This window comes from Streptomyces sp. NPDC050315 (assembly GCF_040655775.1).
Classification (GTDB): domain Bacteria; phylum Actinomycetota; class Actinomycetes; order Streptomycetales; family Streptomycetaceae; genus Streptomyces.
In genome coordinates, this window is sequence record NZ_JBFAKN010000007.1 from 55,272 (window position 1) to 167,106 (window position 111,835).

Genomic DNA, 111,835 nt, shown 5'->3' on the forward strand with positions numbered 1-111,835 from the left:
AGCGCCGTGCACTTCCCCGGCGACAAGGGCCGCGAGCTGCACGCCGTCTACCACCTGCGGTCGATCACCCACACCCGGCTGATCCGGCTGGAGGTCTCCGCGCCCGACGCCGACCCGCACATCCCGTCGGTCGTCAGCGTCTATCCGACCAACGACTGGCACGAGCGCGAGGTCTACGACTTCTTCGGTCTGATCTTCGACGGCCACCCGGCGCTCACCCGGATCATGATGCCGGACGACTGGCAGGGCTTCCCGCAGCGCAAGGACTACCCGCTCGGCGGCATCCCCGTCGAGTACAAGGGCGCCCAGATCCCGGCTCCCGACCAGCGGAGGTCGTACAGCTGATGTCCAACTCGTCCACTTCCCACGCGACTCCCCGCGAGACCACCGAGGGCACGGTCTACACCGTCACCGGTGGCGACTGGGACGAGGTCGTCGAGGCCGCCGCCAAGGCCGACGACGAGCGCATCGTCGTCAACATGGGCCCGCAGCACCCCTCCACGCACGGCGTGCTCCGGCTCATCCTGGAGATCGACGGCGAGACCGTCACCGAGGCCCGCTGCGGCATCGGCTACCTCCACACCGGCATCGAGAAGAACCTCGAATACCGCACCTGGACCCAGGGCACGACCTTCGTCACGCGGATGGACTACCTGACGCCGTTCTACAACGAGACGGCGTACTGCCTGGCCGTGGAGAAGCTGCTCGGCATCACGGACGACGTCCCGGACCGGGCCACGATCATCCGCGTACTGCTGATGGAGCTCAACCGGCTCTCGTCGCATCTGGTGGCCATCGCCACCGGCGGCATGGAGCTCGGCGCCACCACGATCATGATCTACGGCTTCCGCGACCGCGAACTGGTCCTGGACATCTACGAGCTGATCACCGGCCTGCGCATGAACCACGCGTTCGTCCGGCCCGGCGGCCTCGCCCAGGATCTGCCGCCCGGCGCCGTCGACCAGGTACGCGCCTTCGTGAAGAAGATGCGCAAGAACCTGACCGAGTACGACAAGCTCGCCACCGGCAACCCGGTCTTCAAGGGCCGCATGCAGGGCATCGGCCACCTGGACCTGGCCGGCTGCCTGGCCACCGGCGCCACCGGGCCGGTCCTGCGCTCCGCGGGCCTGCCGCACGACCTGCGCAAGTCCGACCCCTACTGCGGCTACGAGACCTACGACTTCGAGGTCCCGACCACCGACACCTGCGACGCCTACGGCCGCTTCCTGCTCCGCCTGGAGGAGATGCGGCAGAGCCTGCGGATCGTCGAGCAGTGCCTGGACCGGCTGGAGCCGGGCCCGGTCATGGTCGGGGACAAGAAGATCGCCTGGCCCGCGCAGCTCGCGCTCGGCCCGGACGGCCTCGGCAACTCCCTGGACCACATCAAGAAGATCATGGGCACCTCCATGGAGGCCCTGATCCACCACTTCAAGCTGGTGACGGAGGGCTTCCGGGTGCCGCCCGGACAGGCGTACGTGGCCGTGGAGTCCCCCAAGGGCGAGCTCGGGGTGCACGCGGTCAGCGACGGCGGGACCCGCCCGTACCGCGTCCACTTCCGCGACCCGTCCTTCACCAATCTGCAGGCCATGGCGGCCATGTGCGAAGGCGGCCAGGTCGCCGACGTCATCGTCGCCGTCGCGTCCATCGACCCCGTGATGGGAGGCGTCGACCGGTGACCACCAGTTCATCCGAGGGCGTCAGTCTGGGGATGCCGCAGCTCCCCGCCCCCGATTACCCGGCCGACGTACGGGCCCGGCTCGAAGCGGACGCGAAGGAGGTGATCGCCCGCTACCCCGGCGCGCGCTCGGCCCTGCTGCCGCTGCTGCACCTCGTCCAGTCCGAGGAAGGCCACGTCACCCGCACGGGCATCCGCTTCTGCGCCGAAATGCTGGACCTCACCACCGCCGAGGTCACGGCCGTCTCGACCTTCTACACGATGTACCGCCGCAAGCCGAGCGGCGACTACCAGGTCGGGGTGTGCACCAACACCCTCTGCGCCGTCATGGGCGGCGACGCGATCTTCGACGAGCTGAAGGAACACCTCGGCGTCGGCAACGACGAGACCACCGCCGACGGCAAGGTCACCCTCGAACACATCGAGTGCAACGCCGCCTGCGACTACGCGCCCGTCGTGATGGTCAACTGGGAGTTCTTCGACAACCAGACGCCGGAGAGCGCGAAGCAGCTGGTCGACGACCTGCGGGCCGGGCGGCCCGTCTCCCCGACCCGCGGCGCGCCCCTGTGCACGTACAAGGACACCGCCCGCATACTGGCCGGCTTCCCCGACCGGCGGGAGGGCGCCGTCGAGGCGACCGGCGGCGCGGGCGCCGCCTCGCTCGCCGGGCTCCGGCTGGCCAGGGGCGAGGAGCTGCCGGGCGGCACGGACCACGTCGTCGCCCCGCGCGCCGGCGACCGTCCGACCGACGAGGCACCTTCCGGGCGCGCGCCCGGCGAGGCCCCGGCGACCCATCCGAGCTCGCACGACGCGCCCCGAGACACCTCGGCGTCCGATCCTCACCACCCCGCCGGACCCGCCGCCGAGGAGGGAGAGTGATGACCTTGTCCACGGAATACGGTGGCCACTCGCAGCCGGAGGCCGGGGGAGAGACCAGCCCGGAGAAGCTGCTCACCCCCGTCCTGTCGGCCTTCTGGGACCAGCCGAACTCCTGGACCCTGGAGACCTACCGGCGGCACGAAGGCTACGAAGGCGCGCGCAAGGCACTGGCCATGGCCCCGGACGACGTCATCGCGTACGTCAAGGACGCGGGGCTGCGCGGCCGCGGCGGCGCCGGCTTCCCCACGGGCATGAAGTGGCAGTTCATCCCCCAGGGGGACGGCAAGCCGCACTATCTGGTGGTCAACGCCGACGAGTCGGAGCCCGGGACCTGCAAGGACATCCCGCTCCTCTTCGCGAACCCGCATTCCCTCATTGAGGGGATCATCATCGCTTGTCACGCGATCCGGTCGGAGCACGCTTTCATCTATCTGCGCGGGGAGACCGTGCCCGTACTGCGGCGCTTGCACGAGGCCGTACGCGAGGCGTACGCGGCGGGCTACCTCGGCAAAAACGTGATGGGGTCCGAACTCGACCTCGAACTCACCGTGCACGCGGGCGCGGGCGCGTACATCTGCGGCGAGGAGACCGCGCTGCTGGACTCCCTCGAAGGCCGGCGCGGACAGCCCCGGCTGCGTCCCCCTTTCCCCGCGGTGGCGGGCCTGTACGCCTGCCCCACTGTCGTGAACAACGTCGAGTCCATCGCGTCGGTTCCCGCCATCATGAACCGGGGCAAGGAGTGGTTCCGCTCGATGGGCAGCGAGAAGTCCCCGGGCTTCACGCTGTACTCGCTGAGCGGCCATGTCACCAACCCCGGCCAGTACGAAGCCCCGCTCGGCATCACGCTGCGCCAGCTGCTCGACATGAGCGGCGGCATCCGCCCAGGCCACCGGCTGAAGTTCTGGACCCCCGGCGGCTCGTCCACGCCGATGTTCACCGACGAGCACCTGGACGTCCCGCTGGACTACGAGGGCGTGGGAGCTGCCGGGTCGATGCTCGGCACCAAGGCTCTCCAGTGCTTCGACGAGACCACGTGTGTCGTACGGGCCGTGACGCGGTGGACCGAGTTTTATGCGCATGAATCGTGCGGTAAGTGCACGCCCTGCCGCGAAGGCACGTACTGGCTCGTGCAGTTGCTGCGGGACATCGAGGCCGGCAAGGGCCGCATGGAAGACCTCGACAAGCTGAACGACATCGCCGACAACATCAACGGCAAGTCCTTCTGCGCCCTCGGTGACGGCGCCGCCTCGCCGATCTTCTCCTCGCTCAAGTACTTCCGCGCGGAGTACGAGCAGCACGTCACCGGCAAGGGCTGCCCCTTCGACCCGGCCAAGTCCACCGCTTGGGCCGACAAGCACCTGGAGGTGAACGCATGACAGTGACCACTAATAACGCGCCCTCCGGGGGCGATGAGGCGGCGGTCCCGCCCGAAGACCTCGTGTCGCTGACCATCGACGGCATCGAGATCAGCGTGCCGAAGGGCACTCTGGTCATCCGGGCCGCCGAGATGCTCGGCATCGAGATCCCACGCTTCTGCGACCACCCGCTGCTGGACCCGGCCGGCGCCTGCCGCCAGTGCATCGTCGAGGTCGAGGGCCAGCGCAAGCCGATGGCCTCCTGCACGATCACCTGCACCGACGGCATGGTCGTGAAGTCCCAGCTCACCTCGCCGGTCGCCGAGAAGGCGCAGCGCGGCGTGATGGAGCTGCTGCTGATCAACCACCCGCTGGACTGCCCGGTCTGCGACAAGGGCGGCGAGTGCCCGCTGCAGAACCAGGCCATGTCCGCCGGACAGGCCGACTCCCGCTTCGAGGGCAAGAAGCGCACCTTCCAGAAGCCGGTGCCGATCTCCCAGCAGGTGCTGCTGGACCGCGAGCGCTGCGTACTGTGCGCCCGCTGCACCCGCTTCTCCAACCAGGTGGCCGGCGACCCGATGATCGAGCTCCTGGAGCGCGGCGCGCTGCAGCAGGTCGGTACCGGCGAGGGTGACCCGTTCGAGTCGTACTTCTCCGGGAACACCATCCAGATCTGCCCGGTCGGCGCGCTGACCTCGGCGGCGTACCGGTTCCGCTCCCGCCCCTTCGACCTGGTCTCCTCGCCGTCCGTGTGCGAGCACTGCGCGGGCGGCTGCGCGACGCGTACGGACCACCGGCGCGGCAAGGTCATGCGGCGGCTCGCGGCCGACGACCCCGAGGTCAACGAGGAGTGGATCTGCGACAAGGGCCGGTTCGCCTTCCGGTACGGGCAGCTGCCCGACCGGCTGGAGACGCCGCTCGTCCGGGACGCGGCCACGGGTGAGCTGACCCCGGCGAGCTGGCCCGAGGCGCTGGAGGCGGCGGCCCGCGGGCTCGCCGCGGCGCGGGGCCGGGCCGGGGTGCTGACCGGCGGCCGGCTCACGGTCGAGGACTCCTACGCGTACGCCAAGTTCGCGCGGACCGTCCTGGACACGAACGACATCGACTTCCGGGCCCGCGTGCACAGCGCGGAGGAGGCCGGTTTCCTCGCGGCGCAGGTCGCGGGGCGCGGCCGTGACCTGGACGGACAGGGAGTCACGTACCGCTCTCTGGAGGCCGCGCCCGCCGTCCTGTTGGCGGGCATCGAGGCCGAGGAGGAGGCGCCCGGCGTCTTCCTGCGGCTGCGCAAGGCGCACCGCAAGAACCGCCAGCGGACCTTCGGGCTCGCTTCGTACGCCACCCGGGGGCTCATCAAGGCGGGCGGCACGCTGCTGCCCGCGGCGCCCGGTACGGAGACGGAGTGGCTGGACGCGCTGGCGGGCGGGGTCGGGCTGGAGGGTGAGGGCCGGGCTGCGGCCGAGGCGCTGCGGGCCGAGGGCTCGGTGATCGTCGTCGGCGAGCGGCTGGCCGCCGTACCGGGGGCGCTCACCGCCGCGGTACGCGCTGCCTCGGCCACCGGTGCGCGGCTCGTATGGATCCCGCGCCGGGCGGGCGAACGGGGCGCCGTCGAAGCGGGCGCGCTCCCCGGGCTGCTGCCCGGCGGCCGGCCCGCGACGGACCCGCGCGCCCGCGACGAGGTCGCCCGCGCCTGGGGCGTGGCCGCGCTGCCGCACCGGCACGGCCGGGACACCGGTCAGATCCTGGAGGCCGCTGCCACCGGCGAGCTGAACGCCCTGGTGGTGGCCGGCGTCGGGGTCGAGGACCTGCCCGACCCGCGGCGCGCGGTCGAAGCGCTCGACGCCGTCGGTTTCCTGGTCAGCCTGGAGCAGCGGCCGAGCGAGGTGACCCGGCGCGCCGATGTGGTGCTGCCGGTGGCCGCCGTCGTGGAGAAGGCGGGCACGTTCCTCAACTGGGAAGGCCGGGCACGGCCCTTCGAGGCCGCGCTCAAGCCGGACCAGATGACGCGCCGCCATCTGCTCCCCGATGCGCGGGTGCTGCACATGCTGGCGGACGCGATGTCCGTGGCGGACGACTCGGTACCGGGTCTGGCGCTGCCGGACGTGCGTGCCGTACGGGCGGAGCTGGACCGGCTCGGCGGCTGGGACGGGCCGCCCGCCACCGGTGACGTCCTCGCCGGCACCGAGGCACGGGCGCTGCCCCGGCCCGGTACGGGCGAGGCGGTGCTCGCCGGGCACCGGCTGCTGCTGGACCTGGGGCGGATGCAGGAGGGCGACGCGGCGCTGGCCGGCACCCGGCACGCCGCGGTGGCCCGGATGTCCGCCGCCACCGCCGCCGAGGCGGGCCTCAAGGACGGCGCGGAGGTGCAGGTCACCGGCCCGCGCGGCGCGGTGACCTTCCCCCTCCAGGTCAGCGAGATGCCCGACCGGGTGGTGTGGCTGCCGCTCAACTCCCGGGGCGGCGGCGTCCCGTACGACACCGGAGCGAACCCCGGTGACCTGGTGACGGTCGCCGCGAAGACCGCGGGCCCGGCGGCCTTGGCGGACGGCACGGAGGTGGCGGAATGATGAGTCTCGCCGCGGAACAGCTGGCGCTCGGCGCGGACCGGATCGCGCTGGCCGCCGAGGACCTGAGCGTCTTCGGGCGCGACCCGTGGTGGCTGGTGGTCATCAAGGCGGTCTTCTGCTTCGCGTTCCTGATGCTGACCGTGCTCTTCTCGATCGTCTGGGAGCGCAAGGTCGTCGCCTGGATGCAGCTGCGCATCGGGCCCAACCGGCACGGCCCCTGGGGCATGCTCCAGTCCCTCGCCGACGGCATCAAGCTGATGCTCAAGGAAGACGTGGTCGTCAAGCGGGCGGACAAGGCGGTGTACGTCCTCGCGCCGGTCGTCGCGGCCATCCCCGCCTTCATGGCGTTCGCCGTCATCCCGTTCGGCCCGGCCGACAACGAGATCTCGATCTTCGGCCAGCGCACGACGATGCAGCTGACCGACCTGCCGATCGCCGTCCTGTACATCCTGGCCACGGCCTCGGTCGGCATCTACGGCATCGTGCTCGCGGGCTGGTCCTCGGGCTCGACGTACCCGCTGCTCGGCGGGCTCCGCTCCTGCGCCCAGATGATCAGTTACGAGATCGCGATGGGCATGGCCTTCGCGTCGGTGTTCCTCTACTCCGGCTCGATGTCCACCTCGGCGATCGTCGACGGACAGCAGAGCACCTGGTACGTCGCGCTGCTGCCGGTCTCCTTCCTGATCTACATCGTGGCGATGGTCGGCGAGACCAACCGTGCGCCGTTCGACATGCCGGAGTCCGAGGGCGACCTGGTCGGCGGCTTCAACACGGAGTACTCCTCCATCAAGTTCGCGATGTTCATGCTCGCCGAGTACGTCAACATGGTCACCGTCTCGGCGGTCGCGGTCACCCTCTTCCTCGGCGGCTGGCGGGCCCCGTGGCCGATCAGCACCGTCTGGGAGGGCGCGAACCACGGCTGGTGGCCGCTGCTCTGGTTCACCATCAAGATCCAGCTGCTGCTCTTCTTCTTCATCTGGCTGCGCGGCACGCTTCCCCGCGTCCGCTACGACCAGTTCATGAAGCTGGGCTGGAAGGTCCTCATCCCGGTCTCGATGGTCTGGCTGATGCTGGTCGCGACGGTGCGGGCGCTGCGGAACGAGGGGTACGACTTCCAGCGGATCGTGCTGTACGTCGGTGGCGCCGCGGTCGCCCTGTTGTTGATCTCCTTCGTCGCGGACTTCTTCCGCAAGAGCGAGAAGGAGCCCGAACCGGCTGCCGAGGAGCCCTTCGACGCGATGGCGGGCGGCTTCCCCGTACCGCCGCTGCCTGGGCAAACGCTGCCGCCGGTGCCGCGAAGGCGGTCGCGCCATCAAGATCGCGAGCTGATTGTCAGTGGCGGGGTCAATACTGACAGTGACGAAAATGGAAAGGGGGACAACGGTGTCTGATTTCCAGAATCCGGTGGCCGGCTTCGGCGTGACCTTCAAGGCCATGTTCAAGAAGCGGCTCACCGAGCAGTACCCGGAGGAGAAGAAGCCGACCGCGCCTCGTTTCCACGGCCGGCACCAGCTCAACCGCCATCCGGACGGCCTGGAGAAGTGCGTGGGCTGCGAGCTCTGCGCCTGGGCCTGCCCGGCCGACGCCATCTATGTGGAGGGCGCGGACAACACGGACGAGGAGCGGTACTCGCCCGGCGAGCGGTACGGCCGCGTCTACCAGATCAACTACCTCCGCTGCATCCTGTGCGGCCTGTGCGTCGAGGCGTGCCCCACCCGCGCGCTCACGATGACGAACGAGTACGAGCTCGCCGACCGCACCCGCGAGTCCCTCATCTACACCAAGGAGGAGCTGCTCGCGGGCCTGGAAGAGGGCATGGTCGACAGCCCGCACGCGATCTTCCCCGGCATGACGGAGAAGGACTACTACAGCGGCCTGGTGACCGAGGCCGCGCCGGGCACGGAGCGGCAGGTCGCGGTCAGCAAGGGCGAGCGGCCGGACGAGGGTCCGGCCGGGACGCCCGAGACCCCGGCGCCCACGGCCGAACGCCCGGCGGGGACGGGGGTGGAGGCATGAGCAGCGCGGTACTGGCCGCGGCCTCCGCGACCTCCACGGGCGAGGCGGTGCAGTTCTGGATCCTCGGCACGGTCGCCGTGGTCGGCGCGCTGGCCACGGTCCTGATGAAGCGGGCGGTGCACAGCGCGCTCTCGCTCGCCGCCACCATGATCATCCTGGCGGTCTTCTACCTCGCCAACGGCGCGTACTTCCTCGGCGTCGTCCAGATCGTCGTCTACACCGGCGCGATCATGATGCTCTTCCTCTTCGTGGTCATGCTGGTCGGTGTCACGGCGGCGGACTCCCTCAAGGAGACGCTCAAGGGCCAGCGCTGGCTGGCGGCCGGCGCCGGGCTCGGCTTCGGCATCCTGCTGATCGCCGGCCTCGGCAACGCCTCGGTGACGCACTTCAACGGCCTCGGCGAGGCCAACGCCGGGGGCAACGTGCAGGGCCTGGCGGCCCTCATCTTCACCAAGTACGTCTTTGCGTTCGAGCTCACCGGCGCGCTGCTGATCACCGCGGCGGTCGGCGCGATGGTCCTCACGCACAAGGAGCGCACCGAGCGCGCCAAGACCCAGCGCGAGCTGGCCGAGCGCCGCGTACGCGAAGGCACGCAGGTCACGCCGCTGCCCGCGCCGGGTGTGTACGCCCGGCACAACGCGGTCGACGTGCCCGGCCTGCTGCCCGACGGCACCCCCTCCGAGCTCACCGTCAATCCGACCCTGCGCAAGCGCGGCCAGATCCGGGACGTGTCGGGGGAGTCGCTGGCGGAGCTGGCGGCGCTGGAGCGGCGCTCCTCGGAGTGGCTGGAGCGCGGCGAGGACCCGACCCGCGGCGAGCAGGCCCGGGAGCGCGGCGAGGAGGCCACGCGATGAATCCGATCAACTACCTCTATCTGGCGGCGCTGCTCTTCACCATCGGCGCGGCCGGGGTGCTGATCAGGCGGAACGCCATCGTGCTCTTCATGTGCGTCGAGCTGATGCTGAACGCCTGCAATCTCGCCTTCGTGGCCTTCTCGCGGCTGCACGGAAATCTGGACGGCCAGATCATTGCGTTCTTCACGATGGTCGTCGCCGCGGCCGAGGTCGTGGTCGGCCTGGCGATCATCGTGACGATCTTCCGTACCCGCCATACGGCCTCGGTCGACGACGCCAGCCTGATGAAGCTGTAAGGGGTCGCACTCGTGGAATCTCTGATCGCGCTGCTCGTCGGGGCACCACTGGTCGGTGCGGCCGTGCTGCTCTGCGGCGGCAAACGCCTGGACCGTACGGGCCACCTGCTCGGCACGCTGCTCGCGGTGGTGTCGTTCGTCATCGGCCTGGTGCTGTTCGCGGACATGCTGGGCAGGGGCGCCGAGGACCGCGCCCTGCACCAGCACCTCTTCAGCTGGATCCCGGTGGGCGGCTTCCGGGCCGACGTCGCCTTCCAGCTCGACCAGTTGTCGATGACGTTCGTGCTGCTGATCACCGGTGTCGGATCGCTGATCCACATCTACTCGATCGGCTACATGGAGCACGACGAGCGGCGCCGCCGCTTCTTCGGCTATCTGAATCTGTTCCTCGCGGCGATGCTGCTGCTCGTCCTCGCCGACAACTACCTCCTGCTGTACGTCGGCTGGGAGGGCGTCGGCCTCGCCTCGTACCTCCTCATCGGGTTCTGGCAGCACAAGCCGAGCGCGGCGACGGCGGCCAAGAAGGCGTTCCTGGTCAACCGGGTCGGCGACATGGGCCTGTCCATCGCGATCATGCTGATGTTCACCACCTTCGGGACGTTCGCTTTCGGCCCGGTGCTGGGCGCGGCGACCGACACCAGCGAGGGCATGCTCACCGCCATCGGGCTGATGCTGCTGCTGGCCGCGTGCGGCAAGTCCGCACAGGTGCCGCTGCAGTCCTGGCTGGGTGACGCGATGGAGGGCCCGACCCCGGTCTCGGCCCTGATCCACGCCGCCACGATGGTCACCGCGGGGGTCTACCTGATCACCCGCTCCGGCGCGATCTTCAATGCGGCGCCGGACGCGCAGACCGCGGTGGTCGCGGTCGGCGCGGTCACGCTCCTCTTCGGTGCGATCGTCGGTTGCGCGAAGGACGACATCAAGAAGGCCCTCGCGGGCTCGACGATGTCGCAGATCGGGTACATGATCCTCGCGGCCGGGCTGGGCCCGATCGGGTACGCCTTCGCGATCATGCACCTGGTCACCCACGGCTTCTTCAAGGCGGGCCTCTTCCTCGGCGCCGGTTCCGTGATGCACGGGATGAACGACGAGGTGGACATGCGCCGTTACGGCGGCCTGCGGAAGTACATGCCGGTCACGTTCGTGACGTTCGGCCTGGGCTATCTCGCCATCATCGGCTTCCCCGGCCTCTCCGGTTTCTTCTCCAAGGACAAGATCATCGAGGCGGCGTTCGCCTCGGGCGGCACCCAGGGCTGGATTCTCGGGGGAGCGGCCCTGCTCGGCGCCGGGATCACCGCGTTCTACATGACGCGCGTGATGCTGATGACCTTCTTCGGCGAGGAGCGCTGGCGCAAGGCCCCGACGCCGTCACCGGCCGAGCCGAGCGTGGAGCCCGCGGCCGAGACCAGGGGCGAGTACGAACCTCCGCATCCGCACGAGTCGCCGAAGTCCATGACGCTCCCGATGATCCTGCTGGCCTTCGGATCGGTCTTCGCGGGCGGACTGTTCAGCATCAACGAGGCGTTCGTGCACTGGCTGGAGCCGGTCACCGCCTTCGAGCACGGCCACTCCCCGCTCAGCGCGGCCGCGGTGACCTCCGCGACCATCGTGGTGCTGCTGCTCGGCGTCGCCCTCGCCTGGCTCCAGTACGGCCGCAAGCCCGTACCGGCCGTGGCGCCGCGCGGCTCGTTCCTCACCCGCGCCGCCCGGCGCGACCTGCTCCAGGACGACTTCAACCACGTCGTACTGGTCCGCGGCGGCGAGCAGCTGACCCGCGCGCTGGAGCAGATCGACCACTCCGTCGTCGACGGCGCGGTCAACGGCACCGCGGTGTCGGTCGGCGGTCTCTCCGGCCGGCTGCGCCGCCTGCAGACCGGTTACGTCCGCTCCTACGCCCTGCAGATGCTGGGCGGCGCCGCGGTGCTGGTCTTCGCGACCCTGCTGATGAGGGGTGTCTGAGCCATGTCGTTTCCCCTGCTGACGGCCGCGGCCGCGGTCCCGGCGATCGGTGCGGTGGCCACGGCCGCGGTGCCCGCCGCGAAGCGCACCGCCGCCAAGTGGCTGGCGCTGCTCTTCTCGCTGGCCACGCTGGCGCTGGCGCTGGTGATCGCGGTCCGCTTCGACCCCGGCGCCAAGGGCCCGTTCCAGCTCACCGAGTCGCACGCCTGGATCGCCGACTTCGGCGTGCGGTACGAGCTCGGTGTGGACGGCATCGGGGTGGCGCTGATCGCGCTGACCGCGCTGCTGGTCCCGTTCGTGATCCTGGCGGGCTGGCACGACGCCGACCCGCTGGAAGAGGACAACTCGAACCGTCGTTGGCGCCCGACCCAGGGCCTCTTCGCGCTGATTCTCGCCGTCGAGGCGATGGTGATCCTCTCCTTCGAGGCCACCGACGTCTTCCTCTTCTACATCTTCTTCGAAGCCATGCTCATCCCGATGTACTTCCTCATCGGAGGCTTCGGGGACCGGGCCGGCGCGCACGACGCCACGGAGGGCGCGGCCCGGCGCTCGTCCGCCGCGGTGAAGTTCCTGCTGTACAACCTCGCCGGCGGCCTGATCATGCTGGCCGCGGTGATCGGCCTGTACGCCGTCACCGCCGACCAGCTCGGCACCGGCACCTTCTCGCTCCAGCAGATCGTCCAGGCCCGCGCGGCCGGCGAGCTGACCATGGGCGCGGGCACGGAGCGGCTGCTCTTCCTCGGCTTCTTCTTCGCCTTCGCGGTGAAGGCGCCGCTGTGGCCGCTGCACACCTGGCTGCCGGGCGCCATGGGCGAGTCCACGGCGCCGGTCGCGGTGCTGATCACCGCGGTGGTCGACAAGGTCGGCACGTTCGCGATGCTCCGCTTCTGCCTCCAGCTCTTCCCCGAGGCCAGCAAGTGGGCCACGCCGGTGATCCTCGTCCTGGCGCTGATCAGCATCCTGTACGGCGCGCTGCTCGCGGTCGCCCAGCGGGACATCAAGCGCCTGATCGCGTACGCGTCCATCTCCCACTTCGGCTTCATCGTCCTGGGCATCTTCGCGATGACCAGCCAGGGCCAGGGCGGCGCGACGCTGTACATGGTCAACCACGGGATCTCGACGGCGGCGCTGATGCTGGTCGCCGGCTTCCTGATCACCCGCCGCGGCTCGCGCCTCATCGCGGACTACGGCGGCGTGCAGAAGGTCGCGCCGGTGCTGGCCGGCACGTTCCTGATCGGCGGTCTCGCCACGCTGTCGCTGCCCGGCCTCGCGCCGTTCGTCAGCGAGTTCCTGGTCCTGGTCGGCACGTTCAGCCGGTATCCGGTCATCGGCATCATCGCCACGGTGGGCATCGTGCTGGCCGCGCTGTACGTCCTCGTGCTGTACCAGCGCACGATGACCGGGCCGGTCAAGGCCGAGGTGCAGGGGATGCCCGACCTCAAGGCCCGGGAGCTGGTGGTGGTGGCGCCGCTGATCGCGCTGCTGCTCTTCCTCGGCGTCTACCCGAAGCCGCTGACCTCCATCGTCAATCCGGCGGTGGACCACACGCTGTCCGTCGTGGACAGGCAGGACCCCAAGCCCGACGTACGGGTCAATGCCGAGCCGCATGAGGCCGGTTCCGATCGAGATGCGGAGGCCGCGAAGTGACATCCGTGGCAGCGGTCCACAGTCTGTGGACGATGGCGGACGGGGCGGCCGGTTCCCCGTTGGCCCCGGACGGCCCCGGCAGGATTCCGGCGCCGCACATCGAGTACGCACAGCTGGCGCCGACCCTGATCGTGCTCGGCGCGGCCGTGCTGGCCGTGATCGTCGAGGCGTTCTGGCCGCGCCGCGGCCGGTACTACGCGCAGGTGCTGCTCTCCGTGGTCGCGCTGGCCGCCGCCTTCGCCGCGGTCATCGGCCTCGCGGCGGGCGGCTTCGGCAGCACGAAGGCCCAGGTCGCGGCGATGGGCGCGCTCGCGGTGGACGGCCCGGCGCTCTTCCTTCAGGGCACGATCCTGCTGGTCTCGCTGATCGCCGTCTTCACCTTCGCCGAGCGCCGCCTGGACCCCGCGGCGCACGGCCGCCCGGTGGACTCCTTCGCGGCGCAGGGTGCCGCGGTCCCCGGCGGCGAGGCCGAGAAGGCGGCCGTCAAGGCCGGCTTCACCACCACCGAGGTCTTCCCGCTCGCCCTCTTCGCGATCGGCGGCATGCTGGTCTTCCCGGCGGCCAATGACCTGTTGACGCTCTTCGTCGCGCTGGAGGTCTTCTCCCTCCCGCTGTACATCCTGTGCGCGCTGGCCCGCCGCCAGCGGCTGCTCTCGCAGGAGTCGGCGGTGAAGTACTTCCTGCTCGGCGCGTTCTCCTCGGCGTTCCTGCTCTTCGGCGTGGCCCTGCTGTACGGCTACGCGGGCACGGTGACGTACGCGGGCATCGCCGAGGTCGTCAGCGACGGCGCCAAGCAGATCGACCCGGCGCTCGCCGACACCATGGGCAATGACGCGCTGCTGCTGATCGGCGGCGCGCTGGTGGTCATGGGCCTGCTGTTCAAGGTCGGCGCCGTCCCGTTCCACATGTGGACCCCGGACGTGTATCAGGGCGCGCCGACCCCGGTGACCGGCTTCATGGCCGCCGCCACGAAGGTCGCCGCGTTCGGTGCGCTGCTGCGCCTGCTGTACGTCGCGCTGCCGGGCCTGCGCTGGGACTGGCGCCCGGTGATGTGGGGCGTGGCGATCCTGACGATGCTGGCCGGCGCGGTCATCGCGCTCACCCAGACCGATGTGAAGCGGCTGCTGGCGTACTCCTCGATCGCGCACGCGGGCTTCATCCTGGCCGGTGTGATCGCCACGAGCAAGGACGGCATCTCCTCGGTGCTCTTCTACCTGCTGGCGTACTCCTTCGTGACGCTCGGCGCGTTCGCGGTGGTCACGCTGGTGCGGGACGCGGGCGGCGAGGCGACGCAGCTGTCCAAGTGGGCGGGGCTCGGGCGGCGTTCGCCACTGGTCGCGGCCGTGTTCGCGGTGTTCCTGCTGGCCTTCGCCGGTATCCCGCTGACCTCCGGGTTCGCGGGGAAGTTCGCGGTGTTCAAGGCGGCGGCGGAGAGCGGCGCGGGCTGGCTGGTCGTGATCGGTGTGCTCTCGTCGGCGGTCGCCGCGTTCTTCTACATCCGGGTGATCGTCCTGATGTTCTTCAACGAGCCGAAGGCGGACGGCCCGACGGTGGCGGTGCCCAGCCCGCTGACCATGACGGCCATCGCGGTCGGCGTGGTGGTGACGCTCGTCCTGGGCGTCGCGCCGCAGTACTTCCTCGACCTGGCGGGGCAGGCGGGGGTCTTCGTCCGCTGACCCTGGCGCGGTCTCCGTACGCACAAAGCTGCCCGGCACTCCCGCGAGGGGTGCCGGGCAGCGGCGTACGGACGCAGTACGGCCGGGTACGTCAGCCGCTCTGCTGGAAGCCGTCCAGCGACGAGGGGTCGATGGACGGCAGGTCCGTCGTGCCCTCGGTCCGGGTGAAGACGGACTCCTTGCCGGAGGCCCAGCGCACGGTGAGCTTCTTGCCCTCCAGGCTCTGCACCGTGCCCGCGGAGTGTGCGGTGTCGCCGTCGGTGCACTTGAAGGCGAGCTTGATCGGCTCGCCGTCCACGACCTTGCCGCCGCAGGACTTCTTGCCGATCAGTACCGCCTCGTGCTTCGAGACGGACAGGATCAGCAGGCCCTTGTCGGCGTGCAGCGCGTTCGTGGTCCAGCCGCCCTCCAGGGACGCCACGGAGACGTCGCCACCGGGCGTCTGTCCGCCCGACGACGCGGACGGCGACGGCGACTCCGACTTCTTCGCGCCACCGCCGGTGCCGCCGCCGGTGTCGCTGCCGCCACTGCAGCCGGCGAGCAGGACCACGGCCGCGACGGCCGTGGCGAACTGAATGCCCTGCGCTGCCTTGCGCACGTACGTCTCCTCCGTTGTGGGACAGATTTCGTGAGGCTAGCAGTCACGCGCATGACAACAGCCCCGGCAGCACCGTGAGATGCCTCCTGCCCGACGGGCAGCAGCAACCCATTCCGCACCAGTCATCCGAGACATACCTAAAGAGTTAGCAATGTCCGGAAATGGATTGGCGAGCCGCCTACCGGGGTTCTAGCGTCCTCACGGGGCGCGGCCGGGGTGGGGCTGTGGCCATAGGGGGGACACGTGGCTCATGCCAGCACGCGGTTCACGGTCGACCGGACCGTGCCAGGGCTGATGGTGAAGATCGGTGATTATCCGCTGCATCACGGCGGGGTGGGGGCAATCCGCAGCCTGGGACGGCTGGGTGTCCCCATGTACGCGATCACGGAGGACAGATACACGCCCGCCGCGGCGTCGCGGTACCTCAAGGGGCGGTTCGTCTGGCCGACGACCGGCCGCGAGGACCCGGAGCGGCTGGTCGACGGCCTGCTGCGGATCGGCCGCCGGATCGGCCGGCCGGCCGTCCTCGTACCGACCGACGAGGAGGCCGCGGTACTGATCGCCGAGCACGCGGACGTCCTGGGCGACCGCTTCCTCTTCCCGCGCACGCCGCCCGGGCTCTCCCGCAGACTCGCCAGCAAACAGGGCCTGCACGAACTGTGCACCGAACACGGCATCCCGTCCCCCCGGACGGCCTTCCCGCAGAGCCGGGCGGACATCGAGGACTTCGCCGCGCACGCCCGCTTCCCGGTCGTCGCCAAGAACCGGGAGGCGTTCCAGCGCCGCAGCCGGCCCGCCGTGAACGGCACCACGCGCATCGCGGACGCCGCCCACCTCCGGCATCTCGCCAAGGGCTGGGGCCCGCACCCCGGCGTGATCCTCCAGGAGTACCTCCCGCGCGAGGAGGCCGAGGACTGGATCGTGCACGCGTACTTCGACGGGGAGAGCGCGGCGCTGACCATGTTCACCGGGGTCAAGGTCCGCTCCTGGCCGCCGCACGCCGGGATGACGGCCTGCGCGTACGTCGTGGACAACCCCGAACTCGCCGAGATGACCGCCCAGTTCATCAAGCGCATCGGCTTCAGCGGCATCGTCGACCTGGACTGGCGCTACGACCGCCGGGACCGGCGCTACAAGCTGCTGGACTTCAACCCGCGGATGGGCGCGCAGTTCCGGCTCTTCGAGAACGAGGCGGGCATCGACGTCGTCCGCGCCCAGCACCTGGACCTGACCGGGCGCGAGGTGCCGGAGGGCGAGCAGCGGGCCGGGCACCGCTTCGTGGTGGAGAACATCGACCTGCCCGCCTGGCTGGCGTACCGCCGCAGCGGCTACACCACCCCGCATGTGCCGGGCCGTCCGGTGAGCACGGAGCTGGCCTGGCTCGCCGCCGACGACATGAAGCCGTTCTTCACCATGCTCGCGCGGTTCGTCCGGCCGGGCGCCAAGCACCTGTGGCAGATGTGGCGCGACCGGTCGGGCCGGTGTCACGAGCGCTGAGACACCCATTCCCGCGCGACGGTCCCGGGCAGCGCGGTCCGGGCCGTACCGCCACGCAGTACGACGCATCAGCAGCACCCTGGGGAGGGAAACCCGAGTGAACACTCCGGTAGCAGTCATCGGCGCAGGCCCCTTCGGCCTGTCCACCGCCGCTCATCTCCGCGCACGCGGCATACCTGTACGCACCTTCGGCCGCCCGATGGTGAGCTGGAGCGAGCACATGCCGGCGGGCATGATCCTGAAGTCCACGCCATCGGCGTCCAGCATCGACGCCCCGCAGCCCGGCCACACGCTCGTCGACTACTGCGCGGCCGCGGGGGAGCGGCGGTACGAGTCCGACTGGGACATCATCCCGGTGGAGACCTTCATCCGGTACGGACAGTGGTTCCAGGAGCGGCTGGTGCCGGACCTGGAGGAGGTCCGGGTGGTCTCCGTCGACCGGCAGCGGGCCGGTTTCGAGCTGAAGCTGGACAGCGGTGAGCAGTTCAGCGCCCGTGCGGTGGTCGTGGCCACGGGACTCACCGGCTTCGCGCACGTGCCCCCGGAGCTGGCCGACGCCGTACCGGATGGACCGTCCCCCACTGGGCCCATCTCGCACAGTTCCCAGCACGCCGACCTGTCCGGGTTCGCGGGCCGTGAGGTCCTGGTCGTGGGCGCCGGGCAGTCGGCGCTGGAGAGCGCGGTGCTGCTCGCGGACGCCGGTGCTTCGGTGCGGGTGGTGGCCCGGGGCCGGCAGGCCGTCGGCTTCGGCGCGCCGCCGGACCGGCAGCCGAAGCTGCGCCCCGAGACGCCGTTCGGCAACGCCTGGTCGCTGTACGCCTTCTCGTACCACGCGGGCGGCTTCCGCTATCTCCCGGCGCCGTCCCGGCAGTTCCTGGTCAAGCGGGTGCTGGGGCCGCTGGGCGCGTGGTGGCTGCGGGACCGGTTCGTGGGCCGGGTGCAGGTGAGCGCCGGGCGGCGGATCGTACGGGCCCGGGTGGAGGACGGCCGCGCCGTGCTGTCGCTGCGCGGTGACGACGGGTACGACGGCGAGCTGGCCGCCGATCATGTGCTGGCGGCGACCGGGTACCGGGTGGACCTGAGCGCGCTGGACTTCCTCGGGCAGGGGCTGCGGACGGAGCTGGCGATGGGCGCGGGTGGGCCGCGGCTGGGTGCGGGCTTCGAGTCGTCGGTGCCGGGGCTGTACTTCACGGGGCTGCCGGCGGCGGCCAGTTATGGGCCGGTGATGCGGTTCGTTTGTGGCACGGAGTACGCGTCGCCTCGGCTTGCGGCTTCCCTCGCCGGGCGGCGGTAACGCTCCGCGGGGGCGGTTTGTCGGCTGCGGCGCCGTCGTGGCTGGTCGCGCAGTTCCTCGCGCCCCTGAGCGGGCGGGCCTGCACGGCAATGCCGTACAGGCCCGCCCGTTCTTCGGTGCTCAGACCGCCGTGCGCGGGATTCGGCGCTCCCACGTCCGGCGGAAGATTTCCTCCTCGCCGTCGTGGCAGACGACCTCGTTGCGCGTGACGAAATTCCCGCCCTCGGTGGTGATCTCCGAGCGGGTCCGGATCCGGGCGTCCCAGCCCTGGTCCGGGCGGTGCAGGCGGATCGACCAGTCCGAGCGGGTCGTCGCGCTCTCCGGGTCGGCGCTGTCGATGCGGTACGTCTCCAGCGCGTCCTCGGTGAACTCCAGGCCGTCCGGGTAGATCCGGGTGCCGCCGTAGCGCGGGTCCACCTCCAGCGTCCAGGTGCCGGCCGCGACGTCCCGGATCACCTTGCGCTCGGGCCGCTGGTCACCGGCTTCGGGGAAGACCACGCCGAGCGGCTCGGACTGCTCGGGCACCTCGAAGGTGATCTCCGGCTCCTCGGTGCCCGGGGTGCGGACCGGGAGTTCGACGGTGCTGGCGGCCGGGTCGACCGTCCAGCCCGCCTCGCTGCCCGCGTGCGGCCAGATCCACGGCCAGTACGCGGAGGAGAGCGCGACACGGATGCGGTGCCCGGCCGGGAACGCGTGTCCGATGCCGTTCAGCTCGAAGGTCACGTCCTCCGTGGCGCCCGGCGTCCACTCCACGGCCCGGTCCCGGCCGTGCCGGGTGAGGAGGTTCAGTACGCCGCGGGTGACCAGCGTGGACGAGCCGTCCGGCGCCACGTCGCAGATCCGGGCGATGACCTGGCCGCGGGGCACCTCGGAGGTCAGCCGCAGGGTGACCCGGGGCCGGCCCAGGATCTCCACCCGCTCGGTCAGCTCCGGCAGGTCGAAGCAGACCGAGCGGCCGTCCTCCTCGCGCTGGTCGGGCGGCAGGTCGGCGTCGTTGCCGAAGGGGAAGTAGCGGCCCGCGTCGACGCCGGTGTGCTGCGGCGAGCGGACCAGCAGCGGCCGGTCGCCGGGCAGGGGGTACGCGGTCGGCGTGACGTTCGGCGAGGGCCAGGCGGGGTCGGCGACCCAGCGGCCCGGCAGCGTGTCGTACACCGTGGCCGGCGGGTGCGACTCGCTGATCCACGCGCGCAGCAGCGGGTCGTCGTCGACGCCCCGGTCCTCGCCCTTGAGCCAGTGGTCCCACCAGCGCAGCGTCTCCTGGAGGAAGCCGATCGCGGGGCCCGGCGGCAGGCCGCGGTCCGGATACTGGTGCGACCAGGGCCCGATGAGGCCGCGCACGGGCGCGTCGAGGTGCTGGACCAGGCGCAGCGCGGTGTCCCGGTACGGATCGTGCCAGCCGCCGACCGCGAGCACCGCCGCCTTGATCGCCGAGTAGTCCTCGCAGACGCTGCCGTGCTGCCAGTACGCGTCCCGCGACTGGTGGTCCAGCCAGGTGTGGAGGAACGGGTCGACGGCTTCGAGGCGGTCCGTCCACTGCTTGCGCCAGCCCTCGCCGACCTGCGCGGGGTCCGGCGGCCGGGAGACGAAGGCGAGCATCGTGGCGGCCCAGGCGTGCATGTCGACGGCGAGCAGCGAGCCGCCCATGTAGTGCACGTCGTTGTCGAACCGGTCGTCCGCCGAGCAGACCGTGACGATCGCCTTGAGCGCCTCGGGCGCACGCGCTGCCAGCTGGAGGCTGTTGAAGCCGCCCCAGGAGATGCCGAACATGCCGACCTTGCCGGAGCACCACGGCTGCGCGGCCAGCCACTCGATGACGGCCTCGCCGTCGGCCAGCTCGGTCTCGGAGTACTCGTCGGTCGGCAGGCCCTCGGAGTTGCCGTGGCCGCGGACGTCGACGCGTACGGAGGCGTAGCCGTGGCCCGCGTAGTACGGGTGGCGCTGGGCGTCGCGCGGCGCGGTCCAGTCGCTCAGCCGGTAGGGCAGGTATTCGAGCAGCGCGGGGACGGGCTCGGTGCTGTACGGGCGCCAGATCCGGGCGTAAAGCTGGGTGCCGTCAGGGAGCGGGATGCGGACGTCCTCGCAGAACGTCCGGTACGGGAAGTCGGTGCGGATGCGCATGGTGCCGGTCCAAGTGGTCAGTGAACGGGGTGCATGGTGCGGCGCAGCCAGGGTCCGGCGGCGATCACCGCGAGGCCCACGACGACCGCGAAGCCGCCGTTGAGGCCGAAGTACAGCTCGTTGGCGATCTCGCCGAAGTACTTCACGACCTGGGCCTGGATGCCGTTGGCCAGGGCGAGCGAGAGGAACCACAGGGCCATCGTCTGGCTGGCGAAGGCGGCGGGCGCGAGCTTGGTCGTCGCGGACATGCCGGTGGTCTCCAGCAGGATGTCACCGAGGCCGAGCAGGACGAAGGAGATCAGGAGCCACCAGGCGGCCATCTTCCAGTCGCCGGTCTGCCCGTGCGTCGCGGGGACCATGACGAGGAAGGACAGCCCGCCCAGGATCACGCCGTACGCGATCTTGTGCGAGGCGTGCGGCTGGCGGCGGCCCAGCTTGACCCAGACGGCCGCGACGACCGGCGCGAGCAGCACTTCGGCACCGCCGAGCACGGAGCCGTACCAGGTCGAGGGGAACTCCCAGCCGAGGATCTCGGTGTCCGCATGGCTCGCGGCCAGCAGCGTCATCGTCGAGTACGACTGGAAGAGCACGAAGTTGAAGACCACCGAGGCGGCGAAGAGCACGAGGTACGGGCGGAGCCGGCCGCGTTCCTCGGAACCGACCCGGGGGCTGCGGAACATCACCACGAAGTACACGACGGGCGCGATCACCGATATCACCGTCAGCACGTCCACGGTGCGGTCCATGGTCAGCCACCCGGCCAGGGCCAGGCCCGTGGCGACGGCGGCGATCAGCACGCAGCCGCCCGCGATCAGCCAGGTCGCCCGGCGCATCGCGGCCTGCGGCAGGGCGAATTCGGCGCTGTGCTTGCGGCCCGCCAGGCCCTTGCGGCCCACGATGTACTGGACCAGGCCCAGCGTCATGCCGATCGCGGCGGCCGAGAAGCCCCAGTGCCAGCCCTGCTTCTGGCCCAGCCAGCCGATGATCAGCGGGGCGAGGAAGGCGCCGATGTTGATGCCCATGTAGTACAGCGCGAAGCCCGCGTCCCGGCGCTCGTCCTCGGTCGCGTAGAGCTTGCCGACCATGGTCGAGACGTTCGGCTTCAGCAGGCCGGTGCCCGCGATGATCAGGCCCAGGCCCACCCACGTCATGGCCGCGGTGGGCACCGCCATGGAGTAGTGGCCGCAGGCGATCAGGACGCCGCCCCACAGGACCGCGCGGTAGGACCCGAGCATCCGGTCCGCGAGCCAGCCGCCGGCGACCGAGACGAGGTAGACCAGGGTGCCGTAGGCGGCGGTGACGGACGCCGCGGTGTTCTCCGCCATGCCCAGGCCGCCGTGCGCGACCTGATCGGCGAAGTACAGCACCAGGATCGCCTGCATGCCGAGGAAGGAGAACCGCTCCCAGACCTCCAGGCCCGAGAGGGTCAGCAGGCCGCGCGGGTGGCCGAGGAAGGAATGATCGTCGCGAGGGTGCGGGGGTCCGGACACGGGTGTGACTCCTGGGACTCGGGGGATTAACTTGCTTCTGCTCTCCGTTCCTCCCGGTGCAAAACCCGCGACGCTGAGTGATCAAGAACATATCGGGCCGTGCCGCGGCGCCGCCCTCCCGGCCGCCGGGTGCGGCAGACGGGCGGGCGCTCATGGTGATCGAACTGCGACCGGATACGCTGGCCAATGGTGGAGACAGCGACAGATCGACAATCCGTTTGATCGTCAGCAGACAGGAGTAACCCTCGTGACCGTCGTCGGGCCCTTCGGGCTGAGCGTGCGGGACCAGGCTCTTGAGGCCGATGTCCAGGCCGGGTTGGCGGCTGTCGAGGAGGGCCTGCTGGAGGCCACCAAGAGCGACGTGCCGTTCATCACCGACGCCGCGCAGCATCTCGTCCGCGCGGGCGGCAAGCGTTTCCGGCCGCTGCTGGTGATGCTGGCCGCCCAGTTCGGTGACCCCTACGCGCCGGGCATCGTGCCCTCGGCCGTGGTCGTGGAGCTGACGCACCTGGCGACGCTGTACCACGACGACGTCATGGACGAGGCCGAGGTACGCCGCGGCGTGGCCAGCGCCAACGCCCGCTGGGGCAACTCGCTGGCCGTCCTGACCGGCGACTTCCTCTTCGCGCGCGCCTCGCACACGCTGGCCGACCTGGGCCCGGAGGCGGTCCGCATCCAGGCCGAGGCGTTCGAACGGCTGGTGACCGGCCAGATCCTGGAGACCGCCGGCCCGCGCGACGGCCGCGACCCGGTCGAGCACTACCTCGACGTCATCGCGGGCAAGACCGGCTCGCTGATCGCCGTCGCCGGCCACTTCGGCGCGATGATGTCCGGCGCCGACGAGGCCACGGTCGACATTCTCACGCAGTACGGCGAGCGCCTGGGCACCGCCTTCCAGCTCGCCGACGACGTCCTGGACATCGCCAGCGACTCCGCCGAGTCCGGCAAGACCCCCGGCACCGACCTGCGCGAGGGCGTCCCGACCCTGCCGGTCCTGCACCTCCGCGCGCTCGCCGCCTCCGACGCGGCCACCGAGGAGGACCGCGCGCTGGCGGCGCTCCTGGACCAGGACCTCACCGACGACGCCCGGCACGCCGAGGCGCTGGCCGGGCTGCGCGCCCACGCGGCGCTGCGGCAGGCCCGCCGCGACACGATCCGGTACGCCGAGGAGGCCCGCGCGACGCTGGCGCCGCTGCCGGACTGCGCGGCGAAGGCCGCCCTCCAGGAGCTGTGCGACGCGGTGGTGCACCGGGCGGGCTGACCGGTCCGGCGTACGGCCCGGTCCGGCGTACGGCGGGCTTCGCCCGTGGCAGTACGCGGCGTGCCGCCTCTAGGGGCGGTCTCATCCTTCAGCAGTACACGGTTCCAGCCCCGGGGCTGACGCTTCGAGTTGGCGGATTTGGTGGCATTGACACCACCACGCCATGGCGGAGCGGGACACAATGAGCCCGAGGTGTGGACGAGTGCGTTGCGTTGAGACCGCCGCCTACGACGGAGGTAGAGGCACATGCCACGGAACGAAGCGTCACGGGTCACCGGCGAATGGGACGACGGGGGGAAGCGCACGGGACGCCGCAGGGCCATCCGGTACGGCGTCCCCGTCGCGGTGGCGGGGGTGGCGGCGGCAACGATCGGGCTGGTCCCCGCGTTCGCCGGAGCCGGCGAGCCCGACCTGCCGGAGATATCCGCGCAGGACCTGATAGCGAAGGTAGCCGCGTCGGACGTGCAGCAGCTGTCCGGCACGGTACGGACCAGCACCGACCTCGGCCTGCCGGAACTGCCCGGGGGCATGGACGCCGGCGCGCTGGGGTCGGGCCAGGGCAAGGGCGACGCGTCCGCCGACCCGAAGGACAAGCTCATGGAGCTGGCCTCGGGCACGCACACGCTGCGGGTCGCCGCCGACGGACCCGACCGGCAGCGGGTGTCCGTCATCGACAAGGCCGCCGAGTACAGCCTGGTCCGCGACGGCGACAAGATCTGGGCGTACGACAGCGGAAGCAACACCGCCTTCCGCGCCACCGGCCCGGAGTCGGACACCGGGAAGAAGGGCGACCAGCGCCGGGCCATGCCCAAGGGCCTGGGCGACGTCACCCCGCAGGAGCTCGCCGAGCACGTCCTCGACGCGGCCGGTGACACCACGTCGGTCACCGTCGACGGCACCGCCAAGGTCGCCGGGCGGGACGCCTACCAGCTGCTGGTCAAGCCCAAGCAGGCCGGCTCGACGGTCGGTTCCGTACGCATCGCGGTGGACGCGGACAACGGCGTGCCGCTGAAGTTCACGCTGACGCCGAAGAGCGGGGGCGCACCGGCCCTGGAGGCCGGGTTCACCTCGGTCGACTTCGCCAAGCCCGCGGCGGACACCTTCGCCTTCGCCCCGCCCAAGGGCGCGAAGATCATCGACGGCGACCGGGTCAGCACGCAGCGGCACGACGACGCCGGGGACGAGGGCCTCGCGAAGGGCCTGTCCGGCGGGCTGCCGCACGGCCTGAAGGACGCGCGGGCCGGGGACGAAGGCGGCATGGACGTCATCGGCCACGGCTGGACCGCGATCGCGAAGATCGAGGGCGCCGGTGCGGCCTCGGGCAAGGCCGACCAGGGCAAGGACCAGGCCATGGGCGACCGGGCAGGCGTCCCCGCGGGCGACGCCGCCAAGTTCCTGGACTCCCTGGGCGAGAAGGTGACCGGCAGCTTCGGCTCCGGCCATGTCTTCAGTACGCGGCTGGTCAACGCCCTGATGACGGACGACGGCACGGTCTATGTCGGCGCGGTCGACCGGCAGTCGCTGGTCAAGGCGGCGAACGCGGAGAAGTGAGCGCGGCGGCGGTACGGCGGTGACCGGCCGCCGTACCGCCGCACCGGCCCGGTACACAGTCCCGGCACACAGTGGGGGAGTGCATGGCGGCACCGTCGTCGGACGGGGAGGACGGAGCGCGCCCCGGCGCGCCCGTCATCGAGACGCACGGCCTGACCAAGAGGTACGGGAGCGGGCCGCCGGCCGTCGACGGGCTCGACCTGTCCGTGCCGCCCGGCAGCATCTTCGGCTTCCTCGGCCCCAACGGCTCGGGCAAGACCACCACGATCCGCATGCTGATGGGGCTGATCGAGCCGACGGCGGGCGGCGCCCGGCTGCTCGGTGAGCCGATGCCCGGCGCCGCGCGGCGGGTGCTGCCCCGGGTCGGCGCGCTCATCGAGGGCCCGGCCCTGTACGGCTTTCTCACCGGGCGCGCCAACCTGCTGCGGTACGACGCCGCCGACCCGACCGCCGATCCCCGCACCCGGGCCGCGCGGGTGGCCGCGGCGCTGGACCGGGTGGGCCTGGCGGCCGCGGCCGGCAAGAAGGCACGTGCGTACTCCCTCGGCATGAAGCAGCGGCTCGGGCTGGCCGCAGCGCTGCTCCGCCCGCGCGAGCTGCTGGTCCTGGACGAGCCGACCAACGGCCTGGACCCGCAGGGCATGCGGGAGATCCGTGGCCTGGTGCGCGAGCTGGCCGCCGACGGCACGACCGTCTTCCTCTCCTCGCACCTCCTGGACGAGATCGAACAGGTCTGCACGCACGCCGCCGTGATGTCCCGCGGCCGGCTGATCGCCCAGGGCACGGTGGCGGAGCTCGCGGCCGGCGCCCGCGGCCGGCTGGCCGTCACCACCCCGGACACCGCGGACGCGGCCCGGGTGCTCAAGGAACACGGCCTGTCCGACCTGGTGGTGGGCGAGGACCGGGTGACGGGAGAGCTGCCGCCGGATCCGGCGGGCGCGGGTGGGGGACTTGATCCGGCGGGCGGGGGGCTGGATCCGGCGGGTGCGGCCGGGGGGCTGGATCCGGCCGACCTGAACGCCGCGCTCGTCGCGGCCGGCGTACGCGTCCGCGCCTTCGGGGTCGAACGCGCCTCGCTGGAGGACGTCTTCGTGGCACTGACGGGGGAGGGCTTCGATGTCGCGGGCTGAGACGGTGGTTGAGACGGTGGGCTTTCGGGGGCCGAGTCCGCTGTGGACGCTCGGGCTGCTGCGCAATGAGCTCGGCATGACGTTCCGGCGCCGCCGCACCCTCGTCCTGCTCGCCGTACTCGCCCTGGTACCGGTACTGGTCGGAATCGCCATCCGCGTCCAGACCGGGGACGGCGGGGCCCGCGGCGGCCCGGCCTTCATCTCACTGGTCACCAACAACGGGCTGTTCCTGGTCTTCACCTCCCTCGCCGCCACCCTGCCGGTGTTCCTGCCGATGGCGCTCGGGGTGGTCGCCGGGGACGCGATCGCGGGCGAGGCGGGCGCCGGAACGCTGCGCTACCTGCTCGTCGCCCCGGCCGGGCGGACCCGCCTGCTGCTCGTCAAGTACGCGGGCACGCTGGTGTTCTGCCTGGTGGCGACGCTGGTCGTGGCGGCGTCCGCGCTGGTCACCGGCGCGCTGCTGTTCGGGCTGGGCGAGGTCACGCTGCTGTCGGGGACGTCCGTGCCGCTCGCCGAGGGGCTGGTGCGGGCGCTCGCCGTCGCGGGCGTGGTCGCCCTCTCGCTGATCGGCGTGGCCGCGCTGGGGCTGTTCGTCTCCACGCTCACCGGAAGCGGGATCGCGGCCATGGCGATGACCGTGGGCGTGGTGATCACCCTGCAGATCCTGCACACCATCCCGCAGCTGCACGCCGTCCAGCCGTACCTCTTCCCGCACTACTGGCTGAGCTTCGCCGACCTGCTGCGCGACCCGGTCTACTGGGACGACATCCGCCGCAACCTCGGCCTCCAGGCGGTCTACGCGCTGGTCTTCGGCTCGGCGGCCTGGGCCCGGTTCACGACGCGGGACGTTACGGCCTGAGCGGCGAGGTCCGTACGGGCCTCCGTGCGAGCCGCGGCGAGCGCCGCCCGGGACGTCCGCGCCGTACGCAGCGCGTCCCAGGTCAGCACGGCGAGCGCCAGCCATACGAGGACGAAGCCCGCCCAGCGCTCGGGCGGCATGGCCTCGTGGAAGACGGTGAGGCCGAGGACGAACTGGAAGGTCGGCGCGAGGTACTGGAGCATGCCGAGCACCGACAGCGGCAGCCGGACGGCGGACGCGCCGAAGGCGATCAGCGGCAGGGCGGTGGCGATGCCGCAGCCCGCGAGCAGCAGCGCCTGCTCCACGCCGTCGCTGAGGAAGCTGGACTCGCCGCGTACGCCGAGGACGACCAGGCAGGCCAGCGCGGGCAGGAACTGGATCACCGTCTCCATGCTGAAGCCCTCGACGCCGCCGAGCTTGATGCCCTTCTTCACCAGGCCGTACGTGGCGAAGGTGAGGGCGAGGGCGAGCGCGATCCAGGGCACCCGGCCGTACGCCACGGCCATCACGACCACCGCGAGCGTGCCGACGCCCACCGCGGTCCACTGCAGCGGCCGCAGCCGCTCGCGCAGGAAGATCACCCCGAACGCGATGCTGACCAGCGGATTGATGAAGTACCCGAGCGACGCCTCCAGTACGTGACCGGAGTTGACCGCCCAGATGTAGAGGTACCAGTTGACCGAGATGACGGCGGCCGCGACCACCACCAGGCCGAGCCGCTTCGGCTGCCGCAGCAGCGGGCGTATCCAGGACCAGCGGCGCGCCACGGCCAGGAAGATCAGGGCCACCGGCAGCGACCAGGCCATGCGGCTGGCCAGGATCTCGGTGGGGGAGGCGGCGGACAGCAGGTGCCAGTAGAGAGGGAGGACGCCCCACATGCCGTACGCCAAGAAGCCGTAGGCCAGGCCGGTGCGCTGGTCGGACGGTGACGGCAAGGGGGGCCTCCTGGAGCGTTCGGGCGTCGGCGCGATGCGGCGAGCTCTCCGAAGGTAACGCCGTAGGCCTCGCATGTCATGCCCGTTTTTTAAATACGGTGGTTACATATCCGGAACCGGGCAGGGGGCGGGCTGCGACGCGGGGCAGCGCACGGAAGCGTGGGGCGGCGGGCGGAAGCGCGGGGTGGTGCGCGACGGGCTGCGGGTGGCGGGGTACACGTACGGCTGCCCGGGACCGAGCCCGCAGGCCGGTCCCGGGCAGCCGGGAGGTGCGTGGCGGCCGCGCGGGCCGCCCGGGGTGTCAGCCGACGACCGTCCAGGTGTCGTTGCCGGCGAGCAGGGTGGCGAGGTCGCCCTTGCCCTTCTGCTCGATGGCGGCGTCCAGCTGGTCGGACATCAGGGTGTCGTACACCGGCCGGTCCACGCTGCGCAGCACACCGATGGGCGTGTGGTGCAGGGTGTCCGGGTCGGCGAGCCGCGAGAGCGCGAACGCCGTGGTGGGCGAGGGGTTGTGCGCGTCGTGCACCAGCACGCCCGCGGTCCCCTCCTGGGTGACGTCGATGATCCGCAGATCGCCCGTGGCCGGGTCGCGGACGACGCCCTTGGAGCCGAGACCGTCCTCGGCGGGCGCGCCGAACCGGATCGGCTGCCCGTGCTCCAGGCGGATGACGGCCTCCTGGGCCTTCTCCTTGTCCTTGAGCGCCTCGAACGCGCCGTCGTTGAAGATGTTGCAGTTCTGGTAGATCTCCACCAGCGCCGTGCCGGGGTGCGCGGCGGCCTGGCGCAGCACCGAGGTGAGGTGCTTGCGGTCGGAGTCGACGGTGCGCGCGACGAAGGACGCCTCGGCGCCGATCGCCAGCGAGACCGGGTTGAAGGGCGCGTCCAGCGAGCCCATCGGCGTCGACTTGGTGATCTTGCCGACCTCGGAGGTGGGCGAGTACTGGCCCTTGGTCAGCCCGTAGATCCGGTTGTTGAACAGCAGGATCTTGAGGTTGACATTGCGGCGCAGGGCGTGGATGAGGTGGTTGCCGCCGATGGAGAGCGCGTCGCCGTCACCGGTGACCACCCACACCGACAGGTCGCGCCGGGAGGAGGCCAGGCCCGTGGCGATGGACGGGGCGCGGCCGTGGATGGAGTGCATCCCGTAGGTGTTCATGTAGTACGGGAAGCGGGAGGAGCAGCCGATGCCGGAGACGAAGACGATGTTCTCCTTCGCCAGGCCGAGCTCGGGCATGAAGCCCTGCACGGCGGCGAGGACGGCGTAGTCGCCGCAGCCGGGGCACCAGCGCACTTCCTGATCGGACTTGAAGTCCTTCATGGACTGCTTGGCCTCGGCCTTGGGCACCAGGGAAAGCGCCTCGATCTGCGCCGCACCCTCCGCGATCGTCTCAGTCATTGATGGCCTCCTTCGGGCCCTGCTTCATTACCTCTTCGAGGTGGGCGGCGAGCTGCTCTGCCTTGAAGGGCATCCCGCTGACCTGGGTGTGCGACTGGGCGTCCACGAGGAACTTTGCCCGCAACAGCGTCGCGAGCTGGCCCAGATTCATCTCGGGAACGACCACCTTGTCGTAACGCCCCAGCACCGCACCGAGATTCCCCGGGAAGGGGTTGAGGTGGCGCAGATGCGCCTGGGCGATCTGCCCGCCCGCGCGGCGCACCCGGCGCACGGCCGCGGTGATCGGTCCGTACGTCGAACCCCAGCCGATCACCAGGGTGTCGGCCCCACCATTGGGGCCTCCCCTGCTCGAACGGAGTTGAGAGCTTGGGGAAGGGTCGTCGACCTCCAGGTCGGGCACCTCGATGCCGTCGATCTTGGCCTGCCGGGTGCGGACCATGAAGTCGTGGTTGGCCGGGTCGTAGGAGATGTTGCCCGTGCCGTCCTGCTTCTCGATGCCGCCGATGCGGTGCTCCAGACCCGGGGTGCCCGGCACCGCCCACGGGCGGGCCAGGGTCTGCGGGTCGCGCTTGTACGGCCAGAAGACCTCGGTGCCGTCCGCCAGCTCGTGGTTGGCCGAGGTGGCGAACTGCACGCGCAGGTCCGGCAGTTCGTCGACCTCCGGGATCCGCCAGGGCTCGGAGCCGTTGGCCAGGTAACCGTCGGAGAGCAGGAAGACCGGCGTGCGGTACGTCAGCGCGATACGGGCCGCGTCCAGCGCCGCGTCGAAGCAGTCCGCCGGGGTCTTCGGCGCGACGATCGGCACCGGCGCCTCGCCGTTGCGCCCGTACATCGCCTGCAGCAGGTCGGCCTGCTCGGTCTTGGTGGGCAGACCCGTCGACGGGCCGCCGCGCTGGATGTCCACGATCAGCAGCGGCAGTTCGAGCGAGACGGCCAGGCCGATCGTCTCCGACTTCAGCGCCACACCGGGGCCTGAGGTGGTGGTCACCGCGAGCGAGCCGCCGAACGCCGCGCCCAGCGCCGCGCCGATGCCCGCGATCTCGTCCTCGGCCTGGAAGGTCCGCACGCCGAAGTTCTTGTGCTTGGACAGCTCGTGCAGGATGTCGGAGGCCGGGGTGATCGGGTACGAGCCGAGGTACAGCGGCAGGTCCGCCTGGCGGCCCGCGGCCACCAGGCCGTAGGACAGCGCCAGATTGCCCGAGATGTTGCGGTACGTGCCCGTCGGGAACGCCTTCGTCGCCGGCGCCACCTCATAGGAGACCGCGAAGTCCTCGGTGGTCTCGCCGAAGTTCCAGCCTGCCCGGAAGGCGGCCACATTCGCCTCGGCGATGTCCGGCTTCTTGGCGAACTTCTGCCGCAGGAACGCCTCGGTGCTCTCGGTCGGGCGGTGGTACATCCACGACAGCAGGCCCAGCGCGAACATGTTCTTTGACCGCTCGGCCTCCTTCCGGGACAGGCCGAAGTCCTTCAGCGCCTCGATCGTCAGCGTCGTCAGTGGCACCGGATGGACGTTGTACGCCTCCAGCGAGCCGTCCTCCAACGGGCTGGTGAGGTACCCGACCTTCGCCATCGGGCGCTTGGTGAACTCATCGGTGTTCACGATGATGTCCGCGCCGCGCGGCACGTCCGCGAGGTTGGCCTTCAGCGCCGCCGGGTTCATCGCGACCAGGACGTTGGGCGCGTCACCGGGCGTGAGGATGTCGTGGTCGGCAAAGTGCAGCTGGAAGCTGGACACGCCGGGCAGCGTGCCGGCGGGGGCCCGGATCTCGGCGGGGAAGTTCGGCAGGGTCGACAGGTCGTTGCCGAACGAGGCCGTCTCGGAAGTGAACCGGTCACCCGTGAGCTGCATACCGTCACCGGAGTCGCCCGCGAACCGGATGATCACCCGGTCCAGCCTGCGGACCTCCTTGCCGGCGCCGTTCTCCGTGGCAGGGGTACACGATCCTTCCCCTGCGAGCGCACCGTCGGTCTTGTCGGCTGGGCTACTGACCTGGCTGGTCACTGCTTCGGACCTCCCTCAGGGCCTGGGGTGTCCCCGCCGTGGGCAGGGAATCCGGGACGCACCGTGCGGACCTGTCGTCCCATGGCCATCGTACGTGGGTAAGGGTCGCCTTCCTTGAGGCGATCACATGCTGGACGTAAACGTGAGACGCCGTGCTCACATAGTGGACGCGCGAGCGAGGTACCGCTCTGTCGTATTTCGCCATGAATCTTCCGCCCCCCGCGGCTTCTTCTGTAGGACGCTCCGTGCTTCAACGCTGGTTCAGCGCTTCGTACTCCGCGCCGGAGTGACGCCCCGCACCGGCGTCCTCGGCTGAAAGGGTGTCAGGTGATCAGGAGTTGAGGTAGGTGAGCACTGCAAGTACACGTCGGTGATCCCCGTCACTCGGGGCCAGACCGAGCTTCAGGAAGATGTTGCTGACGTGCTTCTCCACCGCACCGTCGCTCACCACCAGCTGCCGGGCTATCGCGGAGTTCGTCCGTCCCTCGGCCATCAGTCCCAGCACCTCACGCTCCCGCGGGGTGAGGCCGGCCAGTACGTCCTGCTTACGGCTGCGGCCCAGCAACTGGGCGACGACCTCCGGGTCGAGCGCCGTGCCGCCCTCCGCGACCCGCACCACCGCGTCGACGAACTCACGGACTTCTGCTACCCGGTCCTTGAGCAGATAGCCGACGCCCCGGCTCGAACCGGCCAGCAGCTCCGTCGCGTACTCCCCCTCGACGTACTGCGACAGCACCAGTACGCCCAGGTCGGGATGGTCCCGGCGGAGCCGGACCGCGGCACGCACCCCCTCGTCCGTGTGCGTCGGCGGCATGCGGACGTCCGCGACGACCACATCCGGCAACGCCTTCTCCTCGGCCAGCTCCCCGATGGCCTTGATCAGCGCCTCCGCGTCGCTCACTCCGGCGACGACCTCATGCCCCCGATCGGTCAGCAACCGCGTCAGGCCCTCTCTCAGCAGCACTGAATCCTCGGCGATGACCACCCGCACGCTGTTCTCCACGATCTCCGGCTCCCCCACCCCGTTTTCGGTTCGACGCTCTTCAGCATCCCAGGATTCGGACGCACGCGCCGGATCACCGTGCGGGTTGTGGATAACTCGAAATGGCCGGTTGTGGACGGCCGCGGCAGCGCTGCGCGGACCTGCGGGATCTCGGCGGGGTAGGGGCGGTACGACGATCGCAGGAGACGCCGGAGGTACCCGCCCCGGCGGCCTCCGTCGCAACCCCGCCGCCGTGGCCGCCGGGGCCCGCCGCCGGCTCCGCCGCCGTGGCCGCCGCGTCCCGTGCTGTCTCCGCGGCGTCCCCCGCCCGTCAGCAGCCCCACGCCCGTCAGCAGCCCCCCCGCCCGTCAGCAGCCTCCCGCCCGTGCGCTCGCCCGACCGGCCGTCAGTCGCGCCAGGGCAGTTCCGCCGTGATCGCTGTCGGGCCGCCTGTCGGGGAGTCGATGACCAGCAGCCCGTCCATCGCGTCCAGGCGCTTGGTCAGGGCGGCCAGGCCGCTGCCGGGCGCGGTGTGTGCGCCGCCCCGGCCGTTGTCGGAGACCAGCACCATCAGGCGGTTCCCGGAGCGCCACACGTCCACTGCGGCGCTGCTCGCCCGTGCGTGCGCGGAGACGTTCTGCAGCAGCTCGGAGACGGTGAAGTACGCGATGCCCTCGATCGCGGCGGCGGGCCGCGCCGGCAGGTCCACGCTGACCCGCACCGGCACGGTGCAGCGCGCGGCGAGCGCGGAGAGCGCCGGGTCCAGCCCGCGGTCGGTGAGGATCGCCGGGTGGATGCCGCGGGCCAGGTCGCGCAGCTCCTGGAGCGCGAGCTTCACCTCGCCGTGCGCCTCGTCCACCATGCGGGCGGCGGCCTCCGGGTCCTCCCGCAGCTTCTCCTTCGCCAGCCCCAGGTCCATGGCGAGCGCGACGAGCCGGGCCTGTGCCCCGTCGTGCAGATCGCGCTCTATCCGCCGCAGGTCGGCGGCCGCGGTCTCGGACACCGCCGTACGGTCCGACTCCAGCTCCGTCACCCGGCCGGCCAGCCGGGACGGACCCAGCAGCCCGCGCACCAGCAGCCGGTCCACCTGGCTGAGGCCGCGCACGGTCCCGCCCCAGACCAGCACGAACAGCAGCCCGATGACGCTGGTCACGGCTGTCTCGAAGGGGGTGTCCAGGTAGAAGCCGTGCGTCTCGTCCCCGTACAGCTGGATGCCGTCCTGGCCGAGGTACATCGGGAAGGTCCAGCGCCACAGCGGGTACGTGAGCAGGCCCCAGCCGAGCGCCCACAGCGTCACCGAGACGGCGAACGCGAAGACCGCCCACGGGAAGTGCAGCAGGCCGTACAGCAGGTGCCGCCAGGACGCGCCGTTCTTCAGGACCCCGCTGACCCAGCCGATCAGACTCGGCCTGGCGGCGCGGACCGGCTCGGGGGCGTGCACTTCGAGGCCGAGCAGGGCGCGCGCCCGTACGCGCTCCAGTGCGCCGAAGCCGCGGCACCCGACGAGGCCGACGGCCAGCACAGGTATGCCGAGGAACGTGATCAGCAAGCCGGCGCCGAGCGACGTCATCGTGACGGCGTAGGCGAACATCACGACGCCGATCGGCAGGCCGATCAGCACGTGGAGGAACTCCCGCCAGGTCCGGCCGGAGAAGGGAGCGCGCAGCGCGAAGGGGACACGGTGCGGACCGGGCCCTTCGGAGGCACGCGGGGCACGCGGCGCGGGGGACGGCGAACGGTATGCGGTGTCCATGGTGTTCAGCCTCTCCGCTCCGGGCCGTGCCGGACATGGAGCCGGTCGGTGTCTTGACCCTCGGGTTTTCCCCACCTCCCGGGTGGCCCCTTCAGGAGGCGCGCCCACCTCCAGAGGCAGCGCCCGCTACGGCGCGCTGCGCCACGGCAGCTCGGCCGTGATCTGTGTCGGTCCGCCCGTCGGCGAGTCGAGGACGAACAGCCCGTCGACCGAACCGAGCCGCTCGGCCAGGCCGGCCAGCCCGCTGCCCGCGGCCGGCCGCGCGCCTCCGCACCCGTCGTCGCGCACCTGTATGAGCAGCCGGTCCTCGGCCCGCCACACGTCCACCGACGCGCTGCGCGCCTGCGCGTGCTTGGAGATGTTCTGCAGCAGCTCGGAGACCGTGAAGTACGCGATGCCCTCGATGGCCGGCGCGGGCCGGGTGTCGAGATCCGCGGTCACGGTGACCGGCACCGTGCAGCGTGCGGCCAGCGCCGACAGCGCCGGGCCCAGGCCGCGGTCGGTGAGGATCGCCGGATGGATGCCGCGGGCCAGATCGCGCAGCTCCTGGAGGGCCAGCTTCACCTCGCCGTGCGCCTCGTCCACCATCCGCGCCGCCGCGTCCGGGTCCTCCAGCAGCTTCTCCTTGGCCAGCCCCAGCCCCATGGCGAGCGCCACGAGCCGGGCCTGCGCGCCGTCGTGCAGGTCACGCTCGATGCGCCGCAGGTCGGCCGCCGCGGTGTCCACGACCGAGCCGCGCCCCGACTCCAGCTCGGCGATCCGCCGCTCCAGCTCGTCCGAGGGCGACAGCAGCCCCCGTACCAGCCCGCGGTCCACGTTCGTCAGCCCGCGCGCCACCCAGGGCAGCACCGGCCAGACCACGAAAAGCGACACGAAGGTGAGCGCGAAGCTGAAGACGCCCCAGGGCAGCCGTACGAGGACGTAGAGCGCGTGCCGCCAGCCGACCGGATCGTTCAGACGCGCCCACAGCCAGGCGGAGATGCCCGGCCCGGAGGCGCGCGGCGGACTCGGCTCCTCGACGCGCACCCCGAGAAGCCTGCGGGCCCTGGCCCGCTCCAGCCTCCCGTACTGCCGGCAGCCCCCCAGGACCAGCGCGAGCAGCGGCAGTCCGATGATCGTGACAGACAGCCCCAGGCTCGCCGCCAGCCAGCTCACCAGCAGCGCGAAGGCCACCACGTCCAGCGGCAAGTTGCACAGCAGGTGCGCTGTCTCCCGCCACGTCCCGCCGCTCAGGGGCGAGCTGGGCGGGGGAGGAACCAGGACGAACCCGTCGTCATGCCCGTTGTGGGCGCGCCTGCCCGGGGCGGAAGTCACCGTCATGCGGGCCAGCTTGCCGCGCCGCGCGGCCCGCGGCCATGGGGTGGATAGGTGGGGCGAAGTGGGGATATCCCCACCTCCCCGCCGGTGGGACTGCTCGGCCCCGCCCCCACAGGGCCTAGACTCCCGTCCGTACAGATCGTCGAAAAATTTCGTCGAAAGCGGTTGCAGAGGGGTGGCCCTGCGCGTACGGCGCGTACGAGGCGGCCCGCTGCACACGAGCAGTCAGGGAGCGAGGGGCGGACGTGCCGGACGCGACCGTACGCACCATCAGCGCCGCGGACTACTTCCAGGGCTATTCGGCCGTCGGGCTCATCGCCGTCATCGGTGTGCTCTTCGTGGCCGTGGCCTTCGGGTCCGCACGTCTGATGCGGCCTGTGGTGCCCACACCCGAGAAACTGCTCACGTACGAATGCGGAGTGGATCCCGTAGGGGAGGGCTGGGCGCACACCCAGGTCCGCTACTACGTGTACGCGTTCCTGTACGTCATCTTCGCCGTCGACTCGATCTTCCTGTTCCCCTGGGCGACGGTCTTCGCCGCACCTGGTTTCGGCGGCATCACGCTGGTGGAGATGTTCATCTTCCTCGGCTTCCTCGCTGTCGGCCTGCTCTACGCATGGAAGAAGGGCGTCCTGGAATGGACGTGACCCCCGCCTCCGCGGCCAACGGAGCCTCGCCGGGCCCCGAGCTCCTGCCCGAGCCGCGCCGCCTCGGCCCGCTGGCCCGTCTGGCCCCCGAACCGATGAAGGTGGTCCTGAACTGGGGCCGCCGCTACAGCCTGTGGGTCTTCAACTTCGGGCTCGCCTGCTGCGCGATCGAGTTCATCGCCGCGTCCATGGCGCGCCACGACTTCATCCGGCTCGGCGTGATCCCCTTCGCGCCCGGCCCGCGCCAGGCCGACCTGATGGTCGTGTCCGGCACGGTCACGGACAAGATGGCGCCCGCGGTGAAGCGGCTGTACGAACAGATGCCCGAGCCGAAGTACGTGATCTCCTTCGGGGCCTGCTCCAACTGCGGCGGCCCCTACTGGGACTCGTACTCCGTCACGAAGGGCGTCGACCAGATCATCCCGGTGGACGTGTACGTACCGGGCTGCCCGCCGCGCCCCGAAGCGCTGCTGCAGGGCATCCTCAAGCTCCAGGAGAAGATCGCCCAGGAGTCGCTGGCGGAGCGGTACGGCCGCGGCGGCGAGTCCGGCAAGGGCGCGGGCCGGCCGTCGGCCAAGGCGCTGCAGAGCGGCCTGGTGGCCCCGCCGACGCCGCCCGCCGCCGGGTCCGAGCAGCCGTCCGCCGGGTCAGGGCAGCCGTCCGCCGAGCAGCCGCCGTCCGAGCAGACCGGGGAGGACACCCGATGACGGACCGGCAGCCCGAGCCGGGTACGCCCGAGGAGGCGACGCCCGCACCAGAGGCGACGCCCGCAGCCTCTGAAGGCGCGCCCGCAGCACCTGAAGCGGCGACCGCAGCACCCGAAGAGGCGACCGCCGCTCCCGAGGCCGCGCCCGCGGCCCCCGTGGGGTGGCTGCCGGAGCCGGCCGACCGGATCTTCGGGGCCGGGGCCACGGCCGAGGAGGCGTACGGCCTGCTCACCGTGGACGTACCGGCCACGGCCTGGACCGACGCGCTGACCGCCGCCCGGGATGTCCTGGGCTGCACGTATTTCGACTGGCTGAGCGCCGTCGACGAGCCCGGCACCGGGTTCCGCATCTGCGCGCACGTCGCCGACGTGTCCCGTACCGGTGACATCCGGCGGCTCCTCGTACGGACCACCGTGCCGCACGAGGCGGCCGCGCTGCCCACGGCCGTCGGCGTGTACGCGGGCGCGGGCTGGCACGAGCGCGAGACGCACGAGATGTTCGGCGTGGACTTCACGGGCCACCCGGGCCTCGAACCGCTGCTGCTGCCCGAGGGCTTCGAAGGGCACCCGCTGCGCAAGGACTTCGTGCTCGCCGCGCGGGTCGCCAAGGCGTGGCCGGGCGCGAAGGAGCCGGGCGAGTCCGAGCACGGCGGCCCCAAGCGCCGCCAGATGCTGCCGCCGGGCGTGCCCGACCCGAACGAGTGGGGCCCGCTCAAGGGCCAGCTGCCGCCCGTTCCGGCCCGTCCCGCGCGCGGCGCTGCCCGGGGCGCCCGGGCGGGCGGTGGCGCCGGTGCGGCGGGGCGTGCTGCCGGAGCCGGCCGGGCGGCCGGCGCGGGCCGTGAGGCCGCGGCAGGCGCGGCGGGTGCCGCCGGTGAGCGGCCGGCCCGCCGGACGCGGAGCGCGAGCGCCGGGTCCGCGAGCCAGCAGGCCGCAGCGGCCACCGAGAAGCCCGAGTCCAAGGGCGTCGAACCGCCGAAGGACACGGAGGCCCCGAAGGCCGCCGAGGCCGCCAAGGAGGCGGCCGCGGACCCGGCCCGTAAGACGGGCCCGGACACCACGGCGTCCGCCCCGCGGACCGCTCCGCGCTCTTCGGACGCACCGTGGCACCATGCGCGTCCCGCGTTCGACGGCGAGCCGTCATCGGAGGGCCCCGGGGACAAACCGTCCCCCGAGGGCGAGACCCCGAAGCCCGAGCCCGCCCCGAAGGCCGAGGACAGCGCCAGTAAGGCCGACGACAGCGCCAGTAAGGCCGAGGGCGGCGCCAGTAAAGACGCACCGGCCCGCGACACCGACCACACCGACGACGAGACAGGAGGCGGCACCGCATGAGTGACACGCTCGCGATCGTCCTCCGCGTCCTCGCCGTCTTCGTGATCTTCCTGGTCTTCCCGCTGGTCATCGGCCAGACCGAGCACAAGGTCATGGCGCACATGCAGGGCCGCCTCGGCCCGATGTACGCGGGCGGCTTCCACGGCTGGGCGCAGCTGGTCGCCGACGGCGTGAAGTTCGCGCAGAAGGAGGACATCGTCCCGGCGGGCGCCGACCGGCGGATCTTCCAGCTCGCGCCCGCCGTCGCCCTGCTGCCGTACCTGCTCGTCCTGATCGCCATCCCGGTCGGCCCCGGCAACGCGGTCGGACAGGCGCTCGACGCGGGCGTCTTCTTCGTACTCGCCGTGATGGGCGTCGGCGTCCTCGGCTCCCTGATGGCGGGCTGGGCCTCGGCGAACAAGTTCTCGCTGCTCGGCGGTCTCCGTACGGCCGCGCAGCTGCTGGCGTACGAGCTGCCGATGCTGCTCGCCGCCGCGTCCGTCGCGATGGCCGCCGGCACGCTCTCGCTGCCCGGCATCCTCGACGCCTTCCACTGGTGGTGGGTGCCGTGGCAGATCGTCGGCGGGCTGGTGTTCTTCACGGCCGGGCTCGCGGAGCTGCAGCGGCCGCCGTTCGACATGCCGGTGGCCGACTCGGAGATCATCTTCGGCGCGTACACCGAGTACACCGGGCTGCGCTTCGCGCTCTTCCTGCTGGCCGAGTACGCCGGCATCGTCGTCCTCTGCGCGCTGACCGCCGTCCTCTTCCTGGGCGGCTGGCACGGGCCCTTCGGGGCCGACGGGCTGGGCTGGCTCTGGATGCTCCTGAAGACCGCCGTACTGGCCTTCGGCGTCATCTGGCTGCGGGTCAGCTACCCGCGGCTGCGCGAGGACCAGCTGCAGAAGCTCGCCTGGACCTGCCTCATCCCGCTCGCTCTCGCCCAGATCGCCCTCACCGGCGTAGTCAAGGTGGTGATCTCGTAATGGGCATCCCCGGCTCCGGCCTGGCCAAGGGCCTGGCCGTGACCCTTCGCACGATGACGAAGCGCACCGTCACCGAGCAGTACCCGGACGTCCAGCCCGAGCTGCCGTCCCGTACCCGTGGCGTCATCGGGCTGTTCGAGGAGAACTGCACGGTCTGCATGCTGTGCGCCCGCGAGTGCCCGGACTGGTGCATCTACATCGACTCCCACAAGGAGACGGTGCCGCCGGCCGCCCCCGGAGGCCGCGAGCGCAGCCGTAACGTGCTCGACCGCTTCGCCATCGACTTCTCGCTGTGCATGTACTGCGGCATCTGCATCGAGGTGTGTCCGTTCGACGCCCTCTTCTGGTCGCCGGAGTTCGAGTACGCCGAGACCGACATCCACGAACTGACCCACGAGCGCGACAAGCTGCGCGAGTGGATGTGGACGGTGCCGGAGCCGCCCCCGCTCGACCCGGGCGCGGAGCAGCCCAAGGAGATCGCCGCCGCACAGAAGGCCGCCGACAAGCTGGCCGCCCAGCAGGCCAAGGAGGCCGAAGAGGCGCGTCAGGCCGCCGAGCAGCCCAAGGACGCAGACGCAGGGGAGGAAGCGTGACGCTCGCCGCCGCAAGCCACGGCTTCCTGACGCCCAGCGGCGTGGAGATCGCGTTCCTCCTCGTCGGCCTGGTCACCCTCGGCGCGGCCGTGGTCACCGTCACCACCAAGCAGCTGGTGCACGCCGCGCTGTGGCTGGTGGTCGCCCTCGGCGGGATCGCCGTGGAGTACCTCCTGCTCACCGCGGAGTTCATTGCCTGGGTGCAGGTGCTCATTTATGTCGGTTCCGTGGTCGTCCTCCTTCTCTTCGGACTGATGCTGACCAAGGCGCCCATCGGCCGGTCCCCGGACGCCGACTCCGGCAACCGCTGGGCCGCGCTCCTGGTGGCCGTGGCCTCCGCCGCGGTCCTCGTCTGGGTCGTCGTCGACGCCTTCCGGGCGTCCTGGATCGACCTCGACGGCGCCGCCCAGGGCTCCACCGAGGTCTCCGGGCGCAGCCTCTTCCAGCACTGGGTGCTGCCCTTCGAGGCACTGTCCGTCCTGCTGCTGGCCGCGCTGGTCGGCGCGATCGTGCTGTCCCGCAGGAACGGCGAGGGCCCCCAGGAGACCGGCCGCGCCGCGGCCCCCGTACGCCGAGAGGGACAGCGCTGATGCATCTCGCCTACCCCGCCGTCCTCGCCGTCCTCCTCTTCTGCGTCGGCCTCTACGGCGTCCTCGCCCGGCGCAACGCGATCCTGGTCCTGATGTCCGTCGAGCTGATGCTCAACGCCGTCAACCTCAACCTCGTGGCCTTCGACGTCTGGCTGCGCGACACGCTCCACGCAGGCCAGGCGCTGACCCTCTTCACGATCGCCGTCGCCGCCGCCGAGATCGGCATCGGCCTCGCGATCGTCCTGCTCGTCTACCGCAACCGCGGCAGCTCCGACGTCGACAAGCTCACCGACCTCGCCGAGCGGCCCGCCGGAGACGGTACGGACGAGCCCGCTCGACCGCAGTCCGACCAGCAGGCGGAGGCCGCCGCGTGACGACCACGACCACCGCCGTCCTCGTCCCCCTCCTGCCGTTCCTCGGCGCCGCCTTCGGCCTCCTCCTGGGTCGGCGCGCACCCGGCTTCGTGCGGCCGCTGGCCGTCCTGCCGACCCTCGCCGCGGCCGTGCTGGCCGTCGTCGTGGCCGCACGCCAGGGCGGGGGAGCGGCGCTCGACGCCGCGACGCAGCTGACCCCGACCGGCTCGGTCCCCATCGAGCTGGCCCTGCACATCGACGGCTTCGCCGCCCTGGTGGCGGTGCTCGTCGGCGTCGTCGCGACCTGCGTGCAGCTGTACTCCACCGGCTACCTGCGCGACGACCCGCGCTACGCCTCGTACGCCGCGCTGGTCTCCCTCTTCACCTCCGCGATGCTGCTCGTCGTCTACTCCGGCGACCTCATGGTGCTGCTGGTCGGCTGGGAGATCATGGGCATCTGCTCGTACTTCCTGGTCGGCCACTACTGGGAGACCGAGGCCGCCCGGTCCGCCTCCCTCAAGGCCTTCCTGGTCACCAAGCTCGGCGACGTCCCCTTCCTGTTCGGCCTCTTCGCGCTCGCCGCGGACGCCGGCACCTTCCGCATCACCGGCGTACTGAACGCCGTCACCAGTGGCGACCTGCACCACCCGACGCTGATCGCGCTGCTCCTGCTCGCCGGTGTGGCGGGCAAGTCCGCGCAGTTCCCGCTGCACACGTGGCTGCCCGACGCGATGGCCGGCCCGACGCCGGTCTCCGCGCTCATCCACGCCGCCACGATGGTCGCGGCCGGTGTCTACTTCATCGCCCGGCTCCTCCCGGTCTTCGCGGCCTCCGCCGCCGCGCTGGTCGTACTCGCCGTGATGGCCGCCGTGACCATGGTCGGCTCGGCGCTCGCGGCCCTCGCCCAGGACGACATCAAGCGCGTCCTGGCGTACTCCACGGTCGGCCAGCTCGGCTACATGACCGGCGCGCTGGCCGTCGGCGACCGCGGTGCCGCCGTCTTCCACCTCCTCTCGCACGGCGCCTTCAAGGCGCTGCTCTTCCTCGGCGCCGGCGTGATCATCCACGCCGCCGGCACCAACTCGCTCGCCGCCATGTCGCGGATGCGCGGCCTGTCCAAGCGCATCCCCGACGCCTTTTGGACGGTGACGGTGGCGCTCCTCGCGCTCGCCGCGATCCCGCCGTTCGCCGGCTTCTTCTCCAAGGAAGCCGTCCTCGGCGCCGCCGAGCACGCCGCCGTCGGCGAGGCCCACCTCGCGCTCGGCGGAGCCCACGACCTCGGCTCCGTGCCGACCGCCGCCGGCTGGACCGTACTGATCGCCGGTCTGCTCACCGCCCTCCTCACGGCCGCCTACGCGACCCGCCTGTGGCTGCTCGCCTTCTTCGGCCGCGGCCCGCAGGAGGCCCCCGACCACGGCAAGCAGCCGTTCGCCATGAACGCCGTGCTGTGGGTGCTCTTCATCCCCACAGCGGCCTTCGGCATCGCCGCGCCCGTCCTCCCGGACTGGTTCGACGGCAACGCGCTGACGCCGACCCTGGTCACCTCCGTCCTCGGCACCGGCCTCGCACTGGCCGGCGCGCTGATCATGTACGGCGCCTGGCGGCACACCCTCGCCGTGGCCGCCCGCCGGCCGATCGGCGCCGTCGCGGTGGACCCGGACGCGGCGCCCGCCGTATCCGAGGAAGAGGCCATCGCCACGCACGCCGCGGCCTACGGGGACAACGCCGGAGCGCCGGACCCGGCCGACCCGGGCCGGCTCCTCCTCGGCCCGCTGCACGCCCCGGCGACCTGCGGCTTCCACCTGGACGCCGCGTACACCGCGCTCTTCGTCCGGCCCGTACGCGCCGCCGCCAGGCTCGTCCGCTTCCTCGACCGCGAGGTCGTCGACACGTACGTGCACGGCGCCGGTACCGGAGCCCGCTGGCTGGGCTCGGCCGTCCGCCGGGCACAGACCGGCAACGTGCAGACCTACCTCGGCGCGCTGCTCGCGGGCTCACTCGTGCTGGCCGTCGCCGCCGTCCTCGTCGCTACGGGCACGGGAGCCTGATCGTGAATCACACCGTCATGCAGATCCTCCTCGCGGGCGTCGTCGTACTCCCGCTGATCGGCGCACTCGCGGCGCTGCTCCCGGCCCCGCCCGGCCTGAAGGGACGCAACCCGGACCAGGCCGTGCTCCGGCACGGCGTGACCGTCACCGGCGTCGTCCTGGCCGCGTCCATCGCGCTCGCGGCCGGCTTCGACCACGGCGACCCCGCCCGGATGCAGGCTCAGACGGATATCAGCTGGATCCCGGCGCTCGGCATCCGTATCCACCTCGGCATCGACGGCATCTCGCTCCCCCTCCTGGTCCTGACCGCGCTGCTGACGTTCCTCTGCGCGCTCTACAGCTACTTCAAAATGCCTGCGGGCCCGTCTCCCAAGGCATTTGTCGCGCTGATCCTCGTGCTCGAGTCCGGCACCCTCGCCACCTTCGCCGTCCTCGACCTGATGCTCTTCTTCCTGGCCTTCGAGATGGTCCTCATCCCGATGTACTTCCTGATCAACCGCTGGGGCGGCGAGAACAGGCAGTACGCGGCCTGGAAGTTCATCCTCTACACGCTGCTCGGCTCCGTCGTGATGCTGCTGGGCCTCCTCCTCATCGGCCTGAAGTCCGGCACATTCGACATGGTGGCACTCGCCACTGACAACGGACCGAAATCCCAGCTCAGCCACACAGTTCAGCTCGTGGCGGTGCTCGCGATCGGCATCGGCCTGGCGGTCAAGGCGCCGATGTGGCCGCTGCACAGCTGGCTGCCCGACGCCCACACCGCGGCCCCCACCGTCGGCTCGGTCCTGCTCGCCGGCGTCCTGCTGAAGATGGGCACGTACGGGTTCGTGCGCATCGCGCTGCCCATCGCGCCGGACGGCATGCACACCTTCGCGCCGTACCTCGCCGCCTTCGCCGCGGTCGGGATCGTCTACGGCTCGCTCGCCTGCCTCGCGCTCGCCCGCCGCGGCGCCAAGGGCGACCTCAAGCGCCTGATCGCGTACAGCTCGGTCGGCCACATGGGTTTCGTACTGCTCGGCATCGCGTCCATGACGCCCACCGGCATCAACGGCGCCCTCTTCGCCAACATCGCCCACGGCCTCATCACCGGCCTGCTCTTCTTCCTGGTCGGCGCGCTCAAGGACCGGTACGGGACCACCGACCTGGACCGGCTCGCCGGCCGGACCGGCGCCGCGCTCTACGGGCGCGCGCCCCGCTTCGGCGGCCTGCTCGCCTTCGGGGCGATCGCCTCGCTCGGCCTGCCCGGCCTGGCCGGCTTCTGGGGCGAGATGCTCGCGATGTTCGGCGCCTTCAAGCCCGCCGACGGCCTCAGCCGCCCCGCCTTCCTGACCTTCATGGTGCTGGCGGGCTTCGGCACCCTGCTGACCGCCGCGTACCTCCTCGTCGTCGTCCGCCGGGTCTGCATGGGCAGCAAGGAGACCGCCGAGCAGGACGCGCTGGCCGCCGCCACGGGCGAGGGCGCGACCGCCGCGGTCACCCCGGGACCGGCCGCCGCGACCACCGCCGCCACGGCCCCCACCGCGGTCAAGGAGAAGGCCCCCGCCGTCCCCGACATCGCCCCCTACGAGTACGTGGCCTGGACCCCGCTGGCCGCCCTCACCGTCCTCGCCGGTCTCTGGCCCGCGGCCCTCCTGGGCCTCACCGACCCGGCCGTGCAGAACCTCCTCGGAGGCGGTAGCTGATGATGACCCTCGCCGCAGGCGGCGTCGTGAACCTCGTCCAGTCCGTGGACTGGCTCGCCATCGCCCCGCCCACTCTGGCCGCCGTCTTCGCCCTGATCGTCCTGGTCGCCGATCTCTTCCTCTCCGAGCGCCGCAAGCCGCTCCTCGGGTGGCTCAGCGTCCTGGGCCTGGTCCTGGCGAGCCTCTCGCTGCTGCCGCTCCTGAAGGGCGACCGCACCACCTTCTGCCTCACCGCGCACCCCGAGGTGTGCAGTTACGAGGCGGACCACTTCGCGCTCGTCATCCAGCTGCTCGTCCTCGGGGGCGCGCTGCTCACCGCCCTGCTCTCGGTCAATCCGATCAAGGACGAAAAGCTGCCCGGCGGGGAGTTCTGGTTCCTGCTGCTGTCCTCGGCGGCCGGTGCCGCCCTGCTGCCGGCCTCCCGGGACCTCGCCACGCTGGTCATCGCCCTCGAAGTGGCCTCGCTGCCCGCGTTCGCCCTCGTGGGCATCAGGCGCGGCGACCGGCTCTCCTCCGAGGCGGCGCTGAAGTTCTTCCTGTCCTCGGTCACCGCGACCGCCGTGATGCTGCTCGGCGTCAGCTTCGTGTACGCCGCCACCGGCAGCATGCACCTCGCCCAGGTGGCCGAGGCCCTCACCCAGCCGGACCCGCGGCTGGACGTGCTGGCCAAGGCCGGCGTCGCGCTCACCCTCGTGGGCTTCGCCTTCAAGACGGCCGCCGCGCCGTTCCACTTCTGGGTGCCCGACACGTATGTGGGCGCGCCGCTCCCGGTGGCCGCGTACCTCTCCGTGGTGGGCAAGGCCGTCGGCTTCTCCGGCCTGATCGTCGTCACGGTCAAGGGGTTCCCCTCGTACAGCGACGTCTGGGGCCCGGTCCTCGCCGTACTGGCCGCGCTCACCATGACCGTCGGCAACGTCGCCGCGCTGCGCCAGCGTCCCGACCGTGCGCACAGCGCCGTACGCCTGCTGGCCTGGTCCTCGGTCGGCCAGGCGGGGTACCTCCTGGTGCCGATCGCGTCCGCCGCGTACTCCGATGACGCCGCACACGCCATCGGGTCGACGGTGGCGTACGCCCTCATGTACGCGGCGGTGAACCTCGGGGCCTTCGCGGTGGCCGCCCTCGTGGCCCGCACGCACCCGGGTAACCGCATCGCCGACTACCGGGGCCTCTATGCCGCGCACCCCGTGTACGCGCTCGCCCTCGGCTTCTTCCTGCTGTGCCTGGCCGGCCTGCCGCCGGGCATCATCGGACTGTTCGCCAAGGTCACGGTCTTCTCCGCGGCCGTGGACGCGGGCCTGGCCTGGCTGGCCGTCGTGATGGCCGTCAACGTCGTGATCGCGCTCTACTACTACCTGCAGTGGACGGCGGTCCTCTTCCGCGCCCCGGAAGGCGCCCCCGAGGAAGCGGTCCGGCCCGCCCGGCCGCGCATCCCGGCCCCGCTCGCCACCGCGGTCGGCCTCACCGCGCTCGTCGGCATCGCACTCTCCGGCGCCCCACAACTGGTCCTGCGCTTCGCCTCAGGAGCGCTGCTCTAGGAGCCCCGAAAGCCGCCCCGAAGCAGCGCCGCGGCACCCCCGAAGCAAGCCTCACCCGAACAGACGAATGCCCCCCTCCAGGGGCCGAGGGAACCACGCTCCGCCGTCTGGCGTTGACCAGAAACGGAGGGTCCACTGAAAAGTGGACACGTAATCGCAAAGGGTTCCCCTGCCGCACGACCTGGAGGGCGTACCGTGCACCGCCGGCACAACGGGCTCAGGACCGCAGTACTCCTCGGGGGGCTGTCCGCGCTCATCATCGTCATCGGCAGCCTGTTCGGCCGTACGGGCCTGTTCATCGCGGTCCTCGTAGCGCTGGGCACCAACGCATACGCGTACTGGAACAGCGACAAGCTCGCCCTGCGCGCCATGCGGGCGCGCCCCGTGAGCGAGTTCCAGGCGCCCCAGCTCTACCGCATGGTCCGCGAGCTCTCCACGGCAGCGCGCCAGCCCATGCCCCGCCTGTACATCTCGCCGACCCAGGCCCCGAACGCCTTCGCCACCGGCCGCAATCCGCGCAACGCCGCGGTCTGCTGCACCGAGGGCATCCTCCAGCTGCTGAACGAGCGCGAGCTGCGCGGCGTGATCGGGCACGAGCTCAGCCATGTCTACAACCGCGACATCCTGATCTCCTCCGTCGCGGGCGCGCTCGCCTCCGTAGTGATGTTCCTGGTGAACTTCGCCTGGCTGATCCCCATCGGCAGATCGGACGACGACGAGGGCCCAGGACTGTTCGGCATGTTGCTGATCATGATCCTCGGGCCGGTCGCCGCGTCCCTCATCCAGCTCGCCGTCAGCCGCTCCCGGGAGTACGAGGCGGACGCCTCCGGCGCCCGGCTCACCGGCGACCCGCTCGCCCTCGCCTCGGCCCTGCGGAAGCTGGAGTACGGCACGCAGCAGGCTCCGCTGCCGCCTGAGCCGCGTCTGGAGACCGCGAGCCACATGATGATTGCGAACCCGTTCCGGGCCGGCGAGGGCCTCTCCAAGCTCTTCTCGACCCACCCCCCGATGCGGGAGCGCATCAGCCGCCTCGAGGAACTGGCAGGGTACAAACCGTGAAAACCATCCTGAACGTCATCTGGCTCGTCCTGTCCGGCTTCTGGCTGTTCCTCGGCTACGCCCTGGCCGGCGTGATCATGTGCGTACTGATCATCACGATCCCCTGGGGCATCGCGGCCTTCAGGATCGGCGTGTACGCCCTCTGGCCCTTCGGCTACACCACGGTCGAGCGGCGCGACGCGGGCGCCGCGTCCGCCCTGGGCAACATCATCTGGGTGGTGCTCGCGGGCATCTGGCTCGCCCTCGGGCACATCGTCACGGGCATCGCCCTGTGCGTCACGATCATCGGCATCCCCTTCGGCATCGCGAACTTCAAGCTGATCCCGGTGTCGCTGTTCCCGCTGGGCCGCGACATCGTCCGTACGGACCAGCCGTTCGCGGCACGCTGAAGGCGCGCTGAAGCGGCGTCCGTACGAGGCGGCTCCGTCCGCACGTAGAGACGCCGACGGGTCTGCACCTAGAGACGCCGACGGGGCGGCGCGCCGTGCGCGTGCCGCCCCGTCCGGTGAGTCCGTCGCCCCGTAGGCGCAGCGCCTACCGGTAGTTCACGAACTGGAGGGCGAAGTCCAGGTCCTTGCCCTTGAGGAGCTGCTGGACGGCCTGCAGGTCGTCGCGGCTCTTGGAGGAGACGCGCAGCTCGTCGCCCTGCACCTGCGCCTTGACGCCCTTGGGGCCCTCATCGCGGATGATCTTGGCGACCTTCTTCGCGTTCTCCTGGGAGATGCCCTCCTCGAGCGAGGCGAAGATCTTGTACTCCTTGCCGGAGGCCTGCGGCTCGCCCGCGTCCAGCGCCTTGAGCGAGATGCCGCGCTTGACCAGCTTGGACTGGAAGATGTCGAGGACGGCCTTCACCCGCTCCTCGGCGTTGGCGCGCATCTCGATCTTCTCGCCGGACCAGGCGATCGAGGCGTCGACGCCCTTGAAGTCGTACCGCTGAGAGATCTCCTTGGCGGCCTGGTTGAGGGCGTTGTCGACCTCCTGCCGCTCGACCTTCGAGACGATGTCGAAACTGGAGTCGGCCATGTTGAGTTGGCTCCTCGTACGTAGATCCGTCAGGGACGCGGCCCGTCCCGGACCGCCCCGCAAGCCTAGCCACCCGGGCAGCGGCCCCGGCCATGATCGGGGCGCGCGGAACCGAGTGGCGGACCACCCCCTGCCATCGGGTATGGTTTACGTCGTTGCCACGGAGCACCGCCGCAAAGCGGGGCGCCAAGGCAGCAATCCCAGGCGGTGTGCCCGAGCGGCCAAAGGGAGCAGACTGTAAATCTGCCGGCTCAGCCTTCCCAGGTTCGAATCCTGGCGCCGCCACAGGAGAGCGAAAGGCCCCCACGAGAGTGGGGGCCTTTGCGTGTTTGCTGTGCGGTTGCCCGGCGGGGGTTGTGACAGGGGCTCTCAGCCGCTTGCCGCGTCGCGTACCGCGTCCTCGACCGGTACGTCGCCGCCGATCAGCTCCAGCGTCCGGCCGGCCGTCTTCGGCTCGTCCAGCAGGGCCACCAGTACCGCCGCCACGTCGTCCCGAGTGACGTCGCTGCGGCCGGTCGACTCGGCGAGCCGCACCCGCCCCGTGCCCGCGTCGTCCGTCAGCCGCCCCGGGCGCAGGATCGTCCAGTCCAGGCCCGCCCTGGCCCGTACGTCCTCGTCCGCCGCGCCCTTGGCGCGCAGATAGGCGGCGAACACCGGGTCCGTGCCCTCCGGCGGCTCGCGGTCCGCTCCCATCGACGAGACCACCAGGAACCGCCGTACGCCGGCGGCCTCGGCGGCGTCGGCGAAGAGCGTGGCGGCGGCCCGGTCGACGGTCTCCTTGCGTTCGGCGCCGCTGCCGGGGCCCGCGCCCGCGGCGAAGACCGCGGCGTCCGCGCCCTCCAGGTGCCGCGCGATCTGCTCGACCGTGGCCGACTCCAGGTCGCACACGACCGGTTCGGCACCGGCGGCCAGGAGATCCCCGGCCTGCTCGGTCCGCCGGATGATGCCCGAGACCTCGTCCCCGCGCGCGGCGAGCAGTCGCTCCAGCCGCAGCGCGATCTGACCATGTCCTCCTGCGATGACAATGCGCATGATCCCGACCGTACGCCCGCGCGCCGCGGCCCGGGCGCCGAAGCTCCGCACACGCCGCCGGGTGCGGGCGTTCCACGCCATCCGGCGCACAGCGCGCCCCTGGAGAGCGGCCGAAATGCCCGCACTCGGAGCGCGGCCGAAGCGCCCGGGGCGCGTCCCAAAAGCCCGCGCCCGCGTGCGTGCCCGAAAAGCCCGCGCGCGTACCCGACAGCCTCCGTGGGCCCTCAGCGCTGCGACTGTCGCGGCAGTTCCAGTGCCACCGTCGCCTCCGAGTCGCAGTACTCGCGGACCGCGCTCGTACGGGCCACCACGCGCCCCTGGTGGACCACGATCCGGCTGTACGCCAGGGACAGCGCGGCCGCGATGCCGTCGCCGCGCACGGCCAGCAGCTCGGCCGGGAAGCCGGCCTCCACGCGGACCTCCGGGAGGCCCAGCGTCTCCCGCGCCGCCGCGCTCACCGCGTCGTACGCGCCCTCCGGGCTCGCCTCGCCGCGCGCCGCGAGCAGGTAGGCGGCCTCCAGGGGATCGCCCCGGCCGACCGGATTCGCGGCGTCCCGGAGCGCGCCGCTGCCCGCTGTGACCCGCACCCCGGCCGCCCGCAGCAGCCGCACCGGCGCCGGGCCCGTCACCTGTGAGGACGGCCGTTCCAGGCCCGCACAGTCGCCCTGCGGCAGACAGACGACCGTGACCCCGGCCGCCGCCAGCTGCTCCGCGGCGCGCGCGGCGACCCGCCACGGCATCCGGGCCAGCCCCGCGCACGGCCCGATGGCCACGCCGGGCCGCAGCCCGCCGGCCATCGCCGCCAGCCGGCCCAGCCGGGCCGGATCGTCCCCGTCGGTGTGCAGATCGACCGCGCAGCCGAACTCCGCGGCCAGCTCCAGGACCGTTTCCGCATAGCCCGCCGGGTCGGGGTCCAGGTCGGGGCAGCCGCCGAGCACCGTGGCGCCCATCTTCACGGCGTCCCGCAGCAGCGCCCGCGCGTCCGCGCCCGCCGCGCCGGTCAGCAGCCGCGGCACGGCCACCGCGGTGAGGTCGGCGAGCCCGTGCAGGGTCCGCCGGGCCTGCAGTACGGCACCCAGGGAGCGCAGCCCGGAGACGTCCCCGATCCGTACGTGGGTACGCAGCGCCGTCGCGCCGTGCCCCAGGTGCAGCAGCGCCGACTCCGTAGTGCGGCGCTGCACGTCGTCCGGGTCGTCGGAGGCGGGGCCGCGGCAGTCGGCGGTCAGCGCCGTGTCGCAGTGCGCGTGCGGTTCGGCGGGGGCCGGCAGCAGCAGGTAGCCGTGCAGGTCGATGCGGGGCCCTTGGGTGTCGAGGCTGCCGGTCGTGCCGACCGCCTCGATGTGCCCGCCGCCGAGCCGTACGTCCACCGTCCGGCCGTCGGCCAGCCGGGCGCCGCACAGCACCAGGGAGCCCGCGTCGGGCCGCTCGGACCGGCCGGCCCCGCGCGGCTTCCCCGGCTTCGGCTGATGCTGACTGCTGTCGGCCATCGCGCTCCTAGGGGGTGCAAGATCACGCAGCGTGGTCCGAGCCTAGGGCGCGGTACGGGCGCCTTCGAGCAGGCGCGGAATAGTCGTACCGGTGTGGTGTACGTGGCAGTTGTGGCGACGGGCCGATACGGATTTCACGTTTGGCTGTCGGCCGTGTAATGTCTTCATCGCTCGCCCCAATAGCTCAGTCGGCAGAGCGTCTCCATGGTAAGGAGAAGGTCTACGGTTCGATTCCGTATTGGGGCTCTGGTGTGTGAGGTACCCGCCTTCGGGCGGGTCCCGCTCGCATCGCAGCGGTGTAGCTCAGTCGGTAGAGCAAGCGGCTCATAATCGCTGTGTCACCGGTTCAAGTCCGGTCACCGCTACATACAGTAGCCGATTGTGGGGTCGGTCCTCCGATCGGCTACTATTCATGCGTTAATCCGTCCAACTTGTTCGTCAAGGAGCACTCACGTGGCTGCCACCGACGTCCGCCCGAAGATCACGCTGGCCTGCGTGGAGTGCAAGGAGCGGAACTACATCACCAAGAAGAACCGGCGTAATGACCCGGACCGTCTTGAGATGAAGAAGCACTGCCCGCGTTGCAACTCGCACACCGCGCACCGCGAGACGCGATAACAACGAAGGCACTGCTCAGATAAGCAGTTACTACGAGGCCGCCCCCACATTCGGGGGCGGCCTCGTAGCGTTGGAACCCACGTGCCACGCGTGACACCCCAGGAGGTTGCGAGTCATGGCGCTCGACCAGTCCTTTGCCGGACGAACGTACCCGCCCACCGAGCCGTACGAAGTGGGCCGCGAGAAGATCAGGGAATTCGCCGAGGCGATCGGTGATGCGAACCCGGCGTACACGGACACCGAAGCCGCCAAGGCCCTCGGGCACACCGATGTGATCGCTCCGCCGACTTTCGTGTTCGCAATAACGTTCAAGGACGCGCGACAGGTGGTCGAGGACCCGCAGCTGGGCCTGGACTACAGCCGGGTGGTGCACGGCGACCAGAAGTTCGTCTACACCCGTCCGGTGCGCGCCGGCGACCGGCTGACCGTGACCTCCACCATCGAGTCGATCAAGTCCCTCGCGGGCAACGACATACTCGATGTCCGCGGTGAGGTGCACGACGAGGCCGGTGAGCACGTGGTGACCGCGATCACCAAGCTGGTGGCCCGCGCGGCCGACGAGGAGGCCTGAGAGCGATGACGGCGAAGATCTCTTACGACGACGTCGAGGTCGGCACGGAGCTGCCCGCACAGTCGTTCCCCGTGACGCGCGCCACGCTCGTCCAGTACGCGGGCGCCTCCGGCGACTTCAACCCGATCCACTGGGACGAGAAGTTCGCCAAGGAGGTGGGCCTGCCGGACGTCATCGCGCACGGCATGTTCACGATGGCCGAGGCGGCCCGCGTGGTGACGGACTGGGTCGGCGACCCGGCGGCGGTGGCCGAGTACGGCGTGCGCTTCACCAAGCCGGTGGTCGTGCCGAACGATGACCAGGGCGCGGTCATCGAGGTGTCGGGGAAGGTCGCGGCGAAGCTGGACGACGATGCGCGGACGGTGCGGGTCGATCTGACGGCCGTGTGTGCGGGGCAGAAGGTGCTGGGGATGTCGCGGGCGGTTGTGCGGCTCGCCTGAGGCGCAGGTACGCAGGGGGCGGTCCCGGCAGCTGCTGGGGGCGCCCCCGTACTCTTGGGGGCGTGCAGGAACTTCACGATGCCCCTCTTGCCCCTCTGACCACTTTTCGGCTCGGGGGGAATGCCGCGCGGCTTGTCACGGCCACGACCGATGACGAGGTGATCGCCGCCGTCCGTGCGGCGGACGCGAGCGGTACTCCGCTGCTGATCATCGGCGGCGGCTCCAACCTCGTCATCGGCGACAAGGGCTTCGAGGGCACCGCGCTGCGCATCGCGACTCGTGGCTTCGACCTGGACGGCACGGCGCTGACGCTGGCCGCCGGCGAGAACTGGTCCGAGGCCGTGGCCCGTACGGTCGAGGCGGGGCTGGCGGGCGTCGAGTGCCTGGCCGGCATCCCCGGCTCCGCGGGCGCCACGCCGATCCAGAACGTGGGCGCGTACGGCCAGGAAGTGTCGGCCACCATCACCGAAGTGATCGCTTTCGATCGCCAGGCGGACGAGACGGTGACGCTGACGAACGCCGAGTGCGACTTCTCGTACCGGCACAGCCGCTTCAAGGAGCACCCCGACCGGTACGTCGTGCTGCGCGTCCGCTTCGCCCTGGAGGACGCGGGCGGGTTGTCCGCGCCCATCAAGTACCCCGAGACGGCCCGTGTGCTCGGCGTCGAGGCCGGGGACCGGGTGCCCGCCGTGACGGCCCGCGAGACGGTGCTGAAGCTGCGCGCGGGCAAGGGCATGGTCCTGGACCCGGAGGACCACGACACCTGGTCGGCGGGGTCCTTCTTCACCAATCCGATCCTCACGGCCGAGCAGTACCGGGAGTTCGTCGACCGGGTGCACGAGCGGCTCGGCGCCGATGTCATGCCGCCCGCCTTCCCCACGGGGGACGGGCGTACGAAGACGTCCGCCGCCTGGGTGATCGACAAGGCTGGCTTCACCAAGGGGTACGGGGACGGGCCGGCCCGGATCTCCACCAAGCACACGCTCGCGCTCACCAACCGGGGCGCGGCGACCACGGAGGACCTGCTCGCGCTGGCCCGTGAGGTGCGCGACGGGGTGCGCGCGGCCTTCGGGGTGACGCTGGTGAACGAGCCGGTGATGGTGGGCGTCGGCCTCTGAGGGCGCCCGACCGCGCGCCTCTGAAGGCGCCCAGCCGCGACGCGCCGTCCCGGGGGCGGCGCCGAGCGCGCCAGTAGGGCCGTCGCGCGGCCTAGTAGGCCACGCCCACGCCCTGCTTCACGGTCGCCGCGTCCGTGGCCATCGCCAGCATCGCGTGCGCCACGTCGGCGCGGGAGATCGTACGGCCGCTGCGCGGAGTCCCGCCGACGGTCGTGCGGTACGTGCCGGTCATGGGTCCGTCGGTCAGCTTCGGCGGGCGGACGGCCGTCCAGTCCGTCGCGGAGCGGGCCAGCTCGGCCTCCATGGCGGTGAGGTCGGTGTAGATGTCCTTCAGGAGCGTGCTGATCACCGTCCGTATGGCGCGGTCGAGGAACGGATCGTCCTCCGGGGCCGGGCCCACGGGGGCCGCGCTCACCACCAGGAGGCGCCGCACCCGCTCCGCTTCCATGGCATGCAGTACGGGAACGGTCACCCGGGTGGCGGTGCCCGCATCCTTACGGGAGCGCGCGCCCAGCCCGGAGAAGACCACGTCCCGCCCGGTCACTGCCGGGCGCAGCGCCTCGGGGTCCGCGAGGTTCGCGCGGAACACCTCCAGGCCCGGCCCCGAGGCCGTCAGCCGCACCGGGTCGCGGACCACGGCCGTCACCTCGTGGCCCGCCGCCAGCCCCTGCCTGACGATCTCCTGACCGATGCCGCCGGTCGCCCCGAAGACCGTGAGCTTCAGCGTCATGATGTCCGCACCTCCTGGGGTGGGTAAGTACTCACTCACCCCTTAGAGTGAGTGAATGCCCACCCCGAAGTCAACGCCCGCCAGAGTTCTCGACGCGGCCCACGAACTGCTGCGCACGACCGGCCTCGCGCGCACCACCACCAAGGAGATCGCGCGCGCCGCCGGCTGCTCCGAGGCGGCGCTCTACAAGCACTTCGCGAACAAGGAAGAGATCTTCGTACGGGTACTGAAGGAGCGGCTGCCGAGCGTCGGCCCGCTCCTGGAGGAGCTCACCGCCGACCCGGGGGAGCGCAGCGTCGAGGAGTGCCTGACCGCCGTCGCCCGCCGGGCCATGGACCTCTACGCGCAGACGCTGCCGATCGCCGGCTCGCTCTTCGCCGAGCCCGCGCTGCTGCGGCGGCACCGGGAGGGCCTGGCGGAGCTGGGCACGGGGCCGCACGAACCGCGCGACCAGCTCGCCCGCTACCTGCGCCGGGAGCGCGACCGCGGCCGCATCCGCGCCGACGCCGACCCCGAGGCCGCCGCCGCGCTGCTGCTCGGCGCCTGCTTCCAGCGCGCCTTTTTCACCGCCTTCTCGGAAGGCACGGCGACGGAAGGCACGGGGACGGAGCCCGCGGGCGACTTCGCGGCGGAGCTGGCCCGGACGGTCCTCACGGGCATCGGCTGAGGCGCGCGCCTCCACGGGGGCCGCGCAGCGTCTCAGTAGGCCGGTCTCAGTCCGCCAGCCACGCGTCGATGTCCGCCAGTATGCGCCGCTGCTCCTCCAGGGGCGCGCGCGAGCCGCGTACCGACTGCCGGGCCAGTTCGGCCAGTTCGTCGTCCGAGAAGCCGTGGTGCTCGCGGGCGATCTCGTACTGCGCGGCCAGTCGCGCCCCGAAGAGCAGCGGGTCGTCGGCGCCGAGCGCCATCGGCACCCCGGCGTCGAACAGCGCCCGTAGGGGCACGTCCTCCGGCTTCTCGTACACGCCCAGCGCCACGTTCGAAGCCGGGCAGACCTCGCAGGTCACCCCGGAGTCCGCGAGCCGCTTCACCAGATACGGGTCCTCCGCCGCCCGTACGCCGTGCCCGACCCGGCCCGCGTGCAGGTCGTCCAGGCAGTCCCGGACGCTGGCGGGGCCGGACAGCTCGCCCCCGTGCGGCGCGGCCAGCAGCCCGCCGTCCCGGGCGATCGCGAACGCCCGGTCGAAGTCGCGCGCGAAACCGCGTCGTTCGTCGTTGGAGAGGCCGAAACCGACCACCCCGTGGTCGGCGTAGCGCACCGCGAGCCGGGCCAGCGTGCGGGCGTCCAGGGGGTGTTTCATGCGGTTCGCGGCGACCAGGACGCGCATCCCGAGGCCGGTCTCGCGGGAGGCGGTCGCCACCGAGTCCAGAATGATCTCCAGCGCCGGGATCAGCCCACCCAGTCTGGGCGCGTACGAGGTGGGGTCCACCTGGATCTCCAGCCAGCGGGAGCCGTCCCTGACGTCCTCCTCGGCCGCCTCGCGCACCAGCCGCTGGATGTCCTCGGGCGATCTCAGGCAGGACCGCGCGATGTCGTACAGCCGCTGGAAGCGGAACCAGCCCCGCTCGTCGGTCGCCCGGAGCTTCGGCGGCTCGCCGCTGCTGAGCGCCTCCGGCAGGTGGACGCCGTACTTCTCGGCGAGCTCCAGCAGGGTCGAGGACCGCATGGACCCGGTGAAGTGCAGATGGAGATGGGCCTTGGGCAGCAGACGGAGATCTCGGACACGCACCATTCCAGGATCTTGCCGCACACCACCGCCGATCCGGTAGGCCCATCCTCGAACGAAGGATTGTGTGAACATGCGAACGGCGGGTTTCGGACTGATCCGAAACCCGCCGCTCTGCGTGCGCTTACTTGGCCTCCGCCAGCAGGCGCTGGATGCGCGTCACGCCCTCGACGAGGTCCTCGTCGCCCAGTGCGTACGAAAGGCGCAGGTAGCCCGGGGTGCCGAAGGCCTCGCCCGGGACGACCGCGACCTCGGCCTCCTCCAGGATGACCTCGGCCAGCTCGACGCTGGTCTTCGGCTGCTTGCCGCGGATCTCCTTGCCGAGCAGGCCCTTCACCGAGGGGTACGCGTAGAACGCGCCCTCGGGCTCGGGGCAGACGACGCCCTCGATCTCGTTGAGCATCTCGACGATCTTCCGGCGGCGGCGGTCGAAGGCGACCTTCATCTCGTCGACGGCCTTCAGGTCGCCGGAGACGGCCGCGATGGCGGCGGCCTGGGCGACGTTGGAGACGTTCGACGTGGCGTGCGACTGGAGGTTCGTCGCGGCCTTGATGATGTCCTTCGGGCCGATCACCCAGCCCACCCGCCAGCCCGTCATGGCGTACGTCTTGGCCACGCCGTTGACGACGATGCACTTGTCGCGCAGCTCGGGCACCACGACCGGCAGCGAGGAGAACTCCGCGTCGCCGTACACGAGGTGCTCGTAGATCTCGTCCGTCATGACCCACAGGCCGTGCTCGGCGGCCCAGCGGCCGACCGCCTCGACCTGCTCGCGGCTGTAGACCGCGCCGGTCGGGTTGGACGGCGACACGAAGAGCACGACCTTCGTGTTCTCCGTACGGGCCGCCTCCAGCTGCTCCACGCTCACCCGGTAGCCGGTGGTCTCGTCGGCCACGACCGGGACCGGGACACCGCCCGCGAGCTGGATCGACTCGGGGTAGGTGGTCCAGTACGGGGCCGGGACGATGACCTCGTCGCCCGGGTCGAGGATCGCCGCGAACGCCTCGTAGATGGCCTGCTTGCCACCGTTGGTCACCAGGATGTTGGCGGCCTCGACCTCGTAGCCGGAGTCGCGCAGCGTCTTCGCGGCGATCGCGGCCTTGAGCTCGGGCAGACCGCCGGCCGGGGTGTACCGGTGGAACTTGGGGTCGCGACAGGCCTCTACGGCGGCCTCGACGATGTAGTCCGGTGTCGGGAAGTCGGGCTCACCGGCGCCGAAGCCGATCACCGGGCGCCCGGCGGCCTTGAGAGCCTTCGCCTTGGCGTCCACGGCCAGCGTGGCGGATTCGGAGATCGCGCCGACGCGGGCCGACACACGACGCTCGGTAGGGGACTGTGCGGGTGGAGTAGCAGCGCTCATACCTGCATCGTCGCAGACCGGTCGGGCGCCCGGCACGACGGTCCGTCCCGGTCGGCCCGGGGGTTTCCGTTCGACGCCCGGCCCCGGAGCACGTACACTCGACCACCGTTGGCTCCCCGACGGGTCGTCGGCGGCCGCGCACACAGTGCACCGGTCGCATGCTGTAGGTTGGGGAAACCACAAAGGGTCGTAGCTCAATTGGTAGAGCACTGGTCTCCAAAACCAGCGGTTGGGGGTTCAAGTCCCTCCGGCCCTGCTACACGCACTTGATTCACCAGGGTGCGTGCACGCGTACGTAAGGCAATGCACCGCCGTGCGGGCTCTACCGGGCGCGGCACGGCCACGACCCGGATTCAGGTGAGGACGAGTGACGGACGCCCTGGGCTCCATCGACATGCCTGAGCGTGGCCGTTCCGATGACGACGCGACCGAGTCCAAGAAGCCCCGCCGTGGCGGAAAGCGCGGCAAGAAGGGCCCCCTCGCCCGGCTCGCACTGTTCTACCGCCAGATCATCGCGGAACTCCGCAAGGTCGTCTGGCCGACGCGAAACCAGCTTTCGACGTACACCACCGTGGTGATCGTCTTCGTAGTCATCGTCATTGGTCTCGTAACCGTGATTGACTTGGGAATCAAGGAAGTCGTCGATTACGTCTTCGCCTGATCCCGCGATGGGCGCCTGAAGCGGGCGCCCGTTCGCATGTTCAACCCCTTGTAGCCAGGAAGAAGCAGCCACAGTGTCTGACCCGAACCTGAACGAGCCCGCCGAGCCCGTCGCGGCGGCAGCGGCCGACGTCGACGCGGCGGCTACGGCCGAGGTCGAGGGCGACGACACCCAGCAGGAGATCGTCGAGGGCGCGGACGCCGTCGACGAGCTCGACGCTGAGGACGCTGCCGCCGGCGAGCCCGCCGAGGAAGCCGCGGTGCGTGCCGAGTCCGCGGAGGAGGCCGAAGAGGCCGCCGAGGACGAGGAGCCCGTCGACCCGATCGCGGCGCTGCGCGAGGAGCTGCGCGGCCTGCCCGGCGAGTGGTACGTCATCCACACCTACGCGGGCTACGAGAAGCGCGTGAAGGCCAACCTGGAGCAGCGCGCCGTCTCGCTCAACGTCGAGGACTTCATCTACCAGGCCGAGGTGCCCGAGGAAGAGATCGTCCAGATCAAGAACGGTGAGCGGAAGAACGTCCGTCAGAACAAGCTCCCGGGCTACGTGCTCGTGCGCATGGACCTGACGAACGAGTCCTGGGGCGTCGTCCGCAACACCCCGGGCGTCACCGGCTTCGTGGGCAACGCCTACGACCCGTACCCGCTCACGCTGGACGAGATCGTCAAGATGCTCGCCCCGGAGGCCGAGGAGAAGGCCGCCAAGGAGGCCGCCGAGGCCGAGGGCAAGCCGGCGCCGCAGCGCAAGGTCGAGGTCCAGGTGCTGGACTTCGAGGTGGGCGACTCGGTCACCGTCACCGACGGCCCGTTCGCCACGCTGCAGGCCACGATCAACGAGATCAACGCCGACTCGAAGAAGGTCAAGGGCCTCGTCGAGATCTTCGGCCGCGAGACCCCGGTCGAGCTGAGCTTCGACCAGATCCAGAAGAACTGACCTCGTCAGGACACTCCTGGAACAACTGCTTCCGACGCAGGTCAGGCGGGCCCTCGCGGCCGGTCTGACCTGCTCGGTTTTTAGCCGCACCTCTATACCCGTTATCGTTGTGCGGTATGCCTCCATCCGGATGACTGGGTGGTCGGCTGGAAACTCTCACTAGGACCCGGAGAGAGCAATGCCTCCCAAGAAGAAGAAGGTCACGGGGCTCATCAAGCTCCAGATCCAGGCCGGTGCCGCTAACCCGGCCCCGCCGGTCGGCCCCGCGCTGGGTCAGCACGGCGTCAACATCATGGAGTTCTGCAAGGCCTACAACGCCGCGACCGAGTCGCAGCGCGGTTGGGTCATCCCGGTGGAGATCACGGTCTACGAGGACCGTTCCTTCACCTTCATCACGAAGACCCCGCCGGCCTCCAAGATGATCCTGAAGGCCGCGGGCGTGGACAAGGGCTCCGGCGAGCCGCACAAGACCAAGGTCGCCAAGATCACGGCCGACCAGGTCCGCGAGATCGCCACCACCAAGATGCCCGACCTGAACGCCAACGACCTGGACGCCGCGTCGAAGATCATCGCCGGCACCGCCCGTTCCATGGGCATCACGGTCGAGGGCTGACCTCAGCCATCAGGCACCTCCGTGGCAGGGCCAGGCGCTGGCCCGGACCACGACTCCACCTGCCAGGCGGCACGAGCCGCATGGCGTAACTGCATTCAGGAGCAGCAGTGAAGCGCAGCAAGACTCTTCGCAACGCGGACGCGAAGATCGACCGGGAGCGTCTGTACGCCCCGCTCGAGGCCGTCCGTCTCGCCAAGGAGACCGCCTCGGTCAAGTTCGACGCGACCGTCGAGGTTGCCATGCGTCTGGGTGTCGACCCGCGCAAGGCCGACCAGATGGTCCGTGGCACCGTGAACCTCCCGCACGGCACCGGTAAGACCGCCCGGGTCCTGGTCTTCGCGACCGGTGACCGTGCTGCGGCCGCGGAGGCCGCCGGCGCCGACATCGTCGGCGCGGACGAGCTCATCGACGAGGTCTCCAAGGGCCGCCTGGACTTCGACGCCGTCGTCGCCACCCCGGACCTCATGGGCAAGGTCGGCCGCCTCGGCCGCGTGCTCGGTCCCCGTGGTCTGATGCCGAACCCGAAGACCGGCACCGTCACCCCGGATGTCGCCAAGGCTGTCAACGACATCAAGGGCGGCAAGATCGAGTTCCGCGTGGACAAGCACGCGAACCTCCACTTCATCATCGGCAAGGTGTCCTTCGACGACGCCAAGCTGGTGGAGAACTACGCCGCGGCGCTCGAGGAGATCAACCGCCTCAAGCCGTCCGCCGCCAAGGGCCGTTACATCAAGAAGGCCACCGTCACCACGACGATGGGCCCCGGTGTTCCGCTGGACGCCAACCGCACCCGCAACCTCCTCGTCGAGGAGGACCCGGCCGCGGTCTGAGCCTGACGGCTCGCGTGTACGCGTGAGGCCGGGCCCCGCACCGTTTCGACGGTGCGGGGCCCGGCCTTTTGTGTACGGGCCGCGGGTACGGGCCGTACGGCGCTGTACGGGCCTGTGGCGGCGCTTGCGCGGGTGCGTCGTGGCTGGGGCTTCGCTGCTCGGCTGACGCCGGTGGTCGTCCGCTGTGCCAGCCCGTCCCGCCTTGCGGGACGATCTCCCACAGCGGGGGGCGATTTGCCTGTGCGAGGAGGGTTCGCGTACCGTACCGGAGAAGCCAAAGACCGCTGGTTGTCTCTGTGCGCCCGTTCGGGTGTGCGGTGGCCGAAGGATCCGCTAGCTGCGGACGGCCTGCGCAGGTGATCGAGGAAGTTCTCCCGGAGATGCATGTCTTCGGTCGAGTCCGCCCCGTGCGCCTGCGCCGGGGCGTTTGTTTTGCCCAGCCCCTTCTGCGCGGTCCTCATCACCCGGAAGGAGGCCGAGGCTCATGGCAAGTCCTGACAAGGTCGCAGCTGTCGAGGAGATCACGGACAAGTTCCGTAACTCCAACGCCGCTGTCGTCACCGCGTACACCGGACTTACTGTCGCGCAGATCAAGGATCTGCGTCGTTCGCTCGGTGACAACGCTCAGTACCGTGTGGTGAAGAACACGCTGACCAAGATCGCGGCCCAGGAGGCCGGGATCTCCGTGCTGGACGAGCACCTCGTGGGCTCGACGGCCGTCGCCTTCGTGACCGGTGACCCGGTCGAGGCGGCGAAGGGTCTTCGTGACTTCGCCAAGGAGAACCAGAACCTCGTCATCAAGGGCGGTGTCTTCGAAGGGAAGGCACTCTCCGCTGACGACATCAAGAAGCTTGCGGACCTCGAGTCCCGCGAGGTTCTGCTCGCCAAGCTGGCGGGCGGCATGAAGGCGTCCATGGCCAAGGCCGCGGCGACCTTCCAGGCCCCCCTCACGAAGTTCGCCCGCACCGCGGACGCGCTTCGCAGCAAGGCCGAGCAGGGCGGTGCCGAGTAATTCGGCTCGCACATTGACCGCCGCCTGAGGCGACGGTCGAAGCGGGCCCAACGTACGCCCGCCGACATGTACATCCGGCACCAGCCGATTTAGTGGAAGGACCGCCACCATGGCGAAGCTCAGCCAGGAAGACCTGCTCGCGCAGTTCGAGGAGATGACCCTCATCGAGCTCTCCGAGTTCGTGAAGGCCTTCGAGGAGAAGTTCGACGTCGAGGCTGCCGCCCCGGTCGCCGTTGCCGCCGCCGGTGCCCCGGGCGCCCCGGCCGCCGAGGCCGCTGAGGAGCAGGACGAGTTCGACGTCATCCTCACCGGTGCGGGCGACAAGAAGATCCAGGTCATCAAGGTCGTGCGCGAGCTGACCTCCCTGGGTCTGAAGGAGGCCAAGGACCTCGTGGACGGCACCCCGAAGCCGGTCCTCGAGAAGGTCGCCAAGGACGCCGCTGACAAGGCCAAGGAGGCCCTCGAGGGCGCCGGCGCCTCCGTCGAGGTCAAGTGACCTCTGTCAGTCGCTGACTGAACACCTCCGGGATCCCGGGCTTCGCCTGGTCCCGTGCCAAGGGCGATCACCCATGCGGGTGATCGCCCTTCGGCGTTCCGATGTCCTTGCCGGGTTGCCGCGCACTCCCGTGCGAGTATGGTGATCTTCGTTGTCCGGCCGTGCGCCTCGTGACGATCTCCCTGGGGTGGGGGGCCTTGACGAACAGCACGCGGCGCGCAATTCTCGGGACGCGACGTCAGAAGCGATCCGGAGTCCGAGGCATGGATCGCCGACGAAGAGGGCAGTATCGATGTGCGCCCAGGGGCGCATGGCATGCAGCAGGCGCTGAGCGTGAGGAATGACAACGAGGGGTATCCCTCCTAGAGGGAGCCTTCCGGAGGAGAGATTGGGTGCAGAGCCGGTCTCCGAAAACCCGGTCTGGACATCAGTGTGCCGAGTGGCTACACTGACCCTTTGCGCTGCCTGTTAGCTGCTCCCTGCCCGTCACCAGGGGCATACCCACATCTCAGCACTGCGGACGTCACCTCCCTGACCAGGGATTTCTTCCGTTGTGTGTGGACGTGGGACCGGTACGCGCGTAGTGAGTCCGAGCCCTCGGAAGGACCCCCTCTTGGCCGCCTCGCGCAACGCCTCGACTGCCAATACGAACAACGGCGACAGCACCGCCCCGCTGCGCATCTCTTTTGCGAAGATCAAGGAGCCCCTCGGGGTTCCGAACCTCCTCGCGCTGCAGACCGAAAGCTTCGACTGGCTGCTCGGCAATGCCGCATGGAAGGGTCGCGTCGAGGCTGCGCTGGAGTCCGGTCAGGACGTCCCCACCAAGTCCGGTCTGGAGGAGATCTTCGAAGAGATCTCCCCGATCGAGGACTTCTCCGGGTCGATGTCGCTGACGTTCCGCGACCACCGCTTCGAGCCCCCGAAGAACTCCATCGACGAGTGCAAGGAGCGCGACTTCACGTACGCGGCTCCGCTCTTCGTCACCGCCGAGTTCACCAACAACGAGACCGGCGAGATCAAGTCCCAGACGGTCTTCATGGGCGACTTCCCGCTCATGACCAACAAGGGCACTTTCTGCATCAACGGCACCGAGCGTGTCGTCGTCTCGCAGCTGGTCCGCTCGCCGGGCGTCTACTTCGACAGCCAGATCGACAAGACGTCCGACAAGGACATCTTCTCCGCCAAGATCATCCCGTCCCGGGGTGCCTGGCTGGAGATGGAGATCGACAAGCGTGACATGGTCGGTGTCCGCATCGACCGCAAGCGCAAGCAGTCGGTGACCGTCCTCCTCAAGGCCCTCGGTTGGACGACCGAGCAGATCCTCGAGGAGTTCGGCGAGTACGAGTCCATGCGCGCCACCCTGGAGAAGGACCACACCCAGGGCCAGGACGACGCGCTGCTCGACATCTACCGCAAGCTGCGCCCGGGCGAGCCGCCGACGCGTGAGGCCGCGCAGACGCTGCTGGAGAACCTGTACTTCAACCCGAAGCGCTACGACCTCGCGAAGGTCGGCCGCTACAAGGTCAACAAGAAGCTCGGCGGCGACGAGCCGCTGGACGCCGGCGTTCTCACCACCGATGACATCATCGCCACGATCAAGTACCTCGTGAAGCTCCACGCGGGCGAGACCGAGACGATCGGCGAGAACGGTACGGAGATCGTCGTCGAGACCGACGACATCGACCACTTCGGCAACCGCCGTCTGCGCAACGTCGGCGAGCTGATCCAGAACCAGGTCCGTACGGGTCTCGCCCGTATGGAGCGCGTCGTGCGCGAGCGCATGACCACTCAGGACGTCGAGGCGATCACGCCGCAGACCCTGATCAACATCCGGCCGGTCGTCGCCTCCATCAAGGAGTTCTTCGGCACCAGCCAGCTGTCCCAGTTCATGGACCAGACCAACCCGCTGTCGGGTCTGACCCACAAGCGTCGTCTCTCGGCGCTGGGCCCGGGTGGTCTCTCCCGTGAGCGGGCCGGCCTGGACGTCCGTGACGTGCACCCGTCGCACTACGGCCGTATGTGCCCGATCGAGACCCCTGAAGGTCCCAACATTGGTCTGATCGGTTCGCTCGCCTCGTACGGCCGGGTGAACGTCTTCGGCTTCATCGAGACCCCGTACCGCCGGGTCGTCGACGGCCAGGTCACCGAAGAGGTCAAGTACCTCACGGCCGATGAGGAAGACCGCTTCATCATCGCCCAGGCGAACGCGCCGCTGACCGAGGACATGCGCTTCGCCGAGCAGCGTGTCCTGGTCCGCCGTCGTGGCGGCGAGGCCGACCTCGTCACGGTCGACGAGGTGGACTTCATGGACGTCTCGCCGCGCCAGATGGTGTCGGCCGCGACCGCCATGATCCCGTTCCTCGAGCACGACGACGCCAACCGCGCGCTCATGGGCTCGAACATGATGCGCCAGGCCGTTCCGCTGATCAAGGCCGAGGCGCCGCTGGTCGGTACCGGCATGGAGTACCGCTGTGCGGTCGACGCCGGCGACGTCATCAAGGCCGAGAAGGACGGTGTGGTCCAGGAGGTCTCCGCGGACTACATCACCGTCGCCAACGACGACGGCACGTACACCACGTACCGCGTCGCCAAGTTCACCCGCTCCAACCAGGGCACCTCCTTCAACCAGAAGGTCGTCGTGGACGAGGGCGCGCGGGTCATCGAGGGCCAGGTCCTCGCCGATGGTCCGTCCACGGACGAAGGCGAGATGGCGCTCGGCAAGAACCTGCTCGTGGCGTTCATGCCGTGGGAGGGTCACAACTACGAGGACGCGATCATCCTGTCGCAGCGCCTCGTGCAGGACGACGTCCTCTCCTCGATCCACATCGAGGAGCACGAGGTCGACGCCCGTGACACCAAGCTGGGCCCCGAGGAGATCACCCGGGACATCCCGAACGTCTCCGAGGAGGTCCTCGCCGACCTCGACGAGCGCGGCATCATCCGCATCGGTGCCGAGGTTGTCGCCGGCGACATCCTGGTCGGCAAGGTCACGCCCAAGGGTGAGACCGAGCTGACCCCGGAGGAGCGCCTGCTCCGCGCGATCTTCGGTGAGAAGGCCCGTGAGGTCCGTGACACCTCGCTGAAGGTGCCGCACGGCGAGACCGGCAAGGTCATCGGCGTCCGCGTCTTCGACCGCGAGGAGGGCGACGAGCTGCCCCCGGGCGTGAACCAGCTGGTTCGCGTGTACGTGGCGCAGAAGCGCAAGATCACCGACGGTGACAAGCTCGCCGGCCGGCACGGCAACAAGGGCGTCATCTCGAAGATCCTGCCGGTCGAGGACATGCCGTTCCTGGAGGACGGCACCCCGGTCGACATCATCCTCAACCCGCTGGGTGTCCCGTCCCGAATGAACCCGGGACAGGTCCTGGAGATCCACCTCGGCTGGCTGGCTAGCCAGGGCTGGAAGGTCGAGGGCAACGAGGAGTGGCAGCAGCGACTGCAGGCCATCGGCGCCGACGACGTCGCGCCGCGGACCAACGTCGCAACGCCGGTCTTCGACGGTGCGCGCCAGGACGAGCTGCAGGGTCTGTTCGACTCCACGCTGCCGAACCGCGACGGCGACCGGATGGTCAAGGACACCGGCAAGGCCCGGCTGTTCGACGGCCGCTCCGGCGAGCCGTTCCCGGACCCGATCTCGATCGGGTACATGTACATCCTCAAGCTGCACCACCTGGTCGACGACAAGCTGCACGCCCGCTCGACCGGTCCGTACTCGATGATCACCCAGCAGCCGCTGGGTGGTAAGGCTCAGTTCGGTGGCCAGCGCTTCGGTGAGATGGAGGTGTGGGCGCTGGAGGCATACGGCGCCGCGTACGCCCTCCAGGAGCTGCTGACGATCAAGTCCGACGACGTGACCGGCCGCGTGAAGGTCTACGAGGCCATCGTCAAGGGCGAGAACATCCCCGAGCCCGGCATTCCCGAGTCCTTCAAGGTGCTCATCAAGGAAATGCAGTCGCTGTGCCTGAACGTGGAGGTGCTGTCCTCGGACGGCATGTCCATCGAGATGCGCGACACCGACGAGGACGTCTTCCGCGCGGCGGAGGAGCTCGGTATCGACCTGTCCCGGCGCGAGCCGAGCAGCGTCGAAGAGGTCTGACGGGTCTGGCCGGGACCTCCCAGTGAGGTCCCGGCCCCACCCCGGACCCCCTCAGACCATGATTGAGACTCGACCCTGAAAGAGGGATTGACGACAGTGCTCGACGTCAACTTCTTCGACGAGCTGCGGATCGGCCTCGCCACCGCTGACGACATCCGTCAGTGGTCCCACGGCGAGGTCAAGAAGCCGGAGACCATCAACTACCGCACCCTCAAGCCCGAGAAGGACGGCCTCTTCTGCGAGAAGATCTTCGGCCCCACTCGGGACTGGGAGTGCTACTGCGGTAAGTACAAGCGCGTCCGCTTCAAGGGCATCATCTGCGAGCGCTGTGGCGTCGAGGTCACTCGCGCCAAGGTGCGCCGTGAGCGGATGGGCCACATCGAGCTGGCCGCGCCCGTCACGCACATCTGGTACTTCAAGGGCGTTCCGAGCCGGCTGGGCTACCTGCTGGACCTCGCTCCCAAGGACCTCGAGAAGGTCATTTACTTCGCCGCCTACATGATCACGTGGGTGGACGAGGAGCGCCGTACGCGCGACCTGCCCTCGCTGGAGGCGCACGTCTCCGTCGAGCGTCAGCAGATCGAGCAGCGCCGCGACGCCGACCTGGAGGCCCGCGCCAAGAAGCTCGAGACCGACCTGGCCGAGCTGGAGGCCGAGGGCGCCAAGGCCGACGTGCGCCGCAAGGTGCGCGAGGGTGCCGAGCGCGAGATGAAGCAGCTGCGCGACCGTGCGCAGCGCGAGATCGACCGCCTGGACGAGGTCTGGAACCGCTTCAAGAACCTCAAGGTCCAGGACCTCGAGGGCGACGAGCTGCTCTACCGCGAGCTGCGTGACCGCTTCGGCACGTACTTCATGGGCGGCATGGGCGCGGCTGCCCTGCAGAAGCGCCTGGAGTCCTTCGACCTCGACGAAGAGGCCGAGAAGCTCCGCGAGATCATCCGTACCGGCAAGGGCCAGAAGAAGACCCGTGCGCTCAAGCGCCTGAAGGTCGTCTCCGCGTTCCTGCAGACCCGCAACAGCCCCAACGGCATGGTGCTGGACTGCATCCCGGTCATCCCGCCGGACCTGCGTCCGATGGTGCAGCTGGACGGTGGCCGCTTCGCGACCTCCGACCTGAACGACCTGTACCGCCGTGTGATCAACCGCAACAACCGCCTCAAGCGTCTCCTTGACCTCGGTGCCCCCGAGATCATCGTGAACAACGAGAAGCGGATGCTGCAGGAGGCCGTCGACGCGCTGTTCGACAACGGCCGCCGCGGTCGCCCGGTCACCGGTCCCGGTAACCGCCCGCTGAAGTCCCTCAGCGACATGCTGAAGGGTAAGCAGGGCCGTTTCCGTCAGAACCTGCTCGGTAAGCGTGTGGACTACTCCGCGCGTTCCGTCATCGTCGTCGGCCCGCAGCTCAAGCTGCACCAGTGCGGTCTGCCGAAGGCCATGGCGCTGGAGCTCTTCAAGCCGTTCGTGATGAAGCGCCTGGTGGACCTGAACCACGCGCAGAACATCAAGTCGGCGAAGCGGATGGTCGAGCGCGGCCGCACGGTCGTGTACGACGTCCTCGAAGAGGTCATCGCCGAGCACCCGGTTCTGCTGAACCGTGCGCCCACGCTGCACCGCCTCGGTATCCAGGCGTTCGAGCCGCAGCTGGTCGAGGGCAAGGCCATTCAGATTCACCCGCTCGTCTGCACCGCGTTCAACGCGGACTTCGACGGTGACCAGATGGCCGTGCACCTGCCGCTGTCCGCGGAGGCGCAGGCCGAGGCCCGCATCCTGATGCTGTCCTCGAACAACATCCTCAAGCCGGCCGACGGCCGTCCGGTCACCATGCCGACCCAGGACATGGTGCTGGGTCTGTTCTTCCTCACCACCGACGAGGAGGAGCGCAAGGTCATCGGTGAGGGCCGCGCGTTCGGCTCGGTCGCCGAGGCGATCATGGCGTTCGACGCCAAGGAGCTCTCGCTCCAGGCGAAGGTCGACATCCGCTTCCCGATCGGCACGGTTCCGCCCCGCGGCTGGACCCCGCCGGCTCCGGAGGAGGGCGAGCCCGAGTGGCAGCAGGGTGACAGCTTCCGGCTGCGTACGACCCTGGGCCGCGCGCTCTTCAACGAGCTGCTGCCCGAGGACTACCCGTTCGTCGACTACTCGGTGGGCAAGAAGCAGCTCTCCGCGATCGTCAACGACCTGGCCGAGCGCTACCCGAAGGTCATCGTCGCGCAGACGCTGGACAACCTGAAGGCGGCCGGCTTCCACTGGGCCACCCGCTCCGGCGTCACCGTCGCCGTCTCCGACATCGTCGTGCCGGAGGCCAAGAAGGAGATCGTCGCGGGCTACGAGGCCCAGGACGAGAAGGTCCAGAAGCAGTACGAGCGCGGTCTGATCACCAAGGACGAGCGCACGCAGGAACTGATCAACATCTGGACCAAGGCGACCAACGAGGTCGCCGAGGCGATGAACGAGAACTTCCCCAAGACGAACCCCATCTTCATGATGGTTGACTCGGGTGCCCGAGGAAACATGATGCAGATGCGGCAGATCGCCGGTATGCGTGGTCTGGTGTCGAACGCGAAGAACGAGACCATCCCGCGACCCATTAAGGCGTCGTTCCGCGAGGGTCTCTCCGTGCTGGAGTACTTCATCTCCACCCACGGTGCCCGTAAGGGTCTCGCCGACACCGCCCTCCGTACCGCCGACTCGGGTTACCTCACCCGTCGTCTCGTGGACGTCTCGCAGGACGTCATCATCCGCGAGGAGGACTGCGGCACCGAGCGCGGCCTCAAGCTGCGGATCGCCAGCAAGGACGCCAACGGCGTGCTGCGCAAGGCGGACGACGTCGAGTCCAGCGTGTACGCCCGGATGCTCGCCGAGGACGTCGTCGTCGACGGCAAGGTCATCGCGTCGGCGAACGTGGACCTCGGTGACGTGCTCATCGACCAGCTGGTCGCGCACGGCGTCGAGGAGGTCAAGACCCGCTCGGTCCTGACCTGTGAGTCCGCGGTCGGCACCTGTGCCTTCTGCTACGGCCGTTCGCTGGCCACCGGCAAGCTGGTCGACATCGGTGAGGCCGTCGGCATCATCGCGGCCCAGTCCATCGGTGAGCCCGGTACCCAGCTGACGATGCGTACCTTCCACACCGGTGGTGTGGCGGGTGACGACATCACCCTGGGTCTGCCGCGAGTCGTCGAGCTCTTCGAGGCCCGTACGCCCAAGGGTGTCGCCCCGATCTCCGAGGCCGCCGGCCGCGTGCGGATCGAGGAGACCGAGAAGACCAAGAAGGTCGTCGTCACGCCGGACGACGGCAGCGACGAGACGTCCTACGGCGTCTCCAAGCGTGCCCGTCTGCTGGTGAGCGAGGGCGACCACGTCACGGTCGGCCAGCCGCTGACCGTCGGTGCGATCAACCCGCACGACGTGCTGCGCATCCTCGGCCAGCGTGCGGTCCAGGTCCACCTGGTCGGCGAGGTCCAGAAGGTCTACAACAGCCAGGGCGTGGCGATCCACGACAAGCACATCGAGATCATCATCCGGCAGATGCTGCGCCGCGTGACGATCATCGAGTCCGGCGACGCGGAGCTGCTGCCGGGCGAGCTCGTGGAGCGCTCGAAGTTCGAGGGCGAGAACCGTCGGGTCGTGGCGGAGGGTGGCCACCCGGCCTCCGGCCGTCCGCAGCTGATGGGTATCACCAAGGCCTCGCTGGCGACGGAGTCCTGGCTGTCGGCCGCCTCCTTCCAGGAGACGACCCGAGTGCTGACGGACGCGGCGATCAACGCCAAGTCCGACTCGCTCATCGGCCTCAAGGAGAACGTCATCATCGGTAAGCTCATCCCGGCCGGTACGGGCCTGTCCCGCTACCGCAACATCCGGGTCGAGCCCACCGAGGAAGCCAAGGCCGCGATGTACTCGGCCGTCGGCTACGACGACATCGACTACAGCCCGTTCGGCACCGGCTCCGGCCAGGCCGTCCCGCTGGAGGACTACGACTACGGTCCGTACAACCAGTAAGCGGTAGCCGGCGGCGGCCGGTCCCGTAAGGGCGAAACGCGAAACGCAGGGCGGTCATCCTCATGTCGGGTGACCGCCCTGCGGTGTGTGGGGGATGATGGGGCCATCAGCGCTCCGGCCGGGGGGAGGTCTCACAGGTGGCGTTCGAACCGTGGCAGGGGGGCCGGCCGGCTCACCCGCCTCATCAGATGCCCGCCATGCGTGCCGCGCACGCGGATCGGGAGCGGGCGGTGGATGTGCTGAAGGCGGGGTTCGCCGAGGGGCGGCTCTCCCAGAGCGAGTACGAGGAGCGGGTGGCGCGCGCCTATAAGGCGCTGACCTACGGCGACCTGCAGTTACTGGTGGGGGATCTGCCGCAGGGACCGGTACCGCAGCCGCCGGTGATGCTGCCGCAGCCGATGGTCCCGCCGACGTTCCTGCCGATGCCGCAGCCGAGGACCAATCCGTCCGCGACCGGCTCCATGATCTGCGGCCTGCTCACCCCGCTGACCTGGGGAGTGTCCGCGATCCCGGCGGTGATCCTGGGGCACAAGGCGCGTACGGAGATCCGGCGGAACGGCGAGCGGGGCGACGGCATGGCGCTGACCGGCGTGGTGCTGGGCTGGCTGGCGATCGGGGGCTGGTGCCTGGTGATGCTGGTCACGCTGCTGGCGCTGCTGCCGAAGACCTGAGAGGGCGGGCCGCGCGGGGGACCCGCCGTGGGCGCGGTCGGAACGGGGCCGGAGACCTTCTTCCGTCGGCGCGGTCGGCGCACTACGGTGGCGGCAGCGCCGAAGGAGTCCGGCGTGTCCTACGCGTGTGCATTTGTTTTGACCGCAGCCCATGCGGTAGGTACGCTCTGACCTTGTGCCTGGGGTGTCCCTGGCCTGCCGTGCGCGCATCTCCCTCAGCCTTCGGGCGGGCGGTGCCGGTGCGCACGAAGCCGGGTCCGACACCGTAATCCGCTGCTCCTCGTCCCAGCGAGGGTTCTGCGGCATTCGACACACCCGACCTCGTGGGTCGGCGAAGTTCCAGGTTAGCTTTACCGAGACTGGCACACAGAAACCGGAGAAACGGTGCCTACGATCCAGCAGCTGGTCCGCAAGGGCCGGCAGGACAAGGTCGAGAAGAACAAGACGCCCGCACTTGAGGGTTCTCCTCAGCGCCGCGGCGTCTGCACGCGTGTTTTCACCACCACCCCGAAGAAGCCGAACTCGGCCCTGCGTAAGGTCGCGCGTGTGCGTCTGACCAGCGGCATCGAGGTCACCGCTTACATTCCGGGTGAGGGCCACAACCTGCAGGAGCACTCGATCGTGCTCGTGCGTGGCGGTCGTGTGAAGGACCTGCCGGGTGTTCGGTACAAGATCATCCGCGGCTCCCTCGACACGCAGGGCGTCAAGAACCGCAAGCAGGCTCGCAGCCGCTACGGCGCCAAGAAGGAGAAGTAAGAATGCCTCGTAAGGGCCCCGCCCCGAAGCGCCCGGTCATCATCGACCCGGTCTACAACTCTCCTCTGGTGACCTCCCTCATCAACAAGGTGCTGCTGAACGGAAAGCGCTCCACCGCCGAGCGCATCGTTTACGGCGCCATGGAGGGCCTGCGTGAGAAGACCGGCAACGACCCGGTCATCACGCTGAAGCGCGCGCTGGAGAACATCAAGCCGACCCTCGAGGTCAAGTCCCGCCGTGTCGGTGGCGCGACCTACCAGGTTCCGGTCGAGGTCAAGCCGGGTCGCGCGTCGACCCTGGCGCTGCGCTGGCTCGTGGGCTACTCCCGCGCCCGCCGCGAGAAGACCATGACCGAGCGCCTCATGAACGAGCTGCTGGACGCCTCGAACGGCCTCGGCGCTTCGGTCAAGAAGCGCGAGGACACGCACAAGATGGCCGAGTCCAACAAGGCCTTCGCGCACTACCGCTGGTAGTCGCTACCCACATCGAGACCGAGAGAAGACTGAAGCCTTATGGCTACCACTTCACTTGACCTGGCCAAGGTCCGCAATATCGGGATCATGGCCCACATCGACGCGGGCAAGACGACGACCACCGAGCGGATCCTGTTCTACACCGGTGTTTCGTACAAGATCGGTGAGGTCCACGACGGCGCTGCCACCATGGACTGGATGGAGCAGGAGCAGGAGCGTGGCATCACGATCACCTCTGCTGCCACCACCTGCCACTGGCCGCTGGAAAACGTCGACCACACCATCAACATCATCGACACCCCGGGTCACGTCGACTTCACCGTTGAGGTGGAGCGCTCCCTGCGCGTGCTCGACGGTGCCGTGACGGTGTTCGACGGCGTTGCCGGCGTTGAGCCCCAGTCCGAGACGGTGTGGCGTCAGGCGGACCGCTACGGCGTGCCGCGTATCTGCTTCGTCAACAAGCTCGACCGCACCGGCGCCGAGTTCCACCGCTGCGTCGACATGATCGTGGACCGCCTCGGCGCGACCCCGATCGTCATGCAGCTGCCGATCGGCACCGAGGCGGACTTCAAGGGCGTCGTCGACCTGGTCCGCATGAAGGCCCTGGTCTGGTCCGCCGAGGCCGCCAAGGGCGAGATGTACGACACCGTCGACATCCCGGACACCCACCGCGAGGCGGCCGACGAGTGGCGCGGCAAGCTGCTCGAGGCCGTGGCCGAGAACGACGAAGAGATGATGGAGCTGTACCTGGAGGGCACCGAGCCCACCGAGGAGCAGCTGTACGCGGCGATCCGCCGTATCACCATCAGCTCCGGCAAGGGCGGCGGCACCACCGTCACCCCCGTGTTCTGTGGCACCGCCTTCAAGAACAAGGGTGTCCAGCCGCTGCTGGACGCGGTCGTGCGCTACCTCCCCTCGCCGCTGGACGTCGAGGCCATCGAGGGCCACGCGGTCAACAACGCCGACGAGGTCATCAAGCGCCGTCCCTCCGAGGACGAGCCGCTGGCCGCGCTCGCGTTCAAGATCGCGAGCGACCCGCACCTCGGCAAGCTCACCTTCATCCGGGTCTACTCGGGTCGCCTGGAGTCCGGCACGCAGGTGCTGAACTCCGTCAAGGGCAAGAAGGAGCGCATCGGCAAGATCTACCGGATGCACGCGAACAAGCGTGAGGAGATCGAGTCGGTGGGTGCCGGTGACATCGTCGCCGTCATGGGTCTGAAGCAGACCACCACCGGTGAGACCCTCTGCGACTCCTCCAACCAGGTGATCCTGGAGTCGATGGAGTTCCCGGCCCCGGTCATCCAGGTCGCCATTGAGCCCAAGTCCAAGGGCGACCAGGAGAAGCTGGGTGTCGCCATCCAGCGCCTCGCCGAGGAGGACCCGAGCTTCCAGGTCCACACCGACGAGGAGACCGGCCAGACCATCATCGCGGGTATGGGCGAGCTGCACCTCGACGTGCTGGTCGACCGTATGAAGCGTGAGTTCCGGGTCGAGGCCAACGTCGGTAAGCCGCAGGTCGCGTACCGCGAGACGCTGCGCAAGACCGTCGAGAAGATCGACTACACGCACAAGAAGCAGACTGGTGGTTCCGGCCAGTTCGCGAAGGTGCAGATCTCGGTCGAGCCTCTCGAGGGCGATGGCTACGAGTTCGAGAACAAGGTCACCGGTGGCCGCATCCCGCGGGAGTACATCCCGTCCGTGGACGCGGGCTGCCAGGAGGCCATGGAGTTCGGTGTTCTCGCCGGCTACCCGTTGACCGGTGTGCGCGTCACGCTCCACGACGGTGCCTTCCACGAGGTCGACTCCTCCGAGATGGCCTTCAAGATCGCCGGTTCGATGGCCTTCAAGGAGGCCGCCCGCAAGGCCTCCCCGGCCCTGCTCGAGCCGATGATGAAGGTCGAGGTCACCACGCCCGAGGACTACATGGGCGACGTGATCGGCGACATCAACTCCCGCCGTGGACAGATCCAGTCCATGGAGGACCGCCACGGCGCCAAGCTCGTCACGGGCCTGGTTCCGCTCTCGGAGATGTTCGGCTACGTCGGAGACCTCCGCAGCAAGACGTCGGGTCGCGCGAGCTACTCGATGCAGTTCGACTCCTACGCCGAGGTTCCGCGGAACGTCGCCGAGGAGATCATCGCGAAGGCCAAGGGCGAGTAAGACCCGTCTCGTCAGAGTCGGACCCCGACACGCTTTAGGCTTGACACCGACCGGTGGGGCAAACCGCGTTTATCGCGTGGAATGCCCCGCCGGCCGGCACCCCAGCAAAGATCACCTGGCGCCGATGAGTAAGGCGTACAGAACCACTCCACAGGAGGACCCCAGTGGCGAAGGCGAAGTTCGAGCGGACTAAGCCGCACGTCAACATCGGCACCATCGGTCACATCGACCACGGTAAGACGACCCTTACCGCGGCGATCACCAAGGTGCTGCATGACGCGTTCCCGGACCTGAACGAGGCCTCGGCCTTCGAGAACATCGACAAGGCTCCTGAGGAGCGCCAGCGCGGTATTACGATTTCGATCGCGCACGTCGAGTACCAGACGGAGAACCGTCACTACGCCCACGTCGACTGCCCGGGTCACGCGGACTACATCAAGAACATGATCACCGGTGCCGCCCAGATGGACGGCGCGATCCTCGTGGTCGCCGCGACCGACGGTCCGATGCCGCAGACCAAGGAGCACGTGCTCCTGGCCCGCCAGGTCGGCGTTCCCTACATCGTTGTCGCCCTGAACAAGGCCGACATGGTGGACGACGAGGAGATCCTGGAGCTCGTCGAGCTCGAGGTCCGCGAGCTCCTCTCCGAGTACGAGTTCCCGGGCGACGACGTTCCGGTCGTCAAGGTCTCGGCGCTGAAGGCGCTCGAGGGCGACAAGGAGTGGGGCGAGTCCGTCCTCAAGCTCATGGCCGCCGTCGACGAGGCGATCCCGGAGCCGGAGCGCGACACCGACAAGCCGTTCCTGATGCCGATCGAGGACGTCTTCACCATCACCGGTCGCGGTACGGTCGTCACCGGCCGTATCGAGCGCGGTGTGCTGAAGGTCAACGAGAACGTTGACATCATCGGCATCAAGCAGGAGAAGACCTCCACCACGGTCACCGGCATCGAGATGTTCCGGAAGCTGCTGGACGAGGGCCAGGCCGGTGAGAACGTCGGTCTGCTGCTCCGCGGCATCAAGCGCGAGGACGTCGAGCGCGGCCAGGTCATCATCAAGCCCGGTTCGGTCACCCCGCACACCGAGTTCGAGGCCCAGGCCTACATCCTGTCGAAGGACGAGGGTGGCCGTCACACCCCGTTCTTCAACAACTACCGCCCGCAGTTCTACTTCCGTACCACGGACGTGACCGGCGTCGTGACCCTCCCCGAGGGCACCGAGATGGTCATGCCGGGCGACAACACCTCCATGTCCGTCCAGCTGATCCAGCCGGTCGCCATGGAGGAGGGCCTGAAGTTCGCCATCCGTGAGGGTGGCCGGACCGTGGGCGCCGGCCAGGTCACCAAGATCAACAAGTAAGTCTCTTACTTGACGATCCGGGAGACCGGTCGCTCCTAGCGAGCGAGGCCCCGTGCACCTTCGGGTGTACGGGGCCTTTCGCATGCTGTGACGCACCGGACAGCCGCCGCGGAGCCCGAACTCCCTACGATGGGGCTGTCGGCGCGCACCTCGGTACGAGGGCGCGACCCTTTCCTCTCGGGAGTGACGCCATGCTGCGCACCATGTTCAAGTCCAAGATCCACCGGGCGACCGTGACCCAGGCCGATCTGCACTACGTGGGGTCGGTGACGGTCGACGCGGAGCTGATGGAAGCCGCAGATCTGCTGCCCGGCGAGCTGGTCCACATCGTCGACATCACCAATGGGGCCCGGCTGGAGACGTATGTGATCGAGGGGGAGCGGGGGAGCGGCGTCATCGGGATCAATGGCGCGGCCGCGCATCTCGTACACCCGGGGGACTTGGTGATTCTCATCAGCTACGCGCAGGTGGAGGACGCCGAGGCGCGGGCGATGAAGCCCAGCGTCGTCCATGTGGACGCCGGGAACCGGATCGTGGCGCTGGGGGCCGACGCCTCCGCTCCCGTGCCGGGAAGCGGCCAGCAGCGCAGCCCGCAGGCGGTCGTCCCGGCCGGCTGAGGAGGGGCCGCGGGGCCCGCCCGGAAGCGATCAAGGCGGGCCCGGGGATTCGTTCGGTGTGGCGTGGGGTACTCTCTCCCCTTCGGTTGGCCAGCCGTGTGCCCCATATGGCACACTAGCCAAGTTGCTCGGTTGAGTGCCGATGCTGCGCGCCTCCCGCCGGGAGGACTGGAAGCGAGTCCCAGGTATTCGTCATCCCTTCTCAGGGGTGGAAGTACGGGAATCTTCCGGGAAGCGTCAGCGGGGTGCCTCAGCCAGGCGCCCGGTGGGTGTCCATGACCCCACGTTCTCCTTCTCGAAGGATCTCCCCTGCGGAGATATGCGGGAAGGGATGCGACACGCCCGACCGCGTGGGTCGGCGAAGAGCGAGAGCGTACGGATGTGGGCCGTGTCTCAGAAAGGCACAAGCACACCGGGTCCCAGAGCGTTACGAGACAAAGGACTACACAGTAGCCATGGCGGGACAGAAGATCCGCATCCGGCTCAAGGCCTACGACCACGAGGTCATCGACAGCTCGGCGAAGAAGATCGTCGAGACGGTGACCCGCACTGGTGCGTCGGTCGCGGGCCCGGTGCCGCTGCCCACTGAAAAGAACGTGTACTGCGTCATCAAGTCGCCGCACAAGTACAAGGACGCGCGCGAGCACTTCGAGATGCGGACGCACAAGCGCCTGATCGACATCCTCGACCCGACGCCGAAGACCGTTGACTCCCTGATGCGACTCGACCTTCCGGCCGGTGTCGACATCGAGATCAAGCTCTGAGGCGGGTGATCTGAGAATGGCTAAGCAGATCAAGGGCCTCCTGGGCGAGAAGCTCGGCATGACCCAGGTGTGGGACGACAACAACCGCGTTGTCCCCGTCACCGTGGTCAAGGCCGGTCCCTGTGTCGTTACCCAGGTGCGCACCGCAGACCAGGACGGTTACGACTCCGTCCAGATCGCCTTCGGCGAGATCGACCCGCGCAAGGTGAACAAGCCCCTCAAGGGCCACTTCGCCAAGGCCGACGTCACCCCCCGTCGTCACCTCGTCGAGGTCCGTACCGCCGACGCCGGCGAGTACACCCTCGGCCAGGAGATCAATGCCGAGGTCTTCGACTCCGGCATCAAGGTGGACGTGACCGGCAAGACCAAGGGCAAGGGCACCGCCGGTGTCATGAAGCGTCACGGCTTCCACGGCGGCAAGGCTTCCCACGGTGCGCACCGCGTGCACCGCAAGCCGGGCTCCATCGGTGGCTGCGCCACCCCGGGCCGTGTCTTCAAGGGCATGCGCATGTCCGGCCGTATGGGCAACGAGCGGGTCACCACCCAGAACCTGACCGTCCACGCCGTTGACGCGGAGAAGGGACTGCTGCTCATCAAGGGCGCCGTCCCCGGTCCGAACGGCGGCCTCGTCCTGGTCCGTACCGCGGCCAAGGGGGCCTGAGGTAACCGATGAGCACCATTGACATCCTTTCGCCGGCAGGCGACAAGGCCGGGACCGTCGAGCTCCCCGCGGAGATCTTCGACGCGAAGGTCAGCGTTCCGCTGATCCACCAGGTCGTCGTCGCACAGCTGGCCGCTGCCCGCCAGGGCACGCACAAGACCAAGACCCGTGGCGAGGTCCGCGGCGGTGGCAAGAAGCCGTACCGCCAGAAGGGCACCGGCCGCGCGCGTCAGGGTTCGACCCGTGCGCCGCAGTTCGCCGGCGGTGGCATCGTCCACGGCCCCGTGCCGCGTGACTACTCGCAGCGGACCCCGAAGAAGATGAAGGCCGCCGCCCTGCGCGGTGCCCTCACCGACCGGGCCCGCAACTCGCGTATCCACGTCGTTTCCGGCGTGGTCGAGGGTGCGACCTCCACCAAGGCCGCCAAGGCGCTGTTCGGCAAGATCTCGGAGCGCAAGAACCTGCTCCTGGTCGCCGAGCGCAGCGACGAGGCCGCGTGGCTGTCCGCCCGCAACCTGCCCCAGGTTCACATCCTGGAGCCGGGCCAGCTGAACACGTACGACGTGCTCGTCTCGGACGACGTGGTCTTCACCCAGACCGCTTTCGAGTCCTTCGTGTCTGGCCCCAAGGCCGTTGAGACCGAAGGGAGCGACGCCTGATGAGTGAGGCCGTCGTCACCAGCAAGACCTTCACGGACCACCGTGACGTGCTGAAGAAGCCCGTCGTGTCCGAGAAGAGCTACGCGCTGCTGGACGAGAACAAGTACACGTTCATCGTCGACCCGCGTGCCAACAAGACCCAGATCAAGCAGGCCGTCGAGGCGGTCTTCTCGGTCAAGGTCACCGGGGTGAACACGATCAACCGGCAGGGCAAGCGCAAGCGCACCCGCACCGGTTTCGGCAAGCGCGCTGACACCAAGCGCGCCATCGTGACCCTCGCCGAGGGCGACCGCATCGACATCTTCGGCGGTCCGACCGCCTAACGGCGGTCTGGATCGTCCGGAATCGGACGAGGACTGAGAAATGGGTATCCGCAAGTACAAGCCGACGACCCCGGGCCGTCGTGGCTCCAGCGTCGCCGACTTTGTCGAGATCACGCGGTCCACGCCGGAGAAGTCGCTGGTTCGCCCGCTGCACAGCAAGGGCGGCCGTAACAACGCCGGTCGTGTGACCGTTCGCCACCAGGGCGGTGGCCACAAGCGCGCCTACCGAGTGATCGACTTCCGTCGTCACGACAAGGACGGCGTGCCGGCCAAGGTCGCGCACATCGAGTACGACCCGAACCGCACCGCGCGCATCGCGCTCCTGCACTACGCGGACGGCGAGAAGCGCTACATCATCGCCCCCCGCGGCCTGTCGCAGGGCGACCGGATTGAGAACGGCCCCGGCGCCGACATCAAGCCCGGCAACAACCTGGCGCTGCGCAACATCCCGGTCGGTACGACCATCCACGCCATCGAGCTGCGGCCCGGCGGCGGCGCGAAGTTCGCCCGTTCCGCGGGTGCCTCCGTGCAGCTGCTGGCGAAGGAGGGCACCATGGCCCACCTTCGTATGCCGTCGGGTGAGATCCGCCTGGTCGACGTCCGCTGCCGCGCCACTGTCGGCGAGGTCGGCAACGCCGAGCAGTCGAACATCAACTGGGGCAAGGCCGGCCGCATGCGCTGGAAGGGCGTCCGCCCGACCGTGCGTGGTGTCGTGATGAACCCCGTCGACCACCCGCACGGTGGTGGTGAGGGCAAGACCTCCGGTGGTCGCCACCCGGTCTCGCCGTGGGGTCAGAAGGAGGGTCGTACGCGTTCGCCGAAGAAGGCTTCGAACAAGTACATCGTCCGCCGCCGCAAGACGAACAAGAAGCGCTAGGAGCGGGTTTAGATGCCGCGCAGTCTCAAGAAGGGGCCCTTCGTCGACGACCACCTGATCAAGAAGGTGGATGTCCAGAACGAAGCCGGCACCAAGAACGTCATCAAGACCTGGTCCCGTCGCTCCATGATCGTGCCGGCCATGCTCGGCCACACGCTGGCGGTGCACAACGGCAAGACCCACGTCCCGGTGTTCGTCACCGAGTCGATGGTCGGCCACAAGCTCGGCGAGTTTGCGCCGACCCGCACCTTCCGCGGCCACGAGAAGGACGACCGCAAGTCGCGTCGTCGCTGATCAGCGGAAGAGCGAAGACTATGACTGACACCGAAGGGACAACCATGGAAGCCAGGGCCCAGGCGCGCTACGTGCGTGTCACGCCCATGAAGGCCCGCCGCGTGGTGGACCTTGTCCGTGGCATGGATGCCACGGAGGCTCAGGCGGTCCTGCGTTTCGCCCCGCAGGCCGCGAGCGTGCCGGTGGGCAAGGTGCTGGACAGCGCCATTGCCAACGCCGCGCACAACTACGACCACACGGACGCCTCTCAGCTGTTCATCAGCGAGGCGTACGTCGACGAGGGCCCGACCCTGAAGCGGTTCCGTCCGCGCGCTCAGGGCCGTGCCTACCGGATCCGCAAGCGGACCAGCCACATCACTGTGGTCGTCAGCAGCAAGGAAGGAACCCGGTAATGGGCCAGAAGGTAAACCCGCACGGGTTCCGGCTCGGCATCACCACGGACTTCAAGAGCCGCTGGTACGCCGACAAGCTGTACAAGGACTACGTCAAGGAAGACGTCGCCATTCGTCGCATGATGACGAAGGGCATGGAGCGCGCCGGTATCTCCAAGGTGGAGATCGAGCGCACCCGTGAGCGCGTCCGCGTTGACATCCACACCGCCCGTCCGGGCATCGTCATCGGCCGCCGCGGCGCCGAGGCCGACCGCATCCGCGGTGAGCTGGAGAAGCTCACCGGCAAGCAGGTCCAGCTGAACATCCTCGAGGTCAAGAACCCCGAGACGGATGCCCAGCTGGTCGCGCAGGCCGTCGCGGAGCAGCTGTCCTCGCGCGTCTCCTTCCGTCGCGCCATGCGTAAGAGCATGCAGTCGACGATGAAGGCCGGCGCCAAGGGCATCAAGATCCAGTGCGGTGGCCGTCTCGGCGGCGCCGAGATGTCCCGCTCGGAGTTCTACCGCGAGGGCCGCGTGCCCCTGCACACGCTCCGTGCGAACGTCGACTACGGCTTCTTCGAGGCCAAGACGACCTTCGGCCGCATCGGCGTGAAGGTCTGGATCTACAAGGGCGACGTCAAGAACATCGCCGAGGTTCGCGCCGAGAACGCCGCTGCCCGTGCGGGTAACCGCCCGGCCCGCGGTGGCAACGACCGCCCGCGCCGTGGTGGCGAGCGTGGCGGCCGCGGCCGCAAGCCGCAGCAGCAGAACGCCGCTGCCGAGGCCCCCAAGGCCGAGGCCGCTGCCGCTGCTCCGGCTGAGAGCACCGGACAGGAGGCCTGACCGACATGCTGATCCCTCGCAGGGTCAAGCACCGCAAGCAGCACCACCCGAAGCGCAATGGCATGGCCAAGGGTGGCACCGAGCTGGCCTTCGGTGAGTACGGCATCCAGGCCGTCACCCCGGCTTACGTGACGAACCGGCAGATCGAGTCCGCTCGTATCGCCATGACTCGTCACATCAAGCGTGGCGGCAAGGTGTGGATCAACATCTACCCCGACCGTCCGCTGACGAAGAAGCCGGCCGAGACCCGCATGGGTTCCGGTAAGGGTTCTCCGGAGTGGTGGGTCGCGAACGTCAAGCCCGGCCGGGTGATGTTCGAGCTGTCCTTCCCGAACGAAAAGGTTGCCAAGGAGGCGCTGACCCGCGCCGCCCACAAGCTTCCGATGAAGTGCCGCATCGTGCGGCGCGAGGCAGGTGAGTCGTGATGGCGGCCGGTACCAAGGCGACCGAGCTGCGCGAGCTGAACAACGAGGACCTCGTTGCCAAGCTTCGTGAGGCCAAGGAGGAGCTGTTCAACCTCCGCTTCCAGGCGGCGACCGGACAGCTCGAAAACCACGGCCGGCTGAAGGCCGTCCGCAAGGACATCGCCCGGATCTACACCCTGATGCGGGAGCGCGAGCTCGGCATCGAGACGGTGGAGAGCGCCTGATGAGCGAGACGAATGTGACTGAGAAGAACGAGCGCGGCTTCCGCAAGACCCGCGAGGGTCTGGTCGTCAGCGACAAGATGGACAAGACCGTCGTCGTCGCCGTCGAGGACCGCGTCAAGCACGCGCTGTACGGCAAGGTCATCCGTCGTACGAACAAGCTCAAGGCGCACGACGAGCAGAACGCCGCGGGCGTGGGCGACCGTGTCCTCCTCATGGAGACCCGGCCGACCTCCGCGACGAAGCGCTGGCGCGTCGTCGAGATCCTCGAGAAGGCCAAGTAATTCCCGTTAGGGAATTGCGGCAAGCACATCCCCCCGAGGGGGATTCCCTCGGAAAAGTTCCGCCAGGCTCGGCAGGGGTTTCACGTGAAACCCCTGCCGGGAACCGGCAGACGATCAGGAGATAGACGTGATCCAGCAGGAGTCTCGGCTGCGCGTCGCCGACAACACGGGTGCGAAGGAAATTCTCACCATCCGTGTTCTCGGTGGCTCGGGCCGACGCTACGCGGGCATCGGTGACGTCATCGTCGCCACCGTGAAGGATGCGATCCCCGGTGGCAACGTGAAGAAGGGTGACGTCGTCAAGGCGGTCATCGTGCGCACCGTGAAGGAGCGCCGCCGTCCCGACGGTTCGTACATCCGCTTCGACGAGAACGCGGCCGTCATCCTCAAGAACGATGGCGACCCCCGCGGCACCCGTATCTTCGGCCCCGTGGGCCGTGAGCTGCGCGAGAAGAAGTTCATGAAGATCATCTCGCTCGCGCCGGAGGTGCTGTAACCGATGAAGATCAAGAAGGGCGACCTGGTCCAGGTCATCACCGGTAAGGACAAGGGCAAGCAGGGCAAGGTCATCGCGGCCTTCCCCCGCGAGGACCGCGTCCTGGTCGAGGGTGTCAACCGGGTCAAGAAGCACACCAAGGCCGGTCAGACCGCTCGCGGTTCGCAGACCGGCGGCATCGTGACGACCGAGGCCCCGATCCACGTGAGCAACGTTCAGCTCGTGGTGGAGAAGGACGGCAACAAGGTCGTCACCCGCGTCGGGTACCGCTTCGATGACGAAGGCAACAAGATCCGCGTTGCCAAGCGGACCGGTGAGGACATCTGATGACTGCCACCACCAATGCGCCGCGCCTGAAGCAGCGCTACCGCGAAGAGATCGCCGGGAAGCTGAAGGACGAGTTCTCGTACGAGAACGTCATGCAGATCCCCGGTCTGACCAAGATCGTGGTCAACATGGGTGTGGGCGACGCCGCCCGCGACTCCAAGCTGATCGAGGGCGCCATCCGCGACCTCACCACGATCACCGGCCAGAAGCCGGCCGTGACCAAGGCCCGCAAGTCCATCGCGCAGTTCAAGCTGCGTGAGGGCCAGCCGATCGGTGCCCACGTCACCCTCCGCGGTGACCGCATGTGGGAGTTCCTGGACCGCCTGCTGTCGCTCGCGCTGCCGCGCATCCGCGACTTCCGTGGTCTGTCGCCGAAGCAGTTCGACGGCCGGGGCAACTACACCTTCGGTCTCACGGAGCAGGTCATGTTCCACGAGATCGACCAGGACAAGATCGACCGTACCCGGGGTATGGACATCACCGTGGTCACCACGGCGACCAACGACGACGAGGGCCGCGCCCTCCTCCGTCACCTCGGCTTCCCGTTCAAGGAGGCGTGAGCGAGATGGCGAAGAAGGCTCTCATCGCGAAGGCTGCTCGCAAGCCCAAGTTCGGCGTGCGCGCGTACACCCGCTGCCAGCGCTGCGGTCGTCCGCACTCCGTTTACCGCAAGTTCGGCCTCTGCCGCGTGTGCCTTCGTGAGATGGCTCACCGTGGCGAGCTGCCGGGCGTGACCAAGAGCTCCTGGTAAATCCCCACTTGGGATTTACCGGAGGCTCTCGGTAAGCATTCGGATGGCGTGGCGCCCCACCCCTATCACCTAGAGTGGAAGGGTTGGGCGCCCGCCGCCCGAGACCGACCGCGGGCCACCGTGCCCGCTCAAAGTCGCTTACTACGCCGTAGGTCCCCGTGCCGCACCCGTCCCGCCCGTGAGTGGGGAGAGGGATGGCGCATATAGGAAACCCCGGCGAGAGAGGCCGAAGGCCAATTCATGACCATGACTGACCCCATCGCAGACATGCTGACCCGTCTGCGTAACGCGAACTCGGCATACCACGACACCGTGTCGATGCCGCACAGCAAGATCAAGTCGCACATCGCGGAAATCCTCCAGCAGGAGGGCTACATCACCGGCTGGAAGGTCGAGGACGCCGAGGTCGGCAAGAACCTCGTCCTCGAGCTGAAGTTCGGCCCGAACCGCGAGCGCTCGATCGCCGGCATCAAGCGGATTTCGAAGCCGGGCCTGCGGGTCTACGCAAAGTCCACCAACCTGCCGAAGGTCCTCGGCGGCCTGGGCGTGGCGATCATCTCCACGTCCCACGGTCTCCTGACCGGTCAGCAGGCCAGCAAGAAGGGTGTAGGCGGAGAAGTTCTCGCCTACGTCTGGTAACCAGGGAACGGAGGAAAAGCTAATGTCGCGTATTGGCAAGCTGCCCATCCAGGTTCCCGCTGGTGTGGACGTCACCATCGATGGCCGGACGGTCTCCGTGAAGGGCCCCAAGGGTTCCCTTCAGCACACGGTCGCCGCGCCCATCGAGGTCGCCAAGGGTGAGGACGGCGCGATCAGCGTCACCCGCCCGAACGACGAGCGTCAGAACAAGGCCCTGCACGGCCTGTCCCGCACGCTGGTGGCGAACATGATCACCGGCGTGACCCAGGGCTACAGCAAGGCGCTCGAGATCAGCGGTGTGGGTTACCGCGTCCAGGCGAAGGGCTCCAACCTGGAGTTCTCGCTGGGCTACAGCCACCCGATCCTGATCGAGGCCCCCGAGGGCATCTCGTTCAAGGTCGAGTCCCCGACCAAGCTCAGCGTCGAGGGCATCGACAAGCAGAAGGTCGGCGAGGTCGCCGCGAACATCCGCAAGCTGCGCAAGCCCGACCCGTACAAGGCCAAGGGCGTCAAGTACGCCGGCGAGGTCATCCGCCGCAAGGTCGGAAAGGCTGGTAAGTAAGCCATGGCATACGGTGTGAAGATCGCTAAGGGTGACGCCTACAAGCGCGCCGCCGCTAAGCGTCGCCACATCCGCATCCGTAAGCGGATTTCGGGTACCCCGGAGCGCCCGCGTCTCGTCGTGACGCGCTCCAACCGTGGCATCACCGCCCAGGTCATCGACGACATCAAGGGCCACACGCTGGCCTCTGCGTCGACCCTGGACGCGTCGATCCGTGGTGGCGAGGGCGACAAGAGCGCGCAGGCCAAGCAGGTCGGCGCCCTGGTCGCCGAGCGTGCCAAGGCCGCCGGTGTCGAGGCCGTCGTGTTCGACCGTGGTGGCAAGCAGTACGCCGGGCGGATTGCCGCTCTGGCCGACGCCGCCCGCGAAGCCGGGCTGAAGTTCTGAGCCCCGGTTCCGTAGCTAGCGGACAAAGCAGAGAGAGGTAATTCCAATGGCTGGACCCCAGCGCCGCGGTGGCGGCGCCGGTGGCGGCGAGCGGCGGGACCGTAAGGACCGGCGGGACGGCGGCGCAGCTGCCGAAAAGACCGCTTACGTCGAGCGTGTTGTCGCCATCAACCGTGTCGCCAAGGTTGTGAAGGGTGGTCGTCGCTTCAGCTTCACCGCGCTGGTCGTGGTGGGCGACGGTGACGGCACCGTGGGTGTCGGTTACGGCAAGGCCAAGGAGGTGCCGGCCGCCATCGCCAAGGGTGTTGAGGAGGCCAAGAAGCACTTCTTCAAGGTCCCCCGTATCGCCGGCACCATCCCGCACCCCATCCAGGGCGAGAAGGCCGCGGGCGTCGTCCTGCTCAAGCCTGCTTCCCCCGGTACCGGTGTGATCGCCGGTGGCCCGGTGCGCGCCGTGCTCGAGTGCGCCGGCATCCACGACGTGCTGAGCAAGTCGCTCGGTTCGTCGAACCCGATCAACATCGTGCACGCCACGGTGACCGCGCTTCAGGGCCTTCAGCGCCCCGAGGAGATCGCGGCCCGTCGTGGCCTGCCGCTGGAGGACGTTGCTCCCGCCGCTCTGCTGCGGGCGCGTGCCGGGGTGAACGCGTGATGCGGATCAAGATCACCCAGACGAAGTCCTACATCGGTAGCAAGCAGAACCACCGCGACACGCTCCGTTCGCTCGGCCTCAAGCGCCTGAACGACAGCGTCGTCCGGGAGGCCCGCCCCGAGGTCGTCGGCATGGTGCACACCGTCCGCCACCTCGTGACGGTTGAGGAGGTCGACTGACATGGCGGAGAACAACCCGCTGAAGGTCCACAACCTCCGTCCTGCCCCGGGCGCCAAGACCGCCAAGACCCGTGTGGGTCGTGGTGAGGCGTCCAAGGGTAAGACCGCTGGTCGTGGTACCAAGGGCACCAAGGCCCGTTACCAGGTTCCGGAGCGCTTCGAGGGTGGCCAGATGCCCCTCCACATGCGTCTCCCGAAGCTGAAGGGCTTCAAGAACCCCGCCCACAAGCAGTTCCAGGTCGTGAACCTGGAGAAGCTGGCCGCGCTCTACCCGCAGGGTGGCGAGGTCACGGTGGCCGACCTGGTCGCCAAGGGCGCGGTGCGCAACAACGAGCTCGTCAAGGTCCTGGGCCAGGGCGAGATCTCCGTGGCGCTGACGGTGACGGTCGACGCCGTTTCCGGCTCCGCCAAGGAGAAGATCGCCGCCGCCGGCGGCAGCGTCACCGAGCTGCTCTGACACCTCTCTGACGCCGCTCCGACGCGAGTGAATCAACTGACCGGGGATGCCCACGAATTGGGGCATCCCCGGTTGGTCGTTCCAAGGGGGGCATGGTCGCCGGTAAGGTGGCGTGCACTATTGCTGTACTTTCGCCGGGGGCTGCTACTTCAGGTCACTGATGTGGCAGGCCGCGGAGATTACGCCGCGCGGCCGGGGGCCGCGCGGTTTTCGGCCGCTCAGTATTCGTAGATCCTCAAGACCGTCACCTCTCGCCCACGAGGCGGGGGGCGCAGGAGGCACCGTGCTCACCGCGTTCGCCCGAGCGTTCAAGACGCCCGACCTGCGCAAGAAGCTGCTGTTCACGCTGGGCATCGTGCTGGTCTATCGGCTCGGGGCGCACGTACCGGTTCCTGGAGTGAACTACTCCAACGTCGAAACCTGCATGAAGCAGGCCGGCTCCGGTAGTGGGCTTTTCGGCCTGGTGAACATGTTCAGCGGCGGTGCGCTGCTCAAGATCACACTCTTCGCGCTCGGGATCATGCCGTACATCACGGCGAGCATCATCCTTCAGCTGCTCACCGTGGTGATCCCACGGCTGGAGGCCCTGAAGAAGGAGGGGCAGTCCGGGCAGGCGAAGATCACGCAGTACACCCGGTACCTCACCGTGGCACTCGCGATCCTGCAGGGCACCGGCCTGGTGGCCACGGCCCGCAGTGGCTCGCTCTTCAGCACGTGCACCCTGCGCAACGAAATCATTCCCGACCCGGCCATCTTCACGACCATCACGATGGTCATCTGCATGACCGCCGGCACCGGCGTGGTCATGTGGCTGGGTGAGCTCATCACGGACCGCGGCATCGGCAACGGCATGTCGATCCTGATGTTCATCTCGATCGCCTCCGGTTTCCCGGCCGCGCTGTGGCAGATCAAGGTGTCCGGCAAGCTCGCCGACGGCTGGATCGAATTCGGTTCCGTGATTGCCATCGGACTCGTGATGATCGCGCTGGTGGTCTTCGTCGAGCAGGCTCAGCGCCGTATCCCCGTGCAGTACGCCAAGCGCATGATCGGGCGTCGTTCGTACGGCGGAACGTCCACCTATATCCCGCTCAAGGTGAATCAGGCAGGTGTGATTCCTGTCATTTTCGCGTCGTCGCTGCTCTACATCCCTGCGCTGATCGCGCAGTTCAGCGGCTCGAAGGCAGGCTGGGCCACGTGGCTTCAGACACACTTCCAGCGCGGAGATGGGCCGGTTTACATCGTTACGTACTTCCTGCTGATCGTGTTCTTCGCCTTCTTCTACGTCGCCATCTCCTTCAACCCCGAAGAAGTTGCCGACAACATGAAGAAGTATGGTGGCTTCATCCCGGGTATCCGGGCTGGTCGCCCGACGGCCGAGTACCTCAGCTACGTGCTCAACCGGATCACGTGGCCGGGCTCGCTGTATCTGGGTCTCATTGCACTGGTGCCAACGGTGGCGCTGGTGCTCTTCAACGCGGACCAGAACTTCCCGTTCGGCGGGACGAGCATCCTGATCATCGTGGGTGTGGGTCTGGAGACCGTGAAGCAGATCGAGAGCCAGCTTCAGCAGCGTAACTACGAAGGGTTCCTCCGCTGATGCGAATCGTCCTCGTCGGTCCTCCTGGGGCAGGCAAGGGTACGCAGGCTGCGTACCTCGCCGAGAACCTCGCGATCCCGCACATCTCCACGGGCGACCTGTTCCGCGCCAACATCAGCCAGGGCACGCCCCTCGGGCTTGAGGCCAAGTCGTACATGGACGCGGGAAACCTGGTCCCGGACGAGGTCACCATCGGGATGGCGCGCGACCGGATGAACCAGGCCGACGCCGCGAACGGCTTCCTGCTGGACGGCTTCCCGCGGAACGTCTCGCAGGCCGAGGCGCTGGACGAGGCCCTCAAGGACGACAGCGTGCAGCTGGACGCGGTCCTGGACCTGGAGGTCCCCGAGGACGAGGTGGTCAAGCGCATCGCCGGCCGCCGCATCTGTCGCAAGGACTCGGGCCATGTCTTTCACGTGGCCTACAACCCGCCGAAGCAGGAGGGCGTCTGCGACGTCTGCGGCGGCGAGCTGTACCAGCGCGACGACGACCGCGAGGACACCGTCCGCAACCGTCTTGAGGTCTACCACACGCAGACCGAGCCGATCATCGACTACTACCGCGCGCAGGGCCTGGTGACCACCATCTCGGCGATGGGCAAGGTCCAGGATGTCACCGCGCGCGCGATGGCGGCGCTGGAGCGCGAAGCGGCGTAAGCGCTCACGCACTCTCCGATACGGCCGTGGTCCCCGGCAGGGGGGCCACGGCCGTATCGTGTATGGGGCGGCTTTCCCGGCCGCCGCAGAAACGTCCCAGTAGTCGGTGCAGGAAGGCGCTATTGCCAATGGTGGAGATCAAGACCCCGGAGCAGATCGCGAAGATGCGCGAGGCGGGGCTGGTCGTCGCCGCGATCCACGCCGCTACGCGCGAGGCGGCGGTGCCCGGCGCCACCACCAAGGACCTGGACGACGCCGCGCGCAAGGTGCTGGCCGAGCACGGCGCCAAGTCGAACTTCCTCGGGTACGGCGGCTTCCCCGCGACGATCTGCACGTCGGTGAACGACGTGGTCGTGCACGGCATCCCCTCCGCGGACGACGTCCTGCAGAACGGCGACATCATCTCCATCGACTGCGGCGCGATCGTCGACGGCTGGCACGGTGACGCCGCGTACACGGCCTTCGTGGGCTCCGGTCACTCCGCGGAGCTGGTCGAGCTGAGCCGGGTGACCGAGGAGTCGATGTGGGCCGGCATCGCCGCGGTCCGCAAGGGCAACCGCCTGGTGGACATCTCCAAGGCGATCGAGGGCTACATCCGCCGGCAGCCGCGCCCGTCCACCGGTAAGTACGGCATCGTCGAGGACTACGGCGGCCACGGCATCGGATCGCAGATGCACATGGACCCGCACCTGCTGAACTACGTCGACCGCAAGCGCGGCCGCGGCCCGAAGCTGGTCCCCGGCTTCTGCATCGCCATCGAGCCGATGGTCAACCTCGGTACCGCCAAGACCCACGTCCTCGAGGACGAGTGGACCGTGAAGTCCAACGACGGCGGCTGGTCCTCGCACTGGGAGCACTCGGTCGCGCTGACCGAGGAGGGCCCCCTGGTCCTCACGGCGCCCGACGGCGGCAAGGCCAAGCTCGCCGAGTACGGCATTGAGGCCGCGCCCGATCCGCTGGCGTGAGCGAGGAGCCGCCGGTCGGAGGCCGGCGCAGCCGCTCGAAGCCCGTGAGGCGCCCCAGGCGCCGAGCCCGCGAGAGCGGCGTCAAGAGGGGGGCCGGCATTGAGACTGCTCCCGATCCCCTGGCGTAACGATCTACGTGTCTGGGCAATAATCGTGGATTCGTCTTTTCGTGTGCGCTGACGTAGACTGACGCGTCGGATCTCGTGCATCCGTATGCCTGCGTCCCCGGACGCAGGGATCAGGTGAATCATACGAGAGCCGATCAAGGTAGCCGATTCGAAGGGCGAAGCGTGGCCAAGAAGCAAGGTGCCATCGAGATCGAGGGCACCGTGATCGAGTCCCTCCCGAACGCGATGTTCAAGGTGGAGCTTCAGAACGGTCACCAGGTCCTCGCGCACATCAGCGGCAAGATGCGGATGCACTACATCCGCATCCTCCCGGATGACCGGGTCGTCGTGGAGCTGTCTCCGTACGACCTGACGCGTGGGCGGATCGTCTACCGCTACAAGTAGATCTTGCCGCTGCCCCTCCCGTGGGGCGTACGGCACTGACCCGGAGAACCTCACCCCATGAAGGTCAAGCCGAGCGTCAAGAAGATCTGCGACAAGTGCAAGGTGATCCGCCGCCACGGCCGGGTCATGGTCATCTGCGACAACCTGCGCCACAAGCAGCGCCAGGGCTGACGCACGACCTGCACTTCCGCAGTTCTTCGCGCGACGCAAGCACAACGTACATACGCAGAGCCCGTCGGGCCGTAAAGGCTGACGACACCCCCGGCGGGGGCCGGGGACCCAGGTCGTACCACTGCTCTTCATTCAAGAGCGGTCGGCGGCTGGGAGCGGCTCTGTGGCAGACCCCCGAATCAACACAGGAGCCATTCGATGGCACGCGTTTCAGGTGTTGACATCCCGCGCGAAAAGCGTGTGGAGGTCGCCCTCACCTACGTCTTCGGCATCGGCCGCACGCTGGCGAAGCAGACCCTCGCCGCTGCCGGTGTCGACCCGAACACCCGCGTTCGTGACCTTCCCGAAGAGGACCTGGTCAAGATCCGCGAGTACGTGGACGCCAATCTCCAGACCGAGGGTGACCTCCGTCGCGAGATCCAGGCCGACATCCGCCGCAAGGTCGAGATCGGCTGCTACCAGGGCCTGCGCCACCGTCGTGGCCTGCCCGTCCACGGCCAGCGCACCAGCACGAACGCTCGTACCCGCAAGGGCCCGCGTCGCGCGATCGCCGGCAAGAAGAAGCCGGGCAAGAAGTAGTCCTCAGCGGACGCTTATCAGCGGTCTTCGCTGTAGGACCGACCACCTCCACGGGAGTAATGAATGCCTCCGAAGGGCCGTACGGCCGGCGCCAAGAAGGTGCGCCGCAAGGAGAAGAAGAACGTCGCCCACGGGCACGCTCACATCAAGAGCACGTTCAACAACACGATCGTTTCGATCACCGACCCCACCGGCAACGTGATTTCCTGGGCTTCGGCCGGTCACGTGGGCTTCAAGGGTTCGCGGAAGTCGACTCCGTTCGCCGCGCAGATGGCTGCCGAGTCGGCCGCGCGTCGCGCGCAGGAGCACGGCATGCGCAAGGTGGACGTCTTCGTCAAGGGTCCCGGCTCCGGCCGTGAGACCGCGATCCGCTCCCTCCAGGCCACCGGCCTCGAGGTCGGCTCGATCCAGGACGTCACGCCCACTCCGCACAACGGCTGCCGCCCGCCGAAGCGCCGCCGCGTCTGACCAGCTGAAGTAGGAGACACAAGAATATGGCGCGTTACACCGGGGCCGACTGCAAGCGTTGCCGTCGGGAGAAGCAGAAGCTCTTCCTCAAGGGGAGCAAGTGCGAGAGCGCGAAGTGCCCGATCGAGATCCGTCCTTACCCCCCGGGTGAGCACGGTCGCGGGCGCACCAAGGACAGCGAGTACCTGCTGCAGCTGCGTGAGAAGCAGAAGTGCAGCCGTATTTACGGTGTTCTTGAGAAGCAGTTCCTCGGGTACTACAAGGAGGCGAACCAGAAGACCGGCAAGACCGGTGAGAACCTTCTGCGCATCCTTGAGACCCGACTGGACAATGTGGTCTACCGGGCGGGCTTCGCGAAGTCCCGCGACCACGCCCGTCAGCTGGTCCGTCACGGACACGTGAACGTGAACGGCCGCAAGACCGACATCCCGTCGGCCCGCGTGGCTGTGAACGACATCATCGAGATCCGCGAGAAGTCTCGGAACATGACCCCCTTCCAGGTGGCTCAGGCCGAGGCCGGCGAGAAGACCGTTCCGGCGTGGCTGGAGGCGATCCCCTCGAAGCTGCGGATCCTCGTGCACTCGCTGCCCGAGCGCCAGGTGATCGACACCCAGGTGCAGGAGCAGCTGATCGTCGAGCTCTACTCGAAGTAGTAGGGATCTGCGGTCACGGGCGGTACGGCACTTTTGGGCCGTACCGCCCGTACCCTTGTAGTACAGCGGGCGTCAAATAGCGGGCGTCCACGACTGAAGGATCAAAAACATGCTGATCGCTCAGCGTCCCTCGTTGACCGAAGAGGTCGTCGACGAGTACCGCTCCCGGTTCGTGATCGAGCCGCTGGAGCCGGGCTTCGGTTACACCCTCGGCAACTCCCTGCGTCGTACGCTCCTCTCCTCGATTCCGGGTGCGGCGGTCACGTCCATCCGCATCGACGGTGTCCTGCACGAGTTCACCACCGTGCCGGGCGTCAAGGAGGACGTCACCGACCTCATCCTGAACATCAAGCAGCTGGTCGTCTCCTCGGAGCACGACGAGCCGGTCGTGATGTACCTGCGCAAGCAGGGCCCCGGCCTGGTCACCGCCGCGGACATCGCGCCGCCGGCCGGTGTCGAGGTGCACAACCCCGACCTGGTCCTCGCCACGCTGAACGGCAAGGGCAAGCTGGAGATGGAGCTGACCGTCGAGCGCGGTCGCGGCTACGTCTCCGCGGTGCAGAACAAGCAGGTGGGCCAGGAGATCGGCCGTATCCCGGTCGACTCCATCTACTCGCCGGTTCTCAAGGTCACCTACAAGGTCGAGGCGACCCGAGTCGAGCAGCGCACCGACTTCGACAAGCTGATCGTCGACGTCGAGACCAAGCAGGCCATGCGTCCGCGTGACGCCATGGCGTCGGCCGGTAAGACCCTGGTCGAGCTGTTCGGTCTGGCCCGCGAGCTCAACATCGACGCCGAGGGCATCGACATGGGCCCGTCCCCGACGGATGCCGCCCTGGCCGCCGACCTGGCGCTGCCGATCGAGGAGCTGGAGCTCACGGTCCGCTCCTACAACTGCCTCAAGCGCGAGGGCATCCACTCCGTGGGTGAGCTCGTCGCCCGCTCCGAGGCGGACCTGCTCGACATCCGCAACTTCGGTGCGAAGTCGATCGACGAGGTCAAGGCGAAGCTGGCCGGCATGGGTCTGGCCCTGAAGGACAGCCCGCCCGGATTCGACCCGACCGCCGCTGCTGACGCCTTTGGCGCCGACGACGACGCGGACGCGGGTTTCGTCGAGACCGAGCAGTACTGAGCTCGGGCCTGACGGTCTGATTTTTGCTGCGGGTCCGCTTCGGTTGATCGCGCAGTTCCCCGCGCCCCTTACGGGGCGCGGGTCTCCGACGGGCAACCGCTCGCTCGGACACTGACACTGGTACCTGATACGGCCGGTGCAGAGATCAAGGAGAAACACCATGCCGCGTCCCGCCAAGGGTGCCCGTCTGGGCGGCAGCGCCGCGCACGAGAAGCTGCTGCTGGCGAACCTCGCCAAGTCGCTCTTCGAGCACGGCCGCATCACCACGACCGAGGCCAAGGCCCGCCGCCTGCGCCCCGTCGCGGAGAAGCTGATCACCAAGGCGAAGAAGGGCGACATCCACAACCGTCGCCTGGTGCTGCAGACGATCACGGACAAGAGCATCGTGCACACGCTGTTCACCGAGATCGCGCCGCGCTACGCCGAGCGTCCGGGTGGCTACACCCGTATCACCAAGATCGGCAACCGTCGTGGCGACAACGCCCCGATGGCTGTGATCGAGCTGGTCGAGGGCGAGATCGCCAAGAAGGCGACCGTCGCCGAGGCCGAGGCCGCCGCGAAGCGCGCGGTCAAGGAGGCCGACGAGGCCGCCGCCGAGGCGCCGGCCGAGGAGTCCAAGGACGCCTGAGCCTGATCGAGGCTGGTGGACGGGCCCGTTTCCCTTTGGGGAAGCGGGCCCGTTCCGCTTGAGAGGATTGCTGGTGTGAGCGACGAAGTAGAGCCCGGGTACGTGCGGGTGCGGCTGGATCTTTCCTATGACGGGAAGGACTTCTCGGGGTGGGCCAAGCAGCGGGAGCGGCGGACGGTCCAGCAGGAGATCGAGGACGCGCTGCGGACCGTGACGCGGGCGCAGGAGACGTACGAGCTGACCGTGGCGGGGCGGACGGACGCGGGCGTGCACGCGCGCGGCCAGGTGGCCCATGTCGACCTGCCGCAGGAGCTGTGGGCCGAGCACGGTGACAAGCTGCGGCGGCGGCTCGCCGGGCGGCTGCCGAAGGACGTACGGGTGTGGAAGGTCGCCGAGGCGCCCGCCGGGTTCAACGCGCGGTTCTCGGCGATCTGGCGGCGGTACGCGTACCGGGTCACCGATCACCCCGGCGGCGTCGACCCGCTGCTGCGCGGGCACGTGCTGTGGCACGACTGGGACCTGGACGTCGCGGCGATGAACGAGGCGTCGCAGCCGCTGCTGGGCGAGCACGACTTCGCGGCGTACTGCAAGCGGCGCGAGGGCGCGACGACCATTCGTACGCTGCAGGAGCTGAGCTGGGAGCGGGACGCGGACGGGATCGTCACGGCGACCGTGAAGGCGGACGCGTTCTGCCACAACATGGTGCGGTCGCTGGTCGGCGCGCTGCTGTTCGTCGGCGACGGGCACCGGCCCGTGGAGTGGCCGGGCAAGGTGCTCGCGGCGGGCGTGCGGGACTCGGCGGTGCACGTCGTACGGCCGCACGGGCTGACCCTGGAGGAGGTCGGCTACCCGGCCGACGAGCTGCTCGCGGCCCGCAACAAGGAGGCGCGGAACAAGCGGACCCTGCCGGGCGCGGGCTGCTGCTGAGCGTGGGGCGGGGCAGGTGCCTGCCCCGCCCGCGTCTGCCCCGCCAGCGGCGGCTCAGCTCTTCTTCTGCGCCTGTTGCTGCTGCTTCTTCGCCACCGCGTCGGCCTGGTCGCGCCCGTGCTGCATGATCCGGCCCCAGGCGTACTGGGCGCCGTCCCGGCTCGCCTGCAGGGCCTTGGTCTCGCTGCCGGTGACGGCCTGGCCGTTGAGGTAGCCGGCGATCGTGAAGTACGCGTACCGGCCGGCCGCGTTCGCCGACGTCCGGCAGGCCGTGGCCTGGCAGAACGGGGCGACCTTGCCGCCGGCCAGCGCGGCGAGGTTGGGCTTGTATTCGTTCTTGACCGCGGCCGCGGCCGCCTTCGTCTCGAAGCGGGCGATGCCGACCGTGACCGCGACGCCGTCCCGGGAGAACGTGGCGCGCAGCAGCTTCTGGCAGCCGTGCTTGTTCAGGACCGCGCCGAGGCCGCCCTGCGCGACGCTCGCGCAGCTGTCGGTGGCGCCGGTGGTGGCCTTCGGGTAGGCGCGGCCGCCGGCCGTCAGCTGCTTCTCGGGGAAGAGCGAGGCGGTGGTGAGCGGCGCGGTGTCCTTCTTGGGGTCGGTGATGTAGTCCATCGGGTCCGGCGGCGGCGGGACATTCACGTCGGAGAAGGTCGGCTTGGGCTCGGCCTTCTCGTCGGGGAGCTTCTCGGGTGAGGGCAGTGCCGAGGGTTTGTTGCTGCCGCCGTTGCTGCTGATCACGGCCGTGGCGACGATGCCGGCCACCGCGAGGGTGGCCAGGACGCCGCCGCCGATCATCAGCAGCCGCTTGCGCTTTCCGCTCGCCTCGCTCTGTTCCGCCAGCGCGTTCCAGTCCGGCGTGGACGGACCCGATCCCCCGGGGCCGAACGGCCCCCCTTGCCCAAAGCTCATGGCGCGCATCCTAGTGCTCACCCGTGACAGGGCGGGGGCCGGTGCCGGGCGGCCCGGTAAACCGTTTGGCCCATGAGCGGTACGGGCCCGACAATTCCCCGCATGGGACATGTGGAAGCCGGACACCTGGAGTACTACCTGCCCGATGGGCGGGTCCTGCTGGGGGACGTGTCCTTCCGCGTGGGGGAGGGCGCCACGGTCGCACTGGTCGGGGCGAACGGCGCGGGCAAGACGACGCTGCTGAAGCTGATCGCGGGGGAGCTGCAGCCGCACGGCGGCGCGGTGACGGTCAGCGGCGGGCTCGGGGTGATGCCGCAGTTCGTGGGCTCGGTGCGGGACGACCGTACGGTGCGGGACCTGCTGGTGTCGGTGTCCCAGCCGCGGCTGCGGGCGGCGGCGAAGGCCGTGGACGACGCGGAGCACGCGGTCATGACGGTCGACGACGAGGCCGCGCAGATGGCGTACGCGCAGGCGCTGAGCGACTGGGCCGAGGCGCGCGGCTACGAGGCCGAGACGGTCTGGGACATGTGCACCATGGCCGCGCTGGGCGTCCCGTACGAGAAGGCGCAGTGGCGGCAGGTGCGCACGCTCTCCGGCGGCGAGCAGAAGCGGCTGGTCCTGGAGTCGCTGCTGCGCGGCACGGACGAGGTGCTGCTGCTGGACGAGCCGGACAACTATCTGGACGTGCCGGGGAAGCGCTGGCTGGAGGAGCGGCTGCGGGAGACCAAGAAGACGGTCCTGTTCGTCAGCCACGACCGGGAGCTGCTGGCCCGCTCAGCGGAGAAGATCGTCAGCGTCGAGCCGGGCCCGGCGGGCAGCGACGTATGGGTGCACGGTGGTGGCTTCGGCACGTACCACGAGGCTCGCAAGGAGCGGTTCGCGCGCTTCGAGGAGTTGCGGCGGCGCTGGGACGAGAAGCACGAGCAGCTGAAGAAGCTGGTACGGAATCTGCGACAGGCCGCCGAGAACAGCCACGAGATGGCCTCGCGCTACCACGCGGCCCAGACCCGGCTCCGCAAGTTCGAGGAGATCGGGCCGCCGCCGGAGCCGCCGCGCGAGCAGGACATCACGATGCGGCTGCACGGCGGCCGGACCGGCGTACGGGCCGTGACCTGCGAGGACCTTGAGCTCACCGGCCTGATGAAGCCCTTCTCGCTGGAGGTCTTCTACGGCGAGCGGGTCGCGGTCCTCGGCTCGAACGGCTCGGGCAAGTCGCACTTCCTGCGGCTGCTCGCGGGCGAGGACGTGTCGCACACGGGTGCGTGGAAGCTGGGCGCCCGCGTCGTCCCCGGCCACTTCGCGCAGACCCACGCCCACCCGGAGCTGGAGGGCCGCACCCTCCTCGACATCCTCTGGGAGGAGCACGCCAAGGACCGCGGCAAGGCGATGAGCGCGCTGCGCCGGTACGAGCTGAGCCGCCAGGCCGAGCAGCGCTTCGACCGCCTCTCCGGCGGCCAGCAGGCCCGCTTCCAGATCCTTCTCCTGGAGCTGTCGGGCACGACGGCCCTCCTGCTGGACGAGCCGACCGACAACCTCGACCTGGAGTCGGCGGAGGCGCTGCAGGTGGGGCTGGAGGCGTACGAGGGGACGGTGCTGGCGGTGACGCACGACCGGTGGTTCGCGCGGTCCTTCGACCGGTATCTGGTCTTCGGGGCTGATGGGCGGGTGCGGGAGACGTCCGAGCCGGTGTGGGACGAGCGCCGTGTCGAGCGGGAGCGGTAGCGCGGCGGGCTTCTAGCCTGGCCGCGTGACGGCGGACAAACCGGGTGATTCTCCTGCGGTGGCGTGGCTGCTGCGGCCCGCGCCCTGGCCGTTGCGGGCGGTGGCTGCCGGGCTGATGGCTGTCGTGGTGTGGGCGACCGTGCGGCGCGGGGGCCACCTGGGGATGGACAACGCTTTTGCTGTGCGGGCGGCGCGTGCCCTGCTGGACGGCGGGGCGCCCTATGCCGACAAGCGGTTCCTGTATCTGCCGGGGGCGGTGCTCGCGGCGGTGCCCGAGGCGCTGCTGCCCGGCGGGTGGCTGGTGTGGCTGGTCCCGGCGGCCGGGGTCGGGCTCGTCCTGCTGGGCTGGTGGCTGAGTCTGCGGATCTTCGGGGTCGCGGCGGGGAGCCGGCTGGCGGTGCTGGTCGTGGTGGCCCTGCCCTTCTTCCAGCCCTTCCGCAATCTCGTCACGCTCGGCAACTGGACGCTGGCCTCGGTGGTGGCGCTGCCGCTCGCGCTGCTGCTGGCCCGCCGTACGCGATGGGCGGCGGCCGGGGCGGTCCTCGGGCTCGCGCTGGCCATCAAGCCGATGCTCGTACCCGTACTGCTGCTGTTCGTCTTCGCGCGGCGGTGGCGGGCGCTGGCCGCGGCGATCGCAGTGCCGCTTCTCGTCTCCGCCCTCGCCGCGCTCGCGATGCCGCGCCCGGGGATGTTCTTCACCCGTACGCTGCCGTTTCTGCTCCGGGGGCAGGACGCCTTCGCCCGGCCGTACGACGCCTCGCTCGGCGCGGTGCTGGCCCGGCTCGGGATGCCGGGGACGGTGGCCTACGGGGTGGCGGTGGCGGCCGCCACCGCGGGCGTGGCCTGTGCGTATCTGCGCTGGCGGCGCGGCGACGACGGGCCGCTGCGCCTGGTGGAGACCGCGGCGATGCTGCTGCTCGCGGCCTTCCTCGTCTCCCGGCCGTCCTTCGACCACTACCTCCTGGTCGCCCTCGGGCCGCTGCTTGCATCGATCGCCCTGCCCGGCTCCGTACCTCGCACGGTGTGGTTCTGGATCGGCCTGGTGCCGCAGGTCTCCGGGCTGGACTGGCCGCATCTGGAGGACATCCGGCGGCGGGCCTTCAAGGACGCGGCGATGCTGTGGACGCTGGCGGCCGTACTGGGCTGGGCCTGTCTGCGGCGCCGCCCGGCCGCAGGTGGCGAGGATCGCACCCCCGTACGAGGCGCGTTTTGACCCGCCTGGAGGAGCCCGGTATTCTGCCTGTTTGTTATGCGTATTGGCTTGCTCTATCTCACGTGAGGGGCCCTTACGCCGGTCCACCGGGCCGATGACCGACGGCAGGCAATGGGTTGCGTCACCCGGAGCCGCCCGTGTCGGCGTATCGACCAAGGTGGCCAGTTACAGGTCCCATCACTCAGAAGCGAAGGCTAAAACGTGCGTACGTTCAGCCCCAAGCCCGGCGATGTCCAGCGCCAGTGGCACATCATTGACGCGCAGGACGTTGTCCTGGGCCGTCTGGCGACTCAGGCTGCTTCCCTCCTGCGGGGCAAGCACAAGCCGGTCTACGCCCCTCACGTCGACACCGGTGACTTCGTCATCATCATCAACGCCGACAAGGTGCACCTGTCCGGCAACAAGCGGTCGCAGAAGATGGCGTACCGCCACTCCGGCTTCCCGGGTGGTCTGCGCTCCGTCCGCTACGACGAGCTGCTCGACAAGAACCCCGAGAAGGCTGTCGAGAAGGCCATCAAGGGCATGCTCCCCAAGAACACCCTGGGCCGTCAGATGCTCTCGAAGCTGAAGGTCTACGCGGGCGCCGAGCACCCGCACGCTGCTCAGCAGCCGGTCCCGTTCGAGATCACCCAGGTCGCGCAGTAAGTCCGGCCACACCCCCTAAGACGAAGAGAATCTGAGGAGCATCGTGGCTGAGACCACCGCCGAGACCCCGCTCGAGGTCGAGGAGTACACCACCGAGACCGAGGCGCCGCTGGAGGGTGAGTACACCTCCGAGTCCCTCGCCTCCCGCTTCGGTGACCCGCAGCCGGCCGCCGGCCTGGGCCGCCGCAAGAACGCCATTGCCCGCGTCCGGATCATCCCGGGTACCGGCCAGTGGAAGATCAACGGCCGCACCCTCGAGGGCTACTTCCCGAACAAGGTGCACCAGCAGGAAGTCAACGAGCCCTTCAAGGTGCTCGAGCTCGACAACCGCTACGACGTTGTCGCCCGCATCTCCGGCGGCGGCATCTCCGGCCAGGCCGGCGCGCTGCGTCTGGGCGTGGCCCGTGCGCTGAACGAGGCGGACGTGGAGAACAACCGTGGCCCGCTGAAGAAGGCCGGCTTCCTGAAGCGCGACGACCGTGCGGTCGAGCGCAAGAAGTCCGGTCTGAAGAAGGCCCGCAAGGCGCCGCAGTACAGCAAGCGCTAATCACGCTCGCTGCCTCGTGTGCAGCTTTCGCGCTTCGCGCGCAGCTTGGCGAACGCCCCGGGGGCACTTTCCGTGCCGCCGGGGCGTTCGGCTATCCGGGACCAGATAGGCGTATACCTGGACATAACAGTCTGGTCCAAGCTCATGAACTCGGAGGACACCAGTGGGACGACTCTTCGGCACGGACGGGGTGCGCGGCGTCGCCAATGCGGATCTGACGGCAGAGCTCGCGCTCGGGCTGTCGGTCGCTGCGGCGCATGTGCTCGCGGAAGCGGGCACCTTTGAAGACCACCGGCCGGTGGCCGTGGTCGGGCGCGATCCCCGGGCCTCGGGGGAGTTCCTGGAGTCCGCCGTGGTGGCGGGGCTGGCCAGCGCGGGCGTGGACGTGCTGCGGGTGGGCGTGCTGCCGACCCCGGCGGTCGCGTACCTCACCGGCGCGCTCGGCGCGGACCTGGGCGTGATGCTCTCCGCGAGTCACAACCCGATGCCCGACAACGGCATCAAGTTCTTCGCGCGCGGTGGGCACAAGCTCGCTGACGAGCTGGAGGACCGGATCGAGAGCATGTACCGCGGGCACGCCTCCGGCGAGCCGTGGGACCGGCCGACCGGCGCGGGCGTGGGCCGGGTCAAGGACTACAACGAGGGCTTCGACAACTACGTCGCGCACCTGGTCGGCGTGTTGCCGAACCGCCTGGACGGGCTGAAGGTCGTCATCGACGGCGCGCACGGCGCGGCGGCGCGGGTCTCCCCGGAGGCGTTCGCGCGGGCCGGCGCCGAGGTCGTCACGATCGGCACCGACCCCGACGGGCTGAACATCAACGACGGCTGCGGCTCCACGCACCTGGAGAAGCTGCGTGCGGCGGTCGTCGAGCACGGCGCCGACCTGGGTGTCGCGCACGACGGCGACGCGGACCGCTGCCTGGCCGTGGACGCGGCGGGCAACGAGGTCGACGGCGACCAGATCCTCGCCGTCCTCGCCCTCGGCATGCGGGACGCGGGCACCCTGCGGCAGAACACCGTGGTCGCCACGGTCATGTCCAACCTGGGCTTCAAGCTGGCGCTGGAGCGCGAGGGCATCGCGCTCGTGCAGACCGCGGTCGGCGACCGGTACGTCCTGGAGGAGATGAAGGCCAAGGGCTTCGCGCTGGGCGGCGAGCAGTCCGGGCACGTCATCGTGCTGGACCACGCCACGACCGGCGACGGCACGCTGACCGGCCTGATGCTGGCGGCGCGGGTCGCGGCGACGGGCCGCTCGCTGGCGGAGCTGGCGGGCGTCATGGAGCGGCTGCCGCAGGTCCTGATCAACGTCCCGGACGTGGACAAGTCCCGGGTCGCCACCTCCGCCGAGCTGTCGGCCGCGGTGACCGACGCGGAGCGCGAGCTGGGCGCGACGGGCCGCGTGCTGCTGCGGAGCTCCGGCACGGAGCCGCTGGTCCGCGTCATGGTGGAGGCGGCCGACCTGGAGCAGGCGAAGGCCGTGGCCGGCCGGCTGGCCGACGTAGTGAAGTCCGCGCTCGGCTGAGGTCAGTCCGCCCGTACGGCGGCACGCTCGCGCTCACGCTGGCGCGCCCAGAGGAACTTCTGGGCGACCAGCGTGAGCGTGCCTGCGATCACGATCCCTGCCAGGTTGAGGAGCAGCTGGCCGACGGAGCCCACCGTCTGTGGGTAGTCGCCGTAGATGAAGGCGACCGCCGCGTTGGACGCGGCGGGGACCGTGGTCACGGAGATCGCGACGCCGACCAGCGCGCCGGACTTGGACGAGGTCAGCGAGAGCGTGCCCGCGATGCCGGCAAGGAAGGCGACCACGAAGGACATCAGGTCCGGCTGCCAGATGAAGGCCGTGTTCGGGCGCGCGCCCTCCGCCTGGTCCTTGGTGAACAGGCCCACCGCGTCCATGAAGTACGAGAAGCCGACGGTCAGCACCATCGCGACCGCGAACCCGCCGATCAGCGCCACCAGTGACCGCCACGCGAGCCGCGGCGCGCGCTGGACCACCGCCGTGCAGATCCCGGCCAGCGGCCCGAACTCCGGGCCGACCGCCATTGCGCCCACGATCAGGATCGCGTTGTCCAGTACGACACCGCATGCCGCGATCATCGTCGCCAGCGTCAGGAACGCGATGTAGGTGACGTTGAGCGTCGACTCCTCGTGCGTCGCGTCGCTCAGCTGCTCCCACAGGACCGCGTCCGCGCCCTCGCCCGGCGCGTCCTCCTCGGCCTGGGCGGCGCGCGTGGACAGCGAGAGGTCGATGTGCTCGACGGCGATCGACCCGCAGTCGTCGATGCCGCGCTCACGCAGTTCGCGCAGCAGCCCGTCGCCCGCCTCCCGTGCCACATCGCAGGTGATCACGTCCCCGACGGGGCTGCGGGCCGCACCGGCCATTACCACCAGATGGGCGGTGCCGACCGTCTTCTCCAGCAGCGACACCACCTCGTCCGTACGGTCCGGCGGGACGATCAGTCGCAGATGCAGCACAGCAGGGTCCTCGAAGTTCTCGTTCGGCTCGTTCAGAGTTTGCGCAGCGACAGCCGCTGCACCTTGTGGTCGGGTCCCTTGCGGAGCACGAGGTTCGCGCGCCCCCGGGTGGGGGCCACATTCTGCTGCAGATTGGGCTTGTTGATGGTGCGCCAGTTCATCCGGGCGTACTCCAGTGCCTCTTCCTCCGAGACCTGGGCGTACTTGCGGAAGTACGAGAACGGGTTCTGGAAGGCGGTCTCGCGCAGCTTGCGGAACCGGCCGAGGTACCACTGCTCGATGTCCTCGGTGCGGGCGTCCACGTACACCGAGAAGTCGAAGAAGTCGGCGAGGCCGAGCCGGGTGCGGCCGTCCTTGCCGGGCAGCGCGGGCTGCAGGACATTGAGGCCCTCGACGATGAGGATGTCGGGGCGGTGCACGGTCAGCCGCTCGCCGGGCACGATGTCGTAGATCAGGTGCGAGTAGACCGGCGCGGTGACCTCGGCCTTGCCGGACTTCACGTCCGCGACGAAGCGGGTCAGGGCGCGCCGGTCGTAGGACTCGGGGAAGCCCTTGCGGGACATCAGGCCGCGCCGGTGCAGCTCGGCGTTGGGCAGCAGGAAGCCGTCGGTGGTCACCAGCTCCACGCGGGGGTGGTCGGGCCAGCGGGCCAGCAGCGCCTGGAGGAGGCGGGCCGTGGTGGACTTGCCGACCGCGACGCTGCCCGCCACACCGATCACGAACGGCGTGCCCTCCTGGGCGCCGTGCCCCTTCTGGTCGCCCAGGAAGGTGTTCAGCGCGCCGCGCAGGTTGCTGGTGGCGCCGAAGTAGAGGTTCAGCAGCCGGGAGAGCGGCAGGTAGACGTCGCGTACCTCGTCCAGGTCGATGACGTCGCCCAGGCCGCGCAGCCGCTCGACCTCTTCGGCGCTCAGCGGGAGCGGGGTCTTCTCGCGCAGGGCGCTCCACTCCGCGCGGGTCATGTCGACGTACGGCGTGGCGTCGGCGCGGCGGCGTTGCTGCGGCTGCTCTGTCGTCATGGGCACGCCGCCCATTGTCCGCAGCCGCCCGCCACCGCTCATCCCGGGGTGGCGTTGCGGGGCAACCCTGATGGCCCTTCGGCCGTCCTCTTGGGTGGCGCAATACCGCATGTCTATACCAATCAGCTTTTCCTCGGTAGCGTCCGGCGGTGGGGGAGCGCGTCATTTTCTGCGTCGCGAGAAATGGGGGGTGGGCACGGTGACACGCCTGCTCGATTACGTACGACAGCACCGGCTGAGAGCCGGTGCGGAGACAGTGGCGGCCCCGGAATCCGGCGGCCACGCCGGCCTGGTCCACAGCGAACTGGCCGCCGAACTCCCCGACGAGGACCTGGGGGAGGAGCTGACGGACTGCCTGGTCCTGTACGAGATGGGCAGCAAGCCGCGCTGTGAGGAGGTGGAATTCCTCGAACTGGTCCAGGAGGCCATCGACCGGATCGAGCGCGGGCATTGACCCGTATGGGACGCGGGTATTGATCTCCGCGCGCCGTAGGCTGCCTTCATGTGCGGAATCGTGGGATACGTGGGCGGGCAGTCGGCCCTTGACGTCGTACTGGCCGGACTGAAGCGGCTGGAGTACCGCGGCTACGACTCGGCGGGCGTCGCGGTGCTCGCCGACGGCGGCCTGGCGGCGGCGAAGAAGGCCGGCAAGCTCGCCAATCTGGACAAGGAGCTGGCGGCGCGCCCGCTGCCGGCCGGCAGTACGGGCATCGGGCACACCCGGTGGGCCACGCACGGCGGCCCCACCGACGCCAACGCCCATCCGCACCTGGACAACTCCGGGCGGGTCGCGGTCGTGCACAACGGCATCATCGAGAACTTCGCCGCGCTGCGCGCCGAACTGACCGACCGCGGCCACGAGCTGGCCTCCGAGACGGACACCGAGGTGGTCGCGCACCTGCTGGCGGAGTCCTTCTCCTCCTGCGGCGACCTCGCCGAATCGATGCGGCAGGTCTGCCGCCGGCTGGAGGGCGCCTTCACCCTCGTCGCGGTGCACGCCGACGCGCCGGACGTGGTGGTGGGCGCGCGCAGGAACTCCCCGCTGGTCGTCGGCCTCGGCGACGACGAGGCGTTCCTCGCCTCCGACGTGGCCGCCTTCATCGCGCACACCCGGGAGGCCGTCGAGCTGGGCCAGGACCAGGTCGTCGAGGTGCGCCGGAACGGCGTCCAGGTCACCGACTTCGAGGGCCGCCCGGCCGAGGTGCGCCCGTACCACGTGGACTGGGACGCCTCGGCCGCCGAAAAGGGCGGCTACGACTACTTCATGCTCAAGGAGATCGCCGAGCAGCCCAAGGCGGTCGCGGACACCCTCCTGGGGCGCATCGGCGCGGACGGGCGGCTCTCACTGGACGAGGTGCGCATCCCGGACGCGGTGCTGCGGGAGGCGCAGAAGGTCGTCATCGTGGCGTGCGGCACGGCCTTCCACGCCGGGCTGATCGCGAAGTACGCCATCGAGCACTGGACGCGCATCCCGTGCGAGGTCGAGCTGGCGAGCGAGTTCCGCTACCGCGACCCGATCCTGGACCACCGCACGCTGGTCATCGCGATCTCCCAGTCCGGCGAGACCATGGACACCCTGATGGCGCTGCGGCACGCCCGTGAGCAGGGCGCGAAGGTGCTCGCCATCTGCAACACCAACGGCTCGACGATCCCGCGCGAGTCCGACGCGGTGCTCTACACGCACGCCGGGCCCGAGGTCGCCGTCGCCTCCACGAAGGCGTTCCTCACCCAGCTGGTCGCCTGTTACCTGGTCGCGCTGTACCTGGGCCAGGTGCGCGGCACGAAGTGGGGCGACGAGATCCAGGCCGTGGTGAAGGAGCTGGCCGAGATCGGCACCCAGGTGGACGAGGTGCTCGGCACGATGGAGCCGGTACGGGAGCTGGCGCGCGGCCTCGCCGACAAGAACACCGTCCTCTTCCTCGGCCGCCACGTGGGCCATCCGGTGGCCCTGGAGGGCGCGCTGAAGCTCAAGGAGCTGGCGTACATGCACGCCGAGGGGTTCGCGGCGGGCGAGCTGAAGCACGGGCCGATCGCGCTGATCGAGGAGGACCTGCCGGTGGTGGTGATCGTGCCGTCGCCGCGCGGGCGCTCCGTACTCCACGACAAGATCGTCTCCAACATTCAGGAGATCCGGGCCCGTGGCGCCCGCACCATCGTCATCGCCGAGGAGGGCGACGAGACGGTCGTGCCGTACGCCGACCACCTCGTGCGCATCCCCGTGACGCCGACCCTGCTGCAGCCGCTGGTGGCCACCGTGCCGCTGCAGGTCTTCGCCTGCGAGCTGGCCACGGCCCGCGGCAACGAGGTCGACCAGCCGCGCAACCTCGCCAAGTCGGTGACCGTCGAATGATCATCGGGGTGGGGATCGACGTCGCCGAGATCGACCGGTTCGCCGCGGCGCTGGAGCGTACGCCGCAGATGCTGGACCGGCTCTTCGTCGACACCGAGCGCTATCTGCCCGGCGGCGAGCCGCGCGGCGTCGCCTCCCTCGCGGCCCGGTTCGCCGCGAAGGAGGCGCTCGCCAAGGCGCTGGGCGCGCCGCGCGGCCTGCACTGGACGGACGCCGAGGTGTACGTCGAGGAGAGCGGGCAGCCGCGGCTGCGGGTGTGGGGCACGGTGGCGGCGGCCGCCGCGGAACGCGGGGTCCGCTCCTGGCACGTCTCGCTCAGCCACGATGCCGGCGTGGCCTCGGCGGTGGTGATCGCCGAGGGGTGAGTCGTCCCTCCGCTGATCGCGCCGCGGGGGTGCGCATCGGTGGCCACGCGCGGGCGCGTAGTGGCTGGTCGCGCAGTTCCCCGCGCCCCTGGAGGTGGCGCGCCTAGTCGGTCACCGACAGCCATGTCTCCGGCAGGGCCGCCGCCACGTCGCAGGCCGTCAGCGGGACGGTGTGGGCCGCCGCCTGACGGGCCGCCAGGCCATGCAGGTACGCGCCCGCCGACGCCGCGTCCAGCGGGGTCAGCCCCGTGGCCAGCAGCGAACCGGCCAGCCCCGAGAGCACGTCGCCGCTGCCGGCCGTGGCCAGCCAGCCCGTGCCGGTCGGATTGACGCGGGCGGTGGCTCCCTCGGGGGCGGCGACCAGCGTCGAGGAGCCCTTGAGGAGCACCGTCGCGCCGTACCGGGAGGCCAGCTCCCGTACGGCGTGCAACCGGGCGCACTCCACCTCCTCGCGCGCCGCGCCCAGCAGGGCCGCCGCCTCGCCCGCGTGCGGGGTGAGCAGCGTCGGCGCCGTACGGGCGCGCAGCCGCGCCGGGTCCAGGTAGCGCAGCCCGTCGGCGTCCACGAGTACCGGCACGTCGGAGGCGAGTACGTCCGCCACCGCCGCCTCGTTGTCGCCCAGCCCCGGTCCGATCACCCACGCCTGCACGCGGCCCGCCTTCGAGGGCGGCCCGGCGTGCACCAGCGTCTCCGGGTGTGCGGCGATCACCGCGTCGCCGCCGGGGCCCACGTACCGGACCGCGCCCGCGCCGCCGCGCAGCGCGCCCGATACGGCCAGTACCGCCGCGCCCGGATAGCGCGCCGAGCCCGCCACCACGCCGACCACGCCGCGCCGGTACTTGTCGCTGTCCGCCGCCGGTACGGGCAGCAGCGCCGCCACATCGGCGTGCTGCAGCGCCGCCACGTCCGGCTCCTCCGGGAGCTCCAGGCCGATGTCCACCAGCCGCAGCGCGCCCACGTACTCGCGCGCCGGATCGATCAGCAGCCCCGGCTTGTACGCGCCGAACGTCACCGTCGCGTCCGCCCGTACGGCCGTCCCGTCCACCTCTCCGGTGTCCGCGTTCACCCCGCTCGGCAGGTCCACCGCGAGTACCGTCCTGCCGCGCGCGGCCTCGGCCAGCTCCGCCGCCTCCGGGCGCAGCCCGCCCTTGCCGCCGATGCCCACGATGCCGTCCACGACGAGGTCCGCGCGGCCGATGTCGGCATGCGCGTCGGCCGACACCCGGCCGCCCGCCGCCCGGAGGGCCGCCAGACCGCCCTGGTGCGCCCGCTCCGGGGACAGCAGCACCGCGCGCACCCCGGCGCCCCGGCGGGCCAGCCGGGCGCCCGCGTACAGGGCGTCACCGCCGTTGTCGCCGCTGCCCACCAGCAGCACCACCCGGGACCCGTACACCCGCCCCAGGAGATCCGCACAGGCCGCCGCGAGGCCCGCGGCGGCCCGCTGCATCAGGGCCCCGGCCGGCAGCCGCGCCATCAGGTCCCGCTCCGCCGCCCGCACCTTCTCCACGCTGTAAGCAGTCCTCATGCCCCCCAGTCTCACCCGGTGGGGCGCGGCGCCGCCGTATCCGGGCGGACCGCGGTCCCGTCCGCGCGCCACGGGCGCCGTCCGCCCGGCCGAAGAATCCGACCCACCAGGGCGAACCTGGCCGTGCCCGGGTGGCCCGCCGCCGCCCGCACGGGACAGATGAACGTATGAACCGCACTCTCGCGGGCCTGCTGGCCGCGGCCACCGGCACCGCCACGCTGCTGACGCTCGCCGCCGTTCCCGGGACCGCCGTCGACGGTCCGGCGCCGCCGAGCCCGCAACGCCCCGCCCCGGTCGCCGAGTCCGACCTCGTACCGGGCATCACCGGCACGCCCGGCGGCGGGCCGCCGAAGGACACGCCCGACCAGGCGCAGGCGCCGGACATGACGGCGCGCGCCGAGGGCGAACCACCGCCCGGCCGCCTGCCGGAACCCCAGGGCGACGCCCTGGTGGAGTACGTACCGCCCGCCGAGGCCCTCCAACGCGCCCCGGGCGGCGCGGTGGCCCCCGCACCGGCCCCCATGGCCCCGCAGGCGTGCTCCACCTCCACCGGCCCCTACCAGCGCCAGGTGGAGCGCTACCTGAAGCTCAAGGTGGACGGCAAGCAGTCACCGGCGGACTGCAAGGTCATCCGCGCCTTCCAGGAGAAGCACGGCATCATCCCGGCCAACGGCTTCACCGGCCCCGTGACCGGGGGCGTCGTCCGGCTCGCCGAGGCGAAGGCGAACCCGAACGCCGACAAGCGCTGCCCCGTGCCGCGGATGCGCAAGAAGGGCGAGCACTGGGCGCCGCGCGTGGCCTGCGTGGACCTGGCCCGCCAGATCATGTGGGTACAGAACCACGACGAGGTCATCTTCGGCCCGGCCCCCGTCCGTACCGGCCGCAAGGGCTACCCGACCCGCACCGGTACCCACCACGTCTACTGGAAGAACCGCAACCACTTCTCGACGATCTACCACTCGCCCATGCCGTTCAGTCAGTTCTTCGACGGCGGGCAGGCCTTCCACGGGATCACCGCCAACATCTACAGCCCGCCCGGCTCGTACGGCTGCGTGAACCTGCGGAAGCGGCACGCGGAGAAGCTGTGGGGCATGCTCAGAACTGACGACAGTGTCTTCGTCTGGGGCAAGAAACCGGGCACGTGACGCCCCCATGAGGCGGTCGACAGCTGTGCCGGAGCGGAGCCTGAGACACTGAAGGCGATGACTGAGAGAGCAACGCGCGCCCGGGCCGCCATCGACCTCACCGCCCTGAGGTCGAATGTGCGTGCCCTCAAGGCGCGTGCTTCAGGTGCGCAGCTGATGGCCGTGGTGAAGTCCGACGGCTACGGCCACGGCGCGCTCCAGTGCGCCGCGGCGGCCCGCGAGGCCGGTGCCGAGTGGCTGGGCACCGCGCTGCCCGAGGAGGCGTTCCAGCTGCGCGAGGCGGGCGACACCGGCCGCCTCATGGCGTGGCTGTGGACGCCGGGCGGCCCTTGGCGGAAGGCCGTCATGCTGGACATCGACGTGTCCGTGAGCGGCCTGTGGGCGCTGCACGAGGTCTCCCACGCCGCGCACGCCACCGGCCGTACGGCCCGGGTCCAGCTCAAGATCGACACGGGGCTGGGGCGCAACGGCTGCCAGCCGGCCGAATGGGCCGAGCTCACCGCGGCCGCCCGGGACGCCGAGCGGGACGGCCTGATCAAGGTCACCGGCATCTGGTCGCACTTCGCGTGCGCCGACGAGCCCGGCCACCCCTCGATCGCCGCCCAGCTCGCCGTCTTCCACGACGCGCTCGCGACGGCGGAGGCGGCGGGCCTTGAGCCCGAGGTCCGGCACATCTGCAACACCCCGGGCCTGCTCACCCTCCCCGACGCGCACTTCGACCTGGTACGCGCCGGTATCGGCATCTACGGCATCTCGCCGAGCCCCGAGGTCGGCACGCCCGCCGACTTCGGGCTGCGGCCGGTCATGACGCTCTCCGCCTCGCTGGCGTCGGTCAAGCACGTACCGGGCGGCCACGGCGTCTCGTACGGGCACCACTACACGACGCCCGGTGACACCACCCTGGCGCTGGTCCCGCTGGGCTACGCCGACGGCGTCCCGCGGCACGCCTCCGGCGTCGGCCCGGTGCTGGTCGCCGGCAAGTGGCGGACGATCGCGGGGCGGGTCGCGATGGACCAGTTCGTGGTCGACCTGGGCGGGGAATCAGCCACGGTGGGGGACGAGGCGGTGCTCTTCGGGCCGGGCGACCGGGGCGAGCCGACCGCCGAGGACTGGGCGCAGGCCACGGGAACCATTGCGTACGAGATCGTCACCCGGATCGGAAGCCGGGTCCCGCGCGTCTATGTCTCCGAGCACGGAAATGTCCCTGAGCACGACGGAACGGGGCGCGAAGGAACGGAGCACGACGGAACGGGGGACGGGACATGAGCGAGGGCACACACGGCGTCCCGGACGTGGCCGGGGCCGCGGCCGAAGCGGCGGAGACCGTGAGCAGCTGGGCCCGGGCGGGCCGGCACGCGAGCATCGCGGGCGCCGCGATCGGCGTGGTCGCCGCGGGCGCGGCCGCCGGGGTGGCGCTGGAGCGGCTGACGGTCGGCCGGGGCGTGCGCCGCAAGGCCCGGATGGCGCTGGACTCGGCGGGCCCTTACGGGGCGCTGCGCGGCACACCGGGCACGGCGTACGCGGACGACGGCACCGCGCTGTACTACGAGGTCGACGAGGTCGACGACCGGCCGGACGGCGAGCCGCAGGGGGCCCGCCGCAAGCGCCTGCTGGGGGCCCTGGGGCGACGCTCCGCGGCCCCCACGGTCGTCTTCTGCCACGGGTACTGCCTCAGCCAGGACGCCTGGCACTTCCAGCGGGCCGCGCTGCGCGGCAGAGTCCGTACGGTCCACTGGGACCAGCGCAGCCACGGCCGCTCGGCCCGCGGCCACGCCCAGATCGAGGGCACCGACCCGGTCACCATAGACATGCTGGGCCGGGACCTGAAGGCGGTACTGGACGCCGCGGTCCCGGAAGGGCCGATCGTGCTGGTCGGGCACTCCATGGGCGGCATGACGGTGATGGCCCTCGCGGACCACTTCCCGCAGTACGTCGCCGAGCGGGTCGTCGGTGTCGCGCTGATCGGCACGTCGGCGGGGCGGCTGAGCGAGATCGCCTCCTTCGGGCTGCCGTCGCTGGGCGTGAAGGCGGTGCACCGCTTCGCACCGGGCCTGCTGAAGGCGCTGGGCGCGCAGAGCGAGCTGGTCGAGAAGGGCCGCCGGGCCACCGCCGACCTCTTCGCGGGCCTGGTGAAGCGGTACTCCTTCGGCGCACCGAAGGACGTCGACCCCGGCGTCGCCCGCTTCGCCGAACGCCTCATCGAAGCGACGCCCATCGACGTCGTCGCGGAGTTCTTCCCGGCCTTCGCGGTGCACGACAAGACGGGCGCGCTGGCGGCATACGACGGCGTACCGGCCCTCGTACTGGCCGGCGACCGCGACCTGATCACACCCCCGGAGCACAGCCGCACAATCGGCGAACTCCTCCCGGCCGCGGAACTGGTCTGCGTCCCGGACGGCGGCCACCTGGTCATGCTGGAACACCCAGAACTGGTCAACGACCACCTGACGACCTTGGTGGAACGCGCGGCAACAGAGGCCCGCAGCTGGCGGCCGGCTCGGGCTTGAGGGCTTCTGGGCGGGCGCTGCGCTTACTGGTACAGCTCCGCATCCCCCCACCTCGGGGGTTACCCAAGGGTGGGCAGGCGCGCACGTCGGCGGCGGCGGGCCCACCCGAAAGTGCGGCGCCCGCGCTGCGCTTACTGGTGCAGCTCTGCACTCCCCCACCTCGGGGGTTACCCAGGGGTGGGGGAGCGTGCACGCGGCCGGGCGGTGGTGCACCCGAAAGGGGCGGCGGGCGACGGTGGCGCGTGTTGGGGGGTCGGGCTCGTACCATCGGCGGCATGAGCACCACCGATGCCATCACGCAGGTAACCGTCAAGACTCCGGACCGGATGCAGGAGCTGGGCCGTCGGCTCGCCGGCCTGCTGCGCCCGGGTGACCTGGTGCTGCTGAGCGGCGAGCTCGGCGCCGGCAAGACGACGCTGACCCGCGGCCTGGGCGAGGGCCTGGGCGTACGGGGCGCCGTCACCTCGCCGACCTTCGTCATCGCCCGGGTGCACCCCTCCCTGCACGTCGGCCCGCCGCTGGTGCACGTCGACGCGTACCGGCTCGGTGGCGGCCTGGACGAGATGGAGGACCTCGACCTCGACGTCTCGCTGCCGGAGTCGGTGGTGGTCGTGGAGTGGGGCGAGGGCAAGGTCGAGGAGCTGTCCGAGGACCGGCTGCACGTCGTCATCGCGCGCACCGTGGGCGCGGAGGTGGCCGCGAGCGACGCCGAGGACGACGTCCGCGAGGTCACCGTCACCGGCGTGGGCGAGCGCTGGGCGGGCTGCGACCTGAGCCTGCTGCAGGAGGTCTGAGGAGGACTGAGGAGGACTGAGGGGGGATCTGCGAGGCGTCGGAGGGCAGCCGGGAGGTCTCGCCCCGTCGGCGACGCGCCGTAGTTTCCGACAAGCCGTCGGGAAGATGTTGCGTCGGCGGTGCCGGGCGTGGTCACATGGAGGGAGAGAGCCGGTTAGGTCTACCTAACCATGCCCGCTCGCCCCAGGATTCCCGGGAGGCATCCATGTCGGCCCACCAGTCCCTCGCCGCGGCGGCCCGCCGCGACGACAGCGAACCGTCTCCGTTCCGGCGCGAGGACGGCCCCCGGCCGACGATGAACGAGCTCCTGGCGTCCTGCGCGGCAGCCAACGCGGTCTCCACGCCCCCGGAAGCCCCGGCCCCCGAGGTCCCGGCCGCCACGGAGTCCCGCACCGAGCCCGGGACCAAGCCCGCGGCCAAGCCCGGGACCAAGCCTGGAACCAAGCCCGGGACCGAGGACACCCGCCTGCCGAGCAGCGGCCGCGACGCCGCATAGGGCGGCCAAAGCCCCCGCGACACAGGGGCCCGCGCTCCAGGAGCCGGCCGTCCACCCACCGCCGCGACGTCCCGTAGCCCGTACGAGTGATTCGTAAGCCCGCGTCCGTGCGCTGCGCCGTACGGGTGCGGGCGATCCGCGTGTGCGTTACGGAACGACGACGACCTTCTTGCCGACCGTCGCGAACTTCCACATCGCCGCGCCGTCGGCCCGCTTCTCGCGGATGCCGCCCGTCTTCTGCTTCTGCTGCGTGCCCGGCTGCGGCATCGAGCCGTCGACCGC

At 69.9% G+C, this 111,835-nt stretch carries 114 protein-coding genes and 4 tRNA genes (2 of these 118 only partly in view); 98 read left to right on the forward strand and 20 right to left on the reverse strand.

The genetic code is table 11. The features are described 5' to 3' along the window. The 12 genes in view from AB0I82_RS25640 to nuoN are tightly spaced (at most 12 nt apart) and all read left to right on the forward strand, a layout consistent with a single transcriptional unit that may run on beyond the window. Positions 1-345, forward strand: the end of a protein-coding gene (locus AB0I82_RS25640) for an NADH-quinone oxidoreductase subunit C (protein ID WP_363259718.1). 429 nt of this gene lie to the left of the window's left edge; only the last 345 of its 774 coding nucleotides appear in the window; its start codon lies beyond the left edge, outside the window; the stop codon is at positions 343-345. Then, entirely contained in the window at positions 345-1,676 is a 1,332-nt protein-coding gene (locus tag AB0I82_RS25645) for an NADH-quinone oxidoreductase subunit D (protein WP_363259719.1), read from the forward strand. Before AB0I82_RS25640 ends, AB0I82_RS25645 begins: the two co-directional genes overlap by 1 nt. Continuing rightward, on the forward strand, positions 1,673-2,554 hold the full coding sequence (nuoE, locus tag AB0I82_RS25650; protein ID WP_363259720.1) for an NADH-quinone oxidoreductase subunit NuoE: 882 nt from the start codon (positions 1,673-1,675) through the stop codon (positions 2,552-2,554). The genes AB0I82_RS25645 and nuoE overlap by 4 nt, the downstream gene beginning before the upstream one ends. Continuing rightward, positions 2,554-3,930: an NADH-quinone oxidoreductase subunit NuoF gene (nuoF, locus tag AB0I82_RS25655; protein WP_363259721.1), complete on the forward strand. Its 1,377-nt coding sequence runs from the start codon at positions 2,554-2,556 to the stop codon at positions 3,928-3,930. Before nuoE ends, nuoF begins: the two co-directional genes overlap by 1 nt. Further along, positions 3,927-6,473, forward strand: a complete 2,547-nt coding sequence (locus AB0I82_RS25660) for an NADH-quinone oxidoreductase subunit G (RefSeq protein WP_363259722.1) — start codon at positions 3,927-3,929, stop codon at positions 6,471-6,473. Before nuoF ends, AB0I82_RS25660 begins: the two co-directional genes overlap by 4 nt. Next, complete coding sequence (gene nuoH, locus AB0I82_RS25665; RefSeq protein WP_363259999.1) at positions 6,473-7,864, forward strand: NADH-quinone oxidoreductase subunit NuoH; 1,392 nt, start codon at positions 6,473-6,475, stop codon at positions 7,862-7,864. The genes AB0I82_RS25660 and nuoH overlap by 1 nt, the downstream gene beginning before the upstream one ends. Beyond that, on the forward strand, positions 7,857-8,489 hold the full coding sequence (gene nuoI, locus AB0I82_RS25670; protein ID WP_030262610.1) for an NADH-quinone oxidoreductase subunit NuoI: 633 nt from the start codon (positions 7,857-7,859) through the stop codon (positions 8,487-8,489). The genes nuoH and nuoI overlap by 8 nt, the downstream gene beginning before the upstream one ends. After that, entirely contained in the window at positions 8,486-9,343 is an 858-nt protein-coding gene (locus AB0I82_RS25675; RefSeq protein WP_363259723.1) for an NADH-quinone oxidoreductase subunit J, read from the forward strand. Before nuoI ends, AB0I82_RS25675 begins: the two co-directional genes overlap by 4 nt. Beyond that, a complete protein-coding gene (gene nuoK, locus AB0I82_RS25680; RefSeq protein ID WP_030262617.1) occupies positions 9,340-9,639 on the forward strand; it encodes an NADH-quinone oxidoreductase subunit NuoK in 300 nt (99 codons plus the stop codon). The genes AB0I82_RS25675 and nuoK (AB0I82_RS25680) overlap by 4 nt, the downstream gene beginning before the upstream one ends. Before the next feature lie 12 nt (positions 9,640-9,651). Further along, positions 9,652-11,598, forward strand: coding sequence for an NADH-quinone oxidoreductase subunit L (gene nuoL / locus AB0I82_RS25685; protein ID WP_363259724.1), 1,947 nt, complete (start codon positions 9,652-9,654; stop codon positions 11,596-11,598). Between the two features lie 3 nt (positions 11,599-11,601). After that, positions 11,602-13,245 carry an NADH-quinone oxidoreductase subunit M gene (locus AB0I82_RS25690; RefSeq protein WP_363259725.1) on the forward strand — a complete coding sequence of 548 codons (1,644 nt, stop codon included), beginning with the start codon at positions 11,602-11,604 and terminating at the stop codon, positions 13,243-13,245. After that, the gene (nuoN, locus tag AB0I82_RS25695) at positions 13,242-14,921 is read left to right on the forward strand and encodes an NADH-quinone oxidoreductase subunit NuoN (RefSeq protein WP_363259726.1); all 1,680 of its coding nucleotides are present in this window, start codon (positions 13,242-13,244) and stop codon (positions 14,919-14,921) included. Before AB0I82_RS25690 ends, nuoN begins: the two co-directional genes overlap by 4 nt. A 91-nt stretch (positions 14,922-15,012) precedes the next feature. On the opposite strand, the gene AB0I82_RS25700 is transcribed toward nuoN, so the two are convergent. Beyond that, on the reverse strand, positions 15,013-15,519 hold the full coding sequence (locus AB0I82_RS25700; RefSeq protein WP_363259727.1) for a hypothetical protein: 507 nt from the start codon (positions 15,517-15,519) through the stop codon (positions 15,013-15,015). Positions 15,520-15,813: 294 nt separating this feature from the next. On the opposite strand from AB0I82_RS25700, the gene AB0I82_RS25705 reads away from it, so the two are divergent. Together AB0I82_RS25705 and AB0I82_RS25710 are read left to right on the forward strand one after the other, a co-directional pair. Beyond that, entirely contained in the window at positions 15,814-17,016 is a 1,203-nt protein-coding gene (locus AB0I82_RS25705; protein ID WP_363260000.1) for an ATP-grasp domain-containing protein, read from the forward strand. Positions 17,017-17,113: 97 nt separating this feature from the next. Next, positions 17,114-18,310, forward strand: coding sequence for an NAD(P)-binding domain-containing protein (locus AB0I82_RS25710; protein WP_363259728.1), 1,197 nt, complete (start codon positions 17,114-17,116; stop codon positions 18,308-18,310). Positions 18,311-18,430: 120 nt separating this feature from the next. On the opposite strand, the gene AB0I82_RS25715 is transcribed toward AB0I82_RS25710, so the two are convergent. Together AB0I82_RS25715 and AB0I82_RS25720 are read right to left on the reverse strand one after the other, a co-directional pair. After that, a complete protein-coding gene (locus AB0I82_RS25715) occupies positions 18,431-20,428 on the reverse strand; it encodes a CocE/NonD family hydrolase (protein WP_363259729.1) in 1,998 nt (665 codons plus the stop codon). A 17-nt stretch (positions 20,429-20,445) separates the two neighbouring features. Further along, positions 20,446-21,918 (reverse strand): peptide MFS transporter, encoded by a 1,473-nt coding sequence (locus AB0I82_RS25720; protein ID WP_363259730.1) that lies wholly within the window; start codon positions 21,916-21,918, stop codon positions 20,446-20,448. A 247-nt stretch (positions 21,919-22,165) separates the two neighbouring features. On the opposite strand from AB0I82_RS25720, the gene AB0I82_RS25725 reads away from it, so the two are divergent. The 4 genes from AB0I82_RS25725 to AB0I82_RS25740 all read left to right on the forward strand — a co-directional run bounded on the left by AB0I82_RS25725 (position 22,166) and on the right by AB0I82_RS25740 (position 26,719). Next, positions 22,166-23,179, forward strand: coding sequence for a polyprenyl synthetase family protein (locus AB0I82_RS25725; RefSeq protein ID WP_363259731.1), 1,014 nt, complete (start codon positions 22,166-22,168; stop codon positions 23,177-23,179). A 246-nt stretch (positions 23,180-23,425) separates the two neighbouring features. Beyond that, positions 23,426-24,730, forward strand: coding sequence for a DUF2092 domain-containing protein (locus AB0I82_RS25730; protein WP_363259732.1), 1,305 nt, complete (start codon positions 23,426-23,428; stop codon positions 24,728-24,730). Positions 24,731-24,813: 83 nt separating this feature from the next. Further along, positions 24,814-25,860 carry an ABC transporter ATP-binding protein gene (locus AB0I82_RS25735; protein WP_363259733.1) on the forward strand — a complete coding sequence of 349 codons (1,047 nt, stop codon included), beginning with the start codon at positions 24,814-24,816 and terminating at the stop codon, positions 25,858-25,860. Continuing rightward, positions 25,847-26,719, forward strand: a complete 873-nt coding sequence (locus tag AB0I82_RS25740; protein WP_363259734.1) for an ABC transporter permease — start codon at positions 25,847-25,849, stop codon at positions 26,717-26,719. Before AB0I82_RS25735 ends, AB0I82_RS25740 begins: the two co-directional genes overlap by 14 nt. Here AB0I82_RS25740 and rarD read toward each other — a convergent pair. The 6 genes from rarD to AB0I82_RS25770 all read right to left on the reverse strand — a co-directional run bounded on the left by rarD (position 26,656) and on the right by AB0I82_RS25770 (position 35,107). Further along, entirely contained in the window at positions 26,656-27,654 is a 999-nt protein-coding gene (rarD, locus tag AB0I82_RS25745) for an EamA family transporter RarD (protein ID WP_363259735.1), read from the reverse strand. The genes AB0I82_RS25740 and rarD overlap by 64 nt on opposite strands. 301 nt (positions 27,655-27,955) lie before the next feature. Continuing rightward, positions 27,956-29,050, reverse strand: coding sequence for a 2-oxoacid:ferredoxin oxidoreductase subunit beta (locus AB0I82_RS25750; protein ID WP_363259736.1), 1,095 nt, complete (start codon positions 29,048-29,050; stop codon positions 27,956-27,958). Beyond that, on the reverse strand, positions 29,043-31,052 hold the full coding sequence (locus AB0I82_RS25755) for a 2-oxoacid:acceptor oxidoreductase subunit alpha (protein ID WP_363259737.1): 2,010 nt from the start codon (positions 31,050-31,052) through the stop codon (positions 29,043-29,045). Before AB0I82_RS25755 ends, AB0I82_RS25750 begins: the two co-directional genes overlap by 8 nt. A 331-nt stretch (positions 31,053-31,383) precedes the next feature. Further along, positions 31,384-32,043: a response regulator transcription factor gene (locus tag AB0I82_RS25760; RefSeq protein ID WP_363260001.1), complete on the reverse strand. Its 660-nt coding sequence runs from the start codon at positions 32,041-32,043 to the stop codon at positions 31,384-31,386. Between the two features lie 397 nt (positions 32,044-32,440). After that, positions 32,441-33,787, reverse strand: coding sequence for a sensor domain-containing protein (locus tag AB0I82_RS25765; protein ID WP_363259738.1), 1,347 nt, complete (start codon positions 33,785-33,787; stop codon positions 32,441-32,443). Positions 33,788-33,913: 126 nt separating this feature from the next. Then, the gene (locus tag AB0I82_RS25770; RefSeq protein ID WP_363259739.1) at positions 33,914-35,107 is read right to left on the reverse strand and encodes a sensor domain-containing protein; all 1,194 of its coding nucleotides are present in this window, start codon (positions 35,105-35,107) and stop codon (positions 33,914-33,916) included. Between the two features lie 242 nt (positions 35,108-35,349). Between AB0I82_RS25770 and AB0I82_RS25775 the strand changes: the two genes are divergently transcribed. The 12 genes from AB0I82_RS25775 (at position 35,350) to AB0I82_RS25830 (ending at position 46,997) form a co-directional block, all read left to right on the forward strand. Then, the gene (locus AB0I82_RS25775) at positions 35,350-35,751 is read left to right on the forward strand and encodes an NADH-quinone oxidoreductase subunit A (RefSeq protein ID WP_031050865.1); all 402 of its coding nucleotides are present in this window, start codon (positions 35,350-35,352) and stop codon (positions 35,749-35,751) included. After that, positions 35,742-36,458: an NADH-quinone oxidoreductase subunit B family protein gene (locus tag AB0I82_RS25780; protein WP_363259740.1), complete on the forward strand. Its 717-nt coding sequence runs from the start codon at positions 35,742-35,744 to the stop codon at positions 36,456-36,458. The genes AB0I82_RS25775 and AB0I82_RS25780 overlap by 10 nt, the downstream gene beginning before the upstream one ends. Further along, positions 36,455-37,786: an NADH-quinone oxidoreductase subunit C gene (locus AB0I82_RS25785; protein ID WP_363259741.1), complete on the forward strand. Its 1,332-nt coding sequence runs from the start codon at positions 36,455-36,457 to the stop codon at positions 37,784-37,786. The genes AB0I82_RS25780 and AB0I82_RS25785 overlap by 4 nt, the downstream gene beginning before the upstream one ends. Then, on the forward strand, positions 37,783-38,748 hold the full coding sequence (locus tag AB0I82_RS25790) for a complex I subunit 1 family protein (protein WP_363259742.1): 966 nt from the start codon (positions 37,783-37,785) through the stop codon (positions 38,746-38,748). Before AB0I82_RS25785 ends, AB0I82_RS25790 begins: the two co-directional genes overlap by 4 nt. Continuing rightward, positions 38,748-39,341 (forward strand): NADH-quinone oxidoreductase subunit I, encoded by a 594-nt coding sequence (locus AB0I82_RS25795; RefSeq protein WP_363259743.1) that lies wholly within the window; start codon positions 38,748-38,750, stop codon positions 39,339-39,341. The genes AB0I82_RS25790 and AB0I82_RS25795 overlap by 1 nt, the downstream gene beginning before the upstream one ends. Then, positions 39,338-39,931 carry an NADH-quinone oxidoreductase subunit J gene (locus tag AB0I82_RS25800; protein ID WP_363259744.1) on the forward strand — a complete coding sequence of 198 codons (594 nt, stop codon included), beginning with the start codon at positions 39,338-39,340 and terminating at the stop codon, positions 39,929-39,931. Before AB0I82_RS25795 ends, AB0I82_RS25800 begins: the two co-directional genes overlap by 4 nt. Further along, positions 39,931-40,305, forward strand: a complete 375-nt coding sequence (gene nuoK, locus AB0I82_RS25805; RefSeq protein WP_363259745.1) for an NADH-quinone oxidoreductase subunit NuoK — start codon at positions 39,931-39,933, stop codon at positions 40,303-40,305. The genes AB0I82_RS25800 and nuoK (AB0I82_RS25805) overlap by 1 nt, the downstream gene beginning before the upstream one ends. Beyond that, entirely contained in the window at positions 40,302-42,332 is a 2,031-nt protein-coding gene (locus AB0I82_RS25810) for an NADH-quinone oxidoreductase subunit L (protein WP_363259746.1), read from the forward strand. Before nuoK (AB0I82_RS25805) ends, AB0I82_RS25810 begins: the two co-directional genes overlap by 4 nt. A gap of 17 nt (positions 42,333-42,349) precedes the next feature. Next, complete coding sequence (locus tag AB0I82_RS25815) at positions 42,350-44,014, forward strand: NADH-quinone oxidoreductase subunit M (protein WP_363260002.1); 1,665 nt, start codon at positions 42,350-42,352, stop codon at positions 44,012-44,014. Between the two features lie 2 nt (positions 44,015-44,016). Next, on the forward strand, positions 44,017-45,549 hold the full coding sequence (locus AB0I82_RS25820) for an NADH-quinone oxidoreductase subunit N (protein ID WP_363260003.1): 1,533 nt from the start codon (positions 44,017-44,019) through the stop codon (positions 45,547-45,549). A gap of 195 nt (positions 45,550-45,744) precedes the next feature. Beyond that, positions 45,745-46,608 carry a zinc metalloprotease HtpX gene (gene htpX, locus AB0I82_RS25825; RefSeq protein ID WP_363259747.1) on the forward strand — a complete coding sequence of 288 codons (864 nt, stop codon included), beginning with the start codon at positions 45,745-45,747 and terminating at the stop codon, positions 46,606-46,608. Next, on the forward strand, positions 46,605-46,997 hold the full coding sequence (locus AB0I82_RS25830; protein ID WP_363259748.1) for a YccF domain-containing protein: 393 nt from the start codon (positions 46,605-46,607) through the stop codon (positions 46,995-46,997). The genes htpX and AB0I82_RS25830 overlap by 4 nt, the downstream gene beginning before the upstream one ends. A gap of 145 nt (positions 46,998-47,142) precedes the next feature. Here the strand turns inward: AB0I82_RS25830 and AB0I82_RS25835 are convergent, their stop codons facing one another. After that, positions 47,143-47,631 carry a YajQ family cyclic di-GMP-binding protein gene (locus tag AB0I82_RS25835; RefSeq protein WP_351590465.1) on the reverse strand — a complete coding sequence of 163 codons (489 nt, stop codon included), beginning with the start codon at positions 47,629-47,631 and terminating at the stop codon, positions 47,143-47,145. A 203-nt stretch (positions 47,632-47,834) separates the two neighbouring features. Between AB0I82_RS25835 and AB0I82_RS25840 the strand changes: the two genes are divergently transcribed. Next, positions 47,835-47,916, forward strand: a tRNA-Tyr gene (locus AB0I82_RS25840). An 84-nt stretch (positions 47,917-48,000) separates the two neighbouring features. Here the strand turns inward: AB0I82_RS25840 and AB0I82_RS25845 are convergent. After that, complete coding sequence (locus AB0I82_RS25845) at positions 48,001-48,663, reverse strand: NAD(P)H-binding protein (protein ID WP_363259749.1); 663 nt, start codon at positions 48,661-48,663, stop codon at positions 48,001-48,003. Positions 48,664-48,887: 224 nt separating this feature from the next. Beyond that, a complete protein-coding gene (locus AB0I82_RS25850; RefSeq protein WP_363259750.1) occupies positions 48,888-50,150 on the reverse strand; it encodes an amidohydrolase family protein in 1,263 nt (420 codons plus the stop codon). Between the two features lie 173 nt (positions 50,151-50,323). On the opposite strand from AB0I82_RS25850, the gene AB0I82_RS25855 reads away from it, so the two are divergent. The 6 genes from AB0I82_RS25855 (at position 50,324) to AB0I82_RS25880 (ending at position 52,897) form a co-directional block, all read left to right on the forward strand. Beyond that, positions 50,324-50,396, forward strand: a tRNA-Thr gene (locus AB0I82_RS25855). Positions 50,397-50,442: 46 nt separating this feature from the next. Beyond that, positions 50,443-50,515, forward strand: a tRNA-Met gene (locus tag AB0I82_RS25860). 88 nt (positions 50,516-50,603) lie between these two features. Then, positions 50,604-50,768: a 50S ribosomal protein L33 gene (gene rpmG / locus AB0I82_RS25865; protein ID WP_006604855.1), complete on the forward strand. Its 165-nt coding sequence runs from the start codon at positions 50,604-50,606 to the stop codon at positions 50,766-50,768. 115 nt (positions 50,769-50,883) lie between these two features. Beyond that, on the forward strand, positions 50,884-51,339 hold the full coding sequence (locus AB0I82_RS25870; RefSeq protein ID WP_363259751.1) for a MaoC family dehydratase N-terminal domain-containing protein: 456 nt from the start codon (positions 50,884-50,886) through the stop codon (positions 51,337-51,339). A 5-nt stretch (positions 51,340-51,344) separates the two neighbouring features. Next, entirely contained in the window at positions 51,345-51,779 is a 435-nt protein-coding gene (locus AB0I82_RS25875) for a MaoC family dehydratase (RefSeq protein ID WP_363259752.1), read from the forward strand. A gap of 62 nt (positions 51,780-51,841) precedes the next feature. Beyond that, positions 51,842-52,897 carry a UDP-N-acetylmuramate dehydrogenase gene (locus tag AB0I82_RS25880; RefSeq protein ID WP_363259753.1) on the forward strand — a complete coding sequence of 352 codons (1,056 nt, stop codon included), beginning with the start codon at positions 51,842-51,844 and terminating at the stop codon, positions 52,895-52,897. A 91-nt stretch (positions 52,898-52,988) separates the two neighbouring features. Here AB0I82_RS25880 and AB0I82_RS25885 read toward each other — a convergent pair whose 3' ends face one another. Beyond that, positions 52,989-53,621 carry an NAD(P)H-binding protein gene (locus AB0I82_RS25885; RefSeq protein ID WP_363260004.1) on the reverse strand — a complete coding sequence of 211 codons (633 nt, stop codon included), beginning with the start codon at positions 53,619-53,621 and terminating at the stop codon, positions 52,989-52,991. 61 nt (positions 53,622-53,682) lie between these two features. On the opposite strand from AB0I82_RS25885, the gene AB0I82_RS25890 reads away from it, so the two are divergent. Further along, positions 53,683-54,294, forward strand: a complete 612-nt coding sequence (locus AB0I82_RS25890; RefSeq protein WP_363259754.1) for a helix-turn-helix domain-containing protein — start codon at positions 53,683-53,685, stop codon at positions 54,292-54,294. 46 nt (positions 54,295-54,340) lie between these two features. On the opposite strand, the gene AB0I82_RS25895 is transcribed toward AB0I82_RS25890, so the two are convergent. Then, entirely contained in the window at positions 54,341-55,360 is a 1,020-nt protein-coding gene (locus AB0I82_RS25895) for an adenosine deaminase (RefSeq protein ID WP_363259755.1), read from the reverse strand. Positions 55,361-55,478: 118 nt separating this feature from the next. Continuing rightward, a complete protein-coding gene (locus AB0I82_RS25900; RefSeq protein WP_363259756.1) occupies positions 55,479-56,714 on the reverse strand; it encodes a pyridoxal phosphate-dependent aminotransferase in 1,236 nt (411 codons plus the stop codon). Positions 56,715-56,897: 183 nt separating this feature from the next. Here AB0I82_RS25900 and AB0I82_RS25905 point away from each other — a divergent pair. The 47 genes from AB0I82_RS25905 (at position 56,898) to truA (ending at position 93,843) form a co-directional block, all read left to right on the forward strand. Next, positions 56,898-56,970 (forward strand) — tRNA-Trp (locus tag AB0I82_RS25905). 111 nt (positions 56,971-57,081) lie between these two features. Continuing rightward, complete coding sequence (gene secE, locus AB0I82_RS25910) at positions 57,082-57,375, forward strand: preprotein translocase subunit SecE (RefSeq protein ID WP_030262752.1); 294 nt, start codon at positions 57,082-57,084, stop codon at positions 57,373-57,375. Positions 57,376-57,448: 73 nt separating this feature from the next. Continuing rightward, entirely contained in the window at positions 57,449-58,306 is an 858-nt protein-coding gene (nusG, locus tag AB0I82_RS25915; protein WP_363259757.1) for a transcription termination/antitermination protein NusG, read from the forward strand. Between the two features lie 178 nt (positions 58,307-58,484). After that, complete coding sequence (gene rplK, locus AB0I82_RS25920; RefSeq protein ID WP_363259758.1) at positions 58,485-58,919, forward strand: 50S ribosomal protein L11; 435 nt, start codon at positions 58,485-58,487, stop codon at positions 58,917-58,919. 107 nt (positions 58,920-59,026) lie between these two features. Next, positions 59,027-59,749, forward strand: coding sequence for a 50S ribosomal protein L1 (rplA, locus tag AB0I82_RS25925; protein ID WP_363259759.1), 723 nt, complete (start codon positions 59,027-59,029; stop codon positions 59,747-59,749). Positions 59,750-60,233: 484 nt separating this feature from the next. Then, on the forward strand, positions 60,234-60,761 hold the full coding sequence (gene rplJ / locus AB0I82_RS25930) for a 50S ribosomal protein L10 (protein WP_030262771.1): 528 nt from the start codon (positions 60,234-60,236) through the stop codon (positions 60,759-60,761). A gap of 109 nt (positions 60,762-60,870) precedes the next feature. Further along, entirely contained in the window at positions 60,871-61,257 is a 387-nt protein-coding gene (rplL, locus tag AB0I82_RS25935) for a 50S ribosomal protein L7/L12 (protein WP_030262775.1), read from the forward strand. 613 nt (positions 61,258-61,870) lie between these two features. Continuing rightward, the gene (rpoB, locus tag AB0I82_RS25940) at positions 61,871-65,353 is read left to right on the forward strand and encodes a DNA-directed RNA polymerase subunit beta (RefSeq protein WP_363259760.1); all 3,483 of its coding nucleotides are present in this window, start codon (positions 61,871-61,873) and stop codon (positions 65,351-65,353) included. Positions 65,354-65,449: 96 nt separating this feature from the next. Next, positions 65,450-69,349: a DNA-directed RNA polymerase subunit beta' gene (locus tag AB0I82_RS25945; RefSeq protein WP_363260005.1), complete on the forward strand. Its 3,900-nt coding sequence runs from the start codon at positions 65,450-65,452 to the stop codon at positions 69,347-69,349. A gap of 197 nt (positions 69,350-69,546) precedes the next feature. Further along, positions 69,547-70,020: a DUF1707 and DUF4190 domain-containing protein gene (locus tag AB0I82_RS25950; protein ID WP_363259761.1), complete on the forward strand. Its 474-nt coding sequence runs from the start codon at positions 69,547-69,549 to the stop codon at positions 70,018-70,020. A 384-nt stretch (positions 70,021-70,404) separates the two neighbouring features. Further along, complete coding sequence (rpsL, locus tag AB0I82_RS25955; RefSeq protein ID WP_003948652.1) at positions 70,405-70,776, forward strand: 30S ribosomal protein S12; 372 nt, start codon at positions 70,405-70,407, stop codon at positions 70,774-70,776. A 2-nt stretch (positions 70,777-70,778) separates the two neighbouring features. After that, positions 70,779-71,249: a 30S ribosomal protein S7 gene (gene rpsG, locus AB0I82_RS25960; protein ID WP_030262788.1), complete on the forward strand. Its 471-nt coding sequence runs from the start codon at positions 70,779-70,781 to the stop codon at positions 71,247-71,249. Positions 71,250-71,288: 39 nt separating this feature from the next. After that, positions 71,289-73,409, forward strand: coding sequence for an elongation factor G (gene fusA / locus AB0I82_RS25965; protein ID WP_363259762.1), 2,121 nt, complete (start codon positions 71,289-71,291; stop codon positions 73,407-73,409). 164 nt (positions 73,410-73,573) lie between these two features. Continuing rightward, positions 73,574-74,767 (forward strand): elongation factor Tu, encoded by a 1,194-nt coding sequence (gene tuf, locus AB0I82_RS25970; protein ID WP_363259763.1) that lies wholly within the window; start codon positions 73,574-73,576, stop codon positions 74,765-74,767. 191 nt (positions 74,768-74,958) lie between these two features. Continuing rightward, positions 74,959-75,384 carry an aspartate 1-decarboxylase gene (panD, locus tag AB0I82_RS25975; RefSeq protein ID WP_363259764.1) on the forward strand — a complete coding sequence of 142 codons (426 nt, stop codon included), beginning with the start codon at positions 74,959-74,961 and terminating at the stop codon, positions 75,382-75,384. A 455-nt stretch (positions 75,385-75,839) separates the two neighbouring features. Further along, complete coding sequence (rpsJ, locus tag AB0I82_RS25980; protein WP_014054162.1) at positions 75,840-76,148, forward strand: 30S ribosomal protein S10; 309 nt, start codon at positions 75,840-75,842, stop codon at positions 76,146-76,148. 16 nt (positions 76,149-76,164) lie between these two features. Then, entirely contained in the window at positions 76,165-76,809 is a 645-nt protein-coding gene (rplC, locus tag AB0I82_RS25985; protein WP_363259766.1) for a 50S ribosomal protein L3, read from the forward strand. Between the two features lie 8 nt (positions 76,810-76,817). Then, complete coding sequence (gene rplD, locus AB0I82_RS25990; RefSeq protein WP_363259767.1) at positions 76,818-77,468, forward strand: 50S ribosomal protein L4; 651 nt, start codon at positions 76,818-76,820, stop codon at positions 77,466-77,468. Beyond that, on the forward strand, positions 77,468-77,791 hold the full coding sequence (gene rplW, locus AB0I82_RS25995; protein WP_030262807.1) for a 50S ribosomal protein L23: 324 nt from the start codon (positions 77,468-77,470) through the stop codon (positions 77,789-77,791). Before rplD ends, rplW begins: the two co-directional genes overlap by 1 nt. A gap of 40 nt (positions 77,792-77,831) precedes the next feature. Then, complete coding sequence (gene rplB, locus AB0I82_RS26000) at positions 77,832-78,668, forward strand: 50S ribosomal protein L2 (RefSeq protein WP_030262808.1); 837 nt, start codon at positions 77,832-77,834, stop codon at positions 78,666-78,668. A 12-nt stretch (positions 78,669-78,680) separates the two neighbouring features. Next, complete coding sequence (rpsS, locus tag AB0I82_RS26005; protein WP_030262810.1) at positions 78,681-78,962, forward strand: 30S ribosomal protein S19; 282 nt, start codon at positions 78,681-78,683, stop codon at positions 78,960-78,962. Between the two features lie 44 nt (positions 78,963-79,006). Next, positions 79,007-79,354 carry a 50S ribosomal protein L22 gene (gene rplV / locus AB0I82_RS26010; protein WP_037772835.1) on the forward strand — a complete coding sequence of 116 codons (348 nt, stop codon included), beginning with the start codon at positions 79,007-79,009 and terminating at the stop codon, positions 79,352-79,354. Then, a complete protein-coding gene (rpsC, locus tag AB0I82_RS26015; protein ID WP_363259768.1) occupies positions 79,354-80,175 on the forward strand; it encodes a 30S ribosomal protein S3 in 822 nt (273 codons plus the stop codon). Before rplV ends, rpsC begins: the two co-directional genes overlap by 1 nt. Positions 80,176-80,180: 5 nt before the next feature. Beyond that, complete coding sequence (gene rplP, locus AB0I82_RS26020) at positions 80,181-80,600, forward strand: 50S ribosomal protein L16 (RefSeq protein WP_004571829.1); 420 nt, start codon at positions 80,181-80,183, stop codon at positions 80,598-80,600. Beyond that, the gene (gene rpmC, locus AB0I82_RS26025) at positions 80,600-80,824 is read left to right on the forward strand and encodes a 50S ribosomal protein L29 (RefSeq protein ID WP_004950453.1); all 225 of its coding nucleotides are present in this window, start codon (positions 80,600-80,602) and stop codon (positions 80,822-80,824) included. The genes rplP and rpmC overlap by 1 nt, the downstream gene beginning before the upstream one ends. After that, positions 80,824-81,105 carry a 30S ribosomal protein S17 gene (rpsQ, locus tag AB0I82_RS26030; protein ID WP_030262818.1) on the forward strand — a complete coding sequence of 94 codons (282 nt, stop codon included), beginning with the start codon at positions 80,824-80,826 and terminating at the stop codon, positions 81,103-81,105. Before rpmC ends, rpsQ begins: the two co-directional genes overlap by 1 nt. 127 nt (positions 81,106-81,232) lie before the next feature. After that, positions 81,233-81,601, forward strand: a complete 369-nt coding sequence (rplN, locus tag AB0I82_RS26035) for a 50S ribosomal protein L14 (protein ID WP_003974257.1) — start codon at positions 81,233-81,235, stop codon at positions 81,599-81,601. A gap of 3 nt (positions 81,602-81,604) precedes the next feature. Further along, positions 81,605-81,928, forward strand: a complete 324-nt coding sequence (rplX, locus tag AB0I82_RS26040) for a 50S ribosomal protein L24 (protein WP_019888758.1) — start codon at positions 81,605-81,607, stop codon at positions 81,926-81,928. Continuing rightward, a complete protein-coding gene (rplE, locus tag AB0I82_RS26045) occupies positions 81,928-82,488 on the forward strand; it encodes a 50S ribosomal protein L5 (protein WP_030262823.1) in 561 nt (186 codons plus the stop codon). The genes rplX and rplE overlap by 1 nt, the downstream gene beginning before the upstream one ends. Positions 82,489-82,493: 5 nt before the next feature. Beyond that, positions 82,494-82,679: a type Z 30S ribosomal protein S14 gene (locus AB0I82_RS26050; protein ID WP_003956452.1), complete on the forward strand. Its 186-nt coding sequence runs from the start codon at positions 82,494-82,496 to the stop codon at positions 82,677-82,679. Positions 82,680-82,919: 240 nt separating this feature from the next. Further along, positions 82,920-83,318, forward strand: a complete 399-nt coding sequence (gene rpsH / locus AB0I82_RS26055; RefSeq protein ID WP_030262826.1) for a 30S ribosomal protein S8 — start codon at positions 82,920-82,922, stop codon at positions 83,316-83,318. A gap of 22 nt (positions 83,319-83,340) precedes the next feature. After that, positions 83,341-83,880, forward strand: coding sequence for a 50S ribosomal protein L6 (rplF, locus tag AB0I82_RS26060; RefSeq protein ID WP_363259769.1), 540 nt, complete (start codon positions 83,341-83,343; stop codon positions 83,878-83,880). 3 nt (positions 83,881-83,883) lie between these two features. Next, the gene (gene rplR, locus AB0I82_RS26065) at positions 83,884-84,267 is read left to right on the forward strand and encodes a 50S ribosomal protein L18 (protein WP_030262832.1); all 384 of its coding nucleotides are present in this window, start codon (positions 83,884-83,886) and stop codon (positions 84,265-84,267) included. Positions 84,268-84,313: 46 nt separating this feature from the next. Next, on the forward strand, positions 84,314-84,919 hold the full coding sequence (gene rpsE, locus AB0I82_RS26070) for a 30S ribosomal protein S5 (protein WP_030262835.1): 606 nt from the start codon (positions 84,314-84,316) through the stop codon (positions 84,917-84,919). After that, positions 84,916-85,098, forward strand: a complete 183-nt coding sequence (rpmD, locus tag AB0I82_RS26075; RefSeq protein ID WP_031050958.1) for a 50S ribosomal protein L30 — start codon at positions 84,916-84,918, stop codon at positions 85,096-85,098. Before rpsE ends, rpmD begins: the two co-directional genes overlap by 4 nt. A gap of 1 nt (position 85,099) precedes the next feature. Further along, positions 85,100-85,555, forward strand: a complete 456-nt coding sequence (gene rplO, locus AB0I82_RS26080) for a 50S ribosomal protein L15 (RefSeq protein ID WP_351590560.1) — start codon at positions 85,100-85,102, stop codon at positions 85,553-85,555. 283 nt (positions 85,556-85,838) lie between these two features. Then, positions 85,839-87,152, forward strand: a complete 1,314-nt coding sequence (secY, locus tag AB0I82_RS26085; protein ID WP_030262844.1) for a preprotein translocase subunit SecY — start codon at positions 85,839-85,841, stop codon at positions 87,150-87,152. Beyond that, positions 87,152-87,808, forward strand: coding sequence for an adenylate kinase (locus AB0I82_RS26090; protein ID WP_363259770.1), 657 nt, complete (start codon positions 87,152-87,154; stop codon positions 87,806-87,808). Before secY ends, AB0I82_RS26090 begins: the two co-directional genes overlap by 1 nt. 128 nt (positions 87,809-87,936) lie before the next feature. Continuing rightward, complete coding sequence (map, locus tag AB0I82_RS26095; protein WP_363259771.1) at positions 87,937-88,773, forward strand: type I methionyl aminopeptidase; 837 nt, start codon at positions 87,937-87,939, stop codon at positions 88,771-88,773. A 290-nt stretch (positions 88,774-89,063) separates the two neighbouring features. Further along, entirely contained in the window at positions 89,064-89,285 is a 222-nt protein-coding gene (gene infA / locus AB0I82_RS26100; protein ID WP_030262853.1) for a translation initiation factor IF-1, read from the forward strand. Positions 89,286-89,342: 57 nt separating this feature from the next. Beyond that, complete coding sequence (gene rpmJ, locus AB0I82_RS26105; RefSeq protein WP_003956441.1) at positions 89,343-89,456, forward strand: 50S ribosomal protein L36; 114 nt, start codon at positions 89,343-89,345, stop codon at positions 89,454-89,456. Positions 89,457-89,654: 198 nt separating this feature from the next. Beyond that, a complete protein-coding gene (rpsM, locus tag AB0I82_RS26110; protein WP_030262856.1) occupies positions 89,655-90,035 on the forward strand; it encodes a 30S ribosomal protein S13 in 381 nt (126 codons plus the stop codon). Positions 90,036-90,098: 63 nt separating this feature from the next. Then, positions 90,099-90,503 carry a 30S ribosomal protein S11 gene (gene rpsK / locus AB0I82_RS26115; RefSeq protein WP_004571845.1) on the forward strand — a complete coding sequence of 135 codons (405 nt, stop codon included), beginning with the start codon at positions 90,099-90,101 and terminating at the stop codon, positions 90,501-90,503. A 26-nt stretch (positions 90,504-90,529) separates the two neighbouring features. Further along, positions 90,530-91,156: a 30S ribosomal protein S4 gene (gene rpsD / locus AB0I82_RS26120; RefSeq protein ID WP_363259773.1), complete on the forward strand. Its 627-nt coding sequence runs from the start codon at positions 90,530-90,532 to the stop codon at positions 91,154-91,156. Between the two features lie 109 nt (positions 91,157-91,265). Then, on the forward strand, positions 91,266-92,288 hold the full coding sequence (locus tag AB0I82_RS26125; RefSeq protein WP_003956430.1) for a DNA-directed RNA polymerase subunit alpha: 1,023 nt from the start codon (positions 91,266-91,268) through the stop codon (positions 92,286-92,288). 160 nt (positions 92,289-92,448) lie between these two features. Then, positions 92,449-92,916 (forward strand): 50S ribosomal protein L17, encoded by a 468-nt coding sequence (gene rplQ, locus AB0I82_RS26130; RefSeq protein ID WP_363259774.1) that lies wholly within the window; start codon positions 92,449-92,451, stop codon positions 92,914-92,916. A gap of 75 nt (positions 92,917-92,991) precedes the next feature. Further along, a complete protein-coding gene (gene truA / locus AB0I82_RS26135; protein WP_363259775.1) occupies positions 92,992-93,843 on the forward strand; it encodes a tRNA pseudouridine(38-40) synthase TruA in 852 nt (283 codons plus the stop codon). A 54-nt stretch (positions 93,844-93,897) separates the two neighbouring features. Here the strand turns inward: truA and AB0I82_RS26140 are convergent, their stop codons facing one another. Next, on the reverse strand, positions 93,898-94,752 hold the full coding sequence (locus tag AB0I82_RS26140) for a hypothetical protein (RefSeq protein WP_363259776.1): 855 nt from the start codon (positions 94,750-94,752) through the stop codon (positions 93,898-93,900). Positions 94,753-94,854: 102 nt separating this feature from the next. On the opposite strand from AB0I82_RS26140, the gene AB0I82_RS26145 reads away from it, so the two are divergent. From AB0I82_RS26145 to glmM, 5 genes are all read left to right on the forward strand, one after another. After that, positions 94,855-96,474, forward strand: coding sequence for an ATP-binding cassette domain-containing protein (locus AB0I82_RS26145; protein ID WP_363259777.1), 1,620 nt, complete (start codon positions 94,855-94,857; stop codon positions 96,472-96,474). Positions 96,475-96,589: 115 nt separating this feature from the next. Continuing rightward, complete coding sequence (locus tag AB0I82_RS26150) at positions 96,590-97,687, forward strand: glycosyltransferase 87 family protein (RefSeq protein WP_363260006.1); 1,098 nt, start codon at positions 96,590-96,592, stop codon at positions 97,685-97,687. A 201-nt stretch (positions 97,688-97,888) separates the two neighbouring features. Next, positions 97,889-98,332 carry a 50S ribosomal protein L13 gene (gene rplM, locus AB0I82_RS26155; protein WP_030262884.1) on the forward strand — a complete coding sequence of 148 codons (444 nt, stop codon included), beginning with the start codon at positions 97,889-97,891 and terminating at the stop codon, positions 98,330-98,332. Positions 98,333-98,375: 43 nt separating this feature from the next. Beyond that, positions 98,376-98,879, forward strand: coding sequence for a 30S ribosomal protein S9 (gene rpsI, locus AB0I82_RS26160; protein WP_030262889.1), 504 nt, complete (start codon positions 98,376-98,378; stop codon positions 98,877-98,879). Between the two features lie 163 nt (positions 98,880-99,042). Continuing rightward, positions 99,043-100,401: a phosphoglucosamine mutase gene (glmM, locus tag AB0I82_RS26165; protein WP_363259778.1), complete on the forward strand. Its 1,359-nt coding sequence runs from the start codon at positions 99,043-99,045 to the stop codon at positions 100,399-100,401. 2 nt (positions 100,402-100,403) lie between these two features. Here glmM and AB0I82_RS26170 read toward each other — a convergent pair whose 3' ends face one another. After that, the gene (locus AB0I82_RS26170) at positions 100,404-101,354 is read right to left on the reverse strand and encodes a DUF389 domain-containing protein (protein WP_363259779.1); all 951 of its coding nucleotides are present in this window, start codon (positions 101,352-101,354) and stop codon (positions 100,404-100,406) included. A 32-nt stretch (positions 101,355-101,386) separates the two neighbouring features. After that, positions 101,387-102,376 carry a type I pantothenate kinase gene (coaA, locus tag AB0I82_RS26175; RefSeq protein WP_030262900.1) on the reverse strand — a complete coding sequence of 330 codons (990 nt, stop codon included), beginning with the start codon at positions 102,374-102,376 and terminating at the stop codon, positions 101,387-101,389. A gap of 229 nt (positions 102,377-102,605) precedes the next feature. Here coaA and AB0I82_RS26180 point away from each other — a divergent pair, with 229 nt between their 5' ends. From AB0I82_RS26180 to AB0I82_RS26190, 3 genes are read left to right on the forward strand one after another with little or no spacing between them, the layout of a single operon-like run. Beyond that, positions 102,606-102,824, forward strand: coding sequence for a hypothetical protein (locus AB0I82_RS26180; RefSeq protein WP_363260007.1), 219 nt, complete (start codon positions 102,606-102,608; stop codon positions 102,822-102,824). 48 nt (positions 102,825-102,872) lie between these two features. Beyond that, positions 102,873-104,720, forward strand: a complete 1,848-nt coding sequence (gene glmS / locus AB0I82_RS26185) for a glutamine--fructose-6-phosphate transaminase (isomerizing) (RefSeq protein WP_363259780.1) — start codon at positions 102,873-102,875, stop codon at positions 104,718-104,720. After that, the gene (locus AB0I82_RS26190) at positions 104,717-105,085 is read left to right on the forward strand and encodes a holo-ACP synthase (protein ID WP_363259781.1); all 369 of its coding nucleotides are present in this window, start codon (positions 104,717-104,719) and stop codon (positions 105,083-105,085) included. Before glmS ends, AB0I82_RS26190 begins: the two co-directional genes overlap by 4 nt. A gap of 103 nt (positions 105,086-105,188) precedes the next feature. Here AB0I82_RS26190 and AB0I82_RS26195 read toward each other — a convergent pair whose 3' ends face one another. Further along, positions 105,189-106,610: an NAD(P)H-hydrate dehydratase gene (locus AB0I82_RS26195; protein ID WP_363259782.1), complete on the reverse strand. Its 1,422-nt coding sequence runs from the start codon at positions 106,608-106,610 to the stop codon at positions 105,189-105,191. Between the two features lie 167 nt (positions 106,611-106,777). Between AB0I82_RS26195 and AB0I82_RS26200 the strand changes: the two genes are divergently transcribed. From AB0I82_RS26200 to AB0I82_RS26220, 5 genes are all read left to right on the forward strand, one after another. Further along, positions 106,778-107,755, forward strand: a complete 978-nt coding sequence (locus AB0I82_RS26200) for a L,D-transpeptidase family protein (protein ID WP_363259783.1) — start codon at positions 106,778-106,780, stop codon at positions 107,753-107,755. A 57-nt stretch (positions 107,756-107,812) separates the two neighbouring features. After that, positions 107,813-109,021 carry an alanine racemase gene (alr, locus tag AB0I82_RS26205; RefSeq protein ID WP_363259784.1) on the forward strand — a complete coding sequence of 403 codons (1,209 nt, stop codon included), beginning with the start codon at positions 107,813-107,815 and terminating at the stop codon, positions 109,019-109,021. Beyond that, positions 109,018-110,262 (forward strand): alpha/beta hydrolase, encoded by a 1,245-nt coding sequence (locus tag AB0I82_RS26210; protein ID WP_363259785.1) that lies wholly within the window; start codon positions 109,018-109,020, stop codon positions 110,260-110,262. Before alr ends, AB0I82_RS26210 begins: the two co-directional genes overlap by 4 nt. A gap of 275 nt (positions 110,263-110,537) precedes the next feature. Continuing rightward, positions 110,538-111,056 carry a tRNA (adenosine(37)-N6)-threonylcarbamoyltransferase complex ATPase subunit type 1 TsaE gene (gene tsaE, locus AB0I82_RS26215; RefSeq protein WP_363259786.1) on the forward strand — a complete coding sequence of 173 codons (519 nt, stop codon included), beginning with the start codon at positions 110,538-110,540 and terminating at the stop codon, positions 111,054-111,056. 206 nt (positions 111,057-111,262) lie between these two features. Continuing rightward, positions 111,263-111,553 (forward strand): hypothetical protein, encoded by a 291-nt coding sequence (locus AB0I82_RS26220; protein ID WP_363259787.1) that lies wholly within the window; start codon positions 111,263-111,265, stop codon positions 111,551-111,553. 147 nt (positions 111,554-111,700) lie between these two features. On the opposite strand, the gene AB0I82_RS26225 is transcribed toward AB0I82_RS26220, so the two are convergent. Next, positions 111,701-111,835: the final stretch of a hypothetical protein gene (locus AB0I82_RS26225; protein ID WP_363259788.1), read on the reverse strand. It continues 456 nt past the right edge of the window; the window shows 135 of its 591 coding nt (coding positions 457-591); the start codon falls outside the window, past its right edge — the gene reads right to left on this strand; its stop codon occupies positions 111,701-111,703.

Bases quoted from the DNA above. Each gene is read 5' to 3' on its own strand.
- AB0I82_RS25660 (WP_363259722.1), top strand. From the start codon at position 3,927: ATGACAGTGACCACTAATAACGCGCCCTCCGGGGGCGATGAGGCGGCG.
- fusA (WP_363259762.1), top strand. From the start codon at position 71,289: ATGGCTACCACTTCACTTGACCTGGCCAAGGTCCGCAATATCGGGATC.
- AB0I82_RS26190 (WP_363259781.1), top strand. From the start codon at position 104,717: ATGATCATCGGGGTGGGGATCGACGTCGCCGAGATCGACCGGTTCGCC.
- AB0I82_RS26090 (WP_363259770.1), top strand. From the start codon at position 87,152: ATGCGAATCGTCCTCGTCGGTCCTCCTGGGGCAGGCAAGGGTACGCAG.
- AB0I82_RS25785 (WP_363259741.1), top strand. From the start codon at position 36,455: ATGACGGACCGGCAGCCCGAGCCGGGTACGCCCGAGGAGGCGACGCCC.
- AB0I82_RS25890 (WP_363259754.1), top strand. From the start codon at position 53,683: ATGCCCACCCCGAAGTCAACGCCCGCCAGAGTTCTCGACGCGGCCCAC.
- rplE (WP_030262823.1), top strand. From the start codon at position 81,928: ATGACTGCCACCACCAATGCGCCGCGCCTGAAGCAGCGCTACCGCGAA.
- rplQ (WP_363259774.1), top strand. From the start codon at position 92,449: ATGCCGCGTCCCGCCAAGGGTGCCCGTCTGGGCGGCAGCGCCGCGCAC.
- AB0I82_RS25875 (WP_363259752.1), top strand. From the start codon at position 51,345: ATGACGGCGAAGATCTCTTACGACGACGTCGAGGTCGGCACGGAGCTG.
- nuoK (WP_363259745.1), top strand. From the start codon at position 39,931: ATGCATCTCGCCTACCCCGCCGTCCTCGCCGTCCTCCTCTTCTGCGTC.
- rpmJ (WP_003956441.1), top strand. From the start codon at position 89,343: ATGAAGGTCAAGCCGAGCGTCAAGAAGATCTGCGACAAGTGCAAGGTG.
- rplX (WP_019888758.1), top strand. From the start codon at position 81,605: ATGAAGATCAAGAAGGGCGACCTGGTCCAGGTCATCACCGGTAAGGAC.
- AB0I82_RS25835 (WP_351590465.1), bottom strand. From the start codon at position 47,631: ATGGCCGACTCCAGTTTCGACATCGTCTCGAAGGTCGAGCGGCAGGAG.
- rpsD (WP_363259773.1), top strand. From the start codon at position 90,530: ATGGCGCGTTACACCGGGGCCGACTGCAAGCGTTGCCGTCGGGAGAAG.
- AB0I82_RS25705 (WP_363260000.1), top strand. From the start codon at position 15,814: ATGGTGAAGATCGGTGATTATCCGCTGCATCACGGCGGGGTGGGGGCA.
- panD (WP_363259764.1), top strand. From the start codon at position 74,959: ATGCTGCGCACCATGTTCAAGTCCAAGATCCACCGGGCGACCGTGACC.
- AB0I82_RS25780 (WP_363259740.1), top strand. From the start codon at position 35,742: ATGGACGTGACCCCCGCCTCCGCGGCCAACGGAGCCTCGCCGGGCCCC.
- AB0I82_RS26125 (WP_003956430.1), top strand. From the start codon at position 91,266: ATGCTGATCGCTCAGCGTCCCTCGTTGACCGAAGAGGTCGTCGACGAG.
- nuoF (WP_363259721.1), top strand. From the start codon at position 2,554: ATGACCTTGTCCACGGAATACGGTGGCCACTCGCAGCCGGAGGCCGGG.
- AB0I82_RS25645 (WP_363259719.1), top strand. From the start codon at position 345: ATGTCCAACTCGTCCACTTCCCACGCGACTCCCCGCGAGACCACCGAG.
- rpsK (WP_004571845.1), top strand. From the start codon at position 90,099: ATGCCTCCGAAGGGCCGTACGGCCGGCGCCAAGAAGGTGCGCCGCAAG.
- AB0I82_RS25765 (WP_363259738.1), bottom strand. From the start codon at position 33,787: ATGGACACCGCATACCGTTCGCCGTCCCCCGCGCCGCGTGCCCCGCGT.
- rplC (WP_363259766.1), top strand. From the start codon at position 76,165: ATGGCTAAGCAGATCAAGGGCCTCCTGGGCGAGAAGCTCGGCATGACC.
- AB0I82_RS25740 (WP_363259734.1), top strand. From the start codon at position 25,847: ATGTCGCGGGCTGAGACGGTGGTTGAGACGGTGGGCTTTCGGGGGCCG.
- rplK (WP_363259758.1), top strand. From the start codon at position 58,485: ATGCCTCCCAAGAAGAAGAAGGTCACGGGGCTCATCAAGCTCCAGATC.
- rplW (WP_030262807.1), top strand. From the start codon at position 77,468: ATGAGTGAGGCCGTCGTCACCAGCAAGACCTTCACGGACCACCGTGAC.
- AB0I82_RS25795 (WP_363259743.1), top strand. From the start codon at position 38,748: ATGGGCATCCCCGGCTCCGGCCTGGCCAAGGGCCTGGCCGTGACCCTT.
- AB0I82_RS26145 (WP_363259777.1), top strand. From the start codon at position 94,855: ATGGGACATGTGGAAGCCGGACACCTGGAGTACTACCTGCCCGATGGG.
- rpsC (WP_363259768.1), top strand. From the start codon at position 79,354: ATGGGCCAGAAGGTAAACCCGCACGGGTTCCGGCTCGGCATCACCACG.
- alr (WP_363259784.1), top strand. From the start codon at position 107,813: ATGACTGAGAGAGCAACGCGCGCCCGGGCCGCCATCGACCTCACCGCC.
- AB0I82_RS25735 (WP_363259733.1), top strand. From the start codon at position 24,814: ATGGCGGCACCGTCGTCGGACGGGGAGGACGGAGCGCGCCCCGGCGCG.
- map (WP_363259771.1), top strand. From the start codon at position 87,937: ATGGTGGAGATCAAGACCCCGGAGCAGATCGCGAAGATGCGCGAGGCG.
- rpsE (WP_030262835.1), top strand. From the start codon at position 84,314: ATGGCTGGACCCCAGCGCCGCGGTGGCGGCGCCGGTGGCGGCGAGCGG.
- AB0I82_RS25950 (WP_363259761.1), top strand. From the start codon at position 69,547: ATGCGTGCCGCGCACGCGGATCGGGAGCGGGCGGTGGATGTGCTGAAG.
- rplV (WP_037772835.1), top strand. From the start codon at position 79,007: ATGGAAGCCAGGGCCCAGGCGCGCTACGTGCGTGTCACGCCCATGAAG.
- AB0I82_RS25815 (WP_363260002.1), top strand. From the start codon at position 42,350: ATGCAGATCCTCCTCGCGGGCGTCGTCGTACTCCCGCTGATCGGCGCA.
- AB0I82_RS25750 (WP_363259736.1), bottom strand. From the start codon at position 29,050: ATGACTGAGACGATCGCGGAGGGTGCGGCGCAGATCGAGGCGCTTTCC.
- AB0I82_RS26150 (WP_363260006.1), top strand. From the start codon at position 96,590: ATGGCTGTCGTGGTGTGGGCGACCGTGCGGCGCGGGGGCCACCTGGGG.
- rpsQ (WP_030262818.1), top strand. From the start codon at position 80,824: ATGAGCGAGACGAATGTGACTGAGAAGAACGAGCGCGGCTTCCGCAAG.
- AB0I82_RS25770 (WP_363259739.1), bottom strand. From the start codon at position 35,107: ATGACGGTGACTTCCGCCCCGGGCAGGCGCGCCCACAACGGGCATGAC.
- AB0I82_RS25820 (WP_363260003.1), top strand. From the start codon at position 44,017: ATGACCCTCGCCGCAGGCGGCGTCGTGAACCTCGTCCAGTCCGTGGAC.
- AB0I82_RS25690 (WP_363259725.1), top strand. From the start codon at position 11,602: ATGTCGTTTCCCCTGCTGACGGCCGCGGCCGCGGTCCCGGCGATCGGT.
- AB0I82_RS25870 (WP_363259751.1), top strand. From the start codon at position 50,884: ATGGCGCTCGACCAGTCCTTTGCCGGACGAACGTACCCGCCCACCGAG.
- AB0I82_RS26195 (WP_363259782.1), bottom strand. From the start codon at position 106,610: ATGAGGACTGCTTACAGCGTGGAGAAGGTGCGGGCGGCGGAGCGGGAC.
- rpsH (WP_030262826.1), top strand. From the start codon at position 82,920: ATGACCATGACTGACCCCATCGCAGACATGCTGACCCGTCTGCGTAAC.
- rplP (WP_004571829.1), top strand. From the start codon at position 80,181: ATGCTGATCCCTCGCAGGGTCAAGCACCGCAAGCAGCACCACCCGAAG.
- glmS (WP_363259780.1), top strand. From the start codon at position 102,873: ATGTGCGGAATCGTGGGATACGTGGGCGGGCAGTCGGCCCTTGACGTC.
- rpsG (WP_030262788.1), top strand. From the start codon at position 70,779: ATGCCTCGTAAGGGCCCCGCCCCGAAGCGCCCGGTCATCATCGACCCG.
- rpsJ (WP_014054162.1), top strand. From the start codon at position 75,840: ATGGCGGGACAGAAGATCCGCATCCGGCTCAAGGCCTACGACCACGAG.
- AB0I82_RS26140 (WP_363259776.1), bottom strand. From the start codon at position 94,752: ATGAGCTTTGGGCAAGGGGGGCCGTTCGGCCCCGGGGGATCGGGTCCG.
- AB0I82_RS25730 (WP_363259732.1), top strand. From the start codon at position 23,426: ATGCCACGGAACGAAGCGTCACGGGTCACCGGCGAATGGGACGACGGG.
- AB0I82_RS26050 (WP_003956452.1), top strand. From the start codon at position 82,494: ATGGCGAAGAAGGCTCTCATCGCGAAGGCTGCTCGCAAGCCCAAGTTC.
- AB0I82_RS25850 (WP_363259750.1), bottom strand. From the start codon at position 50,150: ATGGCCGACAGCAGTCAGCATCAGCCGAAGCCGGGGAAGCCGCGCGGG.
- rpmC (WP_004950453.1), top strand. From the start codon at position 80,600: ATGGCGGCCGGTACCAAGGCGACCGAGCTGCGCGAGCTGAACAACGAG.
- AB0I82_RS25895 (WP_363259755.1), bottom strand. From the start codon at position 55,360: ATGGTGCGTGTCCGAGATCTCCGTCTGCTGCCCAAGGCCCATCTCCAT.
- rpsM (WP_030262856.1), top strand. From the start codon at position 89,655: ATGGCACGCGTTTCAGGTGTTGACATCCCGCGCGAAAAGCGTGTGGAG.
- rplD (WP_363259767.1), top strand. From the start codon at position 76,818: ATGAGCACCATTGACATCCTTTCGCCGGCAGGCGACAAGGCCGGGACC.
- AB0I82_RS25790 (WP_363259742.1), top strand. From the start codon at position 37,783: ATGAGTGACACGCTCGCGATCGTCCTCCGCGTCCTCGCCGTCTTCGTG.
- AB0I82_RS25845 (WP_363259749.1), bottom strand. From the start codon at position 48,663: ATGCGCATTGTCATCGCAGGAGGACATGGTCAGATCGCGCTGCGGCTG.
- AB0I82_RS25675 (WP_363259723.1), top strand. From the start codon at position 8,486: ATGAGCAGCGCGGTACTGGCCGCGGCCTCCGCGACCTCCACGGGCGAG.
- nuoK (WP_030262617.1), top strand. From the start codon at position 9,340: ATGAATCCGATCAACTACCTCTATCTGGCGGCGCTGCTCTTCACCATC.
- rplJ (WP_030262771.1), top strand. From the start codon at position 60,234: ATGGCAAGTCCTGACAAGGTCGCAGCTGTCGAGGAGATCACGGACAAG.
- AB0I82_RS26220 (WP_363259787.1), top strand. From the start codon at position 111,263: ATGTCGGCCCACCAGTCCCTCGCCGCGGCGGCCCGCCGCGACGACAGC.
- rplR (WP_030262832.1), top strand. From the start codon at position 83,884: ATGGCATACGGTGTGAAGATCGCTAAGGGTGACGCCTACAAGCGCGCC.
- AB0I82_RS25900 (WP_363259756.1), bottom strand. From the start codon at position 56,714: ATGAGCGCTGCTACTCCACCCGCACAGTCCCCTACCGAGCGTCGTGTG.
- rplO (WP_351590560.1), top strand. From the start codon at position 85,100: ATGGCGGAGAACAACCCGCTGAAGGTCCACAACCTCCGTCCTGCCCCG.
- tsaE (WP_363259786.1), top strand. From the start codon at position 110,538: ATGAGCACCACCGATGCCATCACGCAGGTAACCGTCAAGACTCCGGAC.
- rplB (WP_030262808.1), top strand. From the start codon at position 77,832: ATGGGTATCCGCAAGTACAAGCCGACGACCCCGGGCCGTCGTGGCTCC.
- AB0I82_RS26210 (WP_363259785.1), top strand. From the start codon at position 109,018: ATGAGCGAGGGCACACACGGCGTCCCGGACGTGGCCGGGGCCGCGGCC.
- rplF (WP_363259769.1), top strand. From the start codon at position 83,341: ATGTCGCGTATTGGCAAGCTGCCCATCCAGGTTCCCGCTGGTGTGGAC.
- AB0I82_RS26200 (WP_363259783.1), top strand. From the start codon at position 106,778: ATGAACCGCACTCTCGCGGGCCTGCTGGCCGCGGCCACCGGCACCGCC.
- AB0I82_RS25715 (WP_363259729.1), bottom strand. From the start codon at position 20,428: ATGCGCATCCGCACCGACTTCCCGTACCGGACGTTCTGCGAGGACGTC.
- nuoH (WP_363259999.1), top strand. From the start codon at position 6,473: ATGAGTCTCGCCGCGGAACAGCTGGCGCTCGGCGCGGACCGGATCGCG.
- rpsS (WP_030262810.1), top strand. From the start codon at position 78,681: ATGCCGCGCAGTCTCAAGAAGGGGCCCTTCGTCGACGACCACCTGATC.
- rplL (WP_030262775.1), top strand. From the start codon at position 60,871: ATGGCGAAGCTCAGCCAGGAAGACCTGCTCGCGCAGTTCGAGGAGATG.